The sequence below is a fragment of the Flavobacterium sp. KACC 22763 genome (genome assembly GCF_028736155.1).
In the GTDB taxonomy this organism is placed as follows: domain Bacteria; phylum Bacteroidota; class Bacteroidia; order Flavobacteriales; family Flavobacteriaceae; genus Flavobacterium.
In genome coordinates this window covers 173,014-288,356 of sequence record NZ_CP117879.1, presented here as the reverse complement: position 1 = coordinate 288,356, position 115,343 = coordinate 173,014, and the positions used below count along the sequence as shown (strand labels likewise).

Here is a 115,343-nt window from a genome sequence, read left to right as displayed (position 1 = left end):
ATTTACTCAACTCACTATCAATACCTAAATTAAGTCCTAAAGTAATAGTTTGGGCCAATAAGGTATTATCAAGTTTCCCTTTTTTAAGGTATGATGCAGGCAATGCACCAATATGAGGATTTCCATTTGCTAACACTTTACTCGCTCCTCCTCCTGGTAAAACTGCTATCACACCATTAATATCAGCTTGATTATTAGATACTAATACAGATTTTCCAACTAAACCAATTGTCATTGTTCCTCCTGGATAAGCACTTAATGCTTTCGCAATAAGAGCTTTAGTTGTATAAGATTGTCCTCCTACACAGGCCATACCTCCAACATTTCCGTAAGCTCCTTGAGTGTATGTACAAATTGGAGTTGTACATGGAGTGATCAAAAATGTTGAAACTTTTTTAATCGTTTCACAATTGTTTGAAACAACATATTCTATAACTAATGCCGTTCCAATCTGAGGTTTCACAAATTGAGATAAATCTGTTGCCTGAACATTTCCAGCACATCCTCCCGTGAATTTAAATCCAGCAATCCATGCTACAAATGCTGCATCTGCATCTTCACCACAAACAACTGTTTTATTTGGAGGACTTGAAACATTAAGCAAGTTAACTTTAGTAATAGTGAAGTCTCTGCTAATTGTAGTTTCATAACATTTATCAGTCACTTTATAGGTAACTGTTGTTGTTCCTCCTTCGCATAATTTTGGTGCAACTGGACTGCCTTGGATAACTCCTTTCGCATCGCATCCTCCGCTTACTTTAAAGCCCTGTTTGAATGTTTCGAAAGCGGCATCCAATGCGGCCTGGTCGGCATAAGCGCAGGCTGAAGCGTTAACCGCTGTCGGAGCTTCAGGAGTTACGGCTGCAGGAGCGGTAATAGTGAAACTTCTACTGATTGTAGTAGTGTAACATTTATCAGTGATCATGTAACTTACACTGGTAGTTCCACCCTGACATAAGTTTGGTGCTACCGGATTACCTACAAATGCACCTTTTGCATTACAACCGCCACTTACGCTAAAGCCTTGTTTGAAGATTTCAAAGGCAGCATTTACTGCAGCCTGGTCGGCATAAGCACAGGCGGAAGCGCTAAACGGATCTGGCGCTACAGGAACTACTGCCGCAGGAGCTGTGATGGTGAAGTCACGGCTGATGGTGGTCTCGTAGCATTTGTCGGTCACTTTATAGGTGACTGTCACTGTTCCGCCATCGCACAATTTTGGCGCAGCTGGACTGCCTTGGATTGATCCTTTCGCATCGCATCCTCCGCTTACCTTAAAGCCCTGTTTGAAGGTCTCAAATGCGGCATCCAATGCGGCCTGGTCTGCATACGCGCAGGCTGAAGCATTCACTGCTGTCGGAGCTTCAGGGGTTACGGCTGCAGGGGCTGTGATGGTGAAGTCACGGCTGATGGTGGTCTCGTAGCATTTGTCGGTCACTTTATAGGTGACTGTCACTGTTCCGCCATCGCACAATTTTGGCGCAGCTGGACTGTCTTGGATTGATCCTTTCGCATCGCATCCTCCGCTTACCTTAAAGCCCTGTTTGAAGGTCTCAAATGCGGCATCCAATGCGGCCTGGTCTGCATACGCGCAGGCTGAAGCGTTAACCGCTGTCGGAGCTTCATGAGTCACTGCCGCAGGGGCTGTGATGGTGAAGTCTCGGCTGATGGTGGTCTCGTAGCATTTGTCGGTCACTTTATAGGTAACCGTCACTGTTCCTCCATCGCATAGTTTCGGAGCCATCGGACTGCCTTGGATTGATCCTTTCGCATCGCATCCTCCGCTCACTTTAAAGCCCTGTTTGAAGGTTTCGAATGCGGCATCCAATGCGGCCTGGTCTGCATAAGCGCACGCTGAAGCGTTAACCGCTGTCGGAGCTTCAGGAGTCACTGCCGCAGGGGCTGTGATGGTGAAGTCTCGGCTGATGGTGGTCTCGTAGCATTTGTCGGTCACTTTATAGGTGACTGTCACTGTGCCTCCATCGCATAGTTTCGGAGCCATCGGACTGCCTTGGATCTCTCCTTTCGCATCGCATCCTCCGCTCACTTTAAAGCCCTGTTTGAAGGTCTCAAATGCGGCATCCAATGCGGCCTGGTCTGCATACGCGCAGGCTGAAGCATTCACTGCTGTCGGAGCTTCAGGGGTTACGGCTGCAGGGGCTGTGATGGTGAAGTCACGGCTGATGGTGGTCTCGTAGCATTTGTCGGTCACTTTATAGGTGACTGTCACTGTTCCGCCATCGCACAATTTTGGCGCAGCTGGACTGTCTTGGATTGATCCTTTCGCATCGCATCCTCCGCTTACCTTAAAGCCCTGTTTGAAGGTCTCAAATGCGGCATCCAATGCGGCCTGGTCTGCATACGCGCAGGCTGAAGCGTTAACCGCTGTCGGAGCTTCATGAGTCACTGCCGCAGGGGCTGTGATGGTGAAGTCTCGGCTGATGGTGGTCTCGTAGCATTTGTCGGTCACTTTATAGGTAACCGTCACTGTTCCTCCATCGCATAGTTTCGGAGCCATCGGACTGCCTTGGATTGATCCTTTCGCATCGCATCCTCCGCTCACTTTAAAGCCCTGTTTGAAGGTTTCGAATGCGGCATCCAATGCGGCCTGGTCTGCATAAGCGCACGCTGAAGCGTTAACCGCTGTCGGAGCTTCAGGAGTCACTGCCGCAGGGGCTGTGATGGTGAAGTCTCGGCTGATGGTGGTCTCGTAGCATTTGTCGGTCACTTTATAGGTGACTGTCACTGTGCCTCCATCGCATAGTTTCGGAGCCATCGGACTGCCTTGGATCTCTCCTTTCGCATCGCATCCTCCGCTCACTTTAAAGCCCTGTTTGAAGGTTTCGAATGCGGCATCCAATGCGGCCTGGTCTGCATAAGCGCAGGCTGAAGCGTTAACCGCTGTCGGAGCTTCAGGAGTCACTGCCGCAGGAGCTGTGATGGTGAAGTCTCGGCTGATGGTGGTCTCGTAGCATTTGTCGGTCACTTTATAGGTGACTGTCACTGTGCCTCCATCGCATAGTTTCGGAGCCATCGGACTGCCTTGGATCTCGCCTTTCGCATCGCATCCTCCGCTCACTTTAAAGCCCTGTTTGAAGGTTTCGAATGCGGCATCCAATGCGGCCTGATCGGCATACGCGCAGGCTGAAGCGTTAACCGCTGTCGGAGCTTCAGGAGTCACTGCCGCAGGGGCTGTGATGGTGAAGTCACGGCTGATGGTGGTCTCGTAGCATTTGTCGGTCACTTTATAGGTCACTGTCACTGTGCCTCCATCGCATAGTTTCGGAGCCATCGGACTGCCTTGGATAACTCCTTTCGCATCGCATCCTCCGCTCACTTTAAAGCCCTGTTTGAAGGTTTCGAAAGCGGCATCCAATGCGGCCTGATCGGCATACGCGCAGGCTGAAGCATTCACTGCTGTCGGAGCTTCCGGAGTCACTGCAGCAGGAGCTGTGATGGTGAAGTCTCGGCTGATGGTGGTCTCGTAGCATTTGTCGGTCACTTTATAGGTAACTGTCACTGTGCCTCCATCGCATAGTTTCGGAGCCATCGGACTGCCTTGGATTGATCCTTTCGCATCGCATCCTCCGCTCACTTTAAAGCCCTGTTTGAAGGTTTCGAATGCGGCATCCAATGCGGCCTGATCGGCATACGCGCAGGCTGAAGCGTTAACCGCTGTCGGAGCTTCAGGAGTCACTGCTGCAGGAGCTGTGATGGTGAAGTCACGGCTGATGGTGGTCTCGTAGCATTTGTCAGTCACTTTATAGGTAACTGTCACTGTTCCGCCGTCACACAATTTTGGCGCAGCTGGACTGCCTTGGATTGATCCTTTCGCATCGCATCCTCCGCTCACTTTAAAGCCCTGTTTGAAGGTTTCGAATGCGGCATCCAATGCGGCCTGATCGGCATACGCGCAGGCTGAAGCGTTAACCGCTGTCGGAGCTTCAGGAGTCACTGCCGCAGGGGCTGTGATGGTGAAGTCGCGGCTGATGGTGGTCTCGTAGCATTTGTCGGTCACTTTATAGGTCACTGTCACTGTTCCGCCATCGCACAATTTTGGCGCAGCTGGACTGCCCTGGATCTCGCCTTTCGCATCGCATCCTCCGCTCACTTTAAAGCCCTGTTTGAAGGTTTCGAAAGCGGCATCCAATGCGGCCTGATCGGCATACGCGCAGGCTGAAGCATTCACTGCTGTCGGAGCTTCAGGGGTTACGGCTGCAGGGGCTGTGATGGTGAAGTCACGGCTGATGGTGGTCTCGTAGCATTTGTCGGTCACTTTATAGGTGACTGTCACTGTTCCGCCATCGCACAATTTTGGCGCAGCTGGACTGCCTTGGATTGATCCTTTCGCATCGCATCCTCCGCTTACCTTAAAGCCCTGTTTGAAGGTCTCAAATGCGGCATCCAATGCGGCCTGGTCTGCATACGCGCAGGCTGAAGCATTCACTGCTGTCGGAGCTTCAGGAGCCACTGCCGCAGGGGCTGTGATGGTGAAGGTTGCAGAACATGATTTTTCTAAACCGCAATCATCTTTAACTTTGAAGTTTACCGTTACAGTACCACCACATAAAAGTGGAGGAGTTAAATTTTCTAATCCTGAAGTCACTAAAGTTCCGTTACCTCCTGAAGCTGTAAAACCTTGTTTAAAGATTTCAAAAGCTGCATTAACTGCCGCCTGATCGGCATAAAAGCAAGAACTTTTTATATTATCTTCAGGACAAGTTATATTAATAGGTGTTGGCGGAGTATTTGTTACAAGTACATCATCTGATTTTTTACATCCGTTTACAGGATCAGTGACTGTTAATGTATAAGTTCCAGCCTTATCTACAGTTGGTGTCAGAGTTGTACCATCTGAAACAATATTTCCGTCCAATGTACTCCATAAATAAGTAGCATTAGGCGTACTTGATGAGCCCGACAGTTTTATTGACGTTATCAAACAAGTTAAAGCTTTATCACCTCCTGCATTAACATTTGGCGGTTCTTTATTTTCAAGAACTGTGACTGTTTTTTTAGCAAAGCAGCCTTCTAAATTTGTATAAGCATATACCGTATAAACTCCCTTAACAGACACAACTGGCGCATTTCCTGGTATAAAAGGTCCATCGGCTATACCATCAGGTGAAGGCCCGTACCATTTTATAGTTGCATTTGCAGGAGTTGGTGTTGCTGTTAAAGTAGCCGTTGTATTATTACAGGTTAATGGGTTACTAACATTACCTACTACGGCTACATCCGTAATATTTCCGAATAAATAAGGCCCTGAAAAATCTTTTAACTCTGCAGTAAATGAAGATGAAGATCTTGTTTTTACGATCAGAGAACCTAATAAATTTGAACAAGGACTTTGGTTAACATTTCGGCTATCCAGTCCTAACGCTGTCAAATTAAGTCCAAACTCTGTAAACTGCAAAGCTTTATAATTATCCTGAAAAGAGGCTTGCGAACCTTCTAAAGTTCCCCAAGGTGGTCCTAATGTAGCAGCCGATACATTAACAACTGCAAAAACATTTGTAAGTATACCTCCTCCTTTTGCTTTTATTTCAGCATATCCGTAAGGAGGTGCACCATTACCTTGGTCAAAAACACCAGTAAGATCAAATGGTCTGTTAGGTCTTGAGTTAAAATTAGCGATATCAGCACTAGACATCCAAACCCTTACGCTACCAAGTGGTTTTGTTCCACCATTTTCAAAATCGATGGCAACAAGCACGTCACCAGGGACAAGTATTTTTCCGGTGGCATCAAAAGTCCAGGCTGTGTGTCCTGCTTGACTACCAGTACCCACTAGTGCGCTACCGTTAAAACTTACTTCTGTTCTAAAAAATTCAAAATCAAAATGTGAATTCCCATCTGAAGAAATTTTAGACGCTCCTCCATATCCCCATAAAACTCCATTAGGATTAATTGCTAATGCGGCTGGAGATAAGTCTCTTCTTAAATAGCCGTAAACATCTACAATATCATCTTTTTGAGGGATACTACCAGCACCTAAAGCCCAAGTTGTCGGGTTATCACCATTCTTGTTAGAATTTCCAGAAAAAGTATTAGAATCGTTGTTACTTTGCGTTGAATTTCCATCACGCCCATAAACAGCATCAATCCACAAAAAATTACCAACCATGGTATTTTTGGGTTTCGACATTCTTTTTTCGAATGTAAAATTATTATTAGCTTGGATTGATGTTTTTAGTCCCGCCGCATTAGTCTGATCAATAACATTTTGACCGGTTCCATTAGCAAAAGCAGAGCTAAAAAACCAGTCATCATAAATACCAGAAACCGTTGGGGGAACTAAAAATTGTTCTTTGTTTGCATAAACATCTGCATCAATACCAAAATTAGCTTGTACAGCTGCTCCAGATATGGCTTGTGAATGCAAATAAGGTTGGAAAGCAAATAGCATAAAAAGCACCATCAAAAAAAACTGATGCTTTTTGTGCACAATAATTTTCACCAAACTAAAATTTGGGAAAACCAAATTAATAAAGGAACAACGAAAGATTTTACATAATTCATGTATAATCTTCATGTGATAAAGAATAGTTTTTTTCATAATAATAGTATTTAGAATACCATTACATTAGCAAAAAACCAGATAGTTTGCAGATTTGGCAATTACATGTAAATAATAAACCATCTTCAAAAGTTATGAAGCACAAAATCTAAAAAACTCTTATAAAAAAGACTTGACCCTCAGAAATGAATCTGACATTATCGATCAGGGGGGAAAAACATTTGTTAAAATTAGTTAATAACACAACTGCTATCCATTAAAAAGACGTAAAATCGATATCATTCAAAAATAATCGATGAACGGAATGTAAGAAGAAAGAAAAGTAGTACGCAATGATTTTTACAAATAAAAAAAGACCTTTTATTTTTTAAAACAAAAGGTCTTTCTTATCAATTTCTTAAAAAACATAACTCCAAAATAAAACAATATAATATTTACTGTTTAAAAAATATTAATTCCGCAATTACTTCGTTTTGGTTTTAAGCAATATTTTATTAAAAAATAATGCGTGATACGGAAGTGAGTTTTCCCAATAATCCCATGTATGAGCTCCAGGACGTTCTGTATAATCATGATCAACTTTATTGTAAACCAATCTTCTGTGCAATTCTCTATTTGGTTCAATCAAAAAATCGTCTACACCACAATCTATTATTAGTGGCAATTTGTTCGCTTTTATTTTATCAGCCATTCTTAAAACAGAATTTTGCTCATACAATTCAGTACTACCACTTTTATCACCAAAAACAGGTTGCATTAATTTTACGATTTGAGCCGAAGAATCTCTATTGAGCATCGTACTCATATCTACAGCACCACTCATACTTCCGGCAGCACAAAATAAATCGGGATGTCTAGCCGACAAATACAAAGCGCCGTGGCCACCCATAGAAAGTCCCGTGATTACTCTTCCATTTTTATTGGCAATTGTTCGGTATGTCTTGTCGACTTTTTGAATTACTTCCTGCGTAATAAAAGTCTCAAACTGACTTTCTTTATTTACAGGGCTATCAATATAAAAACTAAACGTCTCTCCTTCTGGCATTACAATAATCATATTATATTGGTCTGCTAGATTGTGAACCAGTTTTTTGTTTGGAGTATTTTTAAGCCAATCGCTAAAATGTCCGTATGCACCATGCAGCAGATACATTACAGGAAAAGTTGATTTGCTTTTCGCATAAGAATTTGGTAAAACTACCGCAGCTTTATAAGTTTTTCCCATTGCGGTACTGGCAACTTGAAGTGTGTCTACTTTTGCAGCGTATGTCATGGTGGTAAGACAAAGCAAAAATGCAGACAATAGCATTTTAAATTTCTTCATTTTGATATTTTTTTTCTGATTAGGGTTTGTAAATATAACTTTTTTCAGAATAAAATATATGAAAAATCCCACCTGCTTTGTAGTAAAAAAAAAGATAGCCACGAATTCACGAATTTTATTAAATAACCTTAATACAAAATGAATTTCACTAATTACTTTATAACAATTTGCGTAAATCATGGAATAAAAAAAGCCACGAATTCACGAATTAATAATAAATAAAATTCGTGAATTCGTGGCTAAAAAAATTCAAGCTAAAACTAGCTAATTATAATCTTATGCTCGTGACGGTATTGCGAAGCGCTTTTACCCGTATATTGCTTAAATGATTTACTAAAGTGGCTGAAGTTATTAAAACCGCTCTCGTAGCAAACCTCATTAATACTGATTGGCTGTTCTGCCAAAAGTTTTGAAGCATGCACTAAACGATATTCATTTACAAACTCCGTAAATGTTTTGTTTGAAATCTTCTTAAAATAACGGCAAAAAGATGGCGTAGTCATGCTTACCAAACTAGAAACCTCATCTATAGAAATAGATTCCTGAAAATGATCTTTCACAAAATTGAAAACCACATTCATACGATCATTGTCTTGAGTCTGCAATTCCATCGAAAATCCGTCTGCATTTAAAATGGTATATTCCTCAGCAGATTCCAGTTCGTCTAAAACACTCAGCAGCGTCATTAGCCTCTGAAATGGCGGTTCGTTTTCCATCATTTCAATTTTCTTTCCGATACGCTTTTTCGTTTCACCTCCAAAAGCAATTCCTCCTTTAGCTTGTTTCAAAATATTTTGCACCTTTTTCATTTCGGGAGCTACAAAAAAATCGCTTCCTAAAAATTCAGGTTTTATATGAATAACAGTTTCATTTGTATTTCCTGTTTGTTCATTTGTGAAACCGCAATGCGGCAAATTAGCTCCTATTAAAAGTAAACTACCATTGGTATAATAAGAAACATGGCTTCCTATTTGTCTTTTTCCAGCCCCGCCATTTATATAAACCAACTCAATTTCTGGATGATAATGCCATAAATGAGCTTTGCTATTGGTCTTTTCGGCGTGTTTAGTGTAGGTAAAAGAACTTCCGTATGAGTTAGTTATCACTTCTAGAGCTGGGGCAATAGTCTTCATGATAATTTCTTTAAAAAATAATAGCAAATTTAACAAAATCACCTAAAATAATTTAAATTTTAACCTATAACGGTTTCGTAAATGCGAATTTTACATTAAAATAACGTTCTTAACGCTGAAAAATTTATATCAAAATCCGCTTTTTTTTAGGGTCTTATTTTTTTTCCTCACTTTTTTTCTATTTATCTTATTTAAAACCTGATTTTATATAAATATGCTAAAAATTGTAAGAAAAATAGATTTTTTAAGAAGTGATGCATTTTTTTAAAACTTTGAATAAAAACAATCAAATTAACAAAAACACAACATTAAAGTCAAATTTTAACATATAACGGTTTCGTAAATGAGAATATAGCATATAAATTGGAAAATATAGATGTTAAAATACCACACATGCTGCTATAACTTTGCATCAGAGAAAAGAACAAAAAAAATTTAATACTATAGAATATGAAAAAGATTATGAAATTAAGTTTAGTATGTGCAGTACTTCTAACAGGAATGAGTACTTATGCAATTGATGGCAATGAAACGTTAAATCTTCACGTGTTAAAAGGAAATGGCAAGGTAATTGCTTTTGGAATTAATCAATTGCAAAAAGCAGTTATTAGTATATATGATACAAATAATAATTTAATCTATACTGAAAACGCTTCTGGTAAAGACGGAATCTTAAGAACTTTCAGTTTAGAAGAATTTCCACAAGGAAAATATATTTTAGAAGTTGCTGATAGCTTCAAAAAAGTAAAATACGATATCACTGTTAATGCTAATAGTTCTGTTTTGTCTTCAAAAGGAACTGTTTCTCTTAACTAAGAAAATATTAAGGTTAAGTGCAATTCTTCACGGCACTTAAAACTTTATACTCTAATACAGTATAAAAAGTGAGGTTAGATAGTTAGTAAGTTAAAAACTTTCAAAAGTTTTAAAAACAGCTCTTTGTGGTTACTGAGCTGTTTTTTTTGCTTTATACTTTCGGTTGCGAAGATTTTACCGCAAAGCACGCAAAGATTCTCGCAAAGTTAGCAAAGTTTTTTTTAGCAAAGCTTTGCGAACCTTTTTTATTCTATAAAATTTACTCAAAACAATTTTTGTGAACTTTGCGTGACCTCTGCGCCCTTTGCGTTACAATACACAATCCAAATAAAAACTTAGAATCTTAGTATCTCAGAACCTTAGCATCTTTCAAAACTTCCTACATTTTTTAAAGAAATCGTTATGCCATTGTAAATTAAAAATCATTAAAAACGTTGAAAAATAATAGGCGTTTTGGCAAAAACGATAAAAATAATTCAAATTTTAACATATAACGGTTTCGTAAATGAGAATATAGCATCGAAATCAGCAAATATAGTATTGATTTTTTACTTACAACTAAAGTAATTTAGCATCAGAGAATTAGAACTATTAATTTAAAAACTAAATACCATGAAAAAGATTATTAGATTGAGTTTAGTAGCAGCGTTGCTTTTTACAGGAATTAGCACATATGCAATTGATGGAACAGCAGATTTTAATCTGCATGTTATTAAAGCTAATGGTAAAATGATCACATTTGGTCTTAACCAAACACAAAAAGCCAACTTAGCTATTTATGACAAAGACGGATCTCTAATTTATTCTGAAACCGCTTCAGGTAAAGATGGAATTTTAAGAACTTTTAGTCTAGAAGAGTTTCCAGAAGGAACTTATTTCTTAGAAGTAGAAAACGATACAAAAAAAGCAAAATACGAAATCACAATAACTGACGATTCAACCGTTTTATCTAAAAACGCTGTTTCTTCAGTTTACAAAGCAGATTTTGCTAAAAATACAAGTGTGGCAACACGCTAAAAAAGTTTATGCTTTCATAAAGTATAAAAGTGAGGTTAGATAGTTAGTAAGTTTAAAAACTTTCAAAAGTTTTAGAAACAGCTCTTTGTGGTTATTGAGCTGTTTTTTTTTGCTTTTTACTTAAGGTTCTGAGACGCTAAGATGCTAAGGTTGTAAGTTTTTGAAAGATTTTGAGATTCTAAGCTTTTTTTGTCTGCAGTAGATTTATGACCAATATTTAAACATTAAGGATAAACTCAGAACCTTAGTATCATAGCACCTTTTTTGTAAATAAATCCTTAACACAACGTAAATTAAAAACCAAGCAAAACATTGAAAAATAATAAGCGAATTAACAAAAACATTAAAAATAATTCACGTTTTAACCTATAACGGTTTCGTAAATGAGAATATAGCATAGAAATAGGAAAATACAGTTGCGCTTTTTCACGTAATACATAAGTAATTTAGCATCAGAGAATTAGAACTAATAATTTAAAACCTAAGTACCATGAAAAAGATTGCAAAATTGAGTTTAGTAGCAGCGTTGCTTTTCACAGGAATAAGCACTTACGCAATTGATGGAAATGGAGAATTTAATCTTCATGTATTAAAAGCTAATGGAAAACTGATCACTTTCGCACTTAACAAAGTACAGAAAGCCAATTTAGCTATTTATGACAAGGACGGAACTTTAATTTATTCTGAAAGCGCATCTGGAAAAGATGGAATTTTAAGAACTTTCAGTCTAGAAGAATTTCCTGAAGGGACTTATTTCTTAGAAGTAGAAGACAACATGAAAAAAGCAAAATATGAAATTACAATAGATGATAATGCATCTTTATCAAGAAATGCAGTTTCATTGGTTTATAAAGCTGGTTTTGCTAAAAATTCAAGTGTTGCTGCGCGCTAAGAATTTATACACCCAAAAAAGGTATAAATCGAGGTTAGAAAATTTAAAAATTACGTTTTAAGAAACAGCTCTTTGTGGTTATAGAGCTGTTTTTTTGTTTTATGCTAAGAGTAAAATTATAGGCAAAAATCATTTTCTGAAAATTATTCTTATTAATTACATCTATTTGATTTTTAAGTGTTAAAAAATGTTTTCTAAAAATAAATCCAAAAGACCAGTAATTACGTACATAGTTCAAACAAAATGCTGAAATAATTACAATTCAACAACTTAAGCGTTTAAAAATGCTTGTTTATTGCTAAAAATTAAATTTGTATTTGTAGTTTTACGCGTTCCACATTTAGTAATTAACAATTTAAAAAAAACATGACAAAATTTACCAAAGCTGGTTTAGTTGCTGCCTTTTTTTTAGCGACTGTGTTTACCTACGCCATTGATGGAAAAGGTGATTACATTTTAAATATCAAAACAGGAAACGGAAAAGTAGTTAGCTTTACTTTAGACACTGTACAAAATGCATCTTTCTCTATCTACGACGAGAATCACAACTTACTTTATGCGGGAGAATCTGCAGCAGACAAATTAGAAGTTTCAAAAACAATTAGTTTAGAAAGTTTTCCTGCTGGAACTTATGTTCTTGAAGTGAAAGCAAACGACAAAGTTGCAAAACACGAAATTAAAGTCGCTGCGAAAAAAGTTAAGACTGTAAAGTTAGACCAATCTGTAAACCAGAGTCCATCTTTCCGTCGTTAATTTTTTGCCCTGAAAATTAGAAAAGCAGCTCGTACCAGGAGCTGCTTTTTTTGTTTTCAAATTTTTTCTTTTCTAACGTTTGAGCCTATTTTTACCAATTTCCAAAAACACGCAGCCACTGATGAAAAAATTATTTTCTCCGATTCTCTATATACAGAAGAATGCATAAAAGCATAAATATAATCTAAGAAATCTATCAGCTTGAAACTCTGTCGATACTCCGGACGCACCTCTTCACTGTTGGCAAAACAGACATTTCCAGATTCTTCCTCTTCTAAAAAGAGTAACCCTACATGATCTGCAAAGATTTTTATAGCACCATTATTTACAATTATTATTTCCGAAGCTGATTTTTGAAATAAAACATCGAAAGAAAAAGATGACTCAGTATCGATTTCTTTTATTTGTTGAATACAAAATTCCAAATCTGCATCATTTGCAAGCGTAATTTTGTTTCTCTCATTGTGCAAAGCCTCTATTCTATTCAGATATTCCTGTATTGTCATTTTGGTACTCTTTACTTATATAAAAGTTATTATATAAAATGAAGCTGCAAATCATTTCCTGCCAATATCTGCAAAGCATTTAAAATCAATTGCTTTTAAAAATGCAATATAACAGGTTTTATTTACAAAACATCGTCTAAACTTACTTCATATTATTGATTTACATATATTTGTACACTAAAATTGCATTAAGCATACAATAAAAATAAATAAGTGAAGTTTATAATTGTTTTTATAACTGTTTCTTGCAGTGAAAAGATTTTCAAAAACAATTAATGAATACGATTAAATACCACAACCAAAACTAAAAACCTATGCAGAGAAAACTAGCTATTTTAGTACTGTTAATCGTATTTTCATTTCGTGCAGCTGCGCAAAATGAAACCTATTACAGAACCGATAAAGTCGGCGAAAAATACGCCTATGTCGATGTTATAAAAACCTACGAAAGGGTTGCAGCAAAAGGCTACAAATCTGTAGACTTATTTCAAAAACTAGGAAATTCATCGTATACAAACTGCGAACTCGAAAAGGCGGCCGAATGGTACAGCAAACTTTTTTCTCTTACCACAGATTTAGAACCTGTATATTATTACCGCTACGCAGAATCGTTGCGTTTTATTTGTGAAAATGCAAAAGCCGATGCTTTATTAGAAAAACTAAAGCGTAAACCGAAAACAACGATAAAAAAGAAAGTTTAATAAGAACTTGAATTGATAAAAAAACCTCTCAGGAATGGGAGGTTTTTCTATTTAAAACGCGATCTTGTCATTTCAACTGAAAGGAGAAACCCAGAGCAAAGCAAATTTATTTTCAATATATTTGAGATATGAATGACAACACAAAAGATATATCGATCAGGCGAGCTGTAAATACAGATTTACCTAAACTTGCCGAATTTCTGCAACATTTAGTGCATGCAGAAAGACCTTTCGACGTAACATTAAAAGAAGGAGAGATTTTTTATTATAGTATAGAGGATTTTATTTCTGACCCCAAATCAGAACTTTTGGTTATAGACTTTAACAACCAAATTATTGGCTGTGGATATGCTCAAATTCGACAAGCTAAACCTTATCAAAAACATGAATTTTTCGGGTATCTTGGTTTTATGTTTGTAGATCCAGAATTTAGAGGACGTGGTCTTAATAATATATTAATTGACCATCTTAAAAAATGGGTTTTATCTCAAGGAATAACCGAGGTAAGATTAGACGTGTATCATGACAACGAAGCTGCTATCAATGCTTATAAAAAGGCAGGATTTGAACCAATATTGACAACCATGCGTTGCGATATCAGTGAGATGAACGACACTATTTAACCGCAACATTGAACACAATACTTGTCATTTCTCCTTTCGGTCGAAATGACAAACTCCAGCGGACAAACTATGTGTTCACAATGCAATCCAATATCTATTTTTTATAAATCCTGCTTAGAAAATCCAGCATTTAATATTTCTGTAGTATCTACAACTTCTTCATCAAATATTGGATGAATTGCTTCCGGATATTCATCTAGATATTTCATTTTATAAAATTTGCCTATGTTTTGCTTAAATTCAAGTGAAACATTTTCAGTTGAATAATTTGTCATTCTTTTAGAGTTAACATAATAAATGAAATAATTTTCTTGTGATTTCGGATAACTTTTATGCAAAACATATTTACCTATAATTGTCTGCCCATAATTATCTATTTTATATCCAACATAATAAGATTTCGCAATCATCACTGAAAGACAAATAAAGAACGAAATAACGATAACTTTAGATGTTTTATTTATCATATTATTCTTTTTGCTGATTTTAGCGCAAGCTTTTCTAAATTAAAAGTAAATTCATTCTTTTCCAGAAGGCGGTATAAAATAAGTATCTGTTTTAATGCCTTTATTTTCTAGTACTACTTTCATTTAAATTAGTTAATTCAATTTCTTAACTATTCAATAATTTACTCTTTTTAAATGCAATACCTTTTCTAATTAAATAAGCATGATAAGAACTCGGAATATCGTGCTGCCACTTTGGCAATATTAGAATGATCAGTATCACATCCAAATGAGATATTAATCCCATAATTATTGCTAAAGCAAACGGAAATCCCGTATGTCCAAACCCTAAAATAGAAGTAAAAGCAGCAAGTAGCGTTAAACCCCAAAGCTTGGAAAGAAAAGCATGCGTACAGGTTTCTTTTCCAAATTTAACGAAACTGGTTATGTAGCATAAAATTTCCATTCCGAAAAGCAAACCTATATAATAGATATTTGCATTGATAAGTTGAGGAAATATAAACCACGAACTAACTCCTATTGAAACCCAAAACAGCATATCAACCTGGCTATCCAATCGTCGTAATTTTTCTGTTGAAATATTTTGTTTTCGGGCAATTATTCCATCAAAAATATCACTAAACAAACCGATATACATAAGAATCAAAATTGCTAAAGCACCATTCTCGCCAAATTTCCAGCCAAGAAATAAAATTACCGGCGCCATTAAAAGTCTTAAAATAATAAGTAACTGCGGAATATTCATCTTTTTTTATATAAATAAATTCGTTCAAATATATTACTTTTTAAATAGGTCTGTAAAATAAAAACCTCTCAGAAATGAGAGGTTTTTTACTTATTCCAATTTCACTTAATCAGCAATTTTATAATCGGTAAACTTATAAGTATTGTCCTTTTTTCCCATTAATTCAACAGATTGAAAATTAACTCCTTCTTCTGTAACCTGATAATCGTAAACATCAATTACGCCATCGTAGTTATGTAATTCATAATACTTTCCGTTTTCAACCCACCATTTGCCATTTTCAGTTGTTTGATCAACTTTACCGCTTGGATAAATTATAACAAACAATAAAGTACTTGTTCCATTTTCAAAACGGCATGAAACCCAATATTTACTTACTCCATCTTGCTGCTGTCCTGTTTCAGATCCTCTCCAGCAACCAAAAAGTTTTGAGTCGTATGTTTTGTTTTCTGTTTTATTAGTTGCTTTTATGTCTTGCTTAACCTTGGTCTGGCAAAAACTCAAGCTTGTAATAAATAGCAATCCTAAAATAAAAATGCTTTTTTTCATTTAAAATTAATTTTTGAGGTTATATAGTTTTTGTTTTTTTATAATCGATTTGCCTTTCCGAGATCTTTTCATCTCTATTTTTCTGATTGCTAATATATACAAACAAATTTCTTCTAAATTGAGGAAAGCCGTAAAACGATGTTTTTTTGCAAAATAAAAAACCTCCCATTTCTGAGAGGTTTTCTTTTATATAAAATTTACTATTTCTGATTTAGCAATTTTTCTAAATACTCAATTTTATCTTTTTCTGCCTGAAGCAAACGCTCGTAAAGCTTTTTATTTTCTTCTACCGTTTCCATTAATTTATCTAATGGATTGAAAGTGCATTTATTATTATGAATACTTCCAAAACTACTATCTGATACTGATTCATTAAAAGTATTGAAATAATTAATCACACCTTCTTCTGAAAAGTTTTTAATTGCTTCTGCTGTTACACCCAATGCTTTTGCAATTGCGATAAGTTTATCTTCATCAATCGTCTCACTATTTTCTAAAATAGAAATCGCTTGCTGATTTGTTCCTAAAGCCTGCGCCAAAGCTTCCTGCTTCATATCACGAAGTTCACGAATACGGCTTATTTTTCGCCCTATATGATTTGGTTTTGTTAGTGTGCTCATAATTCAAAGATAATAATTTAGTGTAAGAATCTGCGAGATGTAAAAAACATATTTAATCGTGTACCAAACACAAAAAATTGATAGGACACATAAAAATCTATTTCTTCCTTCGCCGAATCAAACAAAAGTACAATTTTTCTTATAATAATTTTATAAAAGTCAAATTGTAAATCATTTAAAAATATACGCCTTATGGAAACAAACGAAACAGAAAAGTTACAAAAACTTCAAAAATTAACCGCTCAGTATTTTACAACGCTAAAACCAGCCGATGAAGCCAATTCTTTTACCGCACAATTTAAAGTGGTCAATTATTTAGAACTCGGCTGCCTCATTACCGATTTGCTTAAATTATGCATTCTGGCACTAGACAATGACATGCATAATTTTTCTAAAAAAGATAATAGTTCTGCTATTAATGTGAGTCTGATTTTGGAAACGATTCTGCATTTGTTTCCTATGGATGAAATGGAGTTTTTGGGGTTTGTTGGGGAGGTTGTTGAATAGTTATATTTCAACCCAATTAGCACACAATCTTGTCATTTCGACGTAAGGAGAAATCTTCGCAAGTAACTCTGCAACGAGAATCCAATCTTTATAGAGTTTCTTGCGAAGATTTACATTCGCTGGCGCGAGCGTCTCGCTCGTGCTTTATTTTGTGTTCACGAGCGGGACGCTCGCGCTAGCAGGGGGCTATTTAATATTTATATTTTCATTTTTACATTTTCCTACTAAGTAATTTATCATTGAACTCGACAATAGCAATATAAATTTAGCATCTTCAAAATCAGGTTTATTATGTTCATCAACAATTGCATGACGGATGCCACTTTGCTTATTATTGGTAAATGCATAAATTTTTTCATAACCTATTTTTAGTTGTTCATCAATTTTAATTCCTTTTGAACCTAATGTATTTAATGCTTTTCCAAGCGTACTTTCGTTTGTTATAATTCTAAGAGCCGTTTCTAGAGCGGAAATAGATTCTTTTATTGAATTTCGGTAATCAGGATTAGCTCTGTCTGACAATTTATCAAGAGCATTCTCCAAATGAATATTTACGCCATTTAGCGAGGTAAATGAATTATTTTGAACAAGCGCTTCTTCAATTTCATCTATCTCTATACTATTAGATATTGGGCATATCATTTTATCTATAAAACGATATGCCGAAAATTCAGTTTCAAGAATATGATTTATATTTTCAACAAATACTTCAGTGTAGTTATTGTAGATAAAAAAATTTAATTGAGCTACAAACTCAAGAAAGTCATATACTTCATACCATTCCGCTCTAAAAAAATAATCTCTAATTTTTTGTTCAGTATCATAATTGTTAGTAGATAAATTATCCACTGGAAGTTTAAAATAGCTTAGCCACATTACTTCTCCAAACTCATGAAATTGTGTATGACCTCCGCTTACTCTTTTTTCCATCTTATCTAAGATGAATAACTTTAAAATATTCCAAAGTCCATTTCTTAATTCAGTGTCAATACTTTCTAACTGCAAATTTTTTATTAATGGTTTCTTTCCTATTCTTTGTGAGAATGACATAATATTTTTATTTACGAATAATATTTTTAATGATTTTAGAAGCTTTTTCAATTGAATTTTGCTCAAACTTGAATTTTTCTAGTTCGATAGTAGATTGTCCTTTTTCAATTACAAAGTTTCGTTCTGTTTTTGAAAATTCTGCTATAACTGAAGTTACATCTTCTTTTACCCCAAAATTAATGGACGAAATCAAACTCGTACTTTTTAAATCGATGTTTGTTAACTCATTTTGATAATACTTTATATCATTAAGATTTAGCTTATACAATCTTAAGAAGAAAAAAGCAAAAACTTCAATAAAAATTATAAATGAAATTCGTGGAATATAATGCAATAAAATTTCCTCAGTAGTCTTAATATTATCGTGTTTTTCGAAAACTATAAAACCTAAACAAAATAAAGCAACAATAGTCATACCTGAGCCAACAATTAAATTTATATTTGATTTTCTGTCAAGTTTTTCAATCTCACGTATCAATCTATCTTTTATAGAACGAGTAGAATAAATTATATCTTTAAATTGAGCTTTTTTTTCGAATGATACTTCTTTGCTTATATTTAAGTTTAATTCATCATAAAAATCTTTATTGATGTTTTTGCTTATAGATTCTTTTAATTCTTTAAAAATCTCATCTCTATCTTCTAAATCGAACTCTATTGTAGGCTTTTCATTAATTCTATTAAGAAGTGTCTCAAAATTTTCTCTTTGCTCACGTCTTTCCGATTTGAGCACCACATTAAATTGTTCAATTATCCTAGATAAATCGCTTTCATTATATCCATGCTCATTATGCACTTGAATATTATCATTAATTTCATTTTTTTTATTATTCCCTTCCAAATAAGAAAAAGTAAAAACAGCAATAGCCACTATGAAAGATAAACCAGCTATAATTTTTATTAAAAGATCAGCAGTAAGTGTAAGCTCTTTAAAATCAAAAACATCTGCAAAAATAATTATCGCTAATAAATAACTAATTAACAATAAAAAAGTCGAAACCCTAGATATCTTACTAGTTTTAAAAAATCTGTACAAAAAACTTTTCTTATTATCACTTTCCATAAAATATTTCTATATTAATTCTAACTTTTACATTCTGAAATCATAAGACTCTCTTTTCAAAATATAGGTTCTATCCATAGGCTAATATATACTATTTTTCAGATAAAGTTTTTGTTTACTTATTCATTTTTAAAAGTATGAAAAATGAGCACTACCAATCTTACTTTTTTGGATACTTACACATTGAAATAGCAAACTCATCTCTAATTCATCTCTAAATTTTATCACTATCATTAATTACCTGACCTACAAAATATTAACCTTACAAATCAATTCATTACTTAGATGATATTAAATAAAAATACACTTTTAGTCAACAATTAGTTAACCAAAAGTGTACTTCAATAACTCTTATGTATTCTAAGCCACTACTAGAATACTAAAAAGCATAAGAAAAATTAAGTTTTACCAAAATTTAGGTTAATTAGCTATCCTTACATATTCCTTCTATACTGCCCACCAACCTCAAACAACGCCGAAGTAATCTGACCTAAAGAACAAACCTTTGTCGCTTCCATTAAATGGTCGAATAAGTTTTCATTTTTAATAGCCGCTTGTTGTAAAGTATTTAAATGTTCGTTTACTTTTGCTTCGTGGAAATTATGCAAATTATCCAACATCGTAATTTGATATTGTTTTTCTTCTTCGGTTGCACGAATAACTTCTGCCGGAATTACCGTTGGCGAACCTTTTGAACTCAAGAACGTGTTTACACCCACAATTGGGAAATCTCCGTTGTGTTTCAAGGTTTCGTAATACAAACTTTCTTCTTGAATTTTAGATCTTTGGTACATCGTTTCCATTGCGCCTAGAACTCCGCCTCTTTCAGTAATTCTGTCGAATTCCTGAAGAACTGCAGCTTCAACTAAATCGGTTAATTCTTCGATGATGAACGAACCTTGAATTGGGTTCTCGTTCTTCGCTAAACCTAATTCTTTATTAATAATCAGCTGAATCGCCATGGCACGACGTACAGATTCTTCTGTTGGTGTTGTAATCGCTTCATCGTAAGCATTTGTGTGAAGCGAATTACAGTTATCATAAATCGCATATAAAGCTTGTAAAGTCGTTCTAATATCGTTGAAATCAATTTCCTGCGCGTGTAACGAACGCCCAGAAGTCTGAATATGATATTTCAGCATTTGTGCTCTTTCGTTGGCTCCGTATTTGTTTTTCATGGCTTTTGCCCAAATTTTACGCGCCACACGTCCAATTACTGAATATTCTGGATCTACTCCGTTAGAGAAGAAGAACGATAAATTTGGTCCAAAATCGTTGATGTTCATGCCGCGGCTCAAATAATATTCCACGTAAGTGAAACCATTTGAAAGCGTAAAGGCCAATTGCGTAATTGGGTTCGCTCCCGCCTCGGCAATATGATATCCAGAAATCGAAACCGAATAGAAATTACGAACGTTTTTAGTGATAAAATATTCCTGAACGTCGCCCATTAAGCGCAGTGCAAATTCGGTTGAGAAAATACAAGTATTCTGCGCCTGATCTTCTTTTAAAATATCGGCCTGAACCGTTCCGCGAACTTGAGCTAACGTTTTTACTTTTATTTCGTTATAAATTTCCAAAGGTAAAACCTGATCTCCCGTAACACCCAAAAGCATTAATCCCAAACCGTTGTTTCCGGCAGGAAGTTCGCCTTGGTATTTCGGTCTTTCGATTCCTTTGTCTTTATATAATTTGTTGATTTTTGCCTCAACTTCTTTTTCTAAATCATTTGCTTTAATGTAAATCTCACATTGCTGATCGATTGCGGCATTCATAAAGAAACCTAACAGCATTGGCGCAGGCCCGTTAATGGTCATACTTACCGAAGTCAAAGCATGAACCAAATCGAAACCAGAATATAGTTTTTTAGCATCGTCTAAACAGCAGATTGAAACTCCTGCATTTCCAATTTTCCCGTAAATATCCGGACGCAAATCTGGATCATTTCCGTATAAAGTTACACTGTCAAAAGCTGTCGAAAGACGTTTTGCAGGCATTCCCGCACTTACATAATGAAAACGTTTGTTAGTTCTTTCTGGTCCGCCCTCGCCCGCAAACATTCTTGACGGATCTTCGCCCTCACGCTTAAACGGATATAATCCCGAAGCAAAAGGAAATTCTCCCGGAACATTTTCTTGTAAATTCCAACGCAAAATATCGCCCCAACCTTCATATTTAGGTAAAGCAATTTTCGGAATCTGTAAATGCGATAAACTTTCAGAATGCGTTGCAATCTTGATTTCTTTATCACGAACTTTAAACGAGTAAACCGGATTTTTGTATTTCGCTACTTTTTCATCCCAATTCAGAATAATTTCCCAATTGTACGGATCTAAGTCCATTTTTACTTTATCAAACTGATTTAGTAAAAGATTTAAAAAGATTCTGTTTTCGTCGTGTTCTGCAATTCCGCTTGGTAAAACAGTCGAATCGTCAATTCCTGCTTTTGTAATCTGAGGAACTTTTCCAGAAACCGATTCTATAGTTTTGAAAATTCCGTATAATTTTTGAGCAACTTTTTGCTGCGAAATGGCTGTTTCATCATAACTTCTGTTATTCTCTGCAATTTCAGATAAATAACGCGTTCTTCCTGGCGGAATCACGAAGATTTTTTCGCTCATTTCTTTTGTGATGGTAAAAGTCGATTTCAAATCAGAAGCCGTTTTTTCTACCACTTTATCCATAATCGCTTTGTAAAGCGTGTTCATTCCAGGATCGTTAAATTGAGAAGCGATCGTTCCGAAAACTGGCATTTCGTCTGGGCTTTTGTCCCAAAGATTATGGTTTCTTTGATATTGTTTTTTTACATCGCGCAAAGCGTCAAGCGCACCACGTTTATCAAATTTATTTAAAGCCACTAAATCGGCAAAATCAAGCATATCGATTTTCTCCAATTGTGTTGCTGCTCCAAACTCTGGTGTCATTACATATAAAGAAACGTCTGAATGATCCATAATCTCGGTATCAGACTGACCAATTCCTGAAGTTTCCAGAATAATCAAATCGTATTTCGCCGCTTTTAGAACCTGAATCGCTTCAGCTACATATTTAGACAAAGCCAAATTTGACTGACGTGTCGCCAGCGAACGCATATAAACACGAGGATTATTAATAGCATTCATTCGGATTCTGTCTCCTAAAAGCGCTCCTCCCGTTTTTCTCTTAGAAGGATCGACAGAAATTAATCCGATTGTTTTTTCTGGGAAATCAATTAAAAAACGACGAACTAATTCGTCAACCAAAGAAGATTTTCCGGCTCCTCCCGTTCCTGTGATTCCTAAAACTGGAATTTTAGAACTTGCATTGCTTTCGTGAATTTTATCAAAAACTGGTTTTGCAATTTCTGGGAAGTTTTCTGCTGCCGAAATCAAACGCGCAATTGCCGTTGGAACTTTATTTTCGATATGATCTACTTCTCCGTTTAATTTATCTCCAATAGGAAAATCAGCTCGTTGAACCAAATCATTAATCATTCCCTGAAGTCCTAAAGAACGTCCATCGTCTGGAGAATAAATTCTTGTGATACCATATTCATGTAATTCTGAAATTTCACTAGGAAGGATTACTCCGCCTCCGCCGCCAAAAATCTTAATATGCCCTGCTCCTTTTTCGCGAAGCAAATCATACATATATTTAAAGTATTCGTTGTGTCCGCCTTGATAAGAAGTCATCGCAATTGCATTGGCATCTTCTTGAATAGCGGTATTTACCACTTCTTCTACGCTTCGGTCATGTCCAAGGTGAATTACCTCAACACCTGTAGACTGAATAATGCGTCGCATAATATTTATGGCTGCGTCATGTCCGTCAAAAAGTGAAGCAGCAGTAACAATTCTTACTTTATTTTTAGGAATATATGGTATTTGTTGTTCCATTTTATGAATATGATAATTTTAAGCGACCAATGTACAAATTATTTTAATATTTGATCAGTCAAATAACATTATGTTAATAAATAAGAAAATATTTTTTCTTCAATATAAAGGTAACAATTCTTAACTCATGTTGATATAAGTTAAAGAAAGCTTAAAGACATGGCAATTTCGCAACATTTAAATAAAATCAGAAAACATGTTTCGAGCTCTTCAGTAGTAATTTAGCATTGTAGAAAAACCCCAAATTTTTACCTAAAAACTTACACAGAAAAGTAATAACGTAAAAATTAAAAAAATGAAAACATTATATTCATTCACCGTAATTTTAAGTTTGAGTTTTTTTCTATTTTCTTTTAACAGAATTGAAAACAACAATTTTAAATATAAAAAAGCTTCAAATCATTCAACCGTTTACCGCAGTCAAAATGATGTAAACGAAATTTCGAACGGCTTCTTTAAAAGGTATTCTGATTTAAAAAAATATAAATCGGATATCATGTCGTTGTACAAAACCAGAACACTAGGAACTATTTGGTTTGACGAAGATGAAATCAATGAGTTTGGTTCTGTTTTGTATGAAAAAGCAAAAAAAACAAACGATTTAATTATTCCTTATCAAAAAGAAATAGATCAATTGTTTAGTGCTTCATCAGATAAAAGCACACTTTCTCAAACCGATGCAGATATGCTTTTGAGTTCATTATATATAGTGTACACTAAAAAAAGCAATGCCGACAAGAAAAAATTGGCTTATAATGATATGCTAAAAGATTTCTTAAACTACAGCACACTGGAAGAGCAAGAAACGACAGCAATTGCAACAAATGAAAAAGTTGAATTTGACCAATATTACAAACTGCAAGATGCACTTAAAAAATACAAAAGATTAGAAAAATCAAGCAAATACAAACCTATCGTTCCAGAAGAATCTCCATATAAAGAGTTACGTCCAGATGCGGTTTCGAGCACTATTACACAAGTTAGAACTCGTTTGTATTTATTGGGAGATTTAAAAACCGATTCTAAAAGCAATGTTTATGATCGTGAATTGATGGATGCTGTAATGAAATACAAAGTCCGCAACGGATTTAAACCGAATTATATTCTAGCTGAAGAGCACATTAACGAAATGAATATTCCGCTTGAAGATAAGGTTGCCACTTTAAAACTTAACATGGAAAGATGTCGTGAGATTTCGGCCAAAATTGCTGCCAGCGATGAGTATGTTTTGGTTAACGTTCCTTCTTATGAATTGATTTATGTAAAAAACGGAAAAGTAGTTTTGACTTCACCTGTATTTGTCGGGGCACCTTTGACTAAAACTACTATTTTTAATGGAGAAATTGACCGAATTGTTTTTAGCCCCTATTGGACAGTTCCTCAAAGCATAGTGCAAAACGAATTAAGATCTAAAATGGCTGCAGATCCAAATTACCTTGATGAGAAAAATATGGAAATGGTTAACGGTCAAGTAAGACAAAAACCAGGCCCAGACAATTCTTTAGGATTGGTAAAATTTATGTTCCCAAATCCTGATGATATATATATGCACGATACGCCATCTAAAACTTTGTTCGATTTTGAAAGAAGAACTTTCAGCCACGGATGCATTAATGTAAAAATGGCTAAAGAACTTGCTGTTGCCATGCTGAAAGATTATCCAGAATGGACTCAGGCAAAAATCGATAAAGCTATGGACGGTAAAGTAGAGAACAGTTTTAAACTGACAAAAAAAGTACCCATTTTCATTACATATTTTACTTCATTGGTAAATGAAAAAGGAGAAGTTGGTTTCTTTCAAGATGTTTACGAAAAAGATGCCAATCCAAGCGGAGAAACGCTTCCCGGCACTGCAATTGTAAATCAATAATTTACGCCAATAATTTTAAGAGAGGATTTATCAAATTTGTTTTGATAAATCCTCTCTTTTATTAATCAACAAAAAAAGTCGTAAAGTGTTATTTTCAAATCTTTTAAGGGTAATAACATTTTTAGATCTTGCTTTATTTTGCAGTACAATTCAGCCCCATTTTTGTAAATGTTTAAAACTAAACTATTATGAAAACGAATAATACAGAAGGTCTTACAATGTTTGAAATAAACGTTTTAATTCAACAAGGAGGAAAGTTTATAATATTTCCTTTCATTATTTCTAAAATGGTGAAAAAGATTAAGGAATCAAATATTTATTTTATACGCCCAAATGAAGGCACATTTAAATATGCCTTAAAACATTTTCTTTTGAATTTATCGCTAAGCTTGCGCTTTTTCCCTTTTACCCCAATTTATATCGCTATATCATTATTTTATCTAATAAAAGGTGGAAAAGATTATACTGAAACTATATTAAAAGATTTAGACACCAATAAACCTATTTACACGCCGCAACTAAAACTATCATATTGATATAGTTTCAAAATCTTTTCCTAAAAATCATCTTATATTTTTATAAGGTGATTTTTTTTGTCTTATACTGATATTTTAAAAGCTTAATGAGGCTGATATGATTTTGCGTTAAAGGGAGATTTGCAAATCTTTTTTTAATAGAAAATCAACAATGAAAAAATATACTTTAATTCCTAGTCTTATTGTCTTAACTCTCATTATTTCATGCAATAATTCTACATCAAAAAACCTAATAACTTACGATGGTATTAGCAAACCAAAAGCTCCAAAAGCAGTAGGACCTCCACGCATACTATTTGTAGGAAATAATCAAATAGAATATTTTGTGAGCGCTCCCACCTTATTTCAGGAACTGTGTAATGCAAATAAAAAGAATGTAAATGTTCAGCAGCTAATTACAATGGGAGTTCCACTCGATAAAGTTTATTATACTAATAAGACAGAAGCTAATCAAAACTTTTCCAATATAGATAAAGATGGAAATTATTATGATTATGTAATCCTTCAGGAATCTCCACAAATTGCATTAAGAAATATTGAGAAATACAGATCAAACCTAAAACTGTTTGCTGAAAAAATACATAAAAACAGTCCCGATGCTGCAATTTATGTGTATCAAAACATGACTCCACTGCCATATACAGATTCGGATTATAATAATTCTTATAAAGAATTGCGTAAAAATACAGTTTTAGCAACTGCTTTTATAAAGAACGCAGGGGTATTGAAAATTGGTGATGCTGTTAAAGATGCTTATAGCGGTAAAAATGGCTACAACTATTTAAAAAACAGTACTGATAATCTTTGCTATGGACAAAGTACACCTCATTTTTTAAATGATGGAGGATTTTTACAAGCTGTTTTATTATATGCAACAATCTTTGAAACAAAACCAATTATTCCTAAAAAATTAATTTTAAGTACTGGTACTGGTGACAATGACAGCATGAGAAAACAAGAAGTTTCAAAAGCAATAAGTGATCCTATAGCACTAGAAGAAATTGCCTTCAGTAATCGTTAAATTTTAAAACAAAATCATGATAATTAATAACAATTTATACGGCGGTTTTTTGGTCTCAAAAAACGTATTGAAAGGTATTCCAATATTATATACTTATAGAGAAAAAAGCAGTATTAAAGAATTAAATGGATGGAATATTTTATCTGAAATTGATGACGAAAATTACATAAGTAATCCAAATAACTTTTCTATTATTAGTGCTGAATCAATTTATAAAATCACACCAGTTCTAATAGAAATATTTAATGCTGAATATGGAACTGACTTATTCTGGAAATATGAAAACAATGTACATATTGGTTTTTATGATTTGATTAGGGGATGTGATACTGACATCGATCAAATTTTAAAAAAGAATTAAAACATGGAAAGCTCTGTTTAAAAATCACCTTATTGAATTTTATAAGGTGATTTTTTATTTAATATAAAACACTGAAAATCAATAAAATTTATTCTTATTTTAGCTTTATCTTTTTAACCTAAAAATTAATTAATTTATGGAAGATTCTAATCAGTTAATACAAAAACAAAGCTGGCTTAACCGAAACTGGAAATGGCTTATTCCCAGCGGTTGTTTAACGCTTTTGCTATTAGCAGCTTTATTTATTGGAGGAATTTTCTATGAAGTAACTTCGGTTCTTAAAGATTCTGAAGCCTATAAAGAATCTATGATAGCTGTAGAGAATAATAAACTCGTAGTGGAAAAACTCGGTTCTCCTGTCGAAACAGACGGAATGGTTTCTGGAACGGTCACTTCACATAATGATGTACGCACTTGCGATGTACAGGTCCCGCTAAAAGGTCCGAAAGGCAAAGCAACTTTATTTGTTGTTGGTGAAAAAAGAGGAAAATGGAAATACAGTGAAATGTCTGTTTATATTGAGAATACAAAAGAAAAAATAGATTTATTGCAGAAATAAAAAAGCATCTATTTACATTACATATTTTACTTCATTAGTAAATGAAAACGGAGAAAATAGTTTCTTCTTTCAGCATGTCTAGGTAAAAGATGTCAATTTAACTAATACTGAAAAATCTGTTACTATATTAAAAATAGAACTAAAATCGAAAACTCGTTCAGCTGGGTTTTCGATTTTTTTTATTCTCAACAAAAACCTTAATCTATTACTTTTTAGACTTTTAAGTCTAAAAAAACTTTCAAATCCTTCCGAACTTTGCTTCATATTAATACCACTAATTTTAATATCATGAAAACAGAGAATATTGAAGGATTAACCCTTTTTGAAATTAATCTATTGATACAACAAGGCGGAAAATTTGTAATGTTTCCAAATATAATGTCTAAACTTAAAAGCATTTACTTTGTTCGTCCTGAAGAGAAAACATTCAAATATGCCTTAAAACATTTCTTGAAAAATTTATCATATGGATGGCGAAACTTTCCTTTAAGACCATTTTATATTTCAAAATCTTTATTTTATCTGGCAATTGGAGGTAAAGATTGCCCACCTAACATTTTGGGCGACCTAAATCAAATTAACCCAATATACAATCCAAATTTATATTGCCTACAATACGTTTAAAGCCTTTTTTGTCCCAAACAAAAAATTATAATACTTCAAGGCAAAAGAGCAATTAAACACCTACAATTCGAACAAAAAAAATTGCTCTTTGCTCTTGTCATAGCTTAATCTAAATCATCTCATATCTTTTTTATGAAATGATTTTTTGTTTGATGAATATCTTATATAAAACCACAAAAAGTTTCTGTTTGATTACAAGAGTAATATCTTTGTGAACATTCTTCAAATCAAAAAATAACCTTCTTTTATTATGCATGACAATCACGATCAATCTAAACAAAATTGATGTAGAAGAAACTTGAAATGAGTTGCAACTAAAAGACTCAAAAGGCAAAGCAACTTTGTTTGTTGTCGGCGAAAAAAGAGGAAAATGGAAATACAGTGAAATATCTGTTTATAGTGAGAATACAAATGAAAAAATAGATTTATTACAGTAATAAAAATCTATTGTCCAAACAAAAATTATAAAATGAAATCGTTTATCAGTCTATTCTTTGTCCTTTTCCCATGTGTCTCTTCTTTTGCACAATCTTCCGAAAGTTACCAAGTTTACGCCAATCAAATTAAGCAGTTTTCAAAGCCTGCTAAAATATTACGCAATGATATTAATGCGCAGGGAAATGGTTCTATTGAATTTACAAATGCTAAAAACCAGATACTGCGTTTTCGAATGCAGCATAATAAACTTCAATTAGGATCTTGCAGGATTGCTTTCGAAATATATTATTATGAAAATAATTACTTGAGAAGAATTGAATCACTTGACAGCAGCGGAAATTTAATTGGATGCAACTTAAGACTAAACGGAGAAGCTGTTACAGAATATAGTATTGAAAAACCTTCTTTGTATCTTAAAAAAAAGAAATTGATTGATGATGCTGAAGGAAATATTGATATGAAAGATGATTCTGAAGAAAAAATCATTCGCGTTCAATATTTTGATGCGAATAATAAACCTATAATGCTGCTAAAACCTGTTTATATTTCCAGCAAAACCTATTGGCAGGATAATATTCGAATGGCTTGGCCATAAATTAAGTTGCTAAGAAAATGAGATTCTAAGTTGCTAAGTTTTCTTATGTTAAGTTTACAACAAAATGTTAGTTTGCTTAAAATAAAATTGTGGCGTTGTTTTTGAATAAGTAGTATTTTTGAAACTTAAATAAAACCCCATAATGAAAAAGATTTTACTATTAGCCGTTACATTTTCGCTTACTTCTTGCGCACAGGTACAACAGACTTTAAATCAATTGCCTCAAATCGCATCTCAGATTCCGACTACAGGAACTGTAGACATTGCTTCTGGATTAAAAGAAGCTTTAAATAAAGGAATTACACAACAAGTGAGTAAATTAACCGCTGTAGATGGTTTTTATAAAAACGAAGCTGTAAAAATTTTAATGCCCGAAGAATTGCAAAAAGTAGATGCAACACTTCGTAAAGTAGGTTTAAGCTCTCTTGCAGATGAAGGAATCAAAATGCTGAACCGTGCTGCTGAAGATGCTGTAAAAGAAGCAACTCCGATTTTTGTTACAGCAGTAAAAAACATGACTTTTACAGATGCTAAAAACATTCTTTTAGGAACTGACAATGCTGCAACAAGTTATTTACAAAACAGCACAACAACTGCATTATACGCCAAATTTAATCCAGTAATTAAAAGTTCTTTCGAAAAAGTAGGCGCAGATGCTGTTTGGACAAAAATTATAACAAAATACAACACCATTCCATTAGTAAAAAAAGTAAACCCAGATTTGACTGATTATACAACTAATCAAGCATTGTCTGGTGTTTTTAAAATGATTGCTGTTGAAGAAAAAGATATCAGAAACAACCTCTCTGCACGAACAACGCCTTTATTACAAAAGGTTTTTGCAATGCAGGATGGAAAATAATTCTAAAGTTGCTAAGCTTCTAAGACGCTAAGTGTCTAAGCTAAAAAACTAAATGTCTTAGTGTCTTAGCATCTTTGCAACTAACCCAAAAACAAAAGACCGAAATGCAAAAAATTACCATACTCATTCATTGTAAAGACCAAAAAGGAATTATCGCCGCAGTGACTACTTTTATAGCTAAGGTAGAAGGAAACATTACCTACATCGACCAGCATGTTGATGTAGAGCAGAATGTATTTTTTATGCGTTTAGAATGTGAATTTACCAATCAAGGCAGTAATATTGAAAACATAAAAGAAGAATTCAGCAAAACCATTGCTGCCGACTTCGATATGTCTTGGGATTTGTACAATCAGGAGCAAAAGCCCAAAATGGCTTTGTTTGTGTCTAAATACGATCACTGTTTATTTGACATTTTAGGACGTTACAGTGCCGATGAATTGGGTGTGGAGATTCCGATGATTATAAGCAATCATAACGATTTGCGATCTATTGCTGAGCGTTTTGACATTCCGTTTCACTATGTTCCTTTTACAAAAGACAACAAAGAAGAAGGCGAAGCAAGACAAATTGAGCTTTTAAAAAGATACCAGATCAATTTTATTGTTTTGGCGCGCTACATGCAGATTGTGACTCCAAAAGTGATTTCGCTTTACGAAAATAAAATCATCAATATTCACCATTCGTTTTTACCTGCTTTCCCAGGTGCAAAGCCTTATCATTCGGCTTTTAAACGCGGTGTAAAAATTATTGGAGCTACAAGCCATTACGTAACAGAAGAATTAGACGAAGGTCCAATCATCGAACAAGATATTGCAAGAGTTTCCCATATTCATTCTGTAGAAGATTTTATCATGAAAGGCCGCGACTTGGAGCGTATCGTTTTAGCAAGAGCCATTAAACTGCACGCTGAAAGAAAAACGATGGTTTACAGCAATAAGACGGTGGTTTTTTCTTAGATGCTAAGATGCTAAGCTACTAAGGTTCTAAGTTTATAATCTTTGTGTTAAAAAACAAACCCGACAGGTTTAAACCTGTCGGGTTTGTTTTTTATTATAATAAGCTCAAAAGTTGGCAACTTAGAATCTTAGCATCTCAGAAACTTAGAACCTTACCTAGCTTTAATCGCCAATCTCGGGTCATCAAAGGCATTTACTTCATCCATTGTCATTCCTAACGCATTTGCTACGCCGGCACCATACGCTGGATCGGCTTGATAGCAGTTTCTGATGTGACGGACTTGAATAAATTTCTGTGCTCCTCCTACTTGTGCGGCTGTGTTTTTAAACAAAAGCTGTTTCTTTTCCTCAGTCAGCAAATTGAATAAAAGTCCTGGCTGAGTAAAATAATCATTATCGTCTTCTCTAAAATTATGTGCATAAGCATCACCATAAATTGCCAATGGCGGTTCTTTTACTTCTGGCTGTTCCTGCCATTCGCCAAAGCTGTTTGGTTCGTAGTGTTTTCTGCCTCCATAATTTCCATCTACACGCATTGCACCGTCTCTGTGGAAACTATTGTACGGACATCTAGAAGCATTTACTGGAATCTGGTAATTATTTACTCCTAAACGGTAACGATGCGCATCTCCGTAAGAAAATAAGCGTCCTTGAAGCATTTTATCTGGAGAAAAACCAATTCCCGGAACTACGTGAGCTGGGTTAAATGCCGCCTGCTCTACTTCTGCAAAATAATTTTCTGGATTTTTATTTAATTCAAATTCTCCAACAGGAATTAATGGAAAATCTCCTTTCAACCAAACTTTAGTTAAATCAAATGGATGAAAACGATAGGTTCTCGCCTGCTCTTCTGACATAATCTGAACAAACATTTTCCATTTCGGGAAATTTCCTTCTTCAATGGCATTAAATAAATCTCTCTGATGGCTTTCTCTGTCTCCTCCTACTAACTTAGCAGCTTCTTCATCAGATAAATTTTCGATTCCCTGTTGTGAAACCAAATGAAATTTTACCCAATGTCTTTCATTTTTCGCATTGATGAAACTAAAAGTATGACTTCCGAAACCGTGCATTTCTCTATATGATCTCGGAATTCCGCGGTCGCTCATTACAATTGTAACTTGGTGAAGAGCTTCTGGCAATAAAGTCCAAAAATCCCAATTATTATCAGCACTTCTTAAATTGGTTTTTGGATCGCGTTTTACAGCGTGGTTCAAATCGGGAAATTTCATCGGATCACGGAAAAAGAAAACTGGAGTATTATTTCCGACCAAGTCCCAATTTCCTTCATTTGTATAAAATTTCATGGCAAAACCACGAATGTCTCTTTCGGCGTCAGCAGCGCCTCTTTCTCCTGCAACAGTGGAGAAACGTACAAACATTTCTGTTTTTTTGCCAATTTCAGAAAACAAGTCCGCTTTAGAATATTTGGTAATGTCGTGTGTAACCGTAAAAGTTCCGTAGGCTCCAGAACCTTTGGCATGCATTCTTCTTTCCGGAATTACTTCTCGGTCAAAATGCGCCATCTTTTCTAAAAACCAAAAATCTTGTAATAAAACAGGTCCGCGAGGGCCAGCTGTTTGAATGTTTTGATTGTCTGGAACGGGAGTTCCGGTTGCAGTTGTTAATTTTTTGTTTGATTCCATTTTGCTGATTTTTAATGTTTTATCAAATATACAAACTTATCCTTAGCACATTCATAAACAAAATTGATTGTTATTATATTTTAATAACCAAACGCTATTTAACACTGCAGAAAGCTCAAAACAGCCATTTTACAAATCTTAACGTATGACCAACAAAGTAATAACAAAACCTTAACAGCATAAAATTGATATATATCGGACATTTGTAATGTAATAAACTGGTTATTTATTATTTTGGTTTTGGTTAGTTAAATGATGCCGGCTTCTTCGAGATGCCGGCATTCTTTTTTGCATTAAATTCCAAATAAATTTAAATAACTTAAATAAAAAAATTCCAAATTCCAATCTTACCACATATAGCAAAAATTGGAATTTGGAATTTTAAATATTGGAATTTTAAATTAAGACATTAACTTATATCCAACAAAGTAATAACAAGATCTTAACAGCATAAGTTTGATATATGTCGGACATTTGTAATGTAATAAACTGGTTATTTATTATTTTGGTTTTGGTTAGTTAAATAGATGCCGACGTCTTCGAGATGTCGGCATTATTTTTTTGATTAAATTCCAAATAAATTTAAATTACTCAATAAAAAAATTCCAAATTCCAACCTTAGCCACATATAGCAAAAATTGGAATTTGGAATTTAAAATATTGGAATTTCCCTTTTTTAATTCTTCAATCTTTCATGAAGCAGTTTAAAATACGAGAAAGCTTTTAGCAATCTGCTGCCGTGCCAAGAGAACATTTCGCCGTCTACGAAAATAGTTTTGGCGTGATGCGTAAACCTTCCAATTTCAAAAGCATCTTCTTCTTTGAAAGGATAAGGTTCTGATGAAAGAAAAACAATATCAGGATCGCCTTCTAAACGCATTTTCTTTAATTCGATTTCAGGATAACGCCCTTTGTCTTCGTAGATATTTTTAAAATGATTGAGTTTTAAAAGCTCATTAATATAAGTATCATTTCCAGCCACCATATATGGATTTTTCCAAATAAAATAGGCTGCTTTCTTTTCCTTTATATCTTTTATATAATTTTTAAAATCGCTTAGAGCGAATGCCAACTTATCATTCCATTTCTGGGCTTCGGTTCTGCAATTGAATAATTGTCCGAAATCTGAAATCATCTGAAAATTATCTTCAATAGAAACAATATTAGTAACCCAAACTGGACAGATAGCACTTAATTGCTCTACAATCTCCAGGGTGTTTTCTTCTTTATTGCAGATAATAATATCTGGCTCTAAAAGCTTTATTTTTTCAAAGTGGATTTTCTTTGTTCCACCAACCATCTTTTTGGTAGATTTAAAATGAAACGGATGAACGCAGAACTTCGTTATTCCGATAATTTTTTCTTCTAAACCTAAATCATACAATAATTCGGTTTGCGAAGGAACTAGCGAAATAATACGTTTTGGAGCTATTTCAAAAGTATGAACAGTGCCCAACTGATCTTTGATTTGTTTCATGTGTTTGGTTTATTGGAATGTGGAATTTAACGCAGAGTGCACTAAGTTTTTTCGCAAAGTTCGCGAAGGCTTATAATTTTAAAATAAAAGTTTTTTAAGTTCTCAAAGCTTAGACAAAGTATTCTTTGCGAACTTAAAAAACATTTACAAGACTGTAAGTAACTTCTTTGTGCACTTTGCGAAAAAACTTAGTGCACTCTGCGTTAAAAAATTATGTTCAAAGTAAAGCAACCTGAAACTTTAAACTTTAAACTTTAAACCAATAATCTCAGCCATTTCCTGCTGTACTTTCAAAGCTTCTTCTCTAGCCTTTTCAGCAAAATCGGTTCCCTTTGACGCATAGATAATCGCTCTTGCAGAATTTACCAAAAGACCAACTTTATCATTCATTCCGTATTTGCAAACTTCAGATAAACTTCCGCCTTGAGCACCAATTCCTGGAACTAACAAGAAACTGTCTGGAACAATTTTTCTGATTTCGGTAAAATATTCTGCTTTTGTTGCACCCACAACGTACATTAAGTTTTCGCTGTTTTTCCAAGTTTTAGAAGTTTCTAGAACTTGTTTATACAATTCTTTCCCGTTTGTATTTAAAGTCTGAAAATCGAAAGCTCCTTCATTTGAAGTTAAAGCCAGCATAATGGTATGCTTGTTTTCGAAAGCCAAGAAAGGTTCTACAGAATCTTTTCCCATATAAGGAGCAACGGTTACACTGTCAAAATTCAGGTCTTCAAAAAAAGCTTTCGCGTACATGCTTGAAGTGTTGCCAATATCACCGCGTTTTGCATCTGCAATCGTAAAAATATCAGGATAATTTTCGTTTATATAGTTGATTGTTTTCTGCAAAGACATCCATCCTTTTATTCCGTATGCCTCAAAAAAAGCTGTGTTTGGTTTGTATCCAACAGTCAAATCGTGAGTTGCATCAATAATTGCTTTATTAAATTCGAAAATAGGATCTTCGGTTTCTAACAAATGCTGCGGAATTTTAGTCAGATCTGGATCTAAACCAACGCATAAAAATGATTTTTTTTGAAGAATTTGTTCGTGTAGTTGTTGTGTTGTCATATTCTTTTTTACTTGTGCGGCAAAATTACAAATTATAATGGTTAATGAGTTAATGGTTGATGGTTTATTGTTTATGGTTTATGGTTTATGGTTTATGGTTTATGGTTTGTGGTTTGTGGTTTGTGGTTTGTGGTTTGTGGTTTGTGGTTGATGGTTTATGGTTGATGGTTTGTGGTTTGTGGTTAATGGCTACTGTAAATGTTTGCTGTTGTCAGGCTGAGCGGAGTCGAAGCCCTTCAACTCCTCAGGGTGACATTAATCATAATATATTCAAAATTATATCACTAACATTGAATTCCTATAACATCAATCAAAAATTGTGTAATAGAAAAATTAGAATCAAAAGTAACTTTGAAATAAACCATTAAAAAGACAATTATGAGCCCAAATATCGGAATTACACCAAAGAACTTAAAAAAGAGCGCTTCTATACTGGCTACAATTTTATCAAACGAAATGACTTTGTATGTAAAAACAAGAAAATTTCACTGGAACATTTCTGGAAACAGTTTTATGGAACTGCATAAATTGTTTGAAGAGCAATATCGCGTTCTTGAAGCCCAAATTGATGAAGTGGCCGAACGTATTAATCAATTGGGAGAAAAAACAATTGGAACCATGAAGGAGTTTATTGATAATTCGACCTTAAAAGAATCTCCAAAAGAATATGCTTCACAAAAAGATATGTTATCTGAGCTTCTAGAAAACCATGAACAGCTGGTAACAGAATTTAGAAATTATATTCCGGTTTTTGAAAACGAAACCAACGATGCCGGTTCTGCCGATTTTGTTACAGGATTGCTTCAGGAGCATGAAAAAATGGCTTGGATTCTGAGAAGGTACCAGGTTTAATTGTGAATTGTGAATTGTGAATTGAAAATGCCAATTGGGATGAAAATTATGCAACAGTTGGAAAAATAAATGTAACATGGAGCCGATTTATAATTTGCAATTTTACAATACAATAAAAAACTTAAAAGAGATATTCATGAATATCACCGAGATAAAAGGAAACTGGAACGAGTTGAAGGGTAAACTGAAACAAAAGTTTGCAACGCTAACAGATGACGATTTGATGTTTGCTGAAGGAAAAGAAGACGAAATGTACGGAAGACTTCAGCAGAAACTGGGAAAAACAAAAGAGGAATTTCATCAAATCCTGTCAGAATTGTAACCCTTTGCAACTCAATCAGGGAAATACCGTCTAGTAAAAAATATTAGACGGTATTTTTTTGAAAATTTTATTTTAAAATCGTATTTTGACGTAATTCTGTGCCATTTAAAAGCAAAAACACCAAATAAATTAAGTATCTTTAACCAAATTTCTATAAAATGAAACTATTTATAAAGTTCGACATTAATACAATTTGCTCTCTTTATTTAAAACAAAATCTGGAACAAAACAATGTAAATTTTACAACTCTAGGATTTGGTGAAATTGAAATTGAAGACAATCTTGATGCCGAAGCTTTGGAGAATTTAAAAAGCAAATTGGCTCCATGCGGTTTTGAAGTAGTTGAAAATCAAAAAAGTGTACTCGTACAAAAAATAAAAGACGCGATTATCGAACTTGTATTTATGGACGACAACAATAATTACAAAAGTTCTGTGTTTTTGGCAGAAAAGCTAAACCACAGCTACGGATATTTATCTAATGTTTTCTCAGAAGTAACCTATTCTTCTATTGAAAATTTTATTATTTTACAGAAAATTGAAAGAGCAAAACAATTGATTATTATCAATGAAATGAGTTTGACCGAAATTGCTTTTTTACTCAATTATTCGAGTGTTGCGCATTTGAGTACGCAGTTTAAAAACACAACCGGAATTACTCCATCTGCTTTTCAGAGGATTATTAAGAAACGTAGAGAAAATTTAAAATAAAAACCCAAATACCACATTACAATGCAAAAAAACGCATTACACATTTTATTGGCCGATGATGATGAAGATGACCGTCTTTTCTTTAAAGATGCTTTTGAAGAAATAAAAATTCAAACTAATGTAAGTTTTGTTCATGACGGTATGCAACTTATGGATCATTTAATGAACACAGACAATAAACTTCCAGATATTTTGTTTCTAGATTTAAACATGCCTAAGAAAACAGGTAAAGAATGTTTAATTGAAATCAAAAAAACAGATCATTTAAAAGATATAATTATTGCCATTTATTCTACTTCTTCGTCCGAAGAAGATATCGAAGATACCTTTATTCAAGGTGCCAATATTTACATCAAAAAGCCAAGCGATTTCAATACACTCAAAAAAATAATTAATGAAGTCGTGACTGTAAACTGGCATTATCATACTTCAGGTTTAAACCGTGATAATTTCTTGCTGCGACTAAAATAAAAGCATACCAATAATGAAGTGGATACCAAATTTTAATTCTTCAAACTCTTTGAGAGTTATTTTTGTAATCGCAGTTTTCATTCTGTTATTTCTTTCTTCAATTGCTTACAAACATAACCAGGACTTGAATGAATCGAGCAAACTGGTTATGCACACATACGAAATCAACATCCAGCTCGAGCGGTTAATGTCGGCTATAAAAGATGCAGAAACGGGCCAGCGAGGATATATTATCACTCGCAATGCCCGTTTTTTAACTCCGTATATTTATTCTCGAGATAAGGTAAATACTTCTTTCATTACCTTAAAAAAACTGACTACCGATAATCCGATACAGCAAAAAAATCTTCAGAAGCTCTTTAAACTCATTACTCAGCGTTTTGTTTCTTTTGAAAATTGCCTAAAATACAGCGATCCTAAAACATACGATAAAAGAAAACTAGACAATCATATGTTTGGCGGTCGTATTTTAATGGAAAATATTCGTTTTAAGGTAGATGAAATGAACGATATCGAGAAAGATTTCCTAAAGAAAAGACTTAAAATTTATGATTCAGAAATCTCTTTGAGTCCGCTGTTTTCGATTTCATTATTTCTGGTGGCTTTGAGTTTTATTTTATTGGCATATCGTCAAATTAGCCGCGATTTTGAACGCTTGAAAGTATTCAATAAAAAACTTCTTATTTCTAGCGGTTTAATTTCTGAGTCTGAAAATATTGGTAAATTCAGCACTTGGCAATGGGATTTGGATTCTGATAAAATTGATTTTTCAGACAATCAATTCCGATTATTAGGTCTCGAGCCAAAATCTTTTGCGCCTAATAAAGCCACACTTATCAAATATGTTCACCCTGACGACAAAGAATCTGTCGCCAAGGCAATAGACGGAATTGTAGATAAGAAACACCTCCCGTTTGTGTATTATAAAATTGTGCGTCCAGATTTTGAAGTACGCTATTTTAAAACAACAGGGAAATTGGTAACTGACCAGCAAGGCAGTAAAATTTTGCTTGGAATTAATTTTGACATTACAGACGAACATCTTTTGAATATTGAGCTTCAGGAACGTAATAAAGAGCTAGAAAAAAGCAATAAAGAACTGGCTTCTTTTAACCATGTTGCTAGTCACGATTTGCAGGAACCACTTAGAAAAATACAGACTTTTATTTCTAGAGTTTCAAGTGCCGACAAAGAAGTTATGTCTGAAAGCGGTAAAAATTACATCACAAAAATAGAAAGCTCGGCAAAAAGAATGCGTGTTTTAATAGACGATCTTCTTTTGTTTTCAAGAACAAATACAACCAAAAAGGAATTCATTAAAATGAACCTTAACGAACTTTTGGACAATGCCGAATCTGAATTGGGTGAAGTAATAGAAGAAAAGAAAGCCGTAATTCAGCGTATTGGCAAACTTCCGAAGCTTTCTGTTATTCCATATCAGATCGAACAGCTGTTTATCAATTTAATTGGAAATTCATTAAAATATAGTCAGCTAGATGTAAATCCTGAGATTTCTATTTCGAGCGAAAAAGTATTTTCTGCCGATTATCCAGAAATACTAGAACAGTCTATAAAGAAGTTCCATAAAATCACTTTTACAGATAACGGAATGGGATTTGACCCTCAGTTTAAAGAAACCATTTTTATTCTTTTTCAGCGTCTTCATTCCAAAACAGATTATCCAGGAACAGGAATCGGATTAGCCATCTGCAAGAAGATTGTAGAGAATCACAAAGGTCATATTACAGCCGATAGCACTTTAGGAAAAGGCTCTGTATTTACGGTATTTTTGCCTGATTAAACCTCATTAAAAAAACACTTAAAAAGCGTTATATAAATCCATTATGGGAATTATATAACGTTTCTTTTTTATGCTGTAAAGCAAAATCTTTCATTCGTTGCCATCTTTGTAATGTAATACTTTAGGAAGTAATAATGAAAGCAATTCCCCCCTTAAAAGCTTCAATTTTCAAAGTTTTTTTTTCGTTCCTTTTAATTTTATGCATCACATCTTGCAGAAAAATTAATCCGATTGAAAACACTTTGAAGAACCAAGCTTTTGCAAAAAATGACAGAGAAGAAACAGAGGTTTTCTTTTTTATATCTACGGCAAATGTAAGTAAGTCCATTATTTCTAAAAGTCAGATTGCACAACAAAAAAGTTCAGATGTAATTGTTCAGGAATTAAGCAAAAGAATAGAGGTTCAAGAGAGTCAATTGTTGGAAGCAATAACCAAAATGGCTACATCAAAGCTCATTGTCATTACTGAAATAAATGCCACGCACAAAAGAGACCTGTACAACCTCATTGATGCAAGCAATAACAATTTTAACAATATCTATTTAGACACTATGACAGAAGCGATCTGTGACCAGATTGAGCTACTCGAAACCATTTCTAGAGAAACAAATGATAAAGAAATTCTAGAACTAGTTCTTCGCTTTTTGCCACAGCAATACAGACTCTTACGAGAGACTGAACGAATAAAAAAACAAAACGAATAAACGCCTATTATCTATCTATTAACTAATTTTTTTACTATGAAATTACACGCCAAATTTTTATGCGCCTTAACACTTTTTTTAACAGCATCATTCGGAATGCTGCACGCTCAGGACAATAATGTAAATACCGAATACGGCGTAAAAGGAGGATTCAATATGTCGAATCTATATCAAAGTGAAGCTGACGATGAAAATGTTTTATACGGATTTAATGCTGGGGTTTATGCCACACTTCCTATCTCAGACTTCATTGCCATACAGCCAGAGCTTTTGTTTACCACAAAAGGTTCAGAATTAGAATATAACAACGCTTTTGCAAGTGGGGATGCAAAATTTAGACTTAATTATATTGAACTTCCACTTTTAGTGCGAGTTAATGTTACAAAAAACTTTAACATCCACGCTGGTGGTTACGCTTCTTATCTAGTAAGTTCTAAAATAAGCGGAAACGGTAGTTTTGATTTTGACCAAGATATTGACACAGACGATCTAAACAAATTTGATGCAGGTTTATCTGCTGGTGTTGGAGTCGATTTTAATCCAATCAGCATCGGATTACGTTACAATTATGGTTTAACAACGGTGGGGAAAGAAAGAACCGTTGCAGGAACTACCTACACGTTTCCAGATGCCAAAAACAGTAATCTTTCATTATATCTTTCGTATAAGTTAAACTAAACGAGAAATTGATTATTAACTACTAAAATAAAAACCATGTCAAACTTATTATATACCCTCGCAGTGATTCTGGTAATACTTTGGGCTTTAGGGTTCTTTGTTTACAGTTTCGGAAGCATTATCCATATTCTATTGGTAATTGCCATTATTGCCGTACTGCTTCGCCTTATTAAAGGTCGCGAAGTTTAAAAATCACATGTATTAAATCAACAAATTATTAAATATTAATCCATTAAAATTATTTATTATGAAAACTAGTAGCACAATTTTAGGAATTTTAGGAGCCGCAGCGGCGGGAGCATTCATAGGTGTTTTATTTGCACCAGACAAAGGATCAAACACAAGAAAAAAAATCAAAGATAAATCAAGAGATTATAGCGATAACTTGAAAACAAAATTTGATGGTGTTGTAAACAAAATCACTTCAAACGGTAAAGAAATTATCGAAGAAGGAAAATCTAAACTTAACCAAGTTAAAGAAGATTACAATACGCTGAAAGACGATGTTAAAACAGTAAAATCAAACTATTAATATCAAAATATTAATTAGTGAACTTTTCAAACCATAAAACCTTATATCATGGAACCAAATGCAACAACAAACGAGAATTTAAATCTTTATGAAAAGGCAGAGAACTATGCTAAAACAAGTTTAGAATTACTTAAACTAAAAACAGTATGTTCTGTTGCCGATGGTGCTTCATCATTAGCTTCAAAGATAGCGATTGGTATTGTTGTTGCATTTTTTACTTTGTTTCTGAATATCGGGATTAGTTTATGGATTGGTAAAGAACTTGGAGAGTATTACTACGGTTTTTTTATCATGGCGCTATTCTATCTTATTCTAGTGATAGTTGTGGTAAAATCACATCATAAACTGATAAAAACGCCAATTGGAAATACCATTATCTCCAGTATTCTTAAGGAAACAAAAAACTGATTTAATTCATTAATAATATAAAAGACTATGGAAGCCATTTACAATATTGATCAGTTAAATCGAAAAATTGAGGAATTAGAAATTCGCCAAGATAAAGAATGGTGCGATATAAAAGATGAAATCGAAGAGATTAAGAACAATTTAAAACCTATTAATCTCATTAGAAACACAGTCGAAGAAATCAACGAAACGGTTGGTTTTAAAAGCCATATCGCACAATCGGCAATCAGTATTGGAATTGGTTATCTCGCCAAAAGATTTATTGTCGGAAAAGGCGATTCGATGTTCAAAGGGATTCTTGGTTCCATCGTCCAGCTTATTGTAACCAATCTCGTTTCAAAACCTCATCATGAATCTTCTGAACATGAAGAAGATTCTCAATACGAACCGTCTAGAGAGTAATTTGTCTAACTTAATTTGATTATTATGGAAAAGCTTAGCGAAATAGTAATAAAAAATGGTGTATACGTTTACTCGAATCTATATAAATGTTTTGAATATACGAGAGTATTTTTAGGGGTATAGCCTTTTTTTTAAAAGGTACAAAGTTACAGAGGTTCAGAGGTTCAAAGTTTAAAAGCTTTGTGTCTCTGAATCTTTTTTTTTTTAGCCTTTCTCACTTTTATCCCAATACTTTGTGTTCAAGCGGTTGAAACCGCTGGCTATGTTTTTTGGGCATAAAAAAAGCCGAACAAATGTTCGGCTTAAATATATTGAGTTCAAAGAGAAAAAAACCTCTGAACCTTTGCAACTATGTCCCTTTGAACCTGTGTACTTTAGTACACCTCAGAAGCTTCCTTCAATTTTTCCATATTATTAACCAACTGAAGCTCAGAAACAATTTTCTGAATATCACCATTCATGATGTTTCCTAAATCGTAAAGCGTTAAACCAATACGGTGATCGGTTACACGTCCTTGCGCATAGTTGTACGTACGGATTTTTGCCGAACGGTCTCCAGAACTTACCTGAGAACTACGTTTTTTAGCATCCTCTTCCTGCTTTTTAGCCAATTCCATTTCGTACAAACGAGAACGTAATACCATCAAAGCTTTATCTTTATTCTTATGTTGTGATTTCTCATCCTGACATTGCGCCACCAAACCTGTTGGAATGTGCGTTAAACGTACAGCCGATTTTGTAGTATTTACCGACTGACCTCCAGGTCCAGACGAACAGAAGAAATCTACACGAACATCGTTCATATCTACCTGAACATCAAACTCCTCAGCTTCTGGCAAAACCATAACCGTAGCAGCCGATGTATGCACACGACCTTGAGTTTCTGTCTGAGGAACACGCTGTACACGGTGAACACCTGCTTCAAACTTCAAAGTTCCGTAAACGTCTTCTCCAGTAACCTCAAAAATAACCTCTTTGAAACCTCCAGAAGTACCCTCGTTCATATCTACAACAGATGATCTCCATCCCATAGATTCGCAATATTTCGTGTACATTCTAAACAAGTCACCTGCAAAAATACTCGCTTCGTCCCCACCCGTTCCGGCGCGGATCTCCACCATAACATTTTTCGCATCTTCAGGATCTTTAGGAATAAGCATAAATTTGATTTCCTCCTCCAATTCTGGCAGACGTTCTTTTGCTTCATCCAATTGCATTTTGGCCATTTCCACCATTTCAGCATCACTTCCGTCAGCAATAATTTCGTTTGCTTCGTCAATATTTGCCAAAATTATGATGTACTCTTCTCTCTTTTCAACAAGCGCTTTTATCCCTTTATATTCTTGGTTAAGCTGCTTATAACGTTTTTGATCAGAAATAACATCCGGCTGAATAATCAAATCCGAAATCTCATCGAAACGCTGCTTTACATATTGAAGTCTATCTAACATTTTCTAATTCCTTTTATTGGACGGCAAAATTACAAAATTTTTATCGAAAATTCTAGTGTTCATTTTTTGGGGAATTTAAGGTGAATATTTAGTGGAATTATGATGATTTTTAGGAGCTGTTTCCTGCTATCCGCTATATCTTTTTAGGCAGAAAGTTTACGGTTTAATAAGATCTTTTTTGTTTGCCTAAAAAGGATGCCGCTTCTATCAGGGCTAGGGCTTTGGTTTTCATAATTAGGTTTACGGTTTTCCGTAATGTATTTAGATTTTATGTTCTTAGTTTTGAAAACCATACTAAACTAACAACTATAATTATTAAAATGAAAAGACTGTTTACTACATTCCTATTACTCTTTGTAATAATGCAAAATTACGCTCAAAAAAAGAACTCCGAAACCCGCCAATTTATTGAGAATGCAGAAATCACTCAGATAAATAAAGATTGGAATGTAAAAGCTGAATTTAGATCTGGACTTGGAGAAATACTATCTTTCTTTCCTGTTGAAGCAATTGATTTGAAATCAAATAATAAAATGAAATCATTGCAAATGGATATGACAGTTATATATCAGATTGCAGGAAGAAATTATAACTATTTCAAGTCTTCATGGATTGACTTAGATGAAATTGATGAATTTGTATTATTTATAGAGCAATATGTTATTCCAAATCTTAAAGACAAAACAGAAAAAAAACAATCAACTACATATATTTTTAATTCGAGAGAAATAACATTTAGTTTTAATATCGAAAAAACTTCCAGAAGAGTCTCAATTTATCTTAAAGATAATGGTGTTACAGATAATGAACATTATTTCTGGACAGAAACACAAGTAGGGAAAATTCCTGAGTTGCTTACAATGCTGAAGGAAATTAAGTAATACCATTGGCTCTATTTCAATTTTTAAATGATAAAAAAAAAGGTTTTTTACTTGGTCTAACATTTAAATTTTATACGATGTTTGTTCTTTAACATATAAATATCTTTCTTTTCATCGGCAAGTTTTTTATTCTTTGTCACAACTTACAGAAAACCGTAAAGCTCCTAAAAGTTAATATTTTTGGAAAAATGCAAAAGCATCAAACGTTGACTAATAAATATTGATAACTTCGACATATATAATTGAGATAGCACTTGTTTTTCAATATGCAATGATGTAAACAAATTAAAAACAATGAAAATAGAAGAAATTGGGTTATTAATAAAATTACTAAGACCAAAATATTATAATAGAATTACTAAATTATTAGTAGTCGGTGGACTAGCATTATTATCAAAACCTATTTGGGTAGATTTTTTAAATCTAGTTTTAGGTGAATTCAAATTATCATTAATTGGTGAATTTGATTGGGCATTAGGATTAATTGTAATTATTCTTGCTCTTTCGTACAACTTATATCATCGCTATTTAGATTTAAAACATGAAACAAAAAATGAGCCCGCATTTAATAAAGTTATATACAAAAAATTTACAGAATTTGGAAAATTAGCCCAAGCAATTTTCCCTCTATTAAAAGACAATGAATATATGTTTAAAAATACAGCCCCAAATTCAGGAAGCTCTATTGTAGAACCATTAAGAACAGATTTTACATTATGGGAAAAATTAAAAAGAGAAGCTATACTTCCTAATAATGAATCTATAAAAAAACTATTACAAGAAAATAAGTCTCTGTTTCCTAATAAATATGAAGCCATAATTAATAAAATGTTACTTCATATTGATGCTTTTAATGAACATGTAATAAACCCAAATTTTGATTATTCACAGTATCAATTTCCAATTGAGTTTAGTGATATAATTTTTGCCGAAAGCTTTAAAGCAACCTTACTTGATAAAAAATTAATCAAAATGAGGAAATGGCTAGAAAAAAAACTTATATCATCTTTAGTCATAGACTGGTTTATATTTGGTTCTGCTGTCTTTATATCTGACAAAGCAAATGATATTGATATTGCAGTCATTTCAAATGCAAATAATTTATATATCAATAATTATATAAATCAGTTAAAATTCGATTTTAAGATCAAATTTAAAAAAGATTTACATATTACCTTATTTGAAGAAGTAAACAAAAATGATTACCAAATATTCTTAAATAAAAATCCTTTTCATATAAAATAATTAAAATGGGGAAAAATTTACACTATTCGATAAGACCATTTATAGAAAAAGCTCTTAATAATCATTTTGCAGTAGAAAGAATTGAAGAAATTCAACTAGATGATTTCTATGCCTATAAGATTCATCGAAAAAGAGGAATGTCAGATGTAATAATTGTTTTAAGTGATGACTATTATTTTAGTTCAGCCTCAATTCACAACAAAGATAATATCTTAAAAGATGGTGGCTTTATTTTAATTGCAAGACCGGAAGCTAACGGAATTGAAGAAAGTCAACCAGAGGAAAAACTAGGAATTGGAAAGATTGGGAAGCTTTTAGGGGCACTAAATCATGAGAAATATTGGAATTACGAGCCTCCTATAAAAGAATAAGCTAGCATAGATCCCGCTCCACGAAGTCTTCAACTGAAACGCTACGCAAATGTCTCTGACTTTGCGTTTTTGCTTTTTATATCAATGCTCCAAAGAAACCGCTATTAAAAAATCTAAATATGAAAAGTAAGTTTAAAAATATTATTTTAAAAACTAATATTAGTCTTTTATTTGTGGTCATGATTTCAATAAATCTTCAAGCTCAAAAAAAAGTAAAAGACACGCTTTTTTTTACTTATGATAGTAATTATATTACTATATATCCTGAAAACCCAAACTATTATTATATAAAAGATGGGAGTGGTGCTCGTGTTGGAGGCTTTTACTTTACTGAAGTTCAAAAGATAAAGAATTACAAGACTAAAAAAAGAGAAATTGGTCTTAAAGAATTTATTAGGTCATCTAAATTCTATGACGAAAATAGAAGATTAAAATTAAGAGATTATGAACTTTCTGATTACCTCGAAGATTACGTTATTTTTTTAGTCAAAACTGAAGATGGCAAAAAAAAATATATACAAGTTGAAGCAAGTTTTGAAATTGAGTAAAAAGTCAAAGCATGAAAAGTAAGTTTAAAAATATCTTTTTAAAAACCAATATTAGTCTTTTATTGGTGGCTATGATTTCAATAAATCTTCAAGCTAAAAAAGTAAAAGATACATTATTTTTTAAAATAGATAATTCTTATCTTTTTGAAAGAGATTATATTCCTAAATCATTTTTTATTAAAGACAGAAATGGGCATACTGAATTTTTTTTTCAAGAAGCTGAAATTTTGCATAATCTAAAACCTAAACAGGTGTTATTTCTAAAGTACTTTATTAGAAACTCAAAATTCTATATTAACGAAGGTAGAATAGCATTAGATATTAAAGGATTGATGGATTATATGAAAAAATATACAATTATTCTAATAAGGGAAAATGAGGAAAAAATCGAATATATTAGAGTTATAACTGCCATTGTGATTTTTGATTAAGATTCTAAAAGATCACATTTTATTTTTGTGTTACATACTAGAAGGCACCTCACTCATGTTTTTTTCATCACATTTATTTAGAATATGAAAAAGATATTAATAACAATATTAATGGCTTTGAGCTTTCAAGTTTTCTCACAAAATCAGAAAAAAATCATTTTTGAATTTGACAAGAAAGTTGATGAAATCGTGTATAGAAAAAACACTAACAATCAAGAAATATCAGGTTTCAAATTTATGATAAATAATAAAAAAATATTTTTTAGTTCGAATCCTATTTCAAGTAGTAATAAATTAACAATAAATACTAGTAGAGACCAGCTAAATAGTATTAGTATTGTACAAAATGACAATGCAAATAAAAATTATTACTTCGTTGTCTATGTAAAAGACAAAAGAAAATCTTATGCCGTTGACCATCTTGTAAGGAAAATTACTTGCGAGTAAAATATCGAAATATACTTTCCAAGAGTTCAACTAAAAAACTGCGCAAATGTCTAAGACTTTGCGCAGTTTTTTTATCAATATTCTAGATGAAATTTACACAAATCATCCAACAACTCCATTTCATCTTCTGGCAATAACTGCAAGGCAATTTCAAGCAAAGTCATTACATTGACATTATTGTCTTTTGTAAAACTCGACAAACCGTTTGCATCAGGATTAAGCAAAATAATACTTGCTTTTAGCAAATCTGAAACCATTAGATTTAATTCGTTATAAGAAGATACTTTTAGCGGTATTGTATACGAGTTGGTTTCTTTGGGCTCTGGTTTTAGTTTGGTAAAATATTTTCCTTTATTTATTAATTCTAACAATTCTTCGGCTCTTTCTTTATTTTGCGTTTGCATTTTATATAAGATTTAATTTACAATTTTAAACAAACATATAAAAAATCAGTAACATACAACCCCTTTCTTACATTCACTTAAAAACAATCGATTACTTGTAATTTCATTTCTATGAAAAGAGAAAGAAAAAGTGAAATTCCAGAAGTTGTAAAAGACCTAGGAATCAAGATTAAAGATATAATTGAAGAAAATAAATTCAAGCGACGAGAGGTTGCTCATGATGCAGAAATGGATGTTGAAAGTCTAAGAAAATATATAAAAGGTTCGCAAGAAATGAAAGTAAGCACTTTGTTTAAGATTGCACAAGCTTTAAAAATTCATCCAAGCGAATTGATTAAGGATTTGTAAATTCCCCACTAGCGCGAGCGTCTCGCTCATACACGCAATCTACATAAAAAGTCTATTTTCTCATTCCGTTTCCTCCTAGTTTGTCATTTCGAGGAACGAGAAATCTTCGCGAGTAACTCTACAAAGATTGGCAAGTATGCTTTGCGGAATTTCTCGTGTGATTTTTTGTTCCTCAAAATGACAGTACTTTGTGGTTACAATATGAAAAATTGTTGCGGAGCTACTTGTGGAGATTTCTCGTTCCTCGAAATGACAATACTGTGTAGTTACTATGCAGATAAACTGACGAGAAGCAAACTATAAAAAACCAACCCTCATTAAATCAGTATTTTAGCAATAAATTTATATATTTGGTTATACCAAAAACAAATTTACTATCTAAAACCACTATTAATGAAAGGACTTATTAAACTCGGCCGTTTATTTTACGGTATTGGCATTATTGCTTTAGGAGTGCATCAGCTTATTATTAAAAATTTTCGATCTGAAATTTTATCACCTTTTCCCGCTTGGGCGCATCAATATCCTGTTTTTTCTATCCTTGTCGGAATTATTTTAATATTGGCAGGAATTATTATTTCGGGAATCGTTAACATTAAATTTATTGACACCAGAAAAGTCTGTCTTTATTTAGGATTTGCTTTTCTTGCCGCTTTTATGGTTTCTCATCTTCCGTTTATTTTCATTTTTAATACCGACAAAACCAACGCTACACAAATTTGGATCAACGCCATTGAGGAATTAACGTATAGTGGCGGAGCGTTTGTACTGGCGGGTTCCTATAGTGCGAACAAAAGCGAAAGCAAATTCGACAAATTTCTAGAAAAACTTATTCCAGTTGGGCGAATTTTCTATTCGCTTTTAATGCTTTTGTTTGGTTTAAGCCATTTTCTTTTTGCCGAGTTTGTGTCTACAATGGTTCCAAAATGGTTGCCAGGAACTATGTTTTGGACTTATTTTGTAGGCGTTGCGCTTATTTGTTCGGGCATTTCGATTATTTTTAAACTTTGGATAAAACCTATTTCGCTACTTTTGGCTTTAATGCTTTTACTTTTTGTACTTTTCTTCCACATTCAAGATGCTGTTGCAAACCCAACTGTAGGTGGCGGAAATGAAATTGTACGTGCCATTATCGCTTTACTTTTCTGCGGAATTGCATTAGTAATCGCATTAACAAATGATTCTAAAAAACAGGTTTTAGCGAGCTGAAATAATTTAGAAAAACTAAACTAAAAATTAACCCCATGGAAAACTTCGATTGGACTTCTTTCACAAAAAAAATAGCCGTTAAAGCTCCGCTCAGCGACATTTACAACGCTTGGACAATTGCGAACGAATTGGAAAAATGGTTTCTAGAAAAAGTATCTTTTTTTGATGCTAACGAAGAACCAATCAGCAAAGATCAAAATGTTTCGGGAGGTAATGCTTATGAATGGCTTTGGTATTTGTATGATGACGCCATGAAAGGAAAAATCACTTCTGCCAACGGAAAAAACCAATTGCAGTTTACGTTTGAAGGAACGTGTCTTGTAGATATAAAATTGACTGAAGAAAATGGATACACAATTGTTGAGCTTCGCCATCATAACATTCCGACAGATGATAATTCGAAAAAATACATCAGACTGGGCTGCTCCAACGGCTGGCATTTTTATTTGACCAATCTGAAATCGGTTTACGAAGGCGGTTTGGATTTGCGCAATAAAGATGAAAATTTGAATCCTATGATTAATAATTAAAAGGAATGATATCAGAAATCGGTATTGAAGAATTCAGAACAAAACTGAAAACAAATACTAAATTAGGCAATCCAAAAATTAGCGGAAGTCCGTTGCACGCATTCAATATGATTGGCGAAAAAGATAAAATGTTTTACGGCATAATAAATCATAATGATTTTAAAATAACCAAAAATGCAATATTGCATCCCATTCCTTTTGTTTTGAAAGGAAAAATTAAATCTAAAAATCGAAATCAAACCGAAATATCATACGAAATAATCCCGATCCAATTTGGATATTATTGGATTCGTTTTTTTCCTTTTATTGCTTTTGCTTTGTTTAATATTATTTTTATTATCGAGAATCCACCATTAATAGTCTGGCTATTATTCAATTCCCTTATAATAATAATTGGTATTATTTTTAATATAAGAATGAAATATCAAAGAAGAAATTTCGAGAGAAATTTTATAAAATTCTTTGAAATAGCAGATAGAAGCGAAAATGAAAAATATTAAACCTCTTCTACTCTTTTCCAAAATCAAGCCACAACACATTCCATATTTTTCTCTTCCATAATCTGCATGTCGATTATTTTTTGAGCGACAGTTCCTCTTTCAAATAAGCGAATGAATTTGAAAACAGCGCTTACAAAATAACCTGGATTTGAAACCAAACGGGCGATTTCTGTTATTCTTTTGTCTCTTAATTGGGTGCAGGCTTCTCTTCCGTCTTCTGGAACTGCTACAAATTCGTTGGCAAATTTCCATGCGCCGTTTCTTGCCGTTTCCATACTAAAATCGATAAAGAAATTGTCTACTTTGCCCGTAAACTTCAATATCCATGTAAGCGTTGGCCAAATTTTAATCAAGCATTTTTCGACACCGCCAACCAAATTGCTAAGAATAGAGTTTATCTTATCAAAATCGGCTTTTAAATCTTCGATATCTTCAACTGTACTGACTTCTGCTGAGGCAATTCCTAAATCGAGATTAATATGCGCGTTGATTCCTAGAAGCAAATGCTGTAAAACAATTGGCCAGAACTTTTCGGCTTGTTGAAAGGCAAATGCCCAACATTCAGATGGTTTTTCTTTGGCTTGGTATTGATAATACGCTTTCAGATATCTATTAGCAAAAATAACATCCAGTTTTTCCATTCGTTCACCATTCTGGAAAGCGCCAGCCAAAATACCTTCTTTTACTCTTACTGCAACTTCGCGATATAGAATGGCAAATAAACCCAAATTGCTCTGGTCTATTTTAGATTTTTCTATTATTTGATCCAAAAACAGAATTACTTCGTCTATAGTTTCAGCTCGTTTCATACTCATTTATAATTGGTTATGATTAAATTGAGAAGAACGAATTTAATTATTTTAAGCTTTCGATTAACGTCATTTTGATGCGACTCTCCTATTTCTTCGTTTCTATTATTTCAAAAAAAATCCCAAAAGAAAACTCTTCTGGGATTATTACTGACTTTAAAACGAACGATATTTATATTACTCTTCTACTTTTAGAATTTCTAGTTTCAGATTTCCTTTTTTAGCAGGCCATTCAACAATATCACCTTCCTTGTAGCCTATCATTGCAATTCCTTCATCTGAAAGAACCGAAATTTTGTTTTTACTGACTTTTGCTTTTTCCGGACCAACAAGAAGAATTGTTTTTTCTTCGTTATTGATGTGATCTTTATAAGTAACTTTTCGATCTATAGAAACTACATCTTCAGGCAGATTTTTTCGCAATACCTGCGTGGCATGTTTTAGCTGCCCTAATAAAAGTTCTTCTTCTTGAGCGGTTACTTTTTTTCTTCTTACGTGATCTTTAATTAAATCGTAGGTTCCTGTAGTTAAAATTATATGTTGTGACATGACTTTCTTGTTTGCTTCATTATTTCTAAGATATGACACAACTCTACAGTGAACAGCACGCAAAACGCCATATTCAACGATATCATATCCTGAATAAATGAGATTAAATAATAAAAATTAAATGGTAAAATATCCCCTGCCTAGAGTTGTGACAGGGCGAAAGAAATAAACTCTTTTGAGCTTTTCAAGAAAGTATCGTCATGCAAATACAGCAATGTGCACATTAAGCACATTAGACAGCTATTTACTAAATAAAAATTTGCAGTGACCATTATGGTATTAATCGTAATATGTTAGCAATATACGCTTATTTTCTGACAATAAAAAAATTATAAATTGCCAATATGGTTTTACGTAAGGATTTTGATTTTAAACCATTTACTTTTGGAAAAAATCTTAAACTATCCGAAAAACAAAACCTATGAAACTAATACTAGCTGCGTTACTTTTTATTTTAAAATTAAGTTTATTTGCACAGTCTAATCAGTTTGCTGGCGATTACACTCGTTCTCTTTCTGGCGAAAATCATAAACTTGAATATGCACTTACTTTAAATCAAGACGGAACATTTGAGTTTCATTACTATTCCTATATACAAGGCGGAACTCCACAAGAAGTCAATAAGTACGGAAAAGGAAGATGGAGCGAAAAAGACAATCTGATTACTTTCTCTTCTGATAAAACAACAGACTTAGATGAAAAATATACTTTAGATTTTAGCCATTCTACAGCAAGGTTTGTTACTAAAAATGCAAGGGACAAAAGCGATAAAATAGTGAAGACAAAACTTCAATTTTTAGAATCGGAAATCTTATGGATGAGAAGAATTGATATTTTTAAAGTATAAATGAAATGAAAAAAATATTTGTTTTGATTTTTCTTCTTCTATCTATTGTGGCGTTTTCACAAACAAAAAAAGAGAATCCAATTGATGTTTTAGAATCAAAATGTCTTAATAAAGACAATATTTCTAATGCTGACATGTGCAATTGTACCATACAAGCTCGTGAATCTTGGGACAAAGAATTGAACAAATATTACAATTTATTGAAAACGAAACTCCCAAAAGAAGCTTTTGAAACTTTGAAGGAATCTCAAAAACAATGGCTTGCTTATCGCGATAAAGAATATGCTTTTATTTCAAAATACTTTTACGAAGTACAACAAGGAACCATGTGGTATGCTGTTGCCGAAAATAAAAAGAAAGAAATTGTAAAAGCAAGAGCAGTCGAATTGGAGGTATATTACAAAATGTTAGAATATTAAAAATTTGAAATGAATCATTCTCTTATAATTGTTTTAAAAAAATATACTCCAATCTTTTCTATCGTCTTCTTTTTTGTGAGTATAGTTCTGACGTTTTATGAAATATTCTATTTTTTATTGCTACTAGGTGTTTTGCTTTTATCAATATCAATCTTAGCTCTTAATTTTTTAAATGACATTGACAAAACAGGAATCGAAATTTTTGGAAAAATCGTTGCTTACGACTCAGATGAGGAGGGGCATAAAACTCCTATAATTGAGTTTCAAACTTCTGACGGAAAGTTTTTTAAAGGAATTCCTCTTATTCATGCCTCATCAGACGTAGATAAATTTCGGTCGTATCAGGAAAATATAAATAAAAAAATCAAAATACTTTACAGTGCAGACTGTCCTGAAAATTTTATTATAAAAGGAAAAACGTACACCTTTTTTCTGAACCTTGTGGCTATTATTGGTTTGGGGCTCATAATATGTTCGATTGTAAAACTTTTAGGATATGATTTAATCTTCTAAAATTATTTTTCGAATTTGCAAGAACAACTTAGAATCTTAGAGCCTTTGTCCCTTTCTTTAAAATTCCTTAATTTCGCTACAAATAAGAAAAGGAAAAATGAAGGTCTGTATTGCTGAGAAACCAAGTGTAGCACGTGAAATCGCATCTGTTTTGGGTGCCAATACCAAGCACGATGGTTATTACGAAGGCAATGGCTATGCTGTGACCTACACTTTTGGGCATTTATGCACCTTAAAAGAACCCAACGATTATAAACCGCACTGGAAAAGCTGGGATTTGAACAATCTTCCTATGCTTCCTGAAAAGTTTGAAACCAAAGTCGTTCAAAATTCCGGAATTCAGAAACAGTTTAAAATTATTAAAAGCCTTTTTGAAAAAGCCGATGTAGTTATCAACTGCGGGGATGCTGGACAAGAAGGAGAACTCATTCAGCGCTGGGTGATGAACGAAGCGCATTATAAAGGCGAAATTCAGCGTTTATGGATTTCATCTCTTACTACAGAAGCTATTAAAGAAGGTTTTGAAAACCTAAAACCCTCTTCTAATTACGATAATTTATTTTACGCCGGGTTTTCTAGAGCCATTGGAGATTGGCTTTTAGGAATGAATGCAACGCGTTTGTATACCGTAAAACATGGTGGCTACAAACAGGTTTTATCTATCGGCCGTGTGCAGACCCCTACACTGGCAATGGTTGTAGATCGTTTTAGAGAAATCGAAAACTTTAAACCTCAACCCTATTGGGAATTGCAGACTTTGTACAGAGAAACGCTTTTTAGTTATGAAGAAGGTCGTTTTCTAAAGAAAGAAGACGGAGAAATTATAGCCGCAAAAGTTAAAGAAAGTGATTTCGAAATTGTTTCTGTAGATAAAAAAAACGGAAACGAATATGCTCCTAAACTTTTTGATTTAACAGGTTTGCAGGTTTATTGCAATCAGAAGTTTGGGTTTTCGGCAGAAGAAACGTTGAAAATTGCACAGACTTTATACGAGCAGAAAGTAATTACTTATCCCAGAGTAGATACTACTTTTTTACCTGGAGATATTTATCCGAAAGTGCCAGGGATTTTGCAGAAATTGACCAATTATGCAGAATTGACCCAACCTATTTTAGAGAAAAAAATCAAGAAATCACCAAAGGTTTTCAACGATAAAAAAGTAACCGATCACCACGCGATTATTCCAACAGGAGTTCAGAACAATCTTCCTCATAATCAGCAGCAGGTATACGATATTATTACAAGACGTTTTATTGCCGTTTTTTACGATGATTGTTTGGTTGCCAACACGACTGTAATCGGAAAAGCTGCCGATGTGACTTTTAAAGCAACAGGAAAAGAAATCTTGAAAAAAGGTTTCCGTGTTGTTTTTGAAGATCCGAATGCGAAAGAAAAAGAACCTGATTTATTGCCGAGTTTTACTGTAGGCGAAAAAGGGCCACATGAACCATCTTTTCTTCAAAAAGAAACCAAACCGCCCAATCAGTTTACGGAAGCAACTTTACTGCGTGCGATGGAAACCGCAGGCAAACAGGTTGACGACGAAGATTTACGCGAATTGATGAAAGAAAACGGAATCGGGCGTCCGTCAACACGTGCGAATATTATTGAGACGCTTTTCAAACGTCAGTATATTGTTCGAAATAAAAAACAGGTTTTACCAACTTTAACGGGAATTCAATTGATTGATACGATTCAGAACGAATTGGTGAAATCTGCCGAACTTACGGGAACTTGGGAAAAGCAATTGAAAGATATTGAAAAAGGAACTTTCACCGCCGCAGCATTCATTAGAAACATGAAACGTATGGTGGAAGCTTTGGTTTATGAAGTTCGAAGCGAAACCAAACATGCCAATATTTCGCATGCCGCAACAATCCAAAAACCTGTTGCAAAAGCAGAAAAAGAGAAAAAGAAAGCTTCTGGAATTTCGGCTGAAACTTGTCCGAAATGCCAAAAAGGAAATATACTAAAAGGGAAATCGGCTTTTGGATGCAGCGAATACAAATCGGGCTGCGATTTTGTACTGCCTTTTGTCTTTCACGATAAAAAAATTACAGAAAGCCAATATTTACGACTGGTTCAAAAAGGTTCTACAGTAAATATAAAAGGCTTTAAAACCGATTCTGGAACTGTTGAAGGTTTAATTCGTTTTGAAGAAAAATACAAACTGAAACTAGAGCCAAAGAAAACAGATAAAAAAGCCGAAGCAAAAGAAAGTTCGGATGCTTTGACTTGTCCGAAATGCAAAAAAGGAACGATTCTAAAAGGCAAAACGGCTTATGGCTGCGCCGAGTACAAATCGGGCTGTGATTTTAAAGTTACTTTTGATGAAGTTCGAGCAAAACTTCAAGATCAAAAACCAACAAAAGAATTGGTTTACTCGATTTTAAGTGCGAGCGTTTAATTTTTTTTTGCCACGAATTTCACGAATTTCCACGAATTATTTTTTGAAAATTACTGTGTCTATATTATTTGCCACGGATTAAAAGGATTAAAATGATTCTTTACTCTGTGTATTTTACCAATAATTGCACAAATTTTTTCTCGCAGATTTGACAGATTTTTATAATGTAGAGTATAAAATAAATCTGCTGAATCTGCTAAATCTGCGTGAGACAAAATCATTTTAATCCTTTAAATCTGTGGCAGATATAAAAAAAGAAATTCGCGAAAATTCGTGTAATTTGTGGCAAACATTTTTTTCATACATTAGTGCTATCAAAAACCTCATAAATATGTTTCAGAAAATTACTCTTTTAGCCCTTGTATTAGTCGCAGTTTCTTGCCAGAAAAAAGAAACCGTTGAAAAAGATAAAATCAAAAAAGCCGACTGGCTAATCGGGAATTGGGAGAACACAACTCAAGATGGGGTTTTATCTGAAAACTGGCAAAAATTAAACGATAGTACTTTTAGTGCTGTTTCTTATTTTATAAAAGGAAAAGACACCATTCATTCTGAAAGTATTATTCTGGCACAATTAGGAGAAACGTTGACATACAAAGCAACTGTAAAAGGTCAAAACGATGACAAACCGGTCTTCTTCCCTTCTACTTCTGAATCAGATAAACAATTGATTTTCGAGAATCCGAAACACGATTATCCTCAAAAAATCACTTACACAAAAGGTGCAAACAATACTTTGACTGCAGAAATCTCTGGGAATTTGAACGGGAAACCGAGTTCTGAGAAGTTTGTTATGACGAAGAAGTAAGCAAATAGAAATTTAGTAATCCTATTTATATTAGATGAGAATATATTCATCGCTTCAAATTGGCGATTACCATCAAAATAATTGTGAAGATCATTTATTTGTTGGCGAATATGGCAAAAATAAAATTCTTTGCGCTGTGATGGATGGTTGTACCACTGCTTTAGAAAGTCAATTTGCTTCTTTACTAGTTGGGAAAATTCTAAAAAAAATCTGCATAGAAAAAGGTTATAAAGAATTTATTGAAAAAAAGTCAGAACCTATTCTTCCAGAAGAAAATCTAAAGCTTATTTTACAAGATTTATTAAGTGAACTCCGTATTGTTAAAAATCAGCTGCTAATTGATGAAAAAGAATTACTGACAACGCTAATAATTCTTGTATTTGACAAAGAACAAGAAAGTGGTATTGTATTGGTAATTGGTGATGGTCTAGTAAATATAAACGGAAAAATAACGGAGTTTGAACAAGACAACAAACCCGATTATTTAGGTTTTCATCTTACTGAGGATTTTCAAACTTTTTACAATTTACAAAACCAAAAAATCACATTCAATACACTAGATGATATTAGTATTTCTACTGATGGCATTTTTACTTTCGAAAAATTGCTACCAAAGAAATCTAAAGAAGAAATTGATGTAATTCAATTTTTGACAATTGACAAAGTAAACTCTGAAAAGGATGATATGTTTGCTTTTAAACTAAAAATATTAGGAAATGAGTTCGGATTAAAACCAACAGATGATTTCTCAATTATTAGAATAATTAAATAAATGAATTTATAAAGTATTTTTATTCGCTGCAAAAAAAATCACTCATTCTCCCCGATCTTATTCACCATAAAAATCATCAGAATACCTAAAAGCGCCATTACGAAAAAAGCCCATTTCATGCTTGAATATTCAGAGATAAAACCAACCATTGGCGGAACTAGTAAAAACCCAAGATAGCCAATTGTAGATATTGAAGTTAAAGCAGAACCGCTGCTCAATTTTGAAGATCTTCCGGCAATACTAAACACTAACGGAACTACGCAAGAAACCCCAAATCCGATTAAAACGTAGCCAAAAATTGTTGGATATGCGTATGGCAGTATAAAACAAATACCAAAGCCAACCGTTATTAAGATTCCGCTATAAAGCAGGATTTTTTTAGTTCCAAATTTAGTTACGCCATAATCACCAAAAATACGTCCTAAAGTTACAGCCGAAGCAAAAAATACAAACGCAGCGCTGGTTAGTTTTGGTGAAGCTTTTAATATATTTTCGAAATAAATTCCGCTCCAGTCGTACATCGTGTTTTCGCAAGCCATCGAAACGAAACAAATCAGAGAAAATTTTACCAGATTCTTTTCTGGCATAGAGAAGAACTTCTTTTTAACCGGAACAGGTTCGTTGTGAATGCTCATCGGGTAAAAACAAGCCGTTAATGCCAGCATAAAAATACTCACTCCCAATAAATGATGTGATGGCGCAATTTTCTGCGTTACCATTACATACCCTAATCCCGCTCCCGAAAAAACGGCAATACTCCAAACGGCATGAAAACGCGTAATAATCGATTTTGGATATAATTTCTGCACTTCTAGAGATTGTGCATTTATAGATAAATTAAAAATATTACGAGAAGCTCCAAAGAACAAAAGTATAATAACTAACTGCCAAACAAATGCTGCCAAACCTGGCAACGACAATGCAATATTAAACATAACCGCGCCAAGTAGCATAATATAACGGCTACTGTACTTGTTTAACAGTTTTCCTGTAAAAGGCATTGTCAACATTAAACCGATTGGAAAAGCAAATAAAACAGCTCCAAATTCGGCTTCAGAAAGTTTTAATTGGGCTTGTATATGTGGAATTCTCGAAACCCACGAAGAATAACCAAAACCAGAAAGGAAGAAAAAAACGGTATTGGCAATGCGATATCCTCGAGGCGTATTTTGAATCTTTTTAAAGAATGGTAAAATCATGAAATCGTTTTTCAGACTGCAAAATTAAGCCTTTTTATAGTTTATCTCACTACAAGTTCTAATAAGAATTTTGATTAATCGCTATAAAATCAACATTTAACAATTTCGATACTAAATGAGAAAAAAATAAAATTGTTAAAGTTATTTTAATTTCTACATTTGCATTGTTTTTATTTATTCTAAATAAAATTAATTATAAACCAAATTCAAAATAATAATGAATTACCTCAGTTTGAAAACTTCACGTTTTCTATTTTCAGTCAGTCTACTATTTTCGTTTTTATCTGCCTTTGCACAAAACCACGGAAAAATTAAAGGAACAATCACAACATCTGATGGCGATGCTGCTGCAGGTGTCAATATTATCCTAAAAAACACCAAATACGGCACCGTTTCTAATGATGACGGTAGTTTTGAATTTAACAGAGTAAAACCCAGCACTTACATTATACAGGTATCTTTATCGGGCTATGAAACACTTGAAAGAGAAATAATTGTCACTGAATTTGAAACCATTACCACTAATTTACAATTAAAGGTTTCTAACAAGGAATTGAATGAAGTGGTTGTAAATGGCAAGAAAAGCAACTTATCAAAAAAGACCGATTATGTTGCCAGAATGCCATTAAAAAACCTGGAAAATCCGCAGGTTTACAATGTTATCCATAAAGAACTATTACAGGAGCAAATTGCGGTAGACATAAGAAGCGCGGTTCAAAATGCTACTGGCGCAATTTCAAAAATATATCCTTCTGGCGGACTTGAAATTAGTTTTAGAGGATTCAGTACAGGCGTCAACGCACGAAACGGTATGGAGACTCTTTCTGGACGAAGCTCAATCTCGATTGATAATGCCGAGCGAATTGAGGTGCTAAAAGGTCCTTCTGGAACTTTGTTTGGTTCTTCTGTTTCTTCATTTGGAGGAGTTGTAAACCTAGTTACCAAAAAGCCTTTTGAAACTAGCAAAACAGAGATATCTTATACAGGAGGAAGCTTCGGACTACAACGCGTTGCAGTAGATTTTAATATGCCTTTGACTCAGAATAAAAAAGTTTTGTTTAGAATGAACGCTTCGGCCAATACAGAAAACAGTTTCTTAAATTATGGTTTTAATAAAACTGTCTTATTTGCACCAAGCCTTATTTATAAAGCAACTGACAGATTAACACTGAGTTTAGACACAGAGATTTTCAACACCAACAATACCCGTCCTACTTACGGACGTTCTTATGCGGCAGGACTTACCAACCCAACAGATCTAAAAGTAGATTACAGAACAAGCTTATTTGCCGATGATCTTGATGCGAAAACAAGTTCTCCTAAAATATTTGCTCAGGCAGAATATAAATTTTCTGACAATTGGAAATCTACAACGCTGTTCTCATTAGTAGACGAACGTGTCAATCATAGTTATCAATACTACACGGCATGGAAATCGCCAACAGAAGTTCAAAGAATGGTATCGCGTTTTGGGCCAATTCACAATAACTTCACCAATTTTCAGGAAAATATTAATGGTGAATTTTCGACCGGAAGCATCAAACATAAGCTCTTAGCCGGTATTAATTACAGATTTACAAAAGGCACATTTAAATATGCTACAACACAGGTTTTAGATGTAATTGATGTAACGACAGCTTTCGAACCCATTCGAAAAAGCGACGTAGATCCAAAATTGAAAGAAATGCAATTTGGTGTTCCAAATGAGCAGACTTTTAGTGTTTATGCTTCAGATGTAATTAGTTTTACAGATCGCTTATCGGCAATGTTAAGCCTTCGATTGGATAACTTTGTTCAGAAAAAAATTGAAGATACAGAGGGTTACAACCAAACTGCTTTGTCTCCAAAATTAGGTTTGGTTTATGAAGTAGTTAAAGAACAGGTTTCCTTATTTGGAAATTATATGAATGGTTTTCAAAATGCTGGGCCAGTAAATCAGCCAGACGGATCAATATTAATCTTAAAGCCAATTTATGCCAATCAATATGAAGGTGGTGTAAAAGTAGAAGCATTCAATAAAAAATTAAGCACAACACTGAGCTATTACAACATTACAATTGACAATGCTACCAGAACAAATCCGGATGGTTATAGCATTCAGGACGGGAAACAAGTAAGCAAAGGAATTGATTTTGAATTTATCGCCAACCCAATAAACGGTTTAAACTTGACTGCTGGTTATGCTTACAATGACAATCGTATCGTTAAATCGTCTGACGCTTCAATTGAAGGAAACAAGGCCAGCGGCGCACCAGAAAATGTAGTGAATTTTTGGCTTTCGTATAAATTTCAAAACACACTAAAAAATTTAGGTTTTGGTTTTGGAGGAAATTATGTAGACAAACAATATAAATTTGAAGACGAAAGCTTTTATGCTCCTTCTTATTCTACTTATAGTGCGACTGTATTTTACGACAGACCCGTATGGAGACTTGGGGTTAAATTCAACAACCTGACAAACACTAAATATTGGGATTCTTATGGAATGGCTCAGACTCCAGCAAACTTCTTAGTAAACCTAACGGTAAGACTTTAGTTTTCCTATTCAAATATTTTCTAAAACCTCGAAATCTATGCATATGAAATAGTCTTCGGGGTTTTTCTAAAGTTTTTATTTTTAATTATTCTAAATAAAACTTATGTTTGTAAAAAATATCATTCTAATAATTTAAACTTGATCTTATGAAATCAAATACTTTAAAAACAATAAGCTTTTTATTTTTAATGCTTTTTGCTGCACCTCAACTTTTTGCTCATGCTCTTTGGATAGAAACTAAAGCAACCGGAACTAAAGGAAAAGCTCAGGAAATTTCTGTTTATTTTGGAGAGTTCTCTGATAACGATATTACAAAAGCTGATAAATGGTTTTCTGATTTAAAGGATTTCTCTCTAGTTGTAATTTCTCCTTCAAAAAAAGAGATTAAATTGACTTCTAAAGCTTTAGACAATAAATACCAAGCCTTCTTTACACCAGATGAAGATGGAGTTTATACGATTGTAATGCACCATACAGTAAAAGACGTTTACGGTACTATGAAACTAGATTATAACTCTAGCGCAAATGTTGTCGTAGGAAATAAAGCTACTGGAAACAATATTGCTTCTAATACTAATAAAATCGCTGTTTTCTCAGAAAACGCAGATGCAGCCAAAAAAGACACTAAAATTACTGGTGTTGCGTCTTACGATGGAGCTATCGCAAAAGAAACTAAAATTAAAGTAATTGCACCAAACGGATGGGAAAAAGAATTATGGACAAATGATAAAGGAGAATTCTCTTTTACTCCAATCTGGTCTGGAAACTATATGGTAGAATATGCTCACACAGATAAATCATCTGGTGAACATAACGGTAAAAAATACGACGAAATCTGGAAAATGGCTACTTACCAAATTTCAGTAAAATAATACCCTAAAGTTTTATTCTTAGAGTTTAATTTCAATTTAAAATCCTTGCTAACCAGCAAGGATTTTTTGTTACTATTTATACTAAATTAAAATAACATTAGAAAATTCTTAAGCAAATCTTAAGAAAACAATAAGCAAGTTTTAATAAAGAAAATCACTTCATAATTTCTTGTTAAAGAGTCTGTATATTTATATTTGCACTCGATAATTTTTATTGAATCTAAATAAATACCATGAAATATAATTTACTATTTGCACTTGGATTATTAAGTTTTGCTTCTTACGCTCAGGATTACTCAAGCAATGAAACTACATCTTCAGTTACTGATACTGTAAAAAATAAAAAAGGAGAAATTCTAAACGAGGTTGTAGTTACTAAAACAAAAGAACCAAAACCTGTAACAGCAGTTCGTTCTGGATTAAAACCAATGGATAATCCGCAATCGATACAAGTTATCGGTTCTGAAGTTATCGAACAGCAACAAGCTATCAGATTAAGTGAAGTACTTAAAAATGCCAATGGTGTTTATGTAAGTTCTGCACGTGGTGGCGCTCAGGAGTCTTTCTTCTCAAGAGGTTATGACATGTCTGCTAATAACATGTTCAAAAACGGATTCCGTTACAATTCAGGCTCTATTCCTGATGTTTCAGGTTTAGAGAAAGTAGAATTTCTAAAAGGTAGTTCTGCATTATTATTTGGAAACGTAGCACCGGGAGGAATTTTAAACTTAGTAACCAAAACGCCTCAATTTAAAAGCGGAGGAGAAATCTCAATGCAAATGGGAAGTTACGCTTATTACAAACCAGCATTTGATTTTTATGGAGGTCTTAATAAATCAATTGCCTTTAGAATTAATGGTTCTTACGAGAATTCTGAAAGCTTTAGAGATGTCGTAAAAAACAAACGTTTTTACATTAACCCATCTTTACTTTTTATCATTAATCCAAAAACTCAAATTACAGTTCAAGGAGATTATTTAAGTGCAGATTGGACACCAGATTTTGGAACTGGAATTATCGGAAAAGAAATTTTAGATCTTCCAAGAAGCGCTTTCTACGGCTCTCTTTGGTCAAATGGAACAACTAAATCTTCTAGTGCATCGGTATTATTAAATCACGATTTTAATAAAAACTGGAAGTTAAACTTCAATAGTTCTTATCAAACATACGATAGAACACAAAAATCTACAGCTCAACTATCAAATTTAGATGACACTAAAATATATCCAATTCCAGGTTACTGGAACAGAGGTTTAACTCAGGGACAAAACTTAGAGCAAATTTTAGGAGATCAATTAAGCATTCAGGGGAACTTTAATACTGGATCTGTAAAACATCAAATTTTCACCGGTGTAGATTGGGAAAATTCGTTTGCAACTGCTTATACTTATGCTTTTAGTGAAGAAAAAGTAAAAGTAAACGGTAAGTATGATCCAAGTCTTTATGACACTATTTATCTTTTTGATTTTGATCCGTCAACACAAAGAAATGATATTCCGAACGCAAGAGCTACACAAATTACAAAAACAGATACAAATCGTTTTGGAGTGTACTTCCAAGATTTTATTTCTATCACAGATAAATTTAAAGTTTTGGCTGGTATCAGATGGTCTTGGCAAGAAGCTGAAGTTAGCACATACAAAGAAACTAAAACTGGAGCTGGAAATCCTCAAGATGCAGTTCCAACAGTTACACCGAAACGTTTAGACAACGCATTTTCTCCTAAAGCAGGATTAGTGTATCAGCCAACAAAAGACGTTTCGATATTCGGAAGCTACTCTACTTCTTTTACGCCAAATACAGGAACAACTGTAGATTTACAGCCTATCGAAGCTTCTATCATTGATCAATATGAAGTTGGTGTGAAAACAGATTTCTTTAAAGGTTTATTAAGCACAAATGTTACTGTTTATCAAATTACAAACAGCAATTTGGCACAGATGGCACCAACAAAAGCTGATGGAAGCGACAATTTTGATGCAAGCATTAAGATGTTAAGCGGTGAAACTAAAAGTAAAGGTGTTGAAGTTGATGTTACAGCAAGACCAGTAGATGGTTTAAATATTATCGCTGGATACAGCTATAACGACATGCGTTATACTAAAACTTCAGGCTTAAACGGAAGTTTTGTTGAAGGAGATCGTGTAGCAAGAACTCCATTAAATACTGCTAACTTAAGTTTCTTCTATACTTTACAGTCTGGATTCTTTAAAAATGTTTCTTTTGGAGCAATCGGAAACTATGTTGGTGATCGTTTAGGTGGATGGAATGATGATTATGTTTGGACAGAAAACAAACCTTCTACTAATCCAAAAACGTACACGGTAACCATCAGAGATCGTGATATTCCGTTAGAAGGTTATGTTACAATTGATGCATCTGTTGGATATACTTGGAATAAATTCTCTATTCTTTGCAAATTATCAAACATTACAAATACATTAAACTATACAGTTCATGAGAACTATAGTGTAAACCCAATCGCTCCTCGTCAGGTTATGACAAGTTTGAGATACAAGTTCTAAAATATTGAATTAGATGTTTTTTTTTATCCCGAGATTTTCTGTTTCTCTAGAAATAGAAAATCTCGGGATTTTTGTTTTGAATTAAAAAAGTAATACAAAACTTACTTTTTTTTTGTTTTTTGATAAAATGCACTATTTTTGCATTTAACATTATGAAACATGAATTACAACTTATCATTTCAGGAAAGAGCGAAGTTAAGCATGGAACAAATATCCAAGCAGCAGCCAGTTACCTTAGAAGAAGCCAAAGCTCAAGTACAGTGGCTAAAGAATTCTAGCATTTCAAAAAACAAGAAAAAGAGACCTTAGAAGGGTTTATTGAATTATATAATCTTTGGATTTTAGATATCAATCTTGATAATTATGTTTCTGAAGGAGCTGAACAAAAAGTCTATTTAAAAGACGGGAAGCATGTAATCAAACTTAATGATTCTATTTATTATAACTCTTGGATAGATTATTTCAATAATCTATTATTAAACAACTTCTTTTTTCCAGATACAGCATACAATTTACTAGGCTTTTTCAAAAATGCAGATATCTTATATGCAGTTGTGGAACAGCCTTTCGTAAAAGCAACTGAACCAACAGACTTAGAGCTTGTAAAGAAGTTTATGCTTGTAAACGGTTTTTTAAATACCAAAAACAACGATTATTATAATCCTGATTTAGGAATTATTCTTGAAGATCTTCACGATGAAAATGTATTAACAGAAAATGGTATACTTCAATTTATAGACACCGTTTTCTATATTAAAGATAATTTCTACGAAAATTAAAAAACTAATTTCGTAAAAAAACAGAATTTCTACTGACATACCCTTGTCACTTTAACCTATTTAATTTGCATTATAAAACACAAAAAAGATGAGCAAATTAGATTTAACCAAAACGGACAAAACGTATTATAAGGCCAAAACTACTCCTGAAATTGTTTATATAGCAAAAGCAAATTATATATCGCTTACAGGCCAAGGAGATCCTTCTGGAAAAGATTTTTCAGAAAAAATTCAAGCGTTATACACTACGGCGTATGTTATTAAATTTATGCACAAAGCCATGAACAACGATTTTGTTGTCCCAAAACTAGAAGCATTGTGGAGTTTTGATAATGAAAAATACGCATCAATCTCAATGGATGAAGCTCCGCTGAAAATTCCTCGTTCTGAATGGAATTACAGAATTATGATTAGAATGCCCGATTTTGTAACGAAAGAACAAACCGAAGAAGCTATTGCCATTGCAGTCAACAAAAAACAAAATGCATTAGCCAAAACAATTGAATTCTTTGAAATGGAAGAAGGCAAAGTTATTCAGGTTCTTCATATTGGCCCTTTTGAAACTGAACCTCAAACACTGAAAAAAATTCAAGAATTTAGTACCCAAAACAATCTACTTCAAAATGGACTTCATCATGAAATTTATTTATCAGACTTTCGCAAAACAGCACCCGATAAATTAAAAACTATACTGAGAGAGCCTGTAAAATAAAAAACCCGACAGGTTTCAAAAACCTGTCGGGTTTAATTTTATAAATTAAACAGAAACTGATTCTTATTTCAAACCAGCCAAACTCTGCTCGATTGTAGCAATTTTTGCTAAAGCATCGGCTTGTTTTTGTTTTTCTAAATTAAGAACTTTCTCTGGAGCTCCGTTTACGAATTTCTCGTTAGAAAGTTTCGCTTCAACAGATTTCAAGAATCCTTTTGTATAATTCAATTCTTCTGTCAGTTTTGCGATTTCAGCTTCAACGTCAATATTTCCTGTAATTGGAATGAAATATTCATTTGATTTTACACGGAAAGACAATGCGCCATCAACTTTTTCTGAAACATATTCGAAAGCAGAAACATTTCCTAATTTCGTTATAATTGAATCAAAATAAGTAGAAACATTTTCGCTGTTGATTCCTTTTAATTCGATTGCGTCTTTAAACGGAATATTTTTGTCTTTTCTGATGGTTCTGATTCCAGAAATTACTTCAATTGAATTTTCAAAATCAGCAATTAATTTTGCATCAAACGGTTTTACTTCTGGCCAAGTCGAAACAATTAAAGCTTCTTCTGGAGATCTTTCAGCAATTAACTGCCAAATTTCCTCTGTCAAGAAAGGCATAAACGGATGCAATAACTTCAAGTTGTTTTCTAACATTTCGATCGCTTTCGCGAAAGTTACGCTGTCAATTGGCTGTTGGTAAGCTGGTTTAATCATTTCTAAGAACCAAGAACAGAAGTCATCCCAAACCAATTTGTAGATCGCCATCAATGAATCTGAAATTCTGTATTTCTCGAAATTATCTTCAATATCAACCAAAGTTTGCTGTAATTTAGCTTCGTACCATTCGATTGCCACTTTTGATGATTCTGGCTGTGCGATAGTTTCTGAAACTTCCCAACCTTTAATCAATTTGAAAGCATTCCAGATTTTGTTAGAAAACGCTTTTCCTTGACTGCACAATTCTTCATCAAACATAATGTCGTTTCCTGCAGAAGCACTTAAAAGCAATCCTACACGAACACCATCTGCACTAAATTTATCGATCAAGTCTAAAGGATCAGGAGAATTTCCTAATGATTTAGACATTTTACGGCGTTGTTTATCACGAACTAAACCAGTTAAATATACATTTGTAAATGGTTTTTCTCCTGCATATTCGTAACCAGCAATAATCATTCTCGCAACCCAGAAAAATAAAATATCCGGGCCTGTTACCAAGTCGTTTGTTGGATAATAATATTTAAAATCTGGACTTTCTGGATCCATGATTCCGCCGAAAACAGACATTGGCCATAACCAAGATGAGAACCAAGTGTCTAATGCGTCAACATCTTGTTTTAAGTTGTCGGTTGTTAGTTGTTGGTTGTTGGTTTTTTCTTTTGCTAAAGCTAAAGCGTCTTCAATGTTTTCAGCAACTACGAAATCTTCTTTTCCGTCTCCATAATAATACGCTGGAATTTGTTGTCCCCACCATAACTGGCGAGAAATATTCCAATCGCGAATATTGTTTAACCAGTGCGCGTAAGTGTTTTCGAAACGTTTTGGATGTAATTTAATATCTCCTGTTTCTAAAACTGACTTAATTGCTGGTTTTACCAATTCTTCCATTTTCAAGAACCATTGGTCAGATAATCTTGGTTCGATTACCGCTTTGGTTCTTTCAGAAGTTCCTACTTTGTTTAAGTGGATTTCTGTTTTTGCTAAAGCTCCAATTTCTTCTAGTTCTTTTGCAATTTCGGTACGAACCACAAAACGGTCTTTTCCTTGATAATGTAATCCGAAACTGTTTAATGTCGCATCTTCGTTAAAAATATCAACGATTTCAAGATTGTGTTTTTCACCTAATGTTTTATCGTTCATATCGTGCGCAGGCGTTACTTTCAAACATCCTGTTCCGAATTCTACATCTACATATTCGTCTTCAATAATTGGGATTACTCTTCCGCAGATTGGAACGATCGCTTTTTTACCTTTTAAATGTGTAAAACGTTCGTCGTTCGGATTGATACAGATTGCAGTGTCTCCAAAAATAGTTTCCGGACGTGTTGTAGCAATCGTCAAGAAATCTTCCGAACCTTCGATTTTATATTTTAAGAAAAATAATTTTCCTTGCTGTTCTTCGTAAATTACTTCTTCATCAGAAAGAGTAGTTTTTGCTTCTGGATCCCAGTTTACCATACGGTATCCTCTGTAGATTAATCCTTTGTTGTATAAATCTACAAACGATTTAATTACAGATGCAGACATATCTGGATCCATTGTAAATTTGGTACGCTCCCAATCGCAAGAAGCACCTAATTTCTTAAGTTGTTCTAAGATTGTTCCGCCATATTTATCTGTCCATTCCCAAGCATGTTTTAGGAATTCTTCGCGGGTCAAATCGTTTTTATTGATTCCTTCTGCTTTTAATTTAGCTACCACTTTTGCTTCAGTAGCAATAGATGCGTGGTCTGTTCCTGGTACCCAACAAGCGTTGAAACCTTTAAGACGCGCTCTACGAATTAAAACATCCTGAATCGTATTATTCAACATATGTCCCATGTGAAGGACTCCAGTGACGTTTGGCGGCGGGATTACAATGGTGTACGGTGTTCTATGATCTGGTTCTGAATGAAAATAGTTGTTTTTCATCCAGTAATCATACCATTTACTCTCAATCGTCTTAGCGTCAAATTGTGCTGGAATTGTCATTTATATATGTTTAATCGTTTATTTGTTTAACCGTTTAATCGGTTTTGATCATTGGACTTTAATTAATTCATTTTCTTATTTTCTGTTTTCAAAAAGATCATTTATAATTCAATCTCAACGATTAAACAAATAAACGATTAAACAGTTAAACAAAAAAATGGTTCAATTTTTGTATTTATAACTGACAGCAAAAGTAAATAATTAAGTAGACTATAAAAAGAGAAATAATAATTTGTGTGTTAATTAAAAGAATGTATATTTACTTACAATTAAAAAAAGATTTCATATGAAAAATGCAGCCTCTTTTATTGCAGTCTTATTGTTTAGTGCAATAAGTTATGCGCAAAATGGCCCAAAAATTGAATTTGCAGCCCCTGATAATACAATTGATTATGGAAAAATTTCTAAAAGTGACAATGGACTTCGTTCCTTTGAATTTACCAACACTGGAGATGCTCCATTATTAATTACAGGTGCAGAATCTACAGTAAGTTCAATCATTGTAACAAAACCTGCGGCAGCAATTTTGCCGGGCAAAAAAGGAAAAATCGATGTAAAATATAATATGGTCGCAGGACCTATTCGTAAAACAATTACTGTTGAAACAAATGCAGTAAATTATCCTGACGGAAGAGTAGCTCTTAAAATTAAGGGTGAAGTTCAATAAGAATTTAAAAATCTTAAAATAACAAAAGCCGTTTCTAAATCTAGAAACGGCTTCTTATTTTTAAAAAGAAAAAAGAAACGTCTTGCTTCTCAAATCTTGCTTCTTTATTTACTTAGAAGCGCATTCAGCAGTATCAAATTTGTACTTTACGCTTTCAAAATCAATTGGCTTGTCTTTTACTAAATAAGTAACTCCCATTGTAGTCTGCATGGTTCCGTTTCCTAAAATAAGCTGATTGTTACGTTTTAAAAGCGCCATCGGATTCTTGAATGTTTTTTCTCCGTTTACATTGTCTTTAAAAGTATAATCTACAAACAGCGTATCACCATGAAACTCTCCTGCAACTTCTCCTGTTCTAACAGTTGAAGGCGCCACTCTCATAATCATATCTCCAGATAATTTTCCGTTTTTTAAAGTATTCAATTTTAAATCTATTGTATCCTTTTCATAAATTGCTTTGTAGCATGCAGTGCTTACTACTGTTTCTCCTTCTGCTTTTGCAGCTTCAACGGCTTTTTGTTTTTCTTCATTTTTACAGCTTTGCAATCCGATGAAGGATAAAAGCAAACAAGATAAGGTTAGATTTCTCATACTATTTTCATTTTATTGATATAACTATAAAATTAAAGAAAAAAGATTTTATTTCATTAATAATTTTAATCAGTTGGTAAAATTAATTTTAACACATAGAAACATAGTCTTAGTAAACTTTAAAAGGCGTTTCACTAATTTCAATACACATAGCCATGTGTTAAAGCTAGCTTTTTCTACATCCTTTAACAGAAACAATAAAAATCTATGTTTCTATGTGTTAGAGTAAATTTTATTTCATTTAACTCAAAAGGATAATTTTATAAATTTTTGATTACAAATTCAGATCTTCTGTTCAATTCATGTTCTTCTTCAGAGCACGATTCATCAGTTTTACATTTTATAATTGGAACCGATTCTCCATAACCTTTTGCAGAAACTCTTTTGGCTTCAATTCCAGATTGAATAATAAACTCTCTAGTTGAGTTTGCTCTTTTCTGAGATAAATCGGCATTGTATTTTTCATTTCCTCTTGAATCGGTATGCGATCCAATTTCGATTACCATACTAGGATATTTTTTCATTAATTCAACCACTCTGCCTAAAATCACTTTTGATTCTTTTCGAATGTACCACAAATCATAATCGAAGTAAATCGGGTCTGTTTTAATGATCAAACGGTCTTTATCTTTTACAACATCTTTTTCTTTTGCTAAAATCTCTTTTACTTTTTCATTCTTTCTAACTTCAGCTGCAACGATAGCCGCTTCTTTGGCTTTTTTCTCTTTTTCTTTTAATTCAATTGCTGCCAAAGCTTCTTTTTTCTTGTTTTCTTCTTCAATAATAATTTCCTGCTTTCTTTTATTTTCAGCAATCTGCTTTTCTTCTTTTTTAATAGCGTCTAGAGATCTCAAAGCCAAAGAACCGTCATTTACTTTATCTCTTGTTTTGTCTAAAGTCAGTATTTTAGAAGCATTAGTATAATTTTCTTTGAATGCGCTTATTTTATAAGAAGCCTCACAAGCAACCGTAAAACTGAATTTTCCGTCAGCAGAAGTTGTAATGGTGTTTAAAGTTTTGTTATCTGAATCTTGCAATAATACTGTCGCATTTTCTAGAGCCAATTGTGTATCAATATCTGTAATCGTTCCAGCAATAAACTGCTTACAATCTTCAACAATCAAATCTTTTATTTCTTTGAATTGATAAATATCGTCGCTTCCCTTTCCTCCTTCTCTATTCGACGAGAAAAATCCTTCTTTGGTATTAGAATCGATATTAAACGCAAAATCGTCTAAATTAGAATTTAACGGAAGTCCAACATTTACTGGTTTCGAATAGTCATTTCCGCTTATTTCAGAAACGAAAACATCTAAAGATCCGTATCCTAAATGTCCGTCTGAAGAAAAATATAATTTATTATCTGCCGAAGCAAAAGGAAACTGTTCTCTCTTATCGGTATTAATTTGTGCCCCTAAATTCTTCGGTGTATCAAATGCTCCTTTATTTATATTTACCGAATAAATATCAAACGAGCCTAAAGACCCTGGCATATCCGAAGCAAAATACAAGATTTTTTCATCGGCACTCAAAGCGGGATGCTCAACAGAATAATTTGGACTGTTGAATGGAAGCGATGTAATATTGGTCCATTTTCCTTCTACCCATTCTGCTTTAAAAATCTGAAGATTCGAGATTTTCTTTTCATCTTTTTTCTTCTTGCCATTTTTAGAATTGTTTCGTGTAAAATACATCGTTTTACCATCTTTTGTAAAAACAGCATTCGATTCGTGCATTCCGGTTTTTAATTCTTTCGCAAAATAATGAACAATGGAATCTGCTGAATTGATGTTTTTTAAAGGAATTGAAACCAAATTCAAATAAGTTTCGTTATCCCATTTAAACTTTTTATCGAATAAACCAGGCTTCAATTTAACACCTGCAAAAACTAGATTTTCTTTGTATTTAACCGCTCCAAACTCTGAATTTGGCGTATTTATCACAAGGTTTTTAATCTCAAAACGTTTACCGATTGCAGTAACGTTTTCTAAGGTTTTTAGTTCTTTTTCAAAATTGGCAAGATCTTCAGAATTGGATGATTTTGCATAATACTCTTTTAAATTGGCATTTGCATCATCAGTACTATTAGTCGCTTTTAAAGTCTGAGCATATCTAAAATAATATTCTCGATCTAAATTATTGCTGTAATTTGAAACCAACAGACGATAATAACGCTGTGCTTTGACTAAATCATTGGTATAGAAATAAGAATCAGCCAAGTTTTTAATTACTTCTTGTGAAGGTCTTTCGTCAGCTAATTTTTGATATAAAATAATGGCTTCGCTGTAATACGTTTTATCAAAAAAACGTTTTGCTCTAATCAATTCCTGATCCTGTGCCTTTATAAACTGTATTGAAAATACGAATATAATAACGAGTAATTTTTTCATATTTTTCATCTTAAAAGAATCTTGGTGATTTATCAAATCCTTTTCCTAACAAGTCGAGATCGAACAGTAGCATGATTTCGTGTGTTCCAGAATTAAACTGACCAAAGTTCGTGAGTGTATAATCGTAAGCATATCCTACTCTCAATGTCGGCGTGACATTAATATTGAATAAAGCACTTACCGAATCATCAATTCTGTAGGCGGCACCAAATTCAAATTTTTCATTATACAAAACATTGGCCGTAACATCTAAAGTAATCGGGGCACCTTTTACAAATTTTGACATAAATGCTGGTTTCAATTTCACCTTATCGCTAACTTGAAAAACATAACCAGCCGTTAAAAAAGTGTGTATTTCTTCAGAACCAAAAGCATTCACCCCAGATTTCTCTTCAATATATTTTGATTTCAGCAAATTGGGTGCAGATAATCCAACATAAAGATTATCTCTAAAATAATAGGCTCCTACTCCAATATTTGGCTTTGTTGCATTGATGTTTTCTGAAAAAGCATAATCTGTCTGAGGATCTGTAAAACGAAATCCGTTAAAATTGGTTTGCATGGATGAAAATCCTGCTTTTAAACCCAACGATAGTTTATTTTTTCCGCCTAACTTTAGAACATAGGCAAAATCGGCATAAACATTATTTTCTTTTTTAGCTCCATCTCCAATATCATCTGAAATAAAAGAGATTCCAGCTTCTATTTTATCGTTGATTGCTGTATGTCCAAAAAACGTAAATGTTTTTGGAGCACCATAAGCGCCTACCCATTGTGTTCTGTATAATCCTCCAAAATTCATCATGGCAGGAACACCTGTTGCGTAAGCAGGATTGACAACACTCATATTGTACATATAATGCGTGTATTCTGGATCTTGCTGGGCAGAAACGGATAAACAGAAAAGAAAATTTATAAGGAGTATTATTTTTTTCATCTAAAAATTATATTAAAATGTAAAAACAGATTATCGATTTAAATAAAGACGGCCTTGTTTGGGCGGTTTATTGTCTTTATTGAAATGCAATACATAAAAGTAAACTCCGTTGGGTGCAACGCCTCCAGCGATACCACTTTTTTCATAATTTTTACCATCCCAAGCTGGTTTACTATTATCTCCTTTGTACATTCCGTTTCCGTATCTATTATAAATTTCAAGTGTATAATTTGGATATAAAAATTCAATATCTTTTATCACAAACGAATCGTTTACCCCGTCTCCATTTGGCGAGAATCCATCCGGAATAAAAAACTCGTACTGAGCAACTTCACAGTCTTGTAGTGAGACTTTTACTTCTCTATAACTTTCAGACAAACATCTTGTTACTTCATTTAAATCATATCCATAATAAGTCGCATTATGGACTAATAATATGGTCGAGGGCAATAAATTCCCGTCTACAGCATCATACCAGGCAACTGTTGTTGGAACATTTGTTTTATTAGAAAGATCACTTATTTTCGGATTTGCCAATCCGCAAAAATCTGGTGTTTCTGTCATTTCTGGAGCTGGCGTATCGTATATGATTACCGAAACTTTTGCGGATCCTGAAGTACAGCCTACAGCAGAAGTTTCTCTAACGAAATAATCTTCTGTTTTTAAAACATAATCTGAAGCAAGCGGCGTTGTTGCTGTTTCAGAATTATACCATTTATATTGCGCTCCTTTTGGTTCCAAATTGGCTATTACCGCTTCATCAACTTTACAAAACTGCTGATCTGCAACAACTGGTGCTGGCGGAATTGGATTTATTACGAAATCATCTGTAACATTGATTAAATCTACATCACAATTGGTAACCGTATTGGTTAAATTTAGCAATGTAATTTTTGTTGTTCCAGCGTTCAAAAGTAGTTCTGCAGGAATTATAAAATCTAATTTACCATTTGTAACCGCCTTGCTGATGGTTTGCACCGCAGAAATATTACTCTTTGATAAGGCATAAGAAATACTAACATTAGTTAAAGTTTCTAATCCTGAAACTGTAACGGTAACAGGCGCATTCAAACAATAGTCTTTAACAGCAGCTTTTACAGTTAATGCATTAGGCAACGGATTTATATATAGATTTCCTGCAACATTTGCTGTATTGGTACATTGTGGTGAAGGATTGGTAATATTCGTTATGCTATAAATGGTAATTACTGATAATCCGCTTCTTGCGCTCAGGTTTCCTGGAACTACAAAAGATGCCTTTCCGCCAACAGACTGCATGTTTGCTGTTTCGCCTAGAGCGAGATTGTCTCCGTTTACATTATAAGAAATTCGATAATTACCATCGAGTAAATTGGGTGCAGTAACTTGAATTATTGCATCATCATTTTGACAAATAGGAAGTGTAGATAATGTCGCATTAGTTAAACGCGGTAACGGATAAATCGTTAAAATAGTTGAAAATGGATTAAAAATATTGACACACGTTCCTTTACTTGTTGTAGAAACTATCCCCGTAACTGTTATGGTATACTCACCTACTTGCTTAAAATAAGACGATTGTATTGGAAAATTAAATACTCCATTCACAAAATTTCCCCTCACATTTTGAGACGCTGATACTCCCGGTCCAACAACACTAAAACTGACATTATATGTACCATCAGGAATAATATTTGCTCCTTGAGTAATTTTTGCTGAATAAGTCGCTGTTGAAATTTCAGATTCGCAAATATCTTTACTAGCTTCAATTTTTGATCCTGTAAAATCAAGTCTTTTTTCAAGAGTTATATGTACTGTTGCATTTTTATTTGGACATATATTATTACTTGGAACTGCTAAAACACTATAGGTATAAGAATAAACACCAGGCCCATTTGCATCAAACAATTCTTGAAGATTAATATTATGATCTGTAGGAGAAGTCAACCCTATACCTGTCCAAGTACCTCCTTTGTCCCCTTCACTTAGTTGGTCAAATAAATTTAAATCGGTGTATGCTGCCAAATCTGTATCGCCGCATAACTCCAAATTTTGTGGCTCACCAATTTTCGGAGCTATATAAATGGTTACTTGTACATTGGTCGACTTTGGATTTGGAGAACACGCAACCACTGGCGGCACAGTGTAAATGAAGTTAAGCGTAGTTTTGGTTGTATATTGTCCAATTGGTATTGTAGACTGTACAGGTTCTCCTGCAGTAGTTGTAAATTTCCCATTTATATGTGGCCCCATTACTTTACTATCAAAAGCCGTAAAAAGGTTAAAAAAATCACTTTCGTTACAAACTGTTGCTTGAGATCCCACTCCAACATATGCACCTATTGTAATCGTGACTACAGCTTTGTTATTTGTACAACCCGAAGTTGCTGGAGCTGTGTAGGTATAATGATATTCTCCTCCGCTAAGGATAAATTGAGCATTTAACATACCCGTAGAAGGATCTAGGCCTTGCAGATTATTATCATCTGTCCATGTTCCGCCTGGAACTGGAGAACCTCCCAACAAAGAAAATAAGTTTACGGATTGATAAATTGGATTAGAAACGTCACAAATCAACTCATTTGTATTATCAATACCAGCACATTGCGCCGTTAGTTTTGAAGAAAAGAGAGTAAAAAAAATAAAAAACAATACAAAATGGTGGTAGCTAATGTAGTTTTTTGCCATAGATTAAATTTTTGCTAAACATAAGAAAATATTTAACAAAAAATATAATTTTTAGTAAACTTATTTTCACAAAAAGAACACATTTCTACAATACAACATCATAGAACGTAGTTTTACAATAAATTAGAAAAACTAAAATTCAATGTCCTTTTACAATTCATCTTCTAGTTTAAATCTAAACTTTAAGACTACACTATTTCGTTCTACTTCAAGATTTATCCAAACATCATCTTCCGATTTTAAAAGATTGTTAATCTGTTGAAGAGTATATTTGTATGGTTGTGTATTATTAATACTGACAACAATATCTCCTTTGCGCAATCCGCATTTTTCGGCTGCAGAATTCTTGCGTACGTTTACGATTTCATAAACAGGCTTAAGAGCAAATTTATACTTAAAATTATTATTGTTTTTGTCTTTGTCTTTTTCCTGCAATTCATCCATTGAAGTAGCAACTCGCACGGTTTCTAAATGCACGGTTTCCTGTACCCATTGAAGCCCATTATGCTGAATCGTGATTCCGCTCTTATTGTAAGTAAATGGTTCTCCGTATTTACTGTTTTTTTTCAGGTACAGCTTTTTCCCTTTATAATCCAAAACCAAGGTAAATCGTTTTAAGACTTCACCTCCTACAGACCCGATACGTCCTGGAACCATCTTAACGTTACGAATTGAGGCAGAATCAGGAAAAGACACAATCGGTTTTTTGAAATCAAATTCATCAATCGAGAATTTATCAATTTTAGCACGATGCCCTTCAATGTCTCCACTAAATCCTTTTCCTAAAAAGTCTGGAAAGTTTTTGTTTGGGAGTTTAATTTTATCATTTTCAAAAATCCAGAAAGCATCACTATTTCCAATATCAATTAAAAGCTTTGCCGGAATTTCTTCATTATTCACAGTTGCTGTTGTCATGATATAAGGTTTTGCTTTTTCTACCGTTATCGGAACCATTCTAAACTGCTTGTTTAGTTTTTCCTCATATTTATCACTTTTAGCATGAACTATTATTTTCTTCTTCTGATAATTGACTTCAACATAGTTATTTCTAAAGAATTTATGACCGATAATTCCGTTAACAGGAATTCCGATATGAGAAGACAGATTAAAGCTTTGATCTAAAATAATAAAGACCATGTGGTCATTTGATTTGAGACCATGCGTTTCTAGAATATTTTTCGTTGATTTTAGTCCTTCTATTTCTTCTTCACTTCCTAAACCACGAAGTTTGATTTTTTCCACATTGTTAAAACTCACTTCCTGCTTTTCTTCCATACTAAACAGAATCGTTTCCTCAACTCCAGAATCTAAGAGAAAATTTAGCTCAACTCCATTTACTTTTATAGGAATAAAAACAAGGTTATTTATCAATTTAAAAGGTATTGTAGCCTTTGTTGCATTGTTTTCTAATAAAAAATCGCCTTGCCCGAAAAGCAAAAAAGGTAAGAATAACCCAAAAAACAATACTATATATTTTTTCATTGACAATATTTTATTATAAAATTAGTAAATATATTTATTATTGTTACATTTTCGTAAGTCCTTGTATTGTTTACGTTAAATTGGAAAAAAAAATGCAAATTTGCACTTCAATAATTTATACTCATGCCGACAATTTCACTCAAGGGAAAAAACATGCCCGAATCTCCGATACGCAAGCTGGCTCCTTTTGCTGATTTAGCAAAGAAAAAAGGACACAAGGTGTATCACTTAAACATTGGTCAACCGGATATCAAGACACCGGAAGTGGCCATCGAGGCGGTAAAAAATATTGATTTGAGTATTATAGAATACAGTCCGTCTGCCGGATATGAAAGCTATAGAAAAAAATTAGCTCATTTTTACCAGCGCCAAAATGTAAACGTTAACACAGAAGACATCATTGTAACTACTGGTGGTTCTGAAGCCTTACTTTTTGCACTGGCCACAATTACAGATCCTGGAGATGAAATCATTATCCCGGAACCTTTTTATGCTAATTATCACGCGTTTGCTTCTTCGACAAGTGCAACTGTAGTACCTCTTGTTTCTACAATTGAGACTGGGTTTGCTTTGCCAAGTATTGACGAAGTTGAAAAACTAATAACACCAAGAACAAAAGCTATTCTGATTTGCAACCCTGGAAATCCGACTGGATACTTATACTCTGAAGCCGAAATTAAACAGTTGGCGCATTTAATAAAAAAACACGATTTATACTTAATCGCTGATGAAGTGTATCGTGAGTTTTTATACGATGGAGACGATGTGCATTTTTCTGTAATGAATTTAGAAGATGTGCAGCAAAATGTAATCATGGTCGATTCTGTTTCTAAACGTTACAGTATGTGTGGTGCAAGAATTGGGTGTTTGGTAACTAAAAACAAAGATGTCTTGGCAACTGTAATGAAGTTTGCTCAAGCACGTTTGAGTCCGCCAACTATTGAACAGATTGCTTGCGAAGCTGCAATTGATACACCTCAAAGTTATTTTGACGAAGTAATTGGCGAATATAAAGAACGTCGCAATACTTTAATCGCTGAATTAAACAAGATTGATGGTGTTATTGTAACAAAACCAAAAGGTGCTTTTTATTGCATTGCCGAGCTTCCTATAGAAGATTCGGATGATTTTGCACAATGGCTTCTTGAAAGTTATGATTTAAATGGCGAAACGGTAATGATTGCTCCAGCTAAAGGTTTCTATTCGACACCTGGAATGGGATTAAATCAGGTTCGTATTGCTTATGTTTTAAACAAAAAAGATTTGATTACAGCTGTAAACATTTTAAAAGAGGCTTTATTAGTTTACAACAACAGATAATCAATTCATTATAATACACTTTAAAAAGACAATAGCGTTTTTCGTTGTTGTCTTTTTTGTTTTTAATAACAGTATTTCTCTTCAAAATTTAAATTATATCCAAAAAGGAGTAATTAAATCCTAAAAACCATAGAAAAGGTTTCCTATTTATTAATTATCTTTACCGCCTTAAATGAGGAATACACATACTAATAGTAGTTTTTAATGATAAACAACGAAGAATTTTTAGACGAAATAGGAGATAATCATTTCAGCAGTAATGCAAAAAACCCTCTAAGAGCGGATGCTTTTGACATCACTGATGAAGAAAAAATAGAAAAAATTAAAAAAGATGTTGAAAACATTCTACAAACTCTAGGAATGGATTTGACAGATGACAGCATTAAAGGAACTCCAAATCGAGTTGCAAAAATGTTTGTCAAAGAAATTTTTGGAGGTCTTAACCCTGCAAAACAGCCAAAAGCTTCTACTTTTGACAATAATTACAAATATGGCGAAATGCTTGTAGAAAAAAACATCACAGTTTATTCTACTTGCGAACACCATTTACTGCCAATTATCGGACGTGCTCACGTTGCTTATATCTCAAGCGGACGCGTGATTGGTTTATCTAAAATGAACCGTATCGTTGAGTATTATGCAAAAAGACCTCAAGTACAAGAGCGTCTAACTATGCAGATTGTTCAAGAACTTCAAAAAGCTTTAGGAACAGAAGATGTTGCCTGCGTGATTGATGCAAAACACCTTTGCGTGAATTCTCGCGGTATTAAAGATATCGAAAGCAGCACGGTAACTTCTGAGTTCGGCGGAAAATTCAAAGACGCTCAAACGAAAAGAGAATTTTTAGATTATATTAAGCTAGATACTCAGTTCTAAAATGTTTATTGTTTTTTGTTTATAGTTTGTTGTTTTTATGGCGAAAATAGAAAAGTTTGAAGATTTAGAAATTTGGAGGTTAGCTCGAGAAATCTGTCTTCAAATTGAATTTCTAATTCAAAATACAAACTTAAAAACAAACTATTCGCTAAGAGATCAAATTGATAGAAGTTCTGGTTCAATAATAGATAATATCGCAGAGGGCTTTGAAAGAAATGGCAATCGAGAATTTATTAATTTTTTAAGTATTGCAAAAGGTTCTGCTGGCGAAGTAAAATCTCAATCCTATAGAGCTTTTGATAAAAAACTGATTAATCAGGAACAACATTTAAAACTGAATGAAAAGGTTGAACTTGTTAAAAACAAAATTGGGGCAATGATGAACTACTTAAACAAATGTGAAATCAAAGGGCTAAAATTCAAATAAACAATTTCACTCCAAAACAATAAACCAAAAACAATAAACAACAAACATTAAAAAATATGCCTTTATATACAAGTCAGCCTTTAAAAATATACAATTCACTTTCGGGTGAAAAAGAAGATTTCAAACCAATCCATGAAGGAAACGTTGGAATGTATGTTTGTGGACCTACCGTATATAGTAATGTCCATTTAGGAAACGTGAGAACTTTTATGTCTTTTGATGTAATCTTCAGATATTTTCTGCATTTAGATTATAAAGTTCGTTATGTTCGAAACATTACCGATGTTGGACATATTGTAGATGATGTTGATGAAGGTGAAGATAAAATTGCTAAAAAAGCACGTTTGGAGCAATTGGAACCAATGGAAGTGGTACAGCGTTACACTGTAGATTTCCATAACATCCTAAAAGCTTTCAACTTTTTGCCTCCAAGCATAGAGCCTACAGCAACAGGACATATTATTGAGCAAATTGAAATCATCAAAAAAATCATCGACAAAGGCATCGCTTATGTAGCTAATGGATCGGTATATTTTGATGTTGTAAAATATAACGAGACTAACAATTACGGTATTTTAAGTGGTAGAAATATCGATGATATGTTGGCTAACACGCGCGATCTTGACGGACAGTCGGATAAGAGAAATCCGCAAGATTTTGCACTATGGAAAAAAGCAGAGCCAGAACATATTATGAGATGGCCTTCTCCTTGGAGCGATGGATTTCCAGGATGGCACTTAGAATGTACTGCAATGAGCACCAAATATCTTGGCAATCATTTTGACATTCATGGAGGTGGAATGGATTTAAAATTCCCTCATCACGAATGTGAAATCGCTCAAAACGAAGCTTGCACAGGTCAGGCTCCAGTAAATTACTGGATGCACGCCAACATGCTTACTTTAAACGGAAAGAAAATGGCAAAATCGACTGGAAACAATATTCTTCCAGGCGAAATTTTAAGCGGAGATAACAATATCTTAAGTAAACCTTTTTCTGCTTCTGTGACTCGTTTTTTCATGCTTCAAGCACACTACAGAAGTATCTTGGATTTTTCTGATGATGCCATTGTTGCAGCTGAGAAAGGATATAAAAGATTAATGGAAGCACTAGATGCTCTACCAAATATTACGGCAGGAAATTCCAGCTCTATAGATTTTGCTGCTTGGAAACAGCTTTGCTATGATGCAATGAATGATGATTTCAATACGCCAATTTTGATTGCGCAATTGTTTGAAGCTGTTCGTTACATCAATCTATTAAAAGATGGCAAAGAAACGATTTCTGTTGATGATTTAAACGATTTCAAAACAGCAGTAAATGCTTTTGTTTTTGATGTTTTAGGCCTTAGCGACGATAAAGCAGCTGATGGCGATAGCGACAAACTAGATGGTGTCGTAAATATGCTTATAGGAATGAGAAATCAAGCTAGAGCGGATAAAAACTTTGCCCTTTCTGACCAAATTCGTGATCAATTAATCGCTTTAGGAATTCAGCTTAAAGACGGAAAAGAAGGAACTACTTTTAGCATTCAATAAAAAAGTGGTCAGTGGTCAGTTTTTTAGTGGTCAGATTCAAACTTTGAACTGACTGAACACTAAAAAACTGACCACTGACCACTATAAACTAACTTATACAAAAAATATGTTTTCAAAAATTCTAATATATCCATTTGTATTGTTAGTCCGTTTTTATCAGACTGCTATTTCACCATTTACTCCAGCTGCTTGTAGATTTGAACCTACTTGTTCTACTTATATGATTCAGGCATTGCAAATTCACGGATTGTTTTATGGCGGATTTTTAGGCATCAAACGCATTTTAAGCTGTCATCCTTGGGGAAGAAGCGGTTACGATCCTGTACCAGAAAAGAAATGCAACCACAAACATTAACTTTTTAGAAAGCGGTACTTTACATTAAATATTTATTTTTACAGCTATATAAAAACATTTATACATGACACACGCCTTAAATTTAGTTTGGAATCCTTCTGAAGGAATCAACTTAGGATTTTTTATGATTCGCTATTACAGCTTAATGTTTGTAATTGCTTTTGGTTTAGGATGGTTCCTAATGAAAAAAATGTTCGAAAGAGAAAACGAATCGATTGAAAAACTAGATTCTCTATTTGTTTGGACGGTTTTAGCCACTTTAATAGGTGCACGTTTAGGTCATGTTTTCTTTTACGATTGGGAATACTTCAGAAATCATTTACTTGAAATTTTCTTACCATTTAAATTTGAACCAGAATTCCAGTTTACAGGTTTTCAAGGATTAGCAAGTCATGGTGCAGCAATTGCGATTATTGTTGCCATGTATTATTACAGTAAAAAAATATTAAAGCGTCCGTTATTATGGATTCTGGACCGTGTTGTAATACCAGTTGCAAGTGGTGCGATCTTTGTTCGTTTAGGGAATTTCTTTAACTCAGAAATTATCGGAAATGAAACTGACTCTGCATTCGGAATCCGTTTCCTTCATGATAAATTCAGTAAAGCTGAAGCTGTACAAAAAACAGGTATTGCAGATCCGAAAGAAGCGTATAATGCAATCGCTTCAGATCCAAGATTCGCAAACATATTAGCTGAAGTACCTTCAAGACATCCTACTCAACTTTACGAAGCGATCTGTTACGTTTTTGTTTTTGCAATCTTATACTTTTTATACTGGAAAACAAACGCTAGACTTAAATCTGGACTTTTATTCGGATTGTTTTTAGTTCTTTTATTTGTTGTACGTTTCATCGTAGAGTTTGTAAAGGAAAGCCAAGGCGGTTTTGAGAGCGAATTAGGCTTATTTTCAACAGGACAATGGTTAAGTATACCTTTTATCATTATCGGACTTTTCTTTGTCATTAGAGCACAAAGAAATCCTTTAGCAGAATCATAAAAAACAATTTACAATTCTATACAAAAAAGCCCAATATTCAAATATTGGGCTTTTTCTTTTTATAACTGATACGAAATACCAAATTCGATATTCTTCGTATTATATCCTGCATTACTGCTTCCTAAACCAGCATTAGAAACATGTCTTACACTAGGACGAATATCAAAACGGAAATTATCATAACCTGCTGTAAAACCGAGCGCCAAAACATCAGCAAAAGCAAATCCTTTAGACATCCTTTCTGTTTCTGTATCTGTAATCATTGGTCCAATGCTTCCTAAAACATAGAAAGAACACACTTTACCGATAGGTCTACGAACTAGAAATCCACAATTAAGCACATATTCGCGAACATCTTTTAGACGCGTATATTCATCTCTTTTTTGCTGATAATTTGGGGTTTCAGGCTTAACAAAATAGAAATTCAATAATTGATGTTTTCCAAAATTGATTTCGGGCTGGACTAGAATTTCATACTTAAAATTTCTAGTCTCTTTTATCTCGTAATAGAACTGCGCCTTATAAAAATGATTCTCAAAAGTGTAATCGGTATTACTAAATTCACTTCCAAAACCATAACTCAAACCTATTCTGTATTTACTGCTTTTTTCCTGCGCTTTAAGATGCATTACACCAAATAACACTATAATAAAGAATATTCGTTTTAGAAGCATAATATGTTTTTGGTTGGCACATACAAACATAAAAAAAAGATCCAGCTTTCACTGGATCTTTTTTTTATTTAGAATAAGGTTTTTAATTATGCCTTATTGTGTTTGTCTTCGATTGTGTGTTTCTCATCACTTGAAATCGTGTCTACCAATACTGGTGTAGCGATAAATAATGAAGAGTAAGTACCAACGATAATACCAATTAACATTGCGAAGATAAATCCTCTGATAGATTCTCCACCGAAGATAAACATCGTTAATAATACGATGATCATCATTAATGAAGTATTCAATGTTCTAGATAATGTAGTATTAATAGAAGCGTTTACGATATCTTCGAAACTTCCTTTACGGTTTCCGATGATAAACTCTCTCACCCTGTCAAATACAATTACCGTATCGTTCATAGAGTAACCAATTACAGTCAAGATCGCAGCGATAAAGTGCTGATCCATTTCCATGTGGAATGGCATGAATTTGTAGCATAATGAGTAAACTCCTAATACGAAGATTACGTCGTGCGCAACAGCTGCAATCGCACCTAATGAATATTGCCATTTACGGAAAGATACCATTAAGTATAAGAAAATAACTGCCATTGCACCAAGAACCGCCCAGTAAGAGTTAGTTTTGATATCCTCAGAAATAGAAGCTCCAACTTTAGAAGCTTGTAAAACACCTACTCTTTTACCATCAAATGAGTTGATGAATTTATCGTAAGTTGTATTTGGGAAATATTTCTGTAAAGCAGCGTATAATTTTTGGTTTACTTCTTCATCGATAGCAACACCATCTTCTTTAATTTTATATTTAGTAGTGATTTTCAATTGATCATCATCACCTAAAATTTTAGCCTCAACCGGAGTACCGAAAGCAGCAGATAATTCATCTGAAACTGCAGTTGCATCAACTGGCTTTTCGAATTTAACTTGGAAAGTTCTTCCTCCAACAAAATCAACACCTTCATCTAATCCGTTAACAAAGAAGATAGAAACTAAACTTACAACAACTACAATTGAAGAGAAGATGTAAGTGAATTTTTTAATCTTGATAAAGTCAAAGTGGAAGTTTGTAAACCAGTTTTTAGTAATATTTGTAGAGAAAGTTAAATCACCTTTTCCTGCAATATTTCTGTCAATGAAAATTCTAGCAATAAAGATAGAAGTAAACAATGAAGTTACGATACCAATTAATAATGTTAATGCGAAACCTTTAATAGGACCTGTTCCGAAAATAAACAAGATAGCTCCAGTTAAAACGTGAGTAACGTTAGCATCAATAATAGAACGCATTGCACCATGCCATCCGTAAGAAGCTTGAACTGCTTCAGAAAGAGATTTTCCTTCACGTAATTCCTCTTTCGCTCTTTCGTAGATAATAATGTTCGCATCTACCGCAGTACCTAATGTTAATACGATACCTGCAATACCTGGTAATGTCAATACAAAACCAAAACTTGCCATAATTCCGAATAAGAATAGTAAGTTTAATAATAAAGCAAGGTTTGCATACCAACCAGCTTTACCATAATAGAATACCATCCAAACACAAACTAATAAGAAACCTAATACAGAAGAAATTGTACCTGCATCAATAGCAGCTTGCCCTAAAGATGGACCTACAACAGTTGATTGGATAATATCTGCAGAAGCTGGTAATTTACCTGCATTTAATACGTTAGCTAAATCTTTAGTTTCAGCTACATCAAATGAACCTGTAATCTCAGATCTTCCTCCAGCAATAGGACCGCTTGTTACACCTGGAGCAGAATATACAATATCATCTAATACAATAGCAATGTAGCTTTTTTGAGCAAATGCTCTTCCTGTTAACTCTTCCCAAACTTTAGCACCTTGGCTGTTCATTTGCATAGAAACAGCTGGTTTACCCATTTGGTCAAAAGTATCTTTTGCATCAGTTACAACACCACCGCTCATTGCTGGGTTATTGTCTCTGTTTCCTTTTAAAGCGTATAATTCAACTGCTTCAATATCTGCAGCACTTTTAATGTCTTTTGCTTTAGGATCTTTTATAGTTGTTGGCTTGCTCCATACAAATTTTGCATAGTGTTGGTCAGCAGCCAATAATACTCTAATTTCTGGTCTTTTGAAATAATCATTGATAGCAGCAGTATCTTTAGGAGCAAAATATCCTAAAACTGGTCCACCACCTTGAACGATCATTTTATCAAATAAAGGATTGTTTCCTTTTTTAACATCTGAAGAATCTTTAGCATCTGTTAATAATGCATTCAATGAATCTTTAGCAACTGTTTTAGTTTCAGTCTTTTTAACTTCAGTTTTCTTTAAAGCTTCGTTTGCAGATACTAAGAAATTACCAATTTCTTCAATTTTATAAGTTTCCCAGAACTCTAACTGAGCTTTTCCACCTAATAATTTTTTAATTCTATCTACATCCTTAGCACCTGGAAGCTCTACTAAGATTCTTCCTGTTTCTCCTAATTTTTGGATGTTTGGCTGTGTAACACCAAATTTGTCGATACGCTCTCTTAATACTTTAAAAGCACTTTCTACAGACTCATCAACTTTTCTTTTGATAACTTTTTGAACTTGCGCGTCAGACATTTGAAAGTCTACTCCACCTTCTCCTTGAAGACTTCTGTTAGCAAAAATATCTGGCGATGCTAATTTTACAGTTCCTTTTGAATTTGCTTCAAAAGCTTCAAAAAACTTATTTAAATATGTTTTGTTTCCTTCTAAATTTGCAGATGCATCAGCTAATGATTTATTAAAAACTGGATTTTTAGAATTATTAGCCAAACCTTTTAATACATCTTTAATAGAAATTTGAAGAATTACGTTAATTCCCCCTTCTAAGTCAAGACCTTTATTAAGCTGCTTGTTTTTCACTTCATTGTAAGTGAAATCAGTAAAACCAAGATTTAATACTTTTTCTTTACCAATAGAATCTAAATATTTCAGCTCTTTGTCAGGATTATCTCCTGCAAAAGCTTTAGCTTCACTTTTGACACCATTTGCCACAAAAGTGAATGATAGTTGGTAAATACTTACCAATGCAAATAGAATTGCGAAAAATTTAATAAGTCCTTTATTCTGCATTATTACTAAAAATTAATTATGTTTTATTTTTGATTTTGTTTTAAAGTCCCATAAAATAAGCCCTGACATGATTTTTTAAAACAAAAAAACGAGATCACGAATTACCAATTTTTTTTTAAACCGAGCAAATATATAATTAACGAAAATATTAACCAATTTATTTATTAATTAATCTCAAAAAAAAAGCTGCAAAAGTGCAGCTTTTTTTCTTTTTTGCCGTTTTTATTATACTAAAATCGCTTTTAGGGCATCATTCATACTACGAACTGCATCTGCACTTTTAGCAAATAAAGCCTTTTCCTGATCATTTAGTTTAATATCCACAATTTCTTCTACACCGTTTTTACCAATTATACATGGCACTCCTATACAAATATCATTTTGTCCATACTCTCCTTCTACAAAAACAGAACATGCAATCATTTTTTTCTGATCATTCAAAATACTATCTACCAAATACGCCACAGAAGCTCCTGGAGCATACCAAGCCGAAGTCCCTAGAAGTCCTGTAAGAGTCGCCCCTCCTACCATTGTATCTGCCGCAACTTTTTGCAATACTTCTTCTGAAAGGAATTGCGAAACCGGAATACCATTATAAGATGCCAAACGTGTTAACGGAATCATAGTGGTATCTCCATGACCTCCAATTACCATTGCCGAAATATCATTTGCTGGTTTGTCTAAAGCTAATGATAGATACGTTCTAAAACGAGAACTATCCAAAGCTCCCCCCATACCTATAATTCTGTTTTTTGGAAGACCTGTAGCTTTTAAAGCCAAATACGTCATAGTGTCCATCGGATTGGAAACTACAACAATAATAGTATTAGGAGAATATTTCAGCACGTTTTCAGCAACTGTCTTGACAATTCCTGCATTGATACCTATTAATTCTTCTCTTGTCATTCCTGGTTTTCTCGGAATTCCTGATGTAATTACTACTACATCGCTTCCTGCAGTTTTAGAATAATCGTTGGTAACTCCAGAAACTTTGGTATTAAAACCTGTGTTTGTGGCGCACTGTGTTATATCAAGCGCTTTCCCTTCTGCAAAACCCTCTTTAATATCCAACAATACTACTTCGCTAGCAATTCCTCTATAAGAAATAACATCTGCACATGTAGCTCCAACATTTCCTGCTCCTACAATGGTAACTTTCATATTTTATACTTTATCGGTTATTAATTTTGTCTATTCTTTAAAAAGACAATTCGTTTAATTGTCTAGTAAATTTAAACAATTAAACGAATTGAAATTATTAATTTTTTATTTTATGCGTCAATATTTGCATAAACTGCATTTTTCTCGATAAACTCTCTACGAGGAGGCACTTCATCCCCCATTAACATAGAGAAAACCTGATCAGCTTCTGCAAGACTATCAATATTTACTTGACGCAAAGTTCTGAAATTCGGATCCATCGTAGTTTCCCATAATTGCTCCGCGTTCATCTCTCCAAGACCTTTATAACGCTGAATGTTAGCACTTCCTCCCATTCTTTCATTAGCTTGATCACGCTGAACATCATTCCAAGCATATTCTTTTTTATTTCCTTTTTTAACTAAGTATAAAGGTGGCGCTGCAATGTAAACGTGGCCTTCTTCGATAAGTTCTTTCATGAAACGGAAGAAGAACGTTAATATTAAGGTAGAAATGTGGCTACCATCGACATCGGCATCACACATGATGATTACCTTGTGATATCTTAGTTTTTCAAGATTTAATGCTTTACTATCTTCTGCAGTTCCTACTGTTACCCCTAAAGCAGTAAAGATATTCCTAATCTCTTCATTTTCGAATACTTTATGATGCATCGCTTTTTCAACGTTCAAGATCTTACCACGTAGCGGAAGAATTGCTTGAAAGTTACGATCACGTCCTTGTTTTGCTGTTCCACCAGCCGAATCTCCCTCGACAAGGTAAACCTCACATCTTGCTGGATCTTGCTCAGAACAGTCAGATAATTTCCCTGGCAATCCTCCACCACCCATAACGGTTTTACGCTGCACCATTTCACGCGCTTTTTTCGCTGCGTGACGTGCCTGAGCTGCCAAGATTACTTTTTGAATGATTACTTTAGCATCATTTGGATTTTCTTCCAAATAATTTTCAAGCATTTCTCCTACTGCCTGAGAAACTGGAGAAACTACTTCTCTATTTCCTAGTTTCGTTTTAGTCTGCCCTTCGAACTGAGGTTCAGATACTTTTACCGAAATAATTGCTGTTAATCCTTCACGGAAGTCATCTCCAGAAATTTCGAATTTTAATTTATCTAATAAACCAGAAGCATCAGCATATTTTTTAAGCGTTCTTGTCAAACCACTTCTAAAACCTTGTAAGTGCGTTCCTCCTTCGTGAGTATTGATATTATTTACGTAAGAAAAAATATTCTCCGTATAACTTGTATTATAAATTAAGGCAACCTCAACTGGAATTTCACCTTTATCATTATCCATGCTGATAACGTGAGAAACAATAGGTTCACGATTACCATCTAAATAACGGATATATTCTTTAAGCCCTTCATCAGAATGAAAAACTTCACTTCTAAATTCACCCTTATCATCAACTTCTCTCTTATCTGTAAACGTGATTGTAATTCCTTTATTCAAGAAAGAAAGCTCACGCATACGCGCTGAAAGCGTGTCGTATGAAAACTCAGTAGTTTGAGTAAAGATCGTGTCATCAGGATAAAAAGTCTGACGCGTACCTCTTTTATCTGTTTCTCCGATTTGTTTAACTGGATATAAAGATTTACCTCTTTCGTATTCCTGCTCATATATCTTACCTTCTCTAAATACAGTAGATTTCATGTGAACAGAAAGGGCGTTTACTACAGAAACCCCTACCCCGTGCAAACCTCCAGAAACTTTATATGAATCTTTGTCGAATTTACCTCCGGCACCAATTTTAGTCATTACAACTTCAAGTGCAGAAACACCTTCTTTTTTATGTAAATCAACTGGAATACCACGTCCGTTATCTTCAACTGTAACAGAGCCATCTTCGTTTATCGAAACACCAATTGTGTCGCAATGCCCTCCCATGGCCTCATCAATAGAGTTATCTACAACCTCATAAACTAAATGATGCAGTCCTCGAACCCCTACATCTCCAATATACATTGATGGACGCATTCTTACGTGCTCCATTCCCTCTAATGCCTGAATACTATCTGCTGAATAATTGTTCTTCTTGATTTCTTCGCTCATATAATTTATTCTAAAAATGTATTTACTGTCTAACACGCAAATATATAAAAACGCAAGCTATATACCCAGTAAAATACGACTTAAAGCACTTAAGTTATCAACACAATTGTCTGAAAAACCAAAAAATAAGCCCAAAAATGAAATTAATTTCTAATTTTCTTAAATTCCAAATTCTAAAAATGGAAATAACGTAAAAAAACAATGTTTTTTTAAAATTCCAAAAATCAAATTCCAAATTCCAAACTCGAACATACATTAAAAAAAAAACCGAAACACATTTTATGCATTTCGGTTTTCTATAACGGAATCCAACTTGGAATTTAGAATTTTATTTTTGAAGTCTTTCCTTTTTCTTGGAATTTGGAATTTCAAAAAAATTGGAATTTCAATTTTTAAGCAATAACACTAGTTTTCACAGTTTCAAAATTACCATTTAAATGGGCTGCATTTGCTCTTCCGCTCGGATCAAGGTTTTCTTGCCATTTTGGTATCCATTTTCGAACAGTTTGTGCCGCACTGACCTGTGGATAGTATTTATGGAAAATCGATCTGTATAAGTACGCTTCTTTAGTCGTTGGCGAATTGTATGGAAATTCTGCACTTGCTCCAGCTAATTGCTCATCTGTAACCTGCGAAGCACAATATTCAATCAACTCATCAACCCAATTATATCCTACTCCATCAGAAAACTGCTCTTTCTGACGCCATAAAACTTCCGAAGGCAAATACGGATCTTCAGTATCAAAAGCTTTTCTTAAAATGTATTTTTCAACGCCATCATACGTTTTTGGCTGTTTCTCTTCGGTTTTAATTCGAATAGCTACATCTAAAAATTCTGTATCCAAAAACGGAATTCTCACTTCTAGACCATTTGCCATCGTTGTTTTATCTGCACGCAACAAATCGGCTGTAAATAGCTTCTGAACTCGTTCTATAGTTTCATCCTGAAATTCTTCTTCTGAAGGTGCATTTCTAAAATACAAATGTCCTCCAAAAACCTCATCTGCACCTTCGCCAGACAAGATCACTTTTATTCCCTGATCTGCAATAGCTTTAGAAAGCAAATACATAGGAACACCAGATCTAACCGAAATGATATCATACGTCTCGATATGGTAAATTACTTTTTCCAAAACCTTAACTCCTTCTTCAACCGAAAAATGAATTTCGTGATGTTCAGTTCCTAAAAATTCAGCGGCTTTTCTTGCCATAACATTATCTGGAGCATCAGCGTCCAGTCCGATAGAAAAAGAATGCAGTTTTTCACCTTTTTCTTTTAGCAATCTCGAAGTAATTGCAGAAATCAATGAAGTATCTAAACCTCCTGATAACACAACTCCCAGAGGCACTTCTGCCAATAGACGTTTGCGTGTTGCCTGAATTAAGCTTTCGCGAATTAACTCTAAATCTAATGGCTGAGTTGCATTTTTATGATCTTCGTATTCTGGACGATAGTATTTTACAAAACCTGTTTTTGCTGTATAATAATGTCCTGGCGGAAAAGTAGAAAACGACTTGCACTGATCTGCAATAGATTTCATTTCTGAAGAAAAATAAATTCTTCCTCTTTCATCTAAACCATAATATAAAGGTTTCACCCCAATCGGATCGCGACCAGCAATATATTTATCGCCATCAACAACCACAAAGGCAAAATCTCCATCCAATTTATTACAGAAATCGTATCCAAATTCTTCATACAAGTGTACAATTACCTCTGAATCCGATTCTGTTCTGAAGGTATGATCTTTTAAAACTGTATTTTTAAGCTCTTTATAATTGTAGATTTCTCCATCATGCACCATCCAAGCTTTACTTGTTCCTTGAATTGGTTGTTTCCCCGAATTAAGATCAATAATCGACAGGCTTTCATGACAAAGTATACTGCCATTTTCCATAATATGAATATCGCTTTCATCTGGTCCGCGATGTGACATTCTCTCAGAAAGTTCTTTTACAAGCTTGGGGTCTTTTCCTTTGCCGATAACGGCTAACAATCCAGACATACTATTCTATTTTTTATTTTTATTCTGATGTACCAAGCCTAAGCAAGCTGTACATTAAAAAATCATTAAAATTTCTGCTTAAAAGCAAAACTAAATATTATTTTCTGCTTTCTTACATTTTGCATCCTAAAATTTCAGGGTTTAACTTTTATTTCGACAAAACTCAAACACAAAATAAATTTAATCGATTACCAAAACTTCTTATTTTAACATATTGAAATACAGAAACTTTTTTAGACAAGAAAGACGCTCTTATAAAAGAACGTCTTCCGGCAATATATATACTAATTCTAAAAATTAAACTCGTAATTATTTAACATAAGCATCATCATGAACATTAGCTACCGCTCTTCCTGATGGATCGTTTAAGTTTTTGAAAGCTTCATCCCACTCCAAAGCAATTTTAGTACTACAAGCCACACTTGCTTCCTGAGGAACGCATAATGCTGCAGCATCACTTGGGAAATGTTCTGTAAAAATTGAACGATAGTAATACTCTTCTTTTGAAGTTGGAGTTTGCAATGGGAATTTAAATCTTGCGTTTGCCAATTGCTCATCTGAAACCTCTCTAGCTACCACTTCTTTCAAAGTATCAATCCAGCTGTATCCTACTCCATCAGAAAATTGCTCTTTTTGTCTCCAAGCCACACTTTCTGGAAGCATGTCTTCAAAAGCTTTACGAACTACCCATTTTTCCATTGGGTGCTCTTTGTTGATCATTTTATCTTGTGGGTTGATGCGCATGGCAACATCCATAAACTCTTTATCTAAGAATGGCACACGCCCTTCGATTCCCCAAGCAGCTAAACTTTTGTTTGCACGTAAACAATCGTACATATGAAGTTTACCTAATTTACGAACGTTTTCTTCGTGGAATTCTCTAGCATTTGGCGCTTTGTGGAAGTATAAATATCCTCCAAATAACTCATCTGCTCCTTCTCCAGAAAGAACCATCTTGATTCCCATAGATTTGATCACTCTTGCCATTAACCACATTGGAGTTGAAGCTCTCACTGTAGTTACATCATACGTTTCTAAGTTGTAAATTACATCACGAACTGCATCTAACCCTTCTTGGATAGTAAATTTGATTTCGTGGTGAATAGTTCCAATATGATCTGCCACTTTTCTTGCTGCCGCTAAATCTGGTGAACCTTCTAATCCAACAGAGAAAGAGTGCAATTGCGGATACCAAGCATCTGTAGTATCATCTGACTCAATTCTTTTTTGAGCAAATTTCTTAGCCACAGCCGAAGTAATAGAAGAATCTAAACCTCCAGAAAGTAAAACTCCGTAAGGAACGTCACTCATTAATTGTCTGTGAACCGCAGCTTCCAAAGCTTTTCTGATTTCTGGAATGCTAGTTTCGTTGTCTTTTACTGCATCATATTCTGTCCAGTCTCTTTTGTACCACTGTACAAATTCGCCGTCTTTGCTTGATAAATAATGTCCTGGAGGGAATAATTCGATTTTTGTGCAATATCCTTCTAAAGCTTTTAACTCAGAAGCTACGTAGAAAGTACCGTGCTGATCCCAACCAATATATAATGGAATAATTCCCATATGGTCACGAGCTACGAAATACTCGTCTTTATCTACATCGTAGATTGCAAAACCGAAGATTCCGTTTAACTCATCAACAAAGTTTACTCCTTTTTCTTTATAAAGTGCTAAAATAACTTCACAGTCACTTTCAGTCTGAAAGTTGTATTTTCCAGCAAATTGTTTACGCAAATCTCTGTGGTTGTAAATCTCACCATTTGCAGCTAAAACCAATTTCTTATCCTCAGTAAATAAAGGCTGTTTTCCTGACGCTGGATCTACAATTGCCAAACGCTCGTGAGAAAGAATTGCTTTATCATTACTAAAGATACCGCTCCAGTCTGGTCCACGGTGACGAATGATTTTTGACATTTCTAATACTTGAGGTCTTAACGCTTCGGCTTTTTGTTTAAGATCAAAGGCACATACAATTCCACACATAATTTTATATTTTTATTTTGTAAATTTTATTTTGATAGGGCAAAGATGAAGTATTAGTTACAATTGACAAACATAAATACAAGTATCAATTACAATTATCAACCAAAAAAATCAATTTACATATAAAATGTAAAATTTTAGCATTAAAAAAAGGCCTAAACTTTAAATCCTTAATTTTAAGCACAAAACTACTTTCAAATTTAAAGTTTAAAGCAGTTTTTAAAATTAATTTATAATCTATTTCTATTATAAATGGAAGATTCGTAAAGAAGAGATAAGAAACTGTTCTGGAATTATTATTTATACAATCGTTTATCAATTTCAACAAAGAAAATCCTTAAAAGTAGTTCGACAAAGTTTTTTCATTAACTAATTTCAAAACATAGCCCGTGGTTTTAACCACGGGCTATGTTTAATAAAAGATAAATATTAATGGTATATATTATGGAATTGCTTACGAAGATTTGCTTCGCCTATTCGCTATCGCTCGGGTCTCGTTCATCGGAATGACATTCTTTGTAATTAAGGCAGTGCTTTAAAAAAATAAACGATTCCCATAATCACTAACATTCCTAGTAACAGCCAATGCTTAAAACTTGTGGCTTTTATTTGAAAATTATAAAGTTTATCATTTTCTGTAACATCTCTTTTCCATAATTTATGAATCTTATAAAAGGCATAAGAAGCTCCAAAGAATGAAAAACTACATATTAAGTGCATAAAATTCATATACTAGCTAATTTCTTCAATAGTATAATGCGTCTTATTTATTTCAAACTGAAAACCTGCTTTATTGCCCATTAAATGGTTTCCCAACGGAGATTGCGGAGAAAGCGCAATGACATTAATTCCGTCAATTGCAATTTTTGGAAGCGCGACACTAACATACAGATAGATTCCGTTTGCTTTTACTAAACTCCCTAAAACAATGTTTTCTGTGGTTTTAAGCGGATCAATTTTATCTAAAATTGCTTTTTGCTCTAAAGCTTCCTTTAGTTTATTAGTCAGTTTCTCTTGTTCGATATGCATCATAGACAAAGCTGTTTCGTGTTTATCACCAGCCGACCCTTTTGCATCGTTTTTTGAATCTTCTGTCAAACCCGAAATCATGTCTTTAAAAACATCAATTCGGTCTTGAACCATTTGAGTATAGTGAGAATATATTTTTTCTTTGAAAGTCATTTTTTTTTTAAAGGTACTGAGGTTCTAAGGTGCAAAGATGCTAAGGTTTTTTTTCTTTGTCTAAATTTTTATTCGAAAAAAGCTTTTGGATACACCACTTCTCCATTTACATCTTTTAAACCGTCTTCTGCTAATGCAATTACCATACAGTTTTCAGCGGGAACATCAAACGGCATTTTGATATTGTACTTTTCGCAGAGTTCATATCCGAATCTTGGATAATAATCTTGATGGCCTAATAAAATAACTGATTTATGACCTAAGCTTTTTGCAATTTCATGTCCGTGGAGAATAAGTTTAGAGCCAATCCCCTTTCCTTGAAATTCTGGCAAAACTGAAACTGGAGCAAGTGCCAGAGATTCAAACGAATTTAAATTATTTTTAATTTTCAGTTTAGTAAATAAAATATGTCCAACAATTTTATTATCAATTTCAGCAACAATTGACAACTCTGGAATAAAAGCTTCGGATTTTCTTAATCTTTCGACCAAAAACTGTTCTTTATGATCGCTATATTCTTCCTTCTCAAAAGCTTTTTCTATTAGTTGAAAAACACTTTCAAAATCATTTTTATTTTCTTGACGTAATATAATTTCCATTTTATAAAATTAAAAAAAACAGCCACGAATTCACGAATCTACTCCAAAAAATTCATGAGCTCATGGCTGAAAAAAAAAGGCACATTCATTTTAAATGTTTTTGTGCCTAAGTATCTTTATGGCAAAGATCTCTTAAAAATCAAATTTATAATTTGCGCCTCCTAAAACTTGGAATCCTTGTACAGGATAATTCAACCACTTTTCATAAGCTTGATTTCCAATATTGTTCAATTTCAAGAAAAACGTTAATCTTTCGTTGAATTTGTACCCAACATGCGCATTGGCATCAAAATAGCTTTTTAGAGTAATTGGCGTAGCATCGACTCCTAAAGAAGTATTGGTCTGCATATCTTTTCTTTCTCCAACATAAAACACATTCAATCCTGCATACCACTGCTTTGTAATATTAACGTCTAAAGTCGAACTTAATTTCATTGTTGGCAAATTCCATGCTTCAACTACGTTGTCTGTATTGTAACTATTAAAAGTTCCGTTGATTCCAAAAGTTACGTTTTCAGAGAAATCTGCCTTTAATTCTCCGTAGAAACGGAACGTTCTAATATCTTCATACACTACTCCAAACGAGTTCCCGAAAGCGTAATCTTCATTTGTAATTACTTCTGTATAATCATTTGCTTTAAACAGCGCTTTGTCTTTTTCATTTAAATAAGAAGCAGTCACGTTATAATTTACATTGTTCGCCAGTTTTCCTTTTAATCCAGCAAAAACATTGTACTGCGTGCTTGACGGACGCATGTTTAAAGTCGGAGATAAAAACGGATTTTCGCTTACAAAATCAGCATAAGAATTTTGATTTAAACCTCCATTTACCCCAGTATAAAAAATCATTAAATCGCCAACCAATTTATAAGAAGCATTTACTTTTGGATAGAAATAAAATTTGTTTCCGCTATTTTCAGAATCTGCGCTATAATAGATTCCAGCTCCTAATTCTAATGTCCATTCGTTTTCATTGATTACAAAACTTGGTTCGATACCAACATTTGTAAAACTGTATTTTAAAGCTTCTGTATTATCCTGTAAATAATTATTTTTGAAAGAACCGCTTACATGGTCTACAATAACATTGGTTTTAATAGCCTGATCCATTACATCAACTGTAAAAGTTGGCTTTACATAAAATCTGTTTTCTGACGAAGAATAACTATCTGAAAAATGGGTGAATTTCGCAGAAAGTTTACTAAAAATACTTTCTGAAAATTCTGCATTTCCGCCAACCCAAATGGTATTATAAGAATGATCTGGATTAATGCTGTTTACCAAATCATAACGCTGATCTGGAATTGTCGATCCAAAATCCGACGGAAGTCCATACCAATTGTAAATCTGATTTTGATATCCTAAATCGACTCCCCAAGTATTATCTCTATTGTTTTGACCGTAACCCACATTAATTGATGTGTCGTAAAATTCATCGTTCAATTCTACATCTTTAATTCCGCCTTGAGAAGAGTGATGACGAAACATTCCTGCCACATAATCATTATTCCCTAAATCCTGATTTACGAATAATTCACCATTTAAAGTGCTGTAGTTTCCAAGCCCTAAAGTGGCGTAATTATTAAACAATTTTTCTCTTTTAGCTTTCTCAACGCCTTCTGCTTTTCCTTTTGAAGGCGTAAAAGTCGATGCCACAGGAACAGACAAAATACTGTATTTAATAACTTCTTTCGGCTGATTACCGCTATCGTCAAGTGAAGGTGTTTCTTTCACTTTAAAAGCATCTGAAATAGTAGGCGAATAAGGTTTTACAACGTTTACAGTTTCGGTTCCAATACTTTCATTTTTCTTCTGTGCAATCGAAAACTGAGCTGTAAATAACACTAACAAAATGATTATTTTATGTCGGCAGTTTAATTTCATATTTCTTTATTTTTAAGAGTATAAGAGACAAGAACCAAGAGAATAGACTTTCTTCCCTATCTTCTATTTTCTCTTTCTTCTTTTTTATCTAAATTCTTTCTTCTTGATTCTTACTTCTATTTTCTAAATTTAAGCTTCCCACTCCCCTTTGGCAACAAATTGGGCTTTCCCACCTATATTGATATCATATTGTTCGTCAGCTAATTTTCCTTTAAAATAGATTTCAGAAGGTCTATTGATAAATTCTCCTTGATAATTGATAAGCTCAATTTCTTTGGTATTGTATTTTAACAAAGAAGCTTGTAGGCACGTACTTGCGCTTCCCGTAGCAGCATCTTCCATTAATTGATTGTGTTCGATGTATAATAACCTGCTTGTTACTTTTGAACCTTCAAAATAATAAAAATACAAACCTCTGTGATCTGTTTTACAATGCTGTCTCATCCATAGATCGGCTTTGTCTTTATCTAAAACCAAATTTTCTAAAGCTCTTCTGCTACTCAACGGAACCATTACAAAAGCACTTCCCGTTGTTACTTCTTGAACTGGAAATTGATTTTCAAAATCACTCACTTGCAGATTACTGAAATGTGTAAAATCCTCTTTCGAAAACGTATCCCAAAATTTAGGCTGAGCCGCTTTTAACCAAATCAAATCACCTGATTTACTAATCGCAATTGGCCCAATCGGAACTTCAAGTTTAATTTCGGTCGGCTCGTTTTCAAAAATCTTATTCATTAAAACCCAAGAAGTCCCAATAATCGGGTGACCTGCAAACTGCATTTCGTGTGCTGGGGTAAAAATTCTAATTTCAGCTTTATTATTTTCTTTGTCTAGTTTGGTAACAAATGTGCTTTCCGCAAAATTAATCTCGCGCGCAATTTGCTGCATTTGTGCTGTACTTAAATTTTCTGCGTCCATAAAAACTGCCAGCTGATTTCCAGCATATTTCTTATCAGCAAAAACATCAACTATGTAAAAAGGTAAATTCATTTCTTTCTTTTTTTTTTAGAAGCAAGAAGCAAGAGAAAAGACTTTTCATTGAAATCTTGCTTCTTGTCTCTTTCTTCTATTTTTCTCTCTATCTATTAATCGACGAATTTGTTTTTGACTCTTCCGCTTTAATAGCTCCTAATTCTTTTTTCGCTTCTTCAACAACATCTGGATAATCAGTAAAATTGTTGATTACGTTATCTAAAATATATGTCGCCTGATAACTGTCTTTTAATCCGTAGAAGTTTTTTGCCATCAACACTAAACCTTTTGCTCCGTAATATTTATAAGCCGAATAGCTTTTTGCCAATTTTTGAACTGCAGTATTAGAAGCATCAAATTTTCCTTCCTTCGTTTTAAAGTATGCATCATAATACAAAGCTTCTGCCGCCAGTTCTCCTTTCGAACTTGTCATTAATTTAGCATAAGCTGTTTTCGCTTTATCTTCATTTCCTGTTTGAATCGCCGCTCTTGCTACAATAATTTGAGCATCAGATTTTACTCCTGCATCAGATTTTGGGTTTTCCAAAACTTTTTCAGCAGCAGTAACCGAATTGTCATAATCTTTTTTATCATAATAACATTTCATTAGGTTTGCTTGCGCGAAAGTTTTGTTCTGCGGATAATCTGCTTCTGTTTCTAAACGTTTTAAAACCGGAATTGCTTTATCACAATCTTTTGCTTTCAGATATATCTGAGCCAATCTATTTAAAGCCTGCTCTGTAAATTCATTTCTAGGCTGATCGATTACATATTGATAATTTGATGTCGATTTTGTTTCAGAACCTTCAGCATAATAAAGCTGCGCCAGATAGAAATTAGCTTCTAAAGCGTGTAATCCCGCTGGGAATTTGCTCACATAACCACCAAAGCCTGTAATCGCAGCTTTGCTATTGTTTTGGCTATATTGTTTGAAAGCAGCGTCGTAAGTATCGTTGTCTAATTCAGCGTCTGAAACCTCAACAAAATCTAAAGTACGAACCCAAGTTGCATATTCGTCTACTTTTCCAGAATCAACATAAATCAATCTTGCTGTGGCAACTGCTTCTAAAGCTTCTGGTGTTTTTGGGAATTCTGCCGCAACTTTTTTAAATTTCGTTAAAGCCTGCTGATCGCGATCTGAATTGTAATAAATCAAACCTTGTTTTAAAATTGCTTTTGAAGTAAAAGATCCGTTTTGGAATTCTGAAATCAATTGATCATACGTTTTCAAGGCCTGATCATTTTTCTTTTCTGCAACATAAGTGTTTCCTAATTCGAACAAAGCATCATCTCTGTAAGACGATTTTTTGTACATCTGAAGGAAGTTATTCAATTCATCCACTTTCTTCGCATTATTTGACATAAATCCGTAAGAAAGTGCTTTTTGAAATTGTGCATAATCGGCATCTACGCCTTTTGCGGCAATTGCTTTTGCATAAGCCTCGTTTGCCGCGCTGTATTTTGAAGTCACAAAACGACAGTCTCCTAAACGCAAATAAGAATCATTTAAACGAACTTTATCTGAAGGTGAATTATCGATCTGCGCTTGAAAAGAATTTGCAGCCTGATCGTAATCTTTCATTTTAAAATACGTGTAGCCAATATTGTAATTGATGTTTTTATATTCATCCGTAGATTTTGCTGCGGCCATTCCGGCAAACTGTTTGTAAGTCAGAAGAGCATTTTGCATATCATCATTAAGATATTCTGTTTCTGCTTTCCAGAAAGTGGCACGTGCAGTAAACTCAGGCGTCTTTTGTTCGCTGATAGCACTTTTAAATAATTTACCTGCCTCTTGGTAATTATTTTCGTTATACAATTCTAATCCGCGATAAAAAAGTACTTTTTGGTACGCTGCTTTATTTTCCGCAGTTCTGTTTTTTTCTAATAATGCTAAAGCTTCTTTGTAATTTTTAGAAGAAATATAAGAATCGACCAATAATTTCTCTACTTCTGCACGGCTAGAATTGTTTGGATATTTTTTAAGGAAATCTAATAAAATACCTGGAACAGCCTGATACGCATTTCCAATATCATAACTCAATTTAGCATAATTTAAAGCGGCGTCTTCTTGAATTTGTGCATTAAAATCCATTTCGGAAGCATTCTTGAAAGCGTTTAAAGCTTCTTGCTTTTTACCCGTATTTAAATAGCTTAAACCTAAATGGTAATAGGCATTCTGCGCAACAAAATCTTTTCCTTCAATAATTTTATTAAACTGAGAAATGGCTTTTTCATACTCTTTCTGCTCATAATACGCATAACCTAACTGATAAAAATCGGTATTGTTCCATTTTCCTTTTTTACCAGCATATTGTTCCAAATACGGAATTGCTTTTCCATATTGCTTCAAATTGAAATAACTTTCTCCAATAATTTTATTCAATTCCGATTTTTCAATATCGTTCGATTTGTTCATGGCTACCAATCCTAAATCAATCGCTTTTTGAAAATTTCCTAATTTGAAATTCATGTCAGCTTGATAGTACGACAGTTTTTCTTTGTATTTTTCTTCACCCGAAACCTCATCAAAATATTTAGTCGCCTCTTTATAATCGTCTCCTTCATAAGCCATAAAACCTAAGTAATATTTGGCCTGAGAACCATATTCTTTAGAATTGACAACTTTATTAAAATAATTGGTGGCTTCTTTTTTCTTTTTAGCATTAAAATAGCTGTAGCCTTTCATGAAGTTAAACTTATCCGATTCGGTTTTACTCATGTAGCTTTCATCCACTTTATCAAACCACTGCAATGCTTTTGGGTAATTTCCCTGCTCGAAGAAAAATTGAGCAGCCTCGATATAAGCCTGATTTTGTTTCGTGCTCGTTGGATAATCATTTACAAATTGCTCTACTAAAGCATCGGCATTTGCTTTGTTGGTTCTTATAGCGCAATTGGCAATGTAGAAAGCACAATCCGACTGAACTTCTTCGTTGGTCGCATTGTATTTTACTTTTTCAAAAATCAATTGAGCCGAAGCATATTGTTTATCATTATATAAAGCCAGTGCTTTGTCAAAATCCTTTAATTCGTAAGTATAAATAGCCGATTTCTGTGCCGAAACTATTGTCGAAGTAAGGAGAATTTGGAATATAAAGAACCTGGATAGTTTACGCATTTTGATTAATATTTAGGTATTCAAAAGTATCATTTTATACGCTTTATAACGAAACGTTTTTAGGTTTTATTATAAACAAATTAATAATCGTTTATGATTTTAAGGTTTAATAAACTTCAATTTATTGGTTCTCAAACTTTCTAAAACATTTCATTTTTTAAACTTTTTCCTAAGAAATGATTCAAATTTATTTTGAATACAAACGTTATCTTATTACTTTTACCATTCAAACCAATTTTATTATGTCACAAACCGTACTGTCTCTTAAAGAAGTCACTATATATCAAGAAGGAAGAAAAATTATATCTCATATTAATCTAGATGTTAATCATGGAGAGTTTATCTACATTATCGGGAAAACTGGTTCTGGAAAAAGTAGTTTTCTAAAAACTTTATATGCTGATTTACCTTTAATTGAAGGTGAAGGACATATTGTCGAATTTGATTTGGCTACTTTAAAAGAAAAAGATATTCCGTACTTGAGACGTAAAATCGGAATTGTATTTCAGGACTTCAAACTGCTTCCAGACCGTTCTATAAAAGACAATATGCTTTTTGTTCTTAAAGCAACTGGCTGGGTAGAAAAAGAAGCCATGGAGCACAAAATTGATGAAGTTTTGGACAAAGTAGGCATGAAAGATTTTGTAAACAAAATGCCTCATCAGCTTTCTGGCGGAGAACAGCAGCGTGTTGCGATTGCAAGAGCATTGCTTAACGATCCAGAATTTATTTTGGCAGACGAACCAACAGGAAACCTTGATCCTCAAACAAGTTCTGAAGTACTAGAAGTATTAAAAGCAATCAACGCCGCTGGTAAAACTATCATTATGGCAACACACGATTATGCTTTATTGATGAAATTCCCTTCTAAAACCTTAAAATGCGAAGATGAAAGAATCTTCGAAGTGGTGCAAAGAAGCGTGTAATGCTTTCCATTTTAATTCCGGTTTATAATTACAATGTTTTACCGCTTGCAAGCGAACTCGTAAAGCAATGCAATTCTTGCGGAATTACTTTTGAAATTCTTTTTTTAGACGATGCTTCTCAAGAGTTTACAATTGAAAACGAAAGAATTAATCTATTCGAAAATGCTTCCTATTCTATTTTAGAAAAAAATATAGGACGAAGCGCCATTAGAAATTTACTGGCAAAAAAAGCGGTTTACGAAAATTTACTTTTCTTGGATGCCGATACAATGCCGGTTCACAATACTTTTATTTCTAATTATATTTCAGAAATAGAAAACAAAACGGTTTTTGGCGGACTTTTGTACAAAAATAAAAAGCCTCGACAAGAACAAGTTTTACGCTGGATTTATGGCAAAAAAAGAGAAGCCTTAAGTTTATCCGAAAGAAATAAAAACCCATCAAATACCGCATTGGTTTCTAATTTATTGATAAAGAAAGAAATTCTTGGTCGCTTTCCTTTCGATGAAAATTTAACAAAATATGGCTATGAAGATTTGCTTTTTTTTGCCGTTTTAAAATCTAATGAAATTGAGATTAAGCATATTGAAAATCCCGTTTTTCACTTAAATTTAGAATCTTCCTCTTTATTTCTAAGCAAAACAAAAACTGCATTAGAAAATCTAGTTTTTTTAGATAATTTGAATAAAATATCTAAAAACGAAAGTAAAATCTTCGGTTCTTTTGACTTCTTAAAAAAAATGAAACTGATTTCTATTTTTAATTTTGTTTTTAAAAAATCGGAACAAAAAATTGAGCGAAATTTGCTTTCAGACAAACCGTCACTTTTTCTGTTTGACATTTATAAATTAGGTTATTACTGTTTTCTTAAAACAAAATAAATGGCTTTTTTTTCTATCATAATTCCGCTTTACAATAAAGAGAACTTCATTGAAAATACGATTCAAAGTGTTTTGAATCAAACTTTTCAGGATTTTGAAATTATTGTGGTAAATGACGGATCGACAGATAAAAGCGAAGAGAAATTACTTCAATTTAAAGATCCTAGAATACAGTATTTCATTAAAAAAAATAAAGGTGTTTCAGCAACTAGAAATTACGGAATCGAAAAAGCAAATGCCGATTTTATTGCTTTTCTTGATGCAGATGACTATTGGCATCCAACATTTTTAGAAACTATATATACTAACATTTCAAAGCTTCCAAATCAAAAAGTGTTTTCTGCTGCGATAGAATTTGAAACTTCAAAAAAAGTAATTTCGGCACAATATTCAATTTCCAAAACAAATGATGATTTTGAAATTGTAAATTATTTTAAAGCCAGTTTAAAAGAAACCGTTTTGTGTACTTCCTGCTCCGTTTTTCATAAATCCATTTTCGAAGAAATTGGGCATTTTGATACTAAAATTAAAAGTGGAGAAGACACCGATTTGTGGATCAGAATTGGGCTTGTTTACCCTGTTGTGTTTTCTTGGAAAGTATTGGCTCGTTATATTTACGATCCCAAAAGTCTTTCGAAAGACAAACGTTTGATTAAAGAAAAGATGGATTTTTCAAAGTTTGAAATAGCAGAACAAACAAACTCAAATTTAAAAAGGTTTTTAGATTTAAATCGTTTTTCTCTTGCGATAAAAAGCAAATTAGCTGGAGAAAAAACGCTTTTCTATAAGTATTACAACGCAATAGATTTAGAAAATTTAAGTTGGAAGAAAAAAGTTTTACTGCGTCTTCCTGCATTTATTTTACGCATTCTAATTTTCTTTAAAACCTTTTTAGCCAATTTAGGATTTGGCTCATCTGTCTTTAAATAGTCGGAACTTTTTGTATTCTCGAATATAGTCTCCTTCACTAAACTCGCCAGAAGACAAAACCAGACAAACACTTCCTGAAGAGAAATTTTTAAGTTCACGCCAAATCCCAGAAACAATAAGCAAGCCAACATTTGGTTTATTTAGCGTAATTGTTTTAATGTTTTTTCCGTCTTTCAAAACCACATCAAAACTACCGCTTAAAGCAATTAAAAACTCTTGCTGTTCAATATGTGCGTGCCCGCCTCTTTTGCTTCCGCTTGGCACATCATACAGATAGTATACTCTTTTGGAAACAAACGGAATTGTATCTCCTTCTACAACAGAAAGATTTCCTCTACGATCCTGAATTTTAGGAATTTCAATGAGTTGAATATCTGAAATATTCGTTATTATTGATGATTTAGAAGATTCTTCCATTGTTCTGCAATATTTTTTAAAGACAAATGTTTTACACTTTCAGCAGCATTCTTTTTACAAAAATTATATAATTTGCTATCATCTGCAAATTTATTCATCGCTTCTGCAAAAGCTTTCGGATTATGATTTTCGACTAATAATCCATTAAATCCATTTTGAATAATTTCTCTAGGTCCAGAATTACAATCAACAGCAATTACAGGCGTTCCCAAAGCCAATGATTCTACAATAGATAACGGAAAACCTTCAAAATTACTGGTCAAAACGGTAAATTTAGCTTCTCGAACCTCATCAAAAGGGTTTTCTCTGAAAGGAAGAATCTTAACATAATTTCTCAAATTCAATTCTTCAATTTTCTGCTGAATAAAATCCAAGTCCTTCCCAAATCCCATTACATGCAAATGATATCCTTTTTCATATATTTTTGATTGAGAAAAAGCTTCTAGCATTAGTGTGAAATTTTTCACTTTTTCTTCAAATCTTCCAAAAAATAAAATCACTTTTTTGGGCTCCAAGATTTCTTTTCTTAGTTCTTCTTCCGCAATAAAAAAAGGATTGTAAATTGTTGTTGTATTCTTTAATTGAAATAGACGATTAACTTTTTCTTCAATCGCTTTTGAAACACAGATTAAGGCTTCTACATTCTTATAAAGTATTCTCGACCAAAACTTTGAGGAAGGAAAATAAATCTCAAAATTATAGCTGTGAACGATATAAAAGATTTTTAAATTTCGATAAATAAATCTCGTAATTAACTCCCGTAATAAAACATTTCTCGAACGCCCGTCAATAACAATTTCGATATTATTCTGAATCAGATAATTTCGCAATAGCTTTCCTTTTTTTAGTTTTTTAAAAAAAGAAAACGAACCCGAATTTTCTCTTTCCAAATTGAATAAAATTCCTGTATACGAATAATCTACACAATCATTAACAATAATAGAATGAACCTCAAAACCAGAATCTTCTAACATAAAAGTCAGTAAACCCGCAAAACGTTCTGCCCCTCCTTCTCCTAATGAATGCGAAACAATAGCAACTTTCTTTTTACTCATGTTTTAACCAAAAAAGTAAATATATTTGTCAAATATACACATTAATGAAAGTATTATTGGTAGGCGAATACAGCCATTTGCACAATTCTCTAAAAGATGGTTTACAGGCTTTAGGACATGAAGTTTTTATTGTCGGTCGAAAAGATGGCTTTAAAAACTTTCCTGTCGATTTTCCTATCCAAAAAAAATGGGACTCGGGATTGTTGAAAAAAGCAAAAGTTGCTCTTTATAAATTGTCAGGCTTTGATATAAGTTCGTTTTTTACATATTGCCAATTTTTAAAATTCAAAAAGCAATGTTCTGGTTTTGATGTTGTGCAATTAATCAACGAAAACAGTTTTGAATGCCAGCCTTACTTTGAAAAAAAAATTATTTCACATCTTTCAAAAAACAATCAAAAGCTTTATTTATTGAGCTGTGGCTACGATTATTTGAATGTGAAATATTGCTTCGAAAATCCCGATTTTAAATCTGTAATTCCGTTATATCTAAATCATAAAATCGATAAAAAGTCTTTTGGAAACGTTTTGAAATTTCGAGAAAAAGCATTCTTCAGACTGCATCAGTTTATTTATAAAAACTGTCACGGAATAATTGCTTCCGATTTTGATTATCATCTTCCGTTACAAGGAAACAGCAAATATTTAGGATTAATTCCAAACCCAATAAACATTGATAAATTACAATTTGAATCGCTGAATATTGATGATAAAATCATTATTTTTCACGGAATTAATAATGATAATTACATAAAAAAAGGAAATGATTATTTTGAAAAAGCTTTAGAAATTATTCAAGAAAAATATGCTAAAAAAGTAGAAATTATAACAGTTCGCAGTGTCCCTTATGGTGAGTATATTAATTTGTACAACCGCTGTCATATTTTGCTAGATCAAATTTATGCATACGATCAAGGCTATAACGCACTTGAAGCAATGGCAAAAGGAAAAGTGGTTTTTACAGGCGCAGAAAACGAATTTATTTCGCATTACAACCTTTCTAAAAAAGTCTGTATAAATGCTATTCCAGACCTTGATTACTTGGTAGATGAATTGTCTTTTTTAATTGAAAATCCAGATGAAATTATGGCAATTGGAAAACGTGCAAGGGCTTTTATAGAAGAGCATCATCACTATAAGAAAATTGCAGAAAAGTATATTTCGAAGTGGAATGAAAATTAGAATAGAATTTTTCTAAAATAAAACGCCAAAACCAGTAGATAAACCAAATTATCGAAAGCATAAGCGATTACAACGCCTTCGATTTGAAAGATTTTGATAAAATACAAACAAGCAAAATATAAGACCGAAAACGAAAATAATTCGGCAACGATAAAGGCTGAAGTCATTTTTTTAGCAAAAAACTGAAAACCCAAAATCAGGGCGCAAACTTTGAAAACATCGCCTAAAAGCTGCCAAAAAAACAAATTGGCTACAGGTAAAAATTCTTTAGTAAAAAGTAATTGAACTATAAAAAACCTAGTAAAATATAGCAACGTTAAACCCAAAACAAAAATTGGAAGTATAAATTTATAATACTGTAAAAAGACATTTTTGGTTTCTGAATCATTTTGAGCTTTAGATAATTTTGGAAGAAAATAAACACTCAAAATCGTACTGACAAACATTAAATAATAAGTCGAAATTCTTGTCATAGTTTCCCAATATCCTGCTTGTTCGATTCCTAAATTCTGAATAATATGATTTCGAATTGCAAGAAAAACAAAAGGCCCTAAAACAGACGAAACCAACACCATCAAAGAATAAGAAGAAAGATTTTTCAATACATTAAAATTGAATGCTTTTAATTTTAAGAATTGAAGAAATTGAATCTCTTTTTGAACCAAATAAAAAGTAATAAAAAACAGCAAAGCCGGTGCGATTACAATTGCCAGCAAAGCTCCTGTGGTTTTGAACTGCAAAATCAGAAAAATGGAAGTCAATAAACCAATAATGTTTCCAATGATATTAATCCAAATTACTTTTCTAAATCTGCCCAAACCATTAATTACCGCAATTAGAAAAATTGAAAGTCCGTAAGTTGGCAAAACTAAAGCTAAAACTTTAAAGACAATCAAATATTCAGCCTTATTTCCAAAAATTTCTTGGTTCCAATAAGAAGCTGTAAAAAATAAAATGCCACTTAATAGAAACGCTAAGAAAACTAGACATATAAAAACCGTAGAAATTATTTTTTCAAGTTCGCTTTCATTTTTTTCATTTTCAGCGGTATATTTTACGATTCCATTTTGAAACCCCAAAGTGGAAATATTTTCTAATGAAGTTAAAAAGTTACGAAGATTTCCAACCAGAGCCATTCCGCTTGGACCAACAAAAACTGCCAGAATCTTGGATGTAATTAAACCGATTCCGATTTTTAAAGCAACACTAAAACTGTTTAAAGAAGCAATTTTAAACAAATTTGTTTGAACTATTTTTCTATAAAAATTCAATTAGTATTGGTTTAAAGTTTTGATCACAAAATTCATATCAGATTCTGTCATAATGGGACTTATCGGCAAGCTTAAAACTTCTTTATGAATCTTTTCAGTCATCGGAACCGACAAATTATTCCATTGTGAAAAAGCCTTTTGCTGATGTGGAGGAATGGGATAATGAATTACGGTTTGAATATTGTTCTGAGCTAAATATTCTTGTAAATGTGCCCTGTTTTCTGTTCGAATAACAAACAAATGGAAAACATGATTCCGTGAAAGATCCCAAAATGGAAGCACTATTTTATCATTTTCAATTTCTGATAAATATCGTTTTGCAATAGCTCTTCTTTTCTCGTTATCTGAATCTAAATTTGGTAATTTTAAATTTAAAAACCCAGCCTGAAGTTCATCTAATCTGGAGTTTACGCCGACATATTCGTTATGATATTTTTTTTCTGAACCATAATTTCGAAGCGAAAAAAGAACTTTTGCTAATTTTTCATCATTTGTGGTAATGGCTCCACCGTCTCCCAAACAACCCAATTTTTTGCCTAGATAAAAACTAAATGCGGAAGCACTTTGTGGCCCTTCACTCAGAGTGACATCCGAAAATTGTAGATTTTCGTCTGATTGGGATTTGGAATTTAAGAATTGATATTTTCTAACACCATGAGCTTGTGCTGCAGCTTCTACAACAATCAAAGCATGCTTTTCTGCAACCTCATTTATTTTCTGCATTTCAGCCAATTGTCCATACAAATGGACTGCTAAAATAGCTTTTGTTTTTGAAGTGATTTTCTCGGGAATTAATTCTGGATTTATATTGTAGCTTTCTAATCTTGGTTCGATCAAAACAGGAACCAAATCGGCTTGCAAAATGGCTAGAATACTAGCAATATATGTGTTTGTTGGAACAATAACCTCATCGCCTTTTTTGAGTTTTCCGAGTTCTATATAGCCTTTAAAAATAAGAACCAATGCATCAAAGCCATTTCCGACTCCGATACAATATTTTGATTGACAATATTCCGCAAAAGCTTTTTCAAATGTTTCCAATTCTTTTCCTAAAATATACCAGCCGTTTTCTAAAACCAATTTCAATTTTTCCTGAAAAGCGGTTTCATACGGTTTGTTTATTTTTTTTAGGTCTAAAAATGGTATCATTTTATTTCTATTTTATAAAAATCCTGATTATAAATAGAACAGCCTAATTCTTCTTTTTGATTCAATAGCCCTAAATTATAGCCTGATTCATTTTCATCATCCACAATTCCCATATCAAAAAAATGCTTCCCTTTTCGTTTGTATTTATGAATCAGATTAATGAATAAAAAATCTAGTGCTCTAAATTCTTCTCCTGTTTTTGAAGTGGCACCGTATTGTGATTTTACAACATTTTTGGTTTCAAAAATCGTTATTCCAGCTATAATTTCATCATTTCTATAAGCAGCATATTGTCTAATATTTTTCGGAAATTTAGATCTCAAAAACGTAATTTCTTCTTTGGAGTGGACTGGTTTTACATTAAACTTCTCTGCTAATCTTGGCTCCAAAATTTTTCCCCAAAAAGGATCAAAATTTTCTTCTTCAAAAATATCCAAATCTAGGTTTTCTATCCTTCTAAAATGCTTCATTTTGCTTTTAGAAATCTTTAGGGGAACCGTCAGATTAATAGCCAGATTCATTTCTTTTCGTTCTAAAACCGCTCCTCTTTTCAATAAGAAGAAGTCAATTGCTGCGTTTCCCTCAGAAAAATAAAAATCTGGAATTGGCTTATAACAAAAAGTACTAACTTGGTTTTCTTTCAAAAAAAGTAAAATTTCATTTAAAATAGATTCAACCTTTTCTGCTTTCAATTTGGGTAAATAAACCAATCCGCCATATGTGAGCCCCTGATGCGAATAAACCGTATTTTCTTTTTTATTGGCAGGAAGAATGGCGCGCAATTTTTCATCTTCAAAAACTAAAAGCGAAAAATCTTTAAAACGATCTTTGTGGTATTCCATAAAATCGCGATGAAATAAAAATGTAGCATTTTTAGACTGGGCCACAAAATCATTCCAGATTGAATAATCATCTTGAGAGTACTTTCTTATAGTGTATTCCATATCTATTTATGATCAAAAGCTTTTAAATGCCATTTATATTTAACCGCCATTAATCTAACCACAATAATCACAAGAGAAGTAACTAAATATAAAATATCGTCGTTTAAATTTAGCTTTCTTAATCCAAAAAAAACAATTCCGCCCAAAATACAAATCGTTGCATAGATTTCTTCTCGAAATACATTTGGAATTTCGTTGCATAAAATATCGCGAATTACACCTCCAAAACAAGCTGTCATTGTTCCCAATGCTATACAAATTGCAGGATGCAGACCCGTTATAAGTCCACGTTCAAGACCTATTAAAGTAAAAACTCCAAGCCCAATTGTATCAAATAGAAACAACGAGGTTCGAAGTTTGTCGAATCTTTTTCGGAAAAGTATCGCTAGAAAAAATCCTAAAATGATCACATACACATATTGCATGTCGCGCATCCAGCCAACAGGAGTTCTTCCGATTAAGACATCGCGAAGTGTTCCGCCTCCAACGGCAGTTACAAATGCAATGATAAAAACCCCAAACGGATCTAGTTTTTTGTGCATTGCGGTCAAGGCGCCTGACATTGCAAACGCCATTGTCCCAATAATATCAAGTAAGTGAAACATTTTTTTTGAGTTACAAAGATGTAAAGGGTCAAAGTTACAAAGTTGTGACGAATAATCTTAACAACTCTCGCTCATAAAAACATTCCTTATTTTTTCACGTAAATTGGACTTCTTTTTAATAAATAAGAAATAGAATCCATCCAACCATCTTTTACAGCCAACAAAGGTTTACGAGTTTGTGAGTAAATCTTATCGGTATTTTTATACATATCAAAATAAACCGTATAGTAGTAATACGTCTGATTGTTTGCTGTTGTTGTAGAAATGTCGTTTGTAGTTACTTTTTTATTGTTATTGCTCACTTTCGCATTTCCGCTGTTGTAAGCAGTAGCTGTAGAACCCGTTCCAATTGTGTATGAAACTTTTGCGGCCACAATATTATCAACTCCCAGTATTTTTTCAAGATCTTCTATTGGCGTTTCGTCAATATTATTGTGGTCAATTCCTGCTTTATGCAATAAACTATTTGTAGTTCTTAAATCCTGAACTGTCAGCGGAAAAATGTTAGAAGATTTATCTAACAATTTGTTGTACAAATCATTTTGAGCAAATTTTGCCATATCTTCAGAACCTTGCTGATTATCTGCATTTACGTAAGGAACTGGCAATACCGCTATTGTATTGTGTTTCATATCTGCACTTGCTACATTTTGAGAATCATTCTGAACTGGAGCGCTTATGCTCGAAGAAACATCAAAGGTTTGAGATCTTCCGCTTGCAAAATCAATTTTGGCAATCTGAGAAACATCTAGTGAAATCTGAACGGTTTCACCAGGAAGTGAATATTCTACTGTTTTATCAGACATTTTTAGAACCGTACATTCAATTATCTGGTAATCTCTTTTTATAATTTTATCTAATTTTTTTCCGCTTTGAGCAAAACTAACGCAAGCAGATAATAGTACTAATAATACGAGAAAAGGCTTAGTAATTTTCATTGGATTGGAAATTTATGAATTAATTATGTATATATAAATTTACAAAGAAATTTAAAAAAATAATCAGCAAAAATTAGAAAAATCAAACAATTCTTCAAAGAAAAAAATTACATATTCTGTGTATAGAAATTATAATCTTTTAAAATTACGCGGATAAAATCGCCATTATTTCCAGATTGATTTTTAATTCCTGTTACGCTTTCAATTTTTGCAACCAGTTTGTAAATAACCTCATGGTCGTTTTTAGCGGCGGCTTTTTGATAGGTTTCTTTAATAATACGCATATCATTGTCTGAAAGCTTAATTACGAGAGGATATGTAGGAACATATGATTCCCCAATGTCCTCCAAAATAGTGTGGCTGATATTGATTTTATTCTTTAAAGTAATCACTGCAGTGCCTGCTGCCATGTCGCCTAATCGCTGTGATTTCTGGCTTGTAATAACAGCAATAAGTCCCGGAAGTCCGACAAAACTAAAAAAATCAATTACTCTAAAAAACCAGCGAATTAAATAGTCTCCAAAACCCGCTTGATAGCCGTCAATTTTTACCACTTTAATTTTCAGTATTTTTTTGCCAAGTGACTGCCCTTCAAAAACACTTTCTAAAACCAGCGAATACACTATAACTGGCGAATACAATAATAAAAAAATCGCACCGCGTGACCAGCCATCCAAATTGACCATCAATCTATCGAGCTGCAGCCAGTCAAAAAGTATTATTGAAAGCGCTGTTATATAACAGATTATAATAAACAGATCTATAAAAAAAGCACCTAACCTTTCGCCTACAGAAGCAGCGATAAAATTTATTTTGACATTTTGTGTCGTATTAATAGATAATTCTGACATATTTCATATTTTAGCCTACAATGAGAGAAATCGCCTTTATAAAACAAAACAGAGAAAAATGGCTCGAGTTTGAGCTGGCAATTTTTGGTAAAGCTAAAAAAAATCCTGATGAATTAGCTAATTTGTACATTCAAATGATGAATGATTTGTCGTATGCTCAAACGTATTACCCTAAAAGTAAAACGGTTGTGTATCTCAATCATCTTGCCTCTCAGATTTATCAAAAAATTTACAAAACCAAACGTACCGATCAGAATCGACTTGTAGATTTCTTTAAAATCGAAGTCCCTTTATTGGTTTACGAATACAGAAGGTATTTGGTTTATGCATTTGCCTTATTTTTTGTTACCGTTTCTATCGGAGTTCTTTCTGCTCGTTATGACCGTGATTTTGTACGCCTTATTTTAGGCGACGATTATGTAAATATGACTTTAGAAAACATCAAAAAAGGCAATCCAATGGCCGTGTATGGTTCGGGCAGCAATTGGGGAAGTTTTATTGGCATCACGGTCAATAATCTTTTTGTAGGCGCCAGATGTTATTTCTACGGCATTTTTGCAGGAATCGGAACTTTTAATGTTTTTCTTCAAAACTGTATTATGCTGGGTTCTTTTCAATATTTTTTCTACGAACAGGGCGTTTTCTGGAAAAGTGTGCGAGGCATCTGGATTCACGGTTCTATGGAGATTTTTGCCATTGTTATTGAAACTACAGCTGGATTTATTTTAGGTGCTTCTATCCTATTTCCTAAAACTTTTTCTAGGTTAAATTCATTTAAAATCGGTTTCAAAAACAGCTTTAAAATATTCTTAAGCACTTTTCCGTTTACCATAAGCGCAGGATTTTTAGAAGGTTTTATCACACGATATTCTATCGATATGCCCAATTGGCTAAGTAGTTTCATTATCCTATTGACATTGGCAATAATTTCGTTTTACTACTTGATTTACCCTTTTATTGTACACAAAAAAATAACTTCAAAACCAATTCATTTATAATGTTCGAGCTTTACAGAAAAAGACAATTAGGTGATAATCTAGGCGATACTTTTACTTTTTTCAAAAATTACGGAAAGAACTTTTTCAAGATTTTTTTTATTACAAATGGAGCATTTTTACTTCTTTTTGCAATAGTAATTTATACACTCCTTAAAGTTAATTTTGAACATATTCAAAATTCTGGTCTTGAAAACAATCAATTAAAAAATGATCTCCTTGAATATTTCAATCATAATGAAGGATTAGTAGTGGTACTGATGTTTATCTGCATTCTTTTATTCTTTATTACATCATTGTTTAATTATGCCTATCCGGTTTTATATTTAAAAATGATCGGCGCTGGCAAAGAAGATTTTGAAGTGAATGATGTCTCGGCAAGCTTTTTTAAAGTTCTTTTTAAATTAATAAAGTTTAGCATAGGCTATTTATTTTTAGTTTTTCCGATTTTAATAATTGCACTGATCATCTTGTTCTTTCTGTGCTTCATTATTATTGGGATTCCGTTGCTTATGATTGCGCTGCCGGCATTGTTTACCTTTTTAAACCTACATTTTTACAGTTATCTGACAGAAGAAAAACGTTTTTTTGAATCTCTAAGACATGCCTACTATTTAATAAAACTAGATTTTTGGAACACAATTGGAACAACCTTTATTATTATGATGATAATGCAGTTTGTTCAGTTTGCCATAACAATGTGTTTATACTTTGTGGGTATGTTTATCGCTTTGGCCTATTTAATTGGAAATTCTGCTTCAGACCATACAAACTCTATAGAACCTTCGCCTTTGTTGATCGGTTTTATCACGATTGTTGTAATTGTGCTAATTATTCTTGGCAACATTTTCAACAACATCATTATAGTGAATCAGGGAATGATTTACTATAGTTTAGAGTCAGGAGACAAACAAGAATCTAAATCAATTGATTTAATCGGAGATACTACAAATGAATAGGTTTGTTATTATTTTATATTTTCTTTTCTGTCTGAGCCCAGTATGTGCCCAAGATACTCTGGTTGAAGAAGATCCTCCAAAAATTGTTAGTATTAAGTTTACTGAAAAAGATATCAAGGTAGATTCTGGAGCTGTAGAAGCTAGACATTTTGAAAAGAACTTCAAGAAAAAATATACCGATAAGGACTTTGTTTACGAATACAAAGAACCCGAAAAAAACTGGTGGGATCATTTTAAGCATTGGCTCGCTAGACAAATTGCCAACTTATTTAATTTTAGCAGCGTAAAAACGTCTCTAGATTTTGTTTCTATTCTATTTAGAATAATAGCTATTCTAGTGGTTATTACCTTGATTTATTTTATCGTCAAAGCATTAATCAAACGAGAAGGAAGATGGATTTTTGGAAAGAATGCC

Annotated in this window: 107 protein-coding genes (2 of these 107 only partly in view); 62 read left to right on the top strand and 45 right to left on the bottom strand. The window is 33.4% G+C overall.

Annotated elements, in window-relative coordinates:
- The 3 genes from PQ463_RS01280 to PQ463_RS01270 form a co-directional block, all read right to left on the bottom strand.
- Positions 1 to 6,559, bottom strand: partial view of a T9SS type A sorting domain-containing protein gene (locus PQ463_RS01280; protein ID WP_274255934.1) — the 5' portion only. The gene continues 668 nt to the left of window position 1, outside the view; only the first 6,559 of its 7,227 coding nucleotides appear in the window; it begins with the start codon at positions 6,557 to 6,559; the stop codon falls past the left edge of the window.
- Positions 6,560 to 6,983: 424 nt separating this feature from the next.
- Complete coding sequence (locus tag PQ463_RS01275) at positions 6,984 to 7,844, bottom strand: alpha/beta hydrolase (protein WP_274255933.1); 861 nt, start codon at positions 7,842 to 7,844, stop codon at positions 6,984 to 6,986.
- 260 nt (positions 7,845 to 8,104) lie between these two features.
- Positions 8,105 to 8,977 (bottom strand): AraC family transcriptional regulator, encoded by an 873-nt coding sequence (locus tag PQ463_RS01270; protein WP_274255932.1) that lies wholly within the window; start codon positions 8,975 to 8,977, stop codon positions 8,105 to 8,107.
- Between the two features lie 450 nt (positions 8,978 to 9,427).
- On the opposite strand from PQ463_RS01270, the gene PQ463_RS01265 reads away from it, so the two are divergent.
- The 4 genes from PQ463_RS01265 (at position 9,428) to PQ463_RS01250 (ending at position 12,455) form a co-directional block, all read left to right on the top strand.
- Positions 9,428 to 9,793, top strand: coding sequence for a T9SS type A sorting domain-containing protein (locus PQ463_RS01265; protein WP_111422210.1), 366 nt, complete (start codon positions 9,428 to 9,430; stop codon positions 9,791 to 9,793).
- A 612-nt stretch (positions 9,794 to 10,405) separates the two neighbouring features.
- On the top strand, positions 10,406 to 10,810 hold the full coding sequence (locus PQ463_RS01260) for a T9SS type A sorting domain-containing protein (protein WP_274255931.1): 405 nt from the start codon (positions 10,406 to 10,408) through the stop codon (positions 10,808 to 10,810).
- Between the two features lie 490 nt (positions 10,811 to 11,300).
- Positions 11,301 to 11,702, top strand: coding sequence for a T9SS type A sorting domain-containing protein (locus tag PQ463_RS01255; RefSeq protein ID WP_274255930.1), 402 nt, complete (start codon positions 11,301 to 11,303; stop codon positions 11,700 to 11,702).
- Positions 11,703 to 12,068: 366 nt separating this feature from the next.
- Entirely contained in the window at positions 12,069 to 12,455 is a 387-nt protein-coding gene (locus PQ463_RS01250; protein WP_274255929.1) for a T9SS type A sorting domain-containing protein, read from the top strand.
- 56 nt (positions 12,456 to 12,511) lie between these two features.
- On the opposite strand, the gene PQ463_RS01245 is transcribed toward PQ463_RS01250, so the two are convergent.
- Positions 12,512 to 12,961, bottom strand: coding sequence for a hypothetical protein (locus PQ463_RS01245; protein ID WP_274255928.1), 450 nt, complete (start codon positions 12,959 to 12,961; stop codon positions 12,512 to 12,514).
- Between the two features lie 314 nt (positions 12,962 to 13,275).
- On the opposite strand from PQ463_RS01245, the gene PQ463_RS01240 reads away from it, so the two are divergent.
- Both PQ463_RS01240 and PQ463_RS01235 read left to right on the top strand, forming a co-directional pair.
- Positions 13,276 to 13,662, top strand: a complete 387-nt coding sequence (locus PQ463_RS01240; protein WP_274255927.1) for a flagellar motor protein MotB — start codon at positions 13,276 to 13,278, stop codon at positions 13,660 to 13,662.
- A 128-nt stretch (positions 13,663 to 13,790) separates the two neighbouring features.
- Complete coding sequence (locus tag PQ463_RS01235) at positions 13,791 to 14,285, top strand: GNAT family N-acetyltransferase (RefSeq protein WP_274255926.1); 495 nt, start codon at positions 13,791 to 13,793, stop codon at positions 14,283 to 14,285.
- A 101-nt stretch (positions 14,286 to 14,386) separates the two neighbouring features.
- Here PQ463_RS01235 and PQ463_RS01230 read toward each other — a convergent pair whose 3' ends face one another.
- From PQ463_RS01230 to PQ463_RS01215, 4 genes are all read right to left on the bottom strand, one after another.
- The gene (locus PQ463_RS01230; RefSeq protein ID WP_274255925.1) at positions 14,387 to 14,752 is read right to left on the bottom strand and encodes a hypothetical protein; all 366 of its coding nucleotides are present in this window, start codon (positions 14,750 to 14,752) and stop codon (positions 14,387 to 14,389) included.
- A gap of 145 nt (positions 14,753 to 14,897) precedes the next feature.
- Positions 14,898 to 15,497, bottom strand: a complete 600-nt coding sequence (locus tag PQ463_RS01225; protein WP_274255924.1) for a CDP-alcohol phosphatidyltransferase family protein — start codon at positions 15,495 to 15,497, stop codon at positions 14,898 to 14,900.
- Positions 15,498 to 15,602: 105 nt separating this feature from the next.
- Positions 15,603 to 16,046, bottom strand: a complete 444-nt coding sequence (locus tag PQ463_RS01220; protein WP_274255923.1) for a hypothetical protein — start codon at positions 16,044 to 16,046, stop codon at positions 15,603 to 15,605.
- 200 nt (positions 16,047 to 16,246) lie between these two features.
- Entirely contained in the window at positions 16,247 to 16,666 is a 420-nt protein-coding gene (locus PQ463_RS01215; RefSeq protein WP_274255922.1) for a helix-turn-helix domain-containing protein, read from the bottom strand.
- Between the two features lie 192 nt (positions 16,667 to 16,858).
- Between PQ463_RS01215 and PQ463_RS01210 the strand changes: the two genes are divergently transcribed.
- Positions 16,859 to 17,173, top strand: coding sequence for a hypothetical protein (locus PQ463_RS01210; RefSeq protein ID WP_274255921.1), 315 nt, complete (start codon positions 16,859 to 16,861; stop codon positions 17,171 to 17,173).
- 186 nt (positions 17,174 to 17,359) lie between these two features.
- On the opposite strand, the gene PQ463_RS01205 is transcribed toward PQ463_RS01210, so the two are convergent.
- The 3 genes from PQ463_RS01205 to PQ463_RS01195 form a co-directional block, all read right to left on the bottom strand.
- Positions 17,360 to 18,223 carry an AbiJ-NTD4 domain-containing protein gene (locus PQ463_RS01205; protein WP_274255920.1) on the bottom strand — a complete coding sequence of 288 codons (864 nt, stop codon included), beginning with the start codon at positions 18,221 to 18,223 and terminating at the stop codon, positions 17,360 to 17,362.
- Between the two features lie 7 nt (positions 18,224 to 18,230).
- A complete protein-coding gene (locus tag PQ463_RS01200) occupies positions 18,231 to 19,286 on the bottom strand; it encodes a hypothetical protein (protein ID WP_274255919.1) in 1,056 nt (351 codons plus the stop codon).
- A 434-nt stretch (positions 19,287 to 19,720) separates the two neighbouring features.
- The gene (locus PQ463_RS01195; RefSeq protein ID WP_274255918.1) at positions 19,721 to 23,161 is read right to left on the bottom strand and encodes a methylmalonyl-CoA mutase family protein; all 3,441 of its coding nucleotides are present in this window, start codon (positions 23,159 to 23,161) and stop codon (positions 19,721 to 19,723) included.
- Between the two features lie 295 nt (positions 23,162 to 23,456).
- On the opposite strand from PQ463_RS01195, the gene PQ463_RS01190 reads away from it, so the two are divergent.
- From PQ463_RS01190 to purU, 9 genes are all read left to right on the top strand, one after another.
- Positions 23,457 to 25,031: a L,D-transpeptidase family protein gene (locus tag PQ463_RS01190; protein ID WP_274255916.1), complete on the top strand. Its 1,575-nt coding sequence runs from the start codon at positions 23,457 to 23,459 to the stop codon at positions 25,029 to 25,031.
- A gap of 188 nt (positions 25,032 to 25,219) precedes the next feature.
- Positions 25,220 to 25,567, top strand: a complete 348-nt coding sequence (locus tag PQ463_RS01185; protein WP_274255915.1) for a hypothetical protein — start codon at positions 25,220 to 25,222, stop codon at positions 25,565 to 25,567.
- A gap of 151 nt (positions 25,568 to 25,718) precedes the next feature.
- On the top strand, positions 25,719 to 26,588 hold the full coding sequence (locus tag PQ463_RS01180) for a hypothetical protein (protein WP_274255914.1): 870 nt from the start codon (positions 25,719 to 25,721) through the stop codon (positions 26,586 to 26,588).
- 16 nt (positions 26,589 to 26,604) lie between these two features.
- Positions 26,605 to 26,949, top strand: a complete 345-nt coding sequence (locus tag PQ463_RS01175) for an immunity protein Imm33 domain-containing protein (protein ID WP_274255913.1) — start codon at positions 26,605 to 26,607, stop codon at positions 26,947 to 26,949.
- A 136-nt stretch (positions 26,950 to 27,085) separates the two neighbouring features.
- Positions 27,086 to 27,508, top strand: coding sequence for a cytochrome c oxidase assembly factor Coa1 family protein (locus PQ463_RS01170; RefSeq protein ID WP_274255912.1), 423 nt, complete (start codon positions 27,086 to 27,088; stop codon positions 27,506 to 27,508).
- Positions 27,509 to 27,796: 288 nt separating this feature from the next.
- On the top strand, positions 27,797 to 28,132 hold the full coding sequence (locus PQ463_RS01165) for a hypothetical protein (protein WP_274255911.1): 336 nt from the start codon (positions 27,797 to 27,799) through the stop codon (positions 28,130 to 28,132).
- 469 nt (positions 28,133 to 28,601) lie between these two features.
- Positions 28,602 to 29,165, top strand: a complete 564-nt coding sequence (locus tag PQ463_RS01160; protein WP_274255910.1) for a hypothetical protein — start codon at positions 28,602 to 28,604, stop codon at positions 29,163 to 29,165.
- A 142-nt stretch (positions 29,166 to 29,307) separates the two neighbouring features.
- Positions 29,308 to 30,027, top strand: coding sequence for a DUF4197 domain-containing protein (locus PQ463_RS01155; protein ID WP_274255909.1), 720 nt, complete (start codon positions 29,308 to 29,310; stop codon positions 30,025 to 30,027).
- Positions 30,028 to 30,131: 104 nt separating this feature from the next.
- Positions 30,132 to 30,986, top strand: a complete 855-nt coding sequence (purU, locus tag PQ463_RS01150) for a formyltetrahydrofolate deformylase (protein WP_111375950.1) — start codon at positions 30,132 to 30,134, stop codon at positions 30,984 to 30,986.
- Between the two features lie 152 nt (positions 30,987 to 31,138).
- On the opposite strand, the gene PQ463_RS01145 is transcribed toward purU, so the two are convergent.
- The 3 genes from PQ463_RS01145 to pyrF form a co-directional block, all read right to left on the bottom strand.
- A complete protein-coding gene (locus tag PQ463_RS01145) occupies positions 31,139 to 32,632 on the bottom strand; it encodes a catalase (RefSeq protein ID WP_274255908.1) in 1,494 nt (497 codons plus the stop codon).
- Positions 32,633 to 33,308: 676 nt separating this feature from the next.
- On the bottom strand, positions 33,309 to 34,109 hold the full coding sequence (locus tag PQ463_RS01140; RefSeq protein WP_274255907.1) for an ABC transporter substrate-binding protein: 801 nt from the start codon (positions 34,107 to 34,109) through the stop codon (positions 33,309 to 33,311).
- A 240-nt stretch (positions 34,110 to 34,349) separates the two neighbouring features.
- On the bottom strand, positions 34,350 to 35,177 hold the full coding sequence (gene pyrF / locus PQ463_RS01135) for an orotidine-5'-phosphate decarboxylase (protein WP_274255906.1): 828 nt from the start codon (positions 35,175 to 35,177) through the stop codon (positions 34,350 to 34,352).
- A gap of 378 nt (positions 35,178 to 35,555) precedes the next feature.
- On the opposite strand from pyrF, the gene PQ463_RS01130 reads away from it, so the two are divergent.
- The 11 genes from PQ463_RS01130 to PQ463_RS01080 all read left to right on the top strand — a co-directional run bounded on the left by PQ463_RS01130 (position 35,556) and on the right by PQ463_RS01080 (position 42,057).
- Entirely contained in the window at positions 35,556 to 36,029 is a 474-nt protein-coding gene (locus tag PQ463_RS01130) for a Dps family protein (RefSeq protein WP_111423674.1), read from the top strand.
- Between the two features lie 136 nt (positions 36,030 to 36,165).
- A complete protein-coding gene (locus PQ463_RS01125; RefSeq protein WP_274255905.1) occupies positions 36,166 to 36,351 on the top strand; it encodes a CsbD family protein in 186 nt (61 codons plus the stop codon).
- A gap of 158 nt (positions 36,352 to 36,509) precedes the next feature.
- Positions 36,510 to 37,061, top strand: coding sequence for a helix-turn-helix domain-containing protein (locus tag PQ463_RS01120; protein ID WP_111365181.1), 552 nt, complete (start codon positions 36,510 to 36,512; stop codon positions 37,059 to 37,061).
- A gap of 21 nt (positions 37,062 to 37,082) precedes the next feature.
- Positions 37,083 to 37,532, top strand: coding sequence for a response regulator (locus PQ463_RS01115; protein ID WP_111375939.1), 450 nt, complete (start codon positions 37,083 to 37,085; stop codon positions 37,530 to 37,532).
- A gap of 13 nt (positions 37,533 to 37,545) precedes the next feature.
- Complete coding sequence (locus tag PQ463_RS01110) at positions 37,546 to 39,333, top strand: CHASE3 domain-containing protein (RefSeq protein ID WP_274255904.1); 1,788 nt, start codon at positions 37,546 to 37,548, stop codon at positions 39,331 to 39,333.
- Between the two features lie 242 nt (positions 39,334 to 39,575).
- Complete coding sequence (locus PQ463_RS01105) at positions 39,576 to 40,037, top strand: DUF4142 domain-containing protein (RefSeq protein ID WP_274255903.1); 462 nt, start codon at positions 39,576 to 39,578, stop codon at positions 40,035 to 40,037.
- Positions 40,038 to 40,073: 36 nt separating this feature from the next.
- The gene (locus PQ463_RS01100; protein WP_274255902.1) at positions 40,074 to 40,715 is read left to right on the top strand and encodes a porin family protein; all 642 of its coding nucleotides are present in this window, start codon (positions 40,074 to 40,076) and stop codon (positions 40,713 to 40,715) included.
- 36 nt (positions 40,716 to 40,751) lie between these two features.
- Positions 40,752 to 40,904, top strand: coding sequence for a lmo0937 family membrane protein (locus PQ463_RS01095; RefSeq protein ID WP_274255901.1), 153 nt, complete (start codon positions 40,752 to 40,754; stop codon positions 40,902 to 40,904).
- A 58-nt stretch (positions 40,905 to 40,962) separates the two neighbouring features.
- On the top strand, positions 40,963 to 41,247 hold the full coding sequence (locus tag PQ463_RS01090; protein WP_111423681.1) for a YtxH domain-containing protein: 285 nt from the start codon (positions 40,963 to 40,965) through the stop codon (positions 41,245 to 41,247).
- 48 nt (positions 41,248 to 41,295) lie between these two features.
- Positions 41,296 to 41,655 carry a hypothetical protein gene (locus tag PQ463_RS01085; RefSeq protein WP_008462338.1) on the top strand — a complete coding sequence of 120 codons (360 nt, stop codon included), beginning with the start codon at positions 41,296 to 41,298 and terminating at the stop codon, positions 41,653 to 41,655.
- 27 nt (positions 41,656 to 41,682) lie between these two features.
- Positions 41,683 to 42,057 (top strand): hypothetical protein, encoded by a 375-nt coding sequence (locus PQ463_RS01080; protein WP_274255899.1) that lies wholly within the window; start codon positions 41,683 to 41,685, stop codon positions 42,055 to 42,057.
- A gap of 374 nt (positions 42,058 to 42,431) precedes the next feature.
- Here PQ463_RS01080 and prfA read toward each other — a convergent pair whose 3' ends face one another.
- Positions 42,432 to 43,508, bottom strand: coding sequence for a peptide chain release factor 1 (gene prfA, locus PQ463_RS01075; RefSeq protein ID WP_111365195.1), 1,077 nt, complete (start codon positions 43,506 to 43,508; stop codon positions 42,432 to 42,434).
- Positions 43,509 to 43,828: 320 nt separating this feature from the next.
- Between prfA and PQ463_RS01070 the strand changes: the two genes are divergently transcribed.
- The 6 genes from PQ463_RS01070 to PQ463_RS01045 all read left to right on the top strand — a co-directional run bounded on the left by PQ463_RS01070 (position 43,829) and on the right by PQ463_RS01045 (position 47,431).
- Positions 43,829 to 44,389 carry a hypothetical protein gene (locus PQ463_RS01070; RefSeq protein WP_274255898.1) on the top strand — a complete coding sequence of 187 codons (561 nt, stop codon included), beginning with the start codon at positions 43,829 to 43,831 and terminating at the stop codon, positions 44,387 to 44,389.
- 294 nt (positions 44,390 to 44,683) lie between these two features.
- A complete protein-coding gene (locus tag PQ463_RS01065; protein WP_274255897.1) occupies positions 44,684 to 45,634 on the top strand; it encodes a hypothetical protein in 951 nt (316 codons plus the stop codon).
- Positions 45,635 to 45,639: 5 nt separating this feature from the next.
- Entirely contained in the window at positions 45,640 to 46,005 is a 366-nt protein-coding gene (locus tag PQ463_RS01060; protein ID WP_274255896.1) for a hypothetical protein, read from the top strand.
- A 119-nt stretch (positions 46,006 to 46,124) separates the two neighbouring features.
- Positions 46,125 to 46,553 (top strand): hypothetical protein, encoded by a 429-nt coding sequence (locus tag PQ463_RS01055; RefSeq protein WP_274255895.1) that lies wholly within the window; start codon positions 46,125 to 46,127, stop codon positions 46,551 to 46,553.
- An 11-nt stretch (positions 46,554 to 46,564) separates the two neighbouring features.
- Positions 46,565 to 46,984 carry a hypothetical protein gene (locus tag PQ463_RS01050; RefSeq protein WP_274255894.1) on the top strand — a complete coding sequence of 140 codons (420 nt, stop codon included), beginning with the start codon at positions 46,565 to 46,567 and terminating at the stop codon, positions 46,982 to 46,984.
- A gap of 84 nt (positions 46,985 to 47,068) precedes the next feature.
- The gene (locus PQ463_RS01045; RefSeq protein WP_274255893.1) at positions 47,069 to 47,431 is read left to right on the top strand and encodes a hypothetical protein; all 363 of its coding nucleotides are present in this window, start codon (positions 47,069 to 47,071) and stop codon (positions 47,429 to 47,431) included.
- 74 nt (positions 47,432 to 47,505) lie between these two features.
- Here PQ463_RS01045 and PQ463_RS01040 read toward each other — a convergent pair whose 3' ends face one another.
- Positions 47,506 to 47,835 (bottom strand): hypothetical protein, encoded by a 330-nt coding sequence (locus tag PQ463_RS01040; protein WP_274255892.1) that lies wholly within the window; start codon positions 47,833 to 47,835, stop codon positions 47,506 to 47,508.
- A 111-nt stretch (positions 47,836 to 47,946) separates the two neighbouring features.
- On the opposite strand from PQ463_RS01040, the gene PQ463_RS01035 reads away from it, so the two are divergent.
- The 4 genes from PQ463_RS01035 to PQ463_RS01020 all read left to right on the top strand — a co-directional run bounded on the left by PQ463_RS01035 (position 47,947) and on the right by PQ463_RS01020 (position 50,422).
- Positions 47,947 to 48,183, top strand: a complete 237-nt coding sequence (locus tag PQ463_RS01035) for a helix-turn-helix domain-containing protein (protein ID WP_250349255.1) — start codon at positions 47,947 to 47,949, stop codon at positions 48,181 to 48,183.
- A 393-nt stretch (positions 48,184 to 48,576) separates the two neighbouring features.
- On the top strand, positions 48,577 to 49,392 hold the full coding sequence (locus PQ463_RS01030; protein WP_274255891.1) for a DoxX family membrane protein: 816 nt from the start codon (positions 48,577 to 48,579) through the stop codon (positions 49,390 to 49,392).
- A 35-nt stretch (positions 49,393 to 49,427) separates the two neighbouring features.
- Positions 49,428 to 49,922, top strand: a complete 495-nt coding sequence (locus PQ463_RS01025) for an SRPBCC family protein (RefSeq protein WP_274255890.1) — start codon at positions 49,428 to 49,430, stop codon at positions 49,920 to 49,922.
- 5 nt (positions 49,923 to 49,927) lie between these two features.
- Complete coding sequence (locus tag PQ463_RS01020) at positions 49,928 to 50,422, top strand: hypothetical protein (RefSeq protein WP_274255889.1); 495 nt, start codon at positions 49,928 to 49,930, stop codon at positions 50,420 to 50,422.
- 23 nt (positions 50,423 to 50,445) lie between these two features.
- On the opposite strand, the gene PQ463_RS01015 is transcribed toward PQ463_RS01020, so the two are convergent.
- Positions 50,446 to 51,237 carry a DUF5995 family protein gene (locus tag PQ463_RS01015; RefSeq protein WP_274255888.1) on the bottom strand — a complete coding sequence of 264 codons (792 nt, stop codon included), beginning with the start codon at positions 51,235 to 51,237 and terminating at the stop codon, positions 50,446 to 50,448.
- A 171-nt stretch (positions 51,238 to 51,408) separates the two neighbouring features.
- Complete coding sequence (locus PQ463_RS01010; protein WP_111423987.1) at positions 51,409 to 51,780, bottom strand: GreA/GreB family elongation factor; 372 nt, start codon at positions 51,778 to 51,780, stop codon at positions 51,409 to 51,411.
- Between the two features lie 421 nt (positions 51,781 to 52,201).
- Here PQ463_RS01010 and PQ463_RS01005 point away from each other — a divergent pair, with 421 nt between their 5' ends.
- From PQ463_RS01005 to PQ463_RS00980, 6 genes are all read left to right on the top strand, one after another.
- A complete protein-coding gene (locus tag PQ463_RS01005) occupies positions 52,202 to 52,627 on the top strand; it encodes a copper resistance protein NlpE N-terminal domain-containing protein (RefSeq protein ID WP_274255887.1) in 426 nt (141 codons plus the stop codon).
- A gap of 5 nt (positions 52,628 to 52,632) precedes the next feature.
- Positions 52,633 to 53,046: a lysozyme inhibitor LprI family protein gene (locus PQ463_RS01000; RefSeq protein WP_274255886.1), complete on the top strand. Its 414-nt coding sequence runs from the start codon at positions 52,633 to 52,635 to the stop codon at positions 53,044 to 53,046.
- Positions 53,047 to 53,055: 9 nt separating this feature from the next.
- Entirely contained in the window at positions 53,056 to 53,559 is a 504-nt protein-coding gene (locus tag PQ463_RS00995; protein ID WP_274255885.1) for a hypothetical protein, read from the top strand.
- A 97-nt stretch (positions 53,560 to 53,656) separates the two neighbouring features.
- Positions 53,657 to 55,966 (top strand): type IA DNA topoisomerase, encoded by a 2,310-nt coding sequence (locus PQ463_RS00990; RefSeq protein ID WP_274255884.1) that lies wholly within the window; start codon positions 53,657 to 53,659, stop codon positions 55,964 to 55,966.
- Positions 55,967 to 56,297: 331 nt separating this feature from the next.
- Entirely contained in the window at positions 56,298 to 56,774 is a 477-nt protein-coding gene (locus PQ463_RS00985) for a DUF6265 family protein (RefSeq protein ID WP_274255883.1), read from the top strand.
- Between the two features lie 34 nt (positions 56,775 to 56,808).
- Entirely contained in the window at positions 56,809 to 57,546 is a 738-nt protein-coding gene (locus PQ463_RS00980; protein WP_274255882.1) for a protein phosphatase 2C domain-containing protein, read from the top strand.
- A 38-nt stretch (positions 57,547 to 57,584) separates the two neighbouring features.
- Here PQ463_RS00980 and PQ463_RS00975 read toward each other — a convergent pair whose 3' ends face one another.
- Positions 57,585 to 58,745 (bottom strand): MFS transporter, encoded by a 1,161-nt coding sequence (locus PQ463_RS00975; RefSeq protein ID WP_274255881.1) that lies wholly within the window; start codon positions 58,743 to 58,745, stop codon positions 57,585 to 57,587.
- 217 nt (positions 58,746 to 58,962) lie between these two features.
- Between PQ463_RS00975 and PQ463_RS00970 the strand changes: the two genes are divergently transcribed.
- From PQ463_RS00970 to PQ463_RS00950, 5 genes are all read left to right on the top strand, one after another.
- Complete coding sequence (locus PQ463_RS00970) at positions 58,963 to 61,281, top strand: TonB-dependent receptor (protein ID WP_274255880.1); 2,319 nt, start codon at positions 58,963 to 58,965, stop codon at positions 61,279 to 61,281.
- A gap of 146 nt (positions 61,282 to 61,427) precedes the next feature.
- Complete coding sequence (locus PQ463_RS00965) at positions 61,428 to 62,153, top strand: DUF4198 domain-containing protein (protein ID WP_274255879.1); 726 nt, start codon at positions 61,428 to 61,430, stop codon at positions 62,151 to 62,153.
- Positions 62,154 to 62,386: 233 nt separating this feature from the next.
- On the top strand, positions 62,387 to 64,678 hold the full coding sequence (locus tag PQ463_RS00960) for a TonB-dependent siderophore receptor (protein ID WP_274255878.1): 2,292 nt from the start codon (positions 62,387 to 62,389) through the stop codon (positions 64,676 to 64,678).
- A gap of 317 nt (positions 64,679 to 64,995) precedes the next feature.
- Positions 64,996 to 65,457 carry a putative polyvalent protein kinase domain-containing protein gene (locus PQ463_RS00955; RefSeq protein WP_337992891.1) on the top strand — a complete coding sequence of 154 codons (462 nt, stop codon included), beginning with the start codon at positions 64,996 to 64,998 and terminating at the stop codon, positions 65,455 to 65,457.
- A gap of 88 nt (positions 65,458 to 65,545) precedes the next feature.
- Positions 65,546 to 66,169: a GyrI-like domain-containing protein gene (locus PQ463_RS00950; RefSeq protein WP_274255877.1), complete on the top strand. Its 624-nt coding sequence runs from the start codon at positions 65,546 to 65,548 to the stop codon at positions 66,167 to 66,169.
- Between the two features lie 63 nt (positions 66,170 to 66,232).
- Here PQ463_RS00950 and PQ463_RS00945 read toward each other — a convergent pair whose 3' ends face one another.
- Positions 66,233 to 68,866: a valine--tRNA ligase gene (locus PQ463_RS00945; RefSeq protein ID WP_274255875.1), complete on the bottom strand. Its 2,634-nt coding sequence runs from the start codon at positions 68,864 to 68,866 to the stop codon at positions 66,233 to 66,235.
- Positions 68,867 to 69,152: 286 nt separating this feature from the next.
- On the opposite strand from PQ463_RS00945, the gene PQ463_RS00940 reads away from it, so the two are divergent.
- Entirely contained in the window at positions 69,153 to 69,533 is a 381-nt protein-coding gene (locus PQ463_RS00940) for a DUF1573 domain-containing protein (RefSeq protein WP_111377961.1), read from the top strand.
- A gap of 108 nt (positions 69,534 to 69,641) precedes the next feature.
- On the opposite strand, the gene PQ463_RS00935 is transcribed toward PQ463_RS00940, so the two are convergent.
- From PQ463_RS00935 to PQ463_RS00915, 5 genes are all read right to left on the bottom strand, one after another.
- A complete protein-coding gene (locus tag PQ463_RS00935) occupies positions 69,642 to 70,124 on the bottom strand; it encodes a hypothetical protein (protein ID WP_274255874.1) in 483 nt (160 codons plus the stop codon).
- Positions 70,125 to 70,384: 260 nt separating this feature from the next.
- A complete protein-coding gene (locus PQ463_RS00930) occupies positions 70,385 to 72,514 on the bottom strand; it encodes an OmpA family protein (RefSeq protein WP_274255873.1) in 2,130 nt (709 codons plus the stop codon).
- A gap of 10 nt (positions 72,515 to 72,524) precedes the next feature.
- Entirely contained in the window at positions 72,525 to 73,451 is a 927-nt protein-coding gene (locus tag PQ463_RS00925; protein WP_274255872.1) for a PorP/SprF family type IX secretion system membrane protein, read from the bottom strand.
- A gap of 30 nt (positions 73,452 to 73,481) precedes the next feature.
- Entirely contained in the window at positions 73,482 to 76,118 is a 2,637-nt protein-coding gene (locus PQ463_RS00920; protein ID WP_274255871.1) for a T9SS type B sorting domain-containing protein, read from the bottom strand.
- A gap of 150 nt (positions 76,119 to 76,268) precedes the next feature.
- Positions 76,269 to 77,600, bottom strand: coding sequence for a PDZ domain-containing protein (locus PQ463_RS00915; RefSeq protein ID WP_274255870.1), 1,332 nt, complete (start codon positions 77,598 to 77,600; stop codon positions 76,269 to 76,271).
- A gap of 123 nt (positions 77,601 to 77,723) precedes the next feature.
- Between PQ463_RS00915 and PQ463_RS00910 the strand changes: the two genes are divergently transcribed.
- The 6 genes from PQ463_RS00910 to lgt all read left to right on the top strand — a co-directional run bounded on the left by PQ463_RS00910 (position 77,724) and on the right by lgt (position 83,113).
- Entirely contained in the window at positions 77,724 to 78,920 is a 1,197-nt protein-coding gene (locus PQ463_RS00910; protein WP_274255869.1) for a pyridoxal phosphate-dependent aminotransferase, read from the top strand.
- Positions 78,921 to 79,124: 204 nt separating this feature from the next.
- Complete coding sequence (gene folE, locus PQ463_RS00905) at positions 79,125 to 79,796, top strand: GTP cyclohydrolase I FolE (RefSeq protein WP_111377955.1); 672 nt, start codon at positions 79,125 to 79,127, stop codon at positions 79,794 to 79,796.
- Positions 79,797 to 79,833: 37 nt separating this feature from the next.
- A complete protein-coding gene (locus tag PQ463_RS00900; protein ID WP_274255868.1) occupies positions 79,834 to 80,223 on the top strand; it encodes a four helix bundle protein in 390 nt (129 codons plus the stop codon).
- Between the two features lie 56 nt (positions 80,224 to 80,279).
- Positions 80,280 to 81,761, top strand: a complete 1,482-nt coding sequence (gene cysS, locus PQ463_RS00895) for a cysteine--tRNA ligase (protein WP_274255867.1) — start codon at positions 80,280 to 80,282, stop codon at positions 81,759 to 81,761.
- A gap of 106 nt (positions 81,762 to 81,867) precedes the next feature.
- Positions 81,868 to 82,116, top strand: coding sequence for a membrane protein insertion efficiency factor YidD (yidD, locus tag PQ463_RS00890; RefSeq protein WP_008462282.1), 249 nt, complete (start codon positions 81,868 to 81,870; stop codon positions 82,114 to 82,116).
- Between the two features lie 64 nt (positions 82,117 to 82,180).
- Positions 82,181 to 83,113 carry a prolipoprotein diacylglyceryl transferase gene (gene lgt / locus PQ463_RS00885; protein WP_111423739.1) on the top strand — a complete coding sequence of 311 codons (933 nt, stop codon included), beginning with the start codon at positions 82,181 to 82,183 and terminating at the stop codon, positions 83,111 to 83,113.
- 59 nt (positions 83,114 to 83,172) lie between these two features.
- Here lgt and PQ463_RS00880 read toward each other — a convergent pair whose 3' ends face one another.
- The 12 genes from PQ463_RS00880 to PQ463_RS00825 all read right to left on the bottom strand — a co-directional run bounded on the left by PQ463_RS00880 (position 83,173) and on the right by PQ463_RS00825 (position 101,826).
- Positions 83,173 to 83,787 (bottom strand): acyloxyacyl hydrolase, encoded by a 615-nt coding sequence (locus tag PQ463_RS00880; RefSeq protein WP_274255866.1) that lies wholly within the window; start codon positions 83,785 to 83,787, stop codon positions 83,173 to 83,175.
- A gap of 86 nt (positions 83,788 to 83,873) precedes the next feature.
- On the bottom strand, positions 83,874 to 86,864 hold the full coding sequence (gene secDF / locus PQ463_RS00875; RefSeq protein ID WP_111377950.1) for a protein translocase subunit SecDF: 2,991 nt from the start codon (positions 86,862 to 86,864) through the stop codon (positions 83,874 to 83,876).
- A gap of 225 nt (positions 86,865 to 87,089) precedes the next feature.
- Positions 87,090 to 88,025, bottom strand: coding sequence for a malate dehydrogenase (gene mdh, locus PQ463_RS00870; protein WP_274255865.1), 936 nt, complete (start codon positions 88,023 to 88,025; stop codon positions 87,090 to 87,092).
- A gap of 110 nt (positions 88,026 to 88,135) precedes the next feature.
- Positions 88,136 to 90,076 carry a DNA topoisomerase (ATP-hydrolyzing) subunit B gene (gene gyrB, locus PQ463_RS00865; RefSeq protein WP_274255864.1) on the bottom strand — a complete coding sequence of 647 codons (1,941 nt, stop codon included), beginning with the start codon at positions 90,074 to 90,076 and terminating at the stop codon, positions 88,136 to 88,138.
- 392 nt (positions 90,077 to 90,468) lie between these two features.
- Positions 90,469 to 92,082 carry an asparagine synthase B gene (asnB, locus tag PQ463_RS00860; protein WP_274255863.1) on the bottom strand — a complete coding sequence of 538 codons (1,614 nt, stop codon included), beginning with the start codon at positions 92,080 to 92,082 and terminating at the stop codon, positions 90,469 to 90,471.
- A 309-nt stretch (positions 92,083 to 92,391) separates the two neighbouring features.
- A complete protein-coding gene (asnB, locus tag PQ463_RS00855; RefSeq protein WP_274255862.1) occupies positions 92,392 to 94,065 on the bottom strand; it encodes an asparagine synthase B in 1,674 nt (557 codons plus the stop codon).
- A gap of 522 nt (positions 94,066 to 94,587) precedes the next feature.
- On the bottom strand, positions 94,588 to 94,785 hold the full coding sequence (locus PQ463_RS00850) for a hypothetical protein (protein ID WP_274255861.1): 198 nt from the start codon (positions 94,783 to 94,785) through the stop codon (positions 94,588 to 94,590).
- Between the two features lie 12 nt (positions 94,786 to 94,797).
- Positions 94,798 to 95,247, bottom strand: coding sequence for a hypothetical protein (locus PQ463_RS00845; RefSeq protein ID WP_274255860.1), 450 nt, complete (start codon positions 95,245 to 95,247; stop codon positions 94,798 to 94,800).
- 68 nt (positions 95,248 to 95,315) lie between these two features.
- Entirely contained in the window at positions 95,316 to 95,846 is a 531-nt protein-coding gene (locus PQ463_RS00840; protein WP_274255859.1) for a GNAT family N-acetyltransferase, read from the bottom strand.
- A gap of 132 nt (positions 95,847 to 95,978) precedes the next feature.
- Positions 95,979 to 97,730 (bottom strand): TonB-dependent receptor, encoded by a 1,752-nt coding sequence (locus PQ463_RS00835; RefSeq protein ID WP_274255858.1) that lies wholly within the window; start codon positions 97,728 to 97,730, stop codon positions 95,979 to 95,981.
- 129 nt (positions 97,731 to 97,859) lie between these two features.
- Complete coding sequence (locus PQ463_RS00830) at positions 97,860 to 98,723, bottom strand: PhzF family phenazine biosynthesis protein (RefSeq protein ID WP_274255857.1); 864 nt, start codon at positions 98,721 to 98,723, stop codon at positions 97,860 to 97,862.
- 88 nt (positions 98,724 to 98,811) lie between these two features.
- A complete protein-coding gene (locus tag PQ463_RS00825; protein ID WP_274255856.1) occupies positions 98,812 to 101,826 on the bottom strand; it encodes a tetratricopeptide repeat protein in 3,015 nt (1,004 codons plus the stop codon).
- 242 nt (positions 101,827 to 102,068) lie between these two features.
- Between PQ463_RS00825 and PQ463_RS00820 the strand changes: the two genes are divergently transcribed.
- From PQ463_RS00820 to PQ463_RS00810, 3 genes are read left to right on the top strand one after another with little or no spacing between them, the layout of a single operon-like run.
- A complete protein-coding gene (locus PQ463_RS00820; protein ID WP_111423990.1) occupies positions 102,069 to 102,752 on the top strand; it encodes a cell division ATP-binding protein FtsE in 684 nt (227 codons plus the stop codon).
- Positions 102,752 to 103,633: a glycosyltransferase family 2 protein gene (locus tag PQ463_RS00815; protein ID WP_274255855.1), complete on the top strand. Its 882-nt coding sequence runs from the start codon at positions 102,752 to 102,754 to the stop codon at positions 103,631 to 103,633. The genes PQ463_RS00820 and PQ463_RS00815 overlap by 1 nt, the downstream gene beginning before the upstream one ends.
- The gene (locus PQ463_RS00810; protein WP_274255854.1) at positions 103,634 to 104,563 is read left to right on the top strand and encodes a glycosyltransferase family 2 protein; all 930 of its coding nucleotides are present in this window, start codon (positions 103,634 to 103,636) and stop codon (positions 104,561 to 104,563) included.
- On the opposite strand, the gene PQ463_RS00805 is transcribed toward PQ463_RS00810, so the two are convergent.
- Positions 104,546 to 104,980: a sugar 3,4-ketoisomerase gene (locus PQ463_RS00805; RefSeq protein ID WP_274255853.1), complete on the bottom strand. Its 435-nt coding sequence runs from the start codon at positions 104,978 to 104,980 to the stop codon at positions 104,546 to 104,548. The genes PQ463_RS00810 and PQ463_RS00805 overlap by 18 nt on opposite strands.
- Positions 104,953 to 106,035: a glycosyltransferase gene (locus PQ463_RS00800; protein ID WP_274255852.1), complete on the bottom strand. Its 1,083-nt coding sequence runs from the start codon at positions 106,033 to 106,035 to the stop codon at positions 104,953 to 104,955. The genes PQ463_RS00805 and PQ463_RS00800 overlap by 28 nt, the downstream gene beginning before the upstream one ends.
- Positions 106,036 to 106,079: 44 nt before the next feature.
- On the opposite strand from PQ463_RS00800, the gene PQ463_RS00795 reads away from it, so the two are divergent.
- Positions 106,080 to 107,216: a glycosyltransferase gene (locus PQ463_RS00795; RefSeq protein WP_274255851.1), complete on the top strand. Its 1,137-nt coding sequence runs from the start codon at positions 106,080 to 106,082 to the stop codon at positions 107,214 to 107,216.
- Here the strand turns inward: PQ463_RS00795 and PQ463_RS00790 are convergent.
- From PQ463_RS00790 to PQ463_RS00765, 6 genes are all read right to left on the bottom strand, one after another.
- Positions 107,213 to 108,487, bottom strand: coding sequence for an O-antigen translocase (locus tag PQ463_RS00790; RefSeq protein WP_274255850.1), 1,275 nt, complete (start codon positions 108,485 to 108,487; stop codon positions 107,213 to 107,215). The two genes, PQ463_RS00795 and PQ463_RS00790, sit on opposite strands and share 4 nt — an antisense overlap.
- Positions 108,488 to 109,636: a DegT/DnrJ/EryC1/StrS family aminotransferase gene (locus tag PQ463_RS00785; protein WP_274255849.1), complete on the bottom strand. Its 1,149-nt coding sequence runs from the start codon at positions 109,634 to 109,636 to the stop codon at positions 108,488 to 108,490.
- Entirely contained in the window at positions 109,633 to 110,580 is a 948-nt protein-coding gene (locus PQ463_RS00780) for a GNAT family N-acetyltransferase (protein WP_274255848.1), read from the bottom strand. The genes PQ463_RS00785 and PQ463_RS00780 overlap by 4 nt, the downstream gene beginning before the upstream one ends.
- Before the next feature lie 2 nt (positions 110,581 to 110,582).
- Positions 110,583 to 111,185 (bottom strand): trimeric intracellular cation channel family protein, encoded by a 603-nt coding sequence (locus PQ463_RS00775; RefSeq protein WP_111377935.1) that lies wholly within the window; start codon positions 111,183 to 111,185, stop codon positions 110,583 to 110,585.
- 86 nt (positions 111,186 to 111,271) lie between these two features.
- Positions 111,272 to 112,123, bottom strand: coding sequence for a hypothetical protein (locus tag PQ463_RS00770; protein ID WP_274255847.1), 852 nt, complete (start codon positions 112,121 to 112,123; stop codon positions 111,272 to 111,274).
- Positions 112,124 to 112,230: 107 nt separating this feature from the next.
- Positions 112,231 to 112,974 (bottom strand): RDD family protein, encoded by a 744-nt coding sequence (locus PQ463_RS00765; RefSeq protein WP_274255846.1) that lies wholly within the window; start codon positions 112,972 to 112,974, stop codon positions 112,231 to 112,233.
- Positions 112,975 to 112,994: 20 nt separating this feature from the next.
- On the opposite strand from PQ463_RS00765, the gene PQ463_RS00760 reads away from it, so the two are divergent.
- The 3 genes in view from PQ463_RS00760 to PQ463_RS00750 are tightly spaced (each overlapping or abutting the next) and all read left to right on the top strand, a layout consistent with a single transcriptional unit that may run on beyond the window.
- Positions 112,995 to 113,972, top strand: coding sequence for a stage II sporulation protein M (locus tag PQ463_RS00760; protein WP_129747296.1), 978 nt, complete (start codon positions 112,995 to 112,997; stop codon positions 113,970 to 113,972).
- Positions 113,972 to 114,928: a hypothetical protein gene (locus tag PQ463_RS00755; RefSeq protein ID WP_274255845.1), complete on the top strand. Its 957-nt coding sequence runs from the start codon at positions 113,972 to 113,974 to the stop codon at positions 114,926 to 114,928. Before PQ463_RS00760 ends, PQ463_RS00755 begins: the two co-directional genes overlap by 1 nt.
- On the top strand, positions 114,921 to 115,343 hold the 5' portion of the coding sequence (locus tag PQ463_RS00750; protein WP_274255844.1) for a DUF4129 domain-containing protein. Its footprint extends 351 nt past the window's final position; 423 of the gene's 774 nt are visible here — the first part of the coding sequence; it begins with the start codon at positions 114,921 to 114,923; its stop codon lies beyond the right edge, outside the window. The genes PQ463_RS00755 and PQ463_RS00750 overlap by 8 nt, the downstream gene beginning before the upstream one ends.

What these genes read in the sequence shown, in the direction of transcription:
- PQ463_RS01180 (WP_274255914.1), top strand. Translation starts at nt 25,719, where the DNA reads ATGAAAAAATATACTTTAATTCCTAGTCTTATTGTCTTAACTCTCATT.
- PQ463_RS01100 (WP_274255902.1), top strand. Translation starts at nt 40,074, where the DNA reads ATGAAATTACACGCCAAATTTTTATGCGCCTTAACACTTTTTTTAACA.
- PQ463_RS00845 (WP_274255860.1), bottom strand. Translation starts at nt 95,247, where the DNA reads ATGACTTTCAAAGAAAAAATATATTCTCACTATACTCAAATGGTTCAA.
- gyrB (WP_274255864.1), bottom strand. Translation starts at nt 90,076, where the DNA reads ATGAGCGAAGAAATCAAGAAGAACAATTATTCAGCAGATAGTATTCAG.
- PQ463_RS00820 (WP_111423990.1), top strand. Translation starts at nt 102,069, where the DNA reads ATGTCACAAACCGTACTGTCTCTTAAAGAAGTCACTATATATCAAGAA.
- PQ463_RS01190 (WP_274255916.1), top strand. Translation starts at nt 23,457, where the DNA reads ATGAAAACATTATATTCATTCACCGTAATTTTAAGTTTGAGTTTTTTT.
- pyrF (WP_274255906.1), bottom strand. Translation starts at nt 35,177, where the DNA reads ATGACAACACAACAACTACACGAACAAATTCTTCAAAAAAAATCATTT.
- PQ463_RS01085 (WP_008462338.1), top strand. Translation starts at nt 41,296, where the DNA reads ATGGAACCAAATGCAACAACAAACGAGAATTTAAATCTTTATGAAAAG.
- cysS (WP_274255867.1), top strand. Translation starts at nt 80,280, where the DNA reads ATGCCTTTATATACAAGTCAGCCTTTAAAAATATACAATTCACTTTCG.
- PQ463_RS00915 (WP_274255870.1), bottom strand. Translation starts at nt 77,600, where the DNA reads ATGAAAAAATATATAGTATTGTTTTTTGGGTTATTCTTACCTTTTTTG.
- PQ463_RS01270 (WP_274255932.1), bottom strand. Translation starts at nt 8,977, where the DNA reads ATGAAGACTATTGCCCCAGCTCTAGAAGTGATAACTAACTCATACGGA.
- PQ463_RS01220 (WP_274255923.1), bottom strand. Translation starts at nt 16,046, where the DNA reads ATGAAAAAAAGCATTTTTATTTTAGGATTGCTATTTATTACAAGCTTG.
- asnB (WP_274255863.1), bottom strand. Translation starts at nt 92,082, where the DNA reads ATGTCTGGATTGTTAGCCGTTATCGGCAAAGGAAAAGACCCCAAGCTT.
- PQ463_RS01230 (WP_274255925.1), bottom strand. Translation starts at nt 14,752, where the DNA reads ATGATAAATAAAACATCTAAAGTTATCGTTATTTCGTTCTTTATTTGT.
- PQ463_RS00880 (WP_274255866.1), bottom strand. Translation starts at nt 83,787, where the DNA reads ATGCTTCTAAAACGAATATTCTTTATTATAGTGTTATTTGGTGTAATG.
- PQ463_RS00840 (WP_274255859.1), bottom strand. Translation starts at nt 95,846, where the DNA reads ATGGAAATTATATTACGTCAAGAAAATAAAAATGATTTTGAAAGTGTT.
- PQ463_RS01175 (WP_274255913.1), top strand. Translation starts at nt 26,605, where the DNA reads ATGATAATTAATAACAATTTATACGGCGGTTTTTTGGTCTCAAAAAAC.
- PQ463_RS00770 (WP_274255847.1), bottom strand. Translation starts at nt 112,123, where the DNA reads ATGAAAATTACTAAGCCTTTTCTCGTATTATTAGTACTATTATCTGCT.
- secDF (WP_111377950.1), bottom strand. Translation starts at nt 86,864, where the DNA reads ATGCAGAATAAAGGACTTATTAAATTTTTCGCAATTCTATTTGCATTG.
- PQ463_RS01245 (WP_274255928.1), bottom strand. Translation starts at nt 12,961, where the DNA reads ATGACAATACAGGAATATCTGAATAGAATAGAGGCTTTGCACAATGAG.
- PQ463_RS01140 (WP_274255907.1), bottom strand. Translation starts at nt 34,109, where the DNA reads ATGAAACAAATCAAAGATCAGTTGGGCACTGTTCATACTTTTGAAATA.
- prfA (WP_111365195.1), bottom strand. Translation starts at nt 43,508, where the DNA reads ATGTTAGATAGACTTCAATATGTAAAGCAGCGTTTCGATGAGATTTCG.
- PQ463_RS00760 (WP_129747296.1), top strand. Translation starts at nt 112,995, where the DNA reads ATGAGAGAAATCGCCTTTATAAAACAAAACAGAGAAAAATGGCTCGAG.
- PQ463_RS01200 (WP_274255919.1), bottom strand. Translation starts at nt 19,286, where the DNA reads ATGGAAAGTGATAATAAGAAAAGTTTTTTGTACAGATTTTTTAAAACT.
- PQ463_RS00835 (WP_274255858.1), bottom strand. Translation starts at nt 97,730, where the DNA reads ATGAAATTAAACTGCCGACATAAAATAATCATTTTGTTAGTGTTATTT.
- PQ463_RS01060 (WP_274255896.1), top strand. Translation starts at nt 45,640, where the DNA reads ATGGGGAAAAATTTACACTATTCGATAAGACCATTTATAGAAAAAGCT.
- PQ463_RS01055 (WP_274255895.1), top strand. Translation starts at nt 46,125, where the DNA reads ATGAAAAGTAAGTTTAAAAATATTATTTTAAAAACTAATATTAGTCTT.
- PQ463_RS01145 (WP_274255908.1), bottom strand. Translation starts at nt 32,632, where the DNA reads ATGGAATCAAACAAAAAATTAACAACTGCAACCGGAACTCCCGTTCCA.
- PQ463_RS01015 (WP_274255888.1), bottom strand. Translation starts at nt 51,237, where the DNA reads ATGAGTATGAAACGAGCTGAAACTATAGACGAAGTAATTCTGTTTTTG.
- PQ463_RS00925 (WP_274255872.1), bottom strand. Translation starts at nt 73,451, where the DNA reads ATGAAAAAAATAATACTCCTTATAAATTTTCTTTTCTGTTTATCCGTT.
- purU (WP_111375950.1), top strand. Translation starts at nt 30,132, where the DNA reads ATGCAAAAAATTACCATACTCATTCATTGTAAAGACCAAAAAGGAATT.
- PQ463_RS01095 (WP_274255901.1), top strand. Translation starts at nt 40,752, where the DNA reads ATGTCAAACTTATTATATACCCTCGCAGTGATTCTGGTAATACTTTGG.
- PQ463_RS00935 (WP_274255874.1), bottom strand. Translation starts at nt 70,124, where the DNA reads ATGAGAAATCTAACCTTATCTTGTTTGCTTTTATCCTTCATCGGATTG.
- PQ463_RS00800 (WP_274255852.1), bottom strand. Translation starts at nt 106,035, where the DNA reads ATGAGTAAAAAGAAAGTTGCTATTGTTTCGCATTCATTAGGAGAAGGA.
- PQ463_RS00990 (WP_274255884.1), top strand. Translation starts at nt 53,657, where the DNA reads ATGAAGGTCTGTATTGCTGAGAAACCAAGTGTAGCACGTGAAATCGCA.
- PQ463_RS01205 (WP_274255920.1), bottom strand. Translation starts at nt 18,223, where the DNA reads ATGTCATTCTCACAAAGAATAGGAAAGAAACCATTAATAAAAAATTTG.
- PQ463_RS01080 (WP_274255899.1), top strand. Translation starts at nt 41,683, where the DNA reads ATGGAAGCCATTTACAATATTGATCAGTTAAATCGAAAAATTGAGGAA.
- PQ463_RS01025 (WP_274255890.1), top strand. Translation starts at nt 49,428, where the DNA reads ATGGAAAACTTCGATTGGACTTCTTTCACAAAAAAAATAGCCGTTAAA.
- lgt (WP_111423739.1), top strand. Translation starts at nt 82,181, where the DNA reads ATGACACACGCCTTAAATTTAGTTTGGAATCCTTCTGAAGGAATCAAC.
- PQ463_RS00765 (WP_274255846.1), bottom strand. Translation starts at nt 112,974, where the DNA reads ATGTCAGAATTATCTATTAATACGACACAAAATGTCAAAATAAATTTT.
- PQ463_RS01030 (WP_274255891.1), top strand. Translation starts at nt 48,577, where the DNA reads ATGAAAGGACTTATTAAACTCGGCCGTTTATTTTACGGTATTGGCATT.
- PQ463_RS01260 (WP_274255931.1), top strand. Translation starts at nt 10,406, where the DNA reads ATGAAAAAGATTATTAGATTGAGTTTAGTAGCAGCGTTGCTTTTTACA.
- PQ463_RS00930 (WP_274255873.1), bottom strand. Translation starts at nt 72,514, where the DNA reads ATGAAAAAATTACTCGTTATTATATTCGTATTTTCAATACAGTTTATA.
- PQ463_RS00775 (WP_111377935.1), bottom strand. Translation starts at nt 111,185, where the DNA reads ATGTTTCACTTACTTGATATTATTGGGACAATGGCGTTTGCAATGTCA.
- PQ463_RS01170 (WP_274255912.1), top strand. Translation starts at nt 27,086, where the DNA reads ATGGAAGATTCTAATCAGTTAATACAAAAACAAAGCTGGCTTAACCGA.
- PQ463_RS00815 (WP_274255855.1), top strand. Translation starts at nt 102,752, where the DNA reads ATGCTTTCCATTTTAATTCCGGTTTATAATTACAATGTTTTACCGCTT.
- PQ463_RS01255 (WP_274255930.1), top strand. Translation starts at nt 11,301, where the DNA reads ATGAAAAAGATTGCAAAATTGAGTTTAGTAGCAGCGTTGCTTTTCACA.
- PQ463_RS00755 (WP_274255845.1), top strand. Translation starts at nt 113,972, where the DNA reads ATGTTCGAGCTTTACAGAAAAAGACAATTAGGTGATAATCTAGGCGAT.
- PQ463_RS00945 (WP_274255875.1), bottom strand. Translation starts at nt 68,866, where the DNA reads ATGACAATTCCAGCACAATTTGACGCTAAGACGATTGAGAGTAAATGG.
- PQ463_RS01010 (WP_111423987.1), bottom strand. Translation starts at nt 51,780, where the DNA reads ATGTCACAACATATAATTTTAACTACAGGAACCTACGATTTAATTAAA.
- PQ463_RS01020 (WP_274255889.1), top strand. Translation starts at nt 49,928, where the DNA reads ATGATATCAGAAATCGGTATTGAAGAATTCAGAACAAAACTGAAAACA.
- PQ463_RS00975 (WP_274255881.1), bottom strand. Translation starts at nt 58,745, where the DNA reads ATGATTTTACCATTCTTTAAAAAGATTCAAAATACGCCTCGAGGATAT.
- mdh (WP_274255865.1), bottom strand. Translation starts at nt 88,025, where the DNA reads ATGAAAGTTACCATTGTAGGAGCAGGAAATGTTGGAGCTACATGTGCA.
- PQ463_RS00825 (WP_274255856.1), bottom strand. Translation starts at nt 101,826, where the DNA reads ATGCGTAAACTATCCAGGTTCTTTATATTCCAAATTCTCCTTACTTCG.
- PQ463_RS01155 (WP_274255909.1), top strand. Translation starts at nt 29,308, where the DNA reads ATGAAAAAGATTTTACTATTAGCCGTTACATTTTCGCTTACTTCTTGC.
- PQ463_RS01160 (WP_274255910.1), top strand. Translation starts at nt 28,602, where the DNA reads ATGAAATCGTTTATCAGTCTATTCTTTGTCCTTTTCCCATGTGTCTCT.
- PQ463_RS00985 (WP_274255883.1), top strand. Translation starts at nt 56,298, where the DNA reads ATGTTTCAGAAAATTACTCTTTTAGCCCTTGTATTAGTCGCAGTTTCT.
- PQ463_RS01050 (WP_274255894.1), top strand. Translation starts at nt 46,565, where the DNA reads ATGAAAAGTAAGTTTAAAAATATCTTTTTAAAAACCAATATTAGTCTT.
- PQ463_RS00780 (WP_274255848.1), bottom strand. Translation starts at nt 110,580, where the DNA reads ATGGAATACACTATAAGAAAGTACTCTCAAGATGATTATTCAATCTGG.
- PQ463_RS00995 (WP_274255885.1), top strand. Translation starts at nt 53,056, where the DNA reads ATGAATCATTCTCTTATAATTGTTTTAAAAAAATATACTCCAATCTTT.
- PQ463_RS01120 (WP_111365181.1), top strand. Translation starts at nt 36,510, where the DNA reads ATGAAACTATTTATAAAGTTCGACATTAATACAATTTGCTCTCTTTAT.
- PQ463_RS00960 (WP_274255878.1), top strand. Translation starts at nt 62,387, where the DNA reads ATGAAATATAATTTACTATTTGCACTTGGATTATTAAGTTTTGCTTCT.
- asnB (WP_274255862.1), bottom strand. Translation starts at nt 94,065, where the DNA reads ATGTGTGGAATTGTATGTGCCTTTGATCTTAAACAAAAAGCCGAAGCG.
- PQ463_RS01250 (WP_274255929.1), top strand. Translation starts at nt 12,069, where the DNA reads ATGACAAAATTTACCAAAGCTGGTTTAGTTGCTGCCTTTTTTTTAGCG.
- PQ463_RS01265 (WP_111422210.1), top strand. Translation starts at nt 9,428, where the DNA reads ATGAAAAAGATTATGAAATTAAGTTTAGTATGTGCAGTACTTCTAACA.
- PQ463_RS01090 (WP_111423681.1), top strand. Translation starts at nt 40,963, where the DNA reads ATGAAAACTAGTAGCACAATTTTAGGAATTTTAGGAGCCGCAGCGGCG.
- PQ463_RS00785 (WP_274255849.1), bottom strand. Translation starts at nt 109,636, where the DNA reads ATGATACCATTTTTAGACCTAAAAAAAATAAACAAACCGTATGAAACC.
- PQ463_RS00805 (WP_274255853.1), bottom strand. Translation starts at nt 104,980, where the DNA reads ATGGAAGAATCTTCTAAATCATCAATAATAACGAATATTTCAGATATT.
- PQ463_RS00965 (WP_274255879.1), top strand. Translation starts at nt 61,428, where the DNA reads ATGAAATCAAATACTTTAAAAACAATAAGCTTTTTATTTTTAATGCTT.
- PQ463_RS00795 (WP_274255851.1), top strand. Translation starts at nt 106,080, where the DNA reads ATGAAAGTATTATTGGTAGGCGAATACAGCCATTTGCACAATTCTCTA.
- PQ463_RS01275 (WP_274255933.1), bottom strand. Translation starts at nt 7,844, where the DNA reads ATGAAGAAATTTAAAATGCTATTGTCTGCATTTTTGCTTTGTCTTACC.
- PQ463_RS01070 (WP_274255898.1), top strand. Translation starts at nt 43,829, where the DNA reads ATGAAAAGACTGTTTACTACATTCCTATTACTCTTTGTAATAATGCAA.
- PQ463_RS01040 (WP_274255892.1), bottom strand. Translation starts at nt 47,835, where the DNA reads ATGCAAACGCAAAATAAAGAAAGAGCCGAAGAATTGTTAGAATTAATA.
- PQ463_RS00900 (WP_274255868.1), top strand. Translation starts at nt 79,834, where the DNA reads ATGGCGAAAATAGAAAAGTTTGAAGATTTAGAAATTTGGAGGTTAGCT.
- PQ463_RS01235 (WP_274255926.1), top strand. Translation starts at nt 13,791, where the DNA reads ATGAATGACAACACAAAAGATATATCGATCAGGCGAGCTGTAAATACA.
- PQ463_RS00920 (WP_274255871.1), bottom strand. Translation starts at nt 76,118, where the DNA reads ATGGCAAAAAACTACATTAGCTACCACCATTTTGTATTGTTTTTTATT.
- PQ463_RS01165 (WP_274255911.1), top strand. Translation starts at nt 27,797, where the DNA reads ATGAAAACAGAGAATATTGAAGGATTAACCCTTTTTGAAATTAATCTA.
- PQ463_RS01115 (WP_111375939.1), top strand. Translation starts at nt 37,083, where the DNA reads ATGCAAAAAAACGCATTACACATTTTATTGGCCGATGATGATGAAGAT.
- PQ463_RS00950 (WP_274255877.1), top strand. Translation starts at nt 65,546, where the DNA reads ATGAGCAAATTAGATTTAACCAAAACGGACAAAACGTATTATAAGGCC.
- PQ463_RS01065 (WP_274255897.1), top strand. Translation starts at nt 44,684, where the DNA reads ATGAAAATAGAAGAAATTGGGTTATTAATAAAATTACTAAGACCAAAA.
- PQ463_RS01045 (WP_274255893.1), top strand. Translation starts at nt 47,069, where the DNA reads ATGAAAAAGATATTAATAACAATATTAATGGCTTTGAGCTTTCAAGTT.
- PQ463_RS01195 (WP_274255918.1), bottom strand. Translation starts at nt 23,161, where the DNA reads ATGGAACAACAAATACCATATATTCCTAAAAATAAAGTAAGAATTGTT.
- PQ463_RS01000 (WP_274255886.1), top strand. Translation starts at nt 52,633, where the DNA reads ATGAAAAAAATATTTGTTTTGATTTTTCTTCTTCTATCTATTGTGGCG.
- PQ463_RS00910 (WP_274255869.1), top strand. Translation starts at nt 77,724, where the DNA reads ATGCCGACAATTTCACTCAAGGGAAAAAACATGCCCGAATCTCCGATA.
- PQ463_RS01210 (WP_274255921.1), top strand. Translation starts at nt 16,859, where the DNA reads ATGGAAACAAACGAAACAGAAAAGTTACAAAAACTTCAAAAATTAACC.
- PQ463_RS01130 (WP_111423674.1), top strand. Translation starts at nt 35,556, where the DNA reads ATGAGCCCAAATATCGGAATTACACCAAAGAACTTAAAAAAGAGCGCT.
- folE (WP_111377955.1), top strand. Translation starts at nt 79,125, where the DNA reads ATGATAAACAACGAAGAATTTTTAGACGAAATAGGAGATAATCATTTC.
- PQ463_RS01125 (WP_274255905.1), top strand. Translation starts at nt 36,166, where the DNA reads ATGAATATCACCGAGATAAAAGGAAACTGGAACGAGTTGAAGGGTAAA.
- PQ463_RS01035 (WP_250349255.1), top strand. Translation starts at nt 47,947, where the DNA reads ATGAAAAGAGAAAGAAAAAGTGAAATTCCAGAAGTTGTAAAAGACCTA.
- yidD (WP_008462282.1), top strand. Translation starts at nt 81,868, where the DNA reads ATGTTTTCAAAAATTCTAATATATCCATTTGTATTGTTAGTCCGTTTT.
- PQ463_RS00830 (WP_274255857.1), bottom strand. Translation starts at nt 98,723, where the DNA reads ATGAATTTACCTTTTTACATAGTTGATGTTTTTGCTGATAAGAAATAT.
- PQ463_RS01110 (WP_274255904.1), top strand. Translation starts at nt 37,546, where the DNA reads ATGAAGTGGATACCAAATTTTAATTCTTCAAACTCTTTGAGAGTTATT.
- PQ463_RS00940 (WP_111377961.1), top strand. Translation starts at nt 69,153, where the DNA reads ATGAAAAATGCAGCCTCTTTTATTGCAGTCTTATTGTTTAGTGCAATA.
- PQ463_RS01215 (WP_274255922.1), bottom strand. Translation starts at nt 16,666, where the DNA reads ATGAGCACACTAACAAAACCAAATCATATAGGGCGAAAAATAAGCCGT.
- PQ463_RS01005 (WP_274255887.1), top strand. Translation starts at nt 52,202, where the DNA reads ATGAAACTAATACTAGCTGCGTTACTTTTTATTTTAAAATTAAGTTTA.
- PQ463_RS00850 (WP_274255861.1), bottom strand. Translation starts at nt 94,785, where the DNA reads ATGCACTTAATATGTAGTTTTTCATTCTTTGGAGCTTCTTATGCCTTT.
- PQ463_RS01185 (WP_274255915.1), top strand. Translation starts at nt 25,220, where the DNA reads ATGAAAACGAATAATACAGAAGGTCTTACAATGTTTGAAATAAACGTT.
- PQ463_RS00970 (WP_274255880.1), top strand. Translation starts at nt 58,963, where the DNA reads ATGAATTACCTCAGTTTGAAAACTTCACGTTTTCTATTTTCAGTCAGT.
- PQ463_RS00810 (WP_274255854.1), top strand. Translation starts at nt 103,634, where the DNA reads ATGGCTTTTTTTTCTATCATAATTCCGCTTTACAATAAAGAGAACTTC.
- PQ463_RS01225 (WP_274255924.1), bottom strand. Translation starts at nt 15,497, where the DNA reads ATGAATATTCCGCAGTTACTTATTATTTTAAGACTTTTAATGGCGCCG.
- PQ463_RS00980 (WP_274255882.1), top strand. Translation starts at nt 56,809, where the DNA reads ATGAGAATATATTCATCGCTTCAAATTGGCGATTACCATCAAAATAAT.
- PQ463_RS01240 (WP_274255927.1), top strand. Translation starts at nt 13,276, where the DNA reads ATGCAGAGAAAACTAGCTATTTTAGTACTGTTAATCGTATTTTCATTT.